115 protein-coding genes and 5 tRNA genes (1 of these 120 cut by a window edge) are annotated in these 110,650 nt (G+C 59.6%); 89 read left to right on the top strand and 31 right to left on the bottom strand.

The window, feature by feature from the left end; translation table 11 throughout:
- Positions 1-421, bottom strand: a 421-nt coding sequence (locus tag DDE77_RS15910) for a LysR family transcriptional regulator (RefSeq protein WP_157959886.1), incomplete at its 3' end; no start/stop codon positions are given.
- 160 nt (positions 422-581) lie between these two features.
- On the opposite strand from DDE77_RS15910, the gene DDE77_RS15915 reads away from it, so the two are divergent.
- A complete protein-coding gene (locus tag DDE77_RS15915) occupies positions 582-1,301 on the top strand; it encodes a hypothetical protein (protein ID WP_108398478.1) in 720 nt (239 codons plus the stop codon).
- 479 nt (positions 1,302-1,780) lie between these two features.
- Here DDE77_RS15915 and DDE77_RS15925 read toward each other — a convergent pair whose 3' ends face one another.
- Together DDE77_RS15925 and DDE77_RS15930 are read right to left on the bottom strand one after the other, a co-directional pair.
- Positions 1,781-2,413, bottom strand: a complete 633-nt coding sequence (locus DDE77_RS15925) for a tyrosine-type recombinase/integrase (RefSeq protein WP_108398480.1) — start codon at positions 2,411-2,413, stop codon at positions 1,781-1,783.
- Between the two features lie 344 nt (positions 2,414-2,757).
- Positions 2,758-3,423, bottom strand: coding sequence for a GntR family transcriptional regulator (locus tag DDE77_RS15930; RefSeq protein ID WP_108398481.1), 666 nt, complete (start codon positions 3,421-3,423; stop codon positions 2,758-2,760).
- Between the two features lie 201 nt (positions 3,424-3,624).
- On the opposite strand from DDE77_RS15930, the gene DDE77_RS15935 reads away from it, so the two are divergent.
- The 3 genes from DDE77_RS15935 to DDE77_RS15945 all read left to right on the top strand — a co-directional run bounded on the left by DDE77_RS15935 (position 3,625) and on the right by DDE77_RS15945 (position 8,341).
- Positions 3,625-5,733, top strand: coding sequence for an alpha/beta hydrolase domain-containing protein (locus tag DDE77_RS15935; protein ID WP_157959887.1), 2,109 nt, complete (start codon positions 3,625-3,627; stop codon positions 5,731-5,733).
- Positions 5,734-5,793: 60 nt separating this feature from the next.
- Positions 5,794-7,383 carry an alpha/beta fold hydrolase gene (locus DDE77_RS15940; RefSeq protein WP_108398483.1) on the top strand — a complete coding sequence of 530 codons (1,590 nt, stop codon included), beginning with the start codon at positions 5,794-5,796 and terminating at the stop codon, positions 7,381-7,383.
- Between the two features lie 151 nt (positions 7,384-7,534).
- On the top strand, positions 7,535-8,341 hold the full coding sequence (locus DDE77_RS15945) for a carboxylesterase family protein (RefSeq protein ID WP_108398484.1): 807 nt from the start codon (positions 7,535-7,537) through the stop codon (positions 8,339-8,341).
- 505 nt (positions 8,342-8,846) lie between these two features.
- Here DDE77_RS15945 and gcvA read toward each other — a convergent pair.
- Positions 8,847-9,737 (bottom strand): transcriptional regulator GcvA, encoded by an 891-nt coding sequence (gene gcvA / locus DDE77_RS15950; RefSeq protein ID WP_108398485.1) that lies wholly within the window; start codon positions 9,735-9,737, stop codon positions 8,847-8,849.
- A gap of 128 nt (positions 9,738-9,865) precedes the next feature.
- Here gcvA and DDE77_RS15955 point away from each other — a divergent pair, with 128 nt between their 5' ends.
- From DDE77_RS15955 to DDE77_RS16010, 12 genes are all read left to right on the top strand, one after another.
- A complete protein-coding gene (locus DDE77_RS15955; RefSeq protein ID WP_108398486.1) occupies positions 9,866-10,276 on the top strand; it encodes a VOC family protein in 411 nt (136 codons plus the stop codon).
- An 11-nt stretch (positions 10,277-10,287) separates the two neighbouring features.
- Positions 10,288-11,472, top strand: a complete 1,185-nt coding sequence (locus DDE77_RS15960) for a hypothetical protein (RefSeq protein WP_108398487.1) — start codon at positions 10,288-10,290, stop codon at positions 11,470-11,472.
- A gap of 12 nt (positions 11,473-11,484) precedes the next feature.
- Positions 11,485-12,567 carry a ketopantoate reductase family protein gene (locus tag DDE77_RS15965; protein ID WP_108398488.1) on the top strand — a complete coding sequence of 361 codons (1,083 nt, stop codon included), beginning with the start codon at positions 11,485-11,487 and terminating at the stop codon, positions 12,565-12,567.
- Positions 12,564-13,679 carry a Gfo/Idh/MocA family protein gene (locus DDE77_RS15970; protein WP_108398489.1) on the top strand — a complete coding sequence of 372 codons (1,116 nt, stop codon included), beginning with the start codon at positions 12,564-12,566 and terminating at the stop codon, positions 13,677-13,679. The genes DDE77_RS15965 and DDE77_RS15970 overlap by 4 nt, the downstream gene beginning before the upstream one ends.
- Positions 13,676-15,295 (top strand): DUF885 family protein, encoded by a 1,620-nt coding sequence (locus tag DDE77_RS15975; RefSeq protein WP_108398490.1) that lies wholly within the window; start codon positions 13,676-13,678, stop codon positions 15,293-15,295. Before DDE77_RS15970 ends, DDE77_RS15975 begins: the two co-directional genes overlap by 4 nt.
- Positions 15,292-16,317, top strand: a complete 1,026-nt coding sequence (locus DDE77_RS15980; RefSeq protein ID WP_108398491.1) for an ABC transporter ATP-binding protein — start codon at positions 15,292-15,294, stop codon at positions 16,315-16,317. The genes DDE77_RS15975 and DDE77_RS15980 overlap by 4 nt, the downstream gene beginning before the upstream one ends.
- Positions 16,310-17,302, top strand: coding sequence for an ABC transporter ATP-binding protein (locus DDE77_RS15985; protein ID WP_108398492.1), 993 nt, complete (start codon positions 16,310-16,312; stop codon positions 17,300-17,302). Before DDE77_RS15980 ends, DDE77_RS15985 begins: the two co-directional genes overlap by 8 nt.
- Before the next feature lie 165 nt (positions 17,303-17,467).
- The gene (locus DDE77_RS15990; protein ID WP_157959888.1) at positions 17,468-18,397 is read left to right on the top strand and encodes a 2-hydroxyacid dehydrogenase; all 930 of its coding nucleotides are present in this window, start codon (positions 17,468-17,470) and stop codon (positions 18,395-18,397) included.
- A 51-nt stretch (positions 18,398-18,448) separates the two neighbouring features.
- Complete coding sequence (locus tag DDE77_RS15995; protein WP_108398494.1) at positions 18,449-20,062, top strand: ABC transporter substrate-binding protein; 1,614 nt, start codon at positions 18,449-18,451, stop codon at positions 20,060-20,062.
- Positions 20,063-20,142: 80 nt separating this feature from the next.
- Positions 20,143-21,096, top strand: a complete 954-nt coding sequence (locus tag DDE77_RS16000) for an ABC transporter permease (protein WP_108398495.1) — start codon at positions 20,143-20,145, stop codon at positions 21,094-21,096.
- A complete protein-coding gene (locus tag DDE77_RS16005; protein ID WP_108398496.1) occupies positions 21,089-21,976 on the top strand; it encodes an ABC transporter permease in 888 nt (295 codons plus the stop codon). Before DDE77_RS16000 ends, DDE77_RS16005 begins: the two co-directional genes overlap by 8 nt.
- Positions 21,977-21,978: 2 nt before the next feature.
- Positions 21,979-23,634: a gamma-glutamyltransferase gene (locus tag DDE77_RS16010; protein ID WP_108398497.1), complete on the top strand. Its 1,656-nt coding sequence runs from the start codon at positions 21,979-21,981 to the stop codon at positions 23,632-23,634.
- A gap of 221 nt (positions 23,635-23,855) precedes the next feature.
- Here DDE77_RS16010 and DDE77_RS16015 read toward each other — a convergent pair whose 3' ends face one another.
- Positions 23,856-24,674: a hypothetical protein gene (locus DDE77_RS16015; protein WP_157959889.1), complete on the bottom strand. Its 819-nt coding sequence runs from the start codon at positions 24,672-24,674 to the stop codon at positions 23,856-23,858.
- 1,075 nt (positions 24,675-25,749) lie between these two features.
- Here DDE77_RS16015 and DDE77_RS16020 point away from each other — a divergent pair.
- The gene (locus DDE77_RS16020) at positions 25,750-25,956 is read left to right on the top strand and encodes a YMGG-like glycine zipper-containing protein (RefSeq protein ID WP_108398585.1); all 207 of its coding nucleotides are present in this window, start codon (positions 25,750-25,752) and stop codon (positions 25,954-25,956) included.
- A 162-nt stretch (positions 25,957-26,118) separates the two neighbouring features.
- Here the strand turns inward: DDE77_RS16020 and treY are convergent, their stop codons facing one another.
- Positions 26,119-28,551 carry a malto-oligosyltrehalose synthase gene (treY, locus tag DDE77_RS16025; RefSeq protein ID WP_157959890.1) on the bottom strand — a complete coding sequence of 811 codons (2,433 nt, stop codon included), beginning with the start codon at positions 28,549-28,551 and terminating at the stop codon, positions 26,119-26,121.
- Positions 28,552-28,697: 146 nt separating this feature from the next.
- Here treY and DDE77_RS16030 point away from each other — a divergent pair, with 146 nt between their 5' ends.
- From DDE77_RS16030 to DDE77_RS16050, 5 genes are all read left to right on the top strand, one after another.
- Positions 28,698-29,090: an MAPEG family protein gene (locus tag DDE77_RS16030; protein ID WP_108398500.1), complete on the top strand. Its 393-nt coding sequence runs from the start codon at positions 28,698-28,700 to the stop codon at positions 29,088-29,090.
- Positions 29,091-29,147: 57 nt separating this feature from the next.
- Positions 29,148-29,223 (top strand) — tRNA-Trp (locus DDE77_RS16035).
- Positions 29,224-29,407: 184 nt separating this feature from the next.
- Positions 29,408-29,632 (top strand): hypothetical protein, encoded by a 225-nt coding sequence (locus tag DDE77_RS16040; RefSeq protein ID WP_108398501.1) that lies wholly within the window; start codon positions 29,408-29,410, stop codon positions 29,630-29,632.
- 108 nt (positions 29,633-29,740) lie between these two features.
- Positions 29,741-30,001 carry a hypothetical protein gene (locus DDE77_RS16045; RefSeq protein WP_157959891.1) on the top strand — a complete coding sequence of 87 codons (261 nt, stop codon included), beginning with the start codon at positions 29,741-29,743 and terminating at the stop codon, positions 29,999-30,001.
- Positions 30,002-30,028: 27 nt separating this feature from the next.
- Entirely contained in the window at positions 30,029-30,259 is a 231-nt protein-coding gene (locus DDE77_RS16050; protein ID WP_108398503.1) for a hypothetical protein, read from the top strand.
- A 12-nt stretch (positions 30,260-30,271) separates the two neighbouring features.
- Here the strand turns inward: DDE77_RS16050 and DDE77_RS16055 are convergent, their stop codons facing one another.
- The 5 genes from DDE77_RS16055 to DDE77_RS16080 all read right to left on the bottom strand — a co-directional run bounded on the left by DDE77_RS16055 (position 30,272) and on the right by DDE77_RS16080 (position 32,982).
- Positions 30,272-30,511, bottom strand: coding sequence for a hypothetical protein (locus tag DDE77_RS16055; protein ID WP_108398504.1), 240 nt, complete (start codon positions 30,509-30,511; stop codon positions 30,272-30,274).
- 15 nt (positions 30,512-30,526) lie between these two features.
- Positions 30,527-30,727 carry a hypothetical protein gene (locus DDE77_RS16060; protein ID WP_108398505.1) on the bottom strand — a complete coding sequence of 67 codons (201 nt, stop codon included), beginning with the start codon at positions 30,725-30,727 and terminating at the stop codon, positions 30,527-30,529.
- Positions 30,728-30,928: 201 nt separating this feature from the next.
- Positions 30,929-31,096, bottom strand: a complete 168-nt coding sequence (locus DDE77_RS19580; RefSeq protein ID WP_157959892.1) for a hypothetical protein — start codon at positions 31,094-31,096, stop codon at positions 30,929-30,931.
- 1,244 nt (positions 31,097-32,340) lie between these two features.
- Positions 32,341-32,637, bottom strand: coding sequence for a hypothetical protein (locus DDE77_RS16075; RefSeq protein ID WP_108398508.1), 297 nt, complete (start codon positions 32,635-32,637; stop codon positions 32,341-32,343).
- A 63-nt stretch (positions 32,638-32,700) separates the two neighbouring features.
- Positions 32,701-32,982 (bottom strand): hypothetical protein, encoded by a 282-nt coding sequence (locus DDE77_RS16080; RefSeq protein WP_108398509.1) that lies wholly within the window; start codon positions 32,980-32,982, stop codon positions 32,701-32,703.
- Positions 32,983-33,236: 254 nt separating this feature from the next.
- Between DDE77_RS16080 and secE the strand changes: the two genes are divergently transcribed.
- The 8 genes from secE to rpoC all read left to right on the top strand — a co-directional run bounded on the left by secE (position 33,237) and on the right by rpoC (position 45,427).
- Positions 33,237-33,434, top strand: a complete 198-nt coding sequence (gene secE / locus DDE77_RS16085; RefSeq protein WP_108398510.1) for a preprotein translocase subunit SecE — start codon at positions 33,237-33,239, stop codon at positions 33,432-33,434.
- Positions 33,435-33,468: 34 nt separating this feature from the next.
- Positions 33,469-33,999, top strand: a complete 531-nt coding sequence (gene nusG, locus DDE77_RS16090; RefSeq protein ID WP_046138360.1) for a transcription termination/antitermination protein NusG — start codon at positions 33,469-33,471, stop codon at positions 33,997-33,999.
- Between the two features lie 167 nt (positions 34,000-34,166).
- Positions 34,167-34,595 carry a 50S ribosomal protein L11 gene (gene rplK / locus DDE77_RS16095; RefSeq protein ID WP_108398511.1) on the top strand — a complete coding sequence of 143 codons (429 nt, stop codon included), beginning with the start codon at positions 34,167-34,169 and terminating at the stop codon, positions 34,593-34,595.
- Between the two features lie 4 nt (positions 34,596-34,599).
- Positions 34,600-35,292: a 50S ribosomal protein L1 gene (rplA, locus tag DDE77_RS16100; RefSeq protein ID WP_108398512.1), complete on the top strand. Its 693-nt coding sequence runs from the start codon at positions 34,600-34,602 to the stop codon at positions 35,290-35,292.
- Positions 35,293-35,707: 415 nt separating this feature from the next.
- Positions 35,708-36,229, top strand: a complete 522-nt coding sequence (rplJ, locus tag DDE77_RS16105) for a 50S ribosomal protein L10 (RefSeq protein WP_108398513.1) — start codon at positions 35,708-35,710, stop codon at positions 36,227-36,229.
- A 59-nt stretch (positions 36,230-36,288) separates the two neighbouring features.
- Entirely contained in the window at positions 36,289-36,666 is a 378-nt protein-coding gene (gene rplL / locus DDE77_RS16110) for a 50S ribosomal protein L7/L12 (RefSeq protein ID WP_108398514.1), read from the top strand.
- A 353-nt stretch (positions 36,667-37,019) separates the two neighbouring features.
- Positions 37,020-41,162: a DNA-directed RNA polymerase subunit beta gene (rpoB, locus tag DDE77_RS16115; protein ID WP_108398515.1), complete on the top strand. Its 4,143-nt coding sequence runs from the start codon at positions 37,020-37,022 to the stop codon at positions 41,160-41,162.
- 80 nt (positions 41,163-41,242) lie between these two features.
- Positions 41,243-45,427 carry a DNA-directed RNA polymerase subunit beta' gene (gene rpoC, locus DDE77_RS16120; protein ID WP_108398516.1) on the top strand — a complete coding sequence of 1,395 codons (4,185 nt, stop codon included), beginning with the start codon at positions 41,243-41,245 and terminating at the stop codon, positions 45,425-45,427.
- A gap of 791 nt (positions 45,428-46,218) precedes the next feature.
- On the opposite strand, the gene DDE77_RS16125 is transcribed toward rpoC, so the two are convergent.
- Positions 46,219-46,695: a YbjN domain-containing protein gene (locus DDE77_RS16125; RefSeq protein ID WP_157959893.1), complete on the bottom strand. Its 477-nt coding sequence runs from the start codon at positions 46,693-46,695 to the stop codon at positions 46,219-46,221.
- Between the two features lie 461 nt (positions 46,696-47,156).
- Here DDE77_RS16125 and rpsL point away from each other — a divergent pair, with 461 nt between their 5' ends.
- The 32 genes from rpsL (at position 47,157) to DDE77_RS16285 (ending at position 66,630) form a co-directional block, all read left to right on the top strand.
- A complete protein-coding gene (gene rpsL / locus DDE77_RS16130; RefSeq protein WP_108398518.1) occupies positions 47,157-47,528 on the top strand; it encodes a 30S ribosomal protein S12 in 372 nt (123 codons plus the stop codon).
- A gap of 12 nt (positions 47,529-47,540) precedes the next feature.
- Positions 47,541-48,011, top strand: coding sequence for a 30S ribosomal protein S7 (gene rpsG, locus DDE77_RS16135; RefSeq protein ID WP_108398519.1), 471 nt, complete (start codon positions 47,541-47,543; stop codon positions 48,009-48,011).
- A 12-nt stretch (positions 48,012-48,023) separates the two neighbouring features.
- Positions 48,024-50,114 carry an elongation factor G gene (gene fusA, locus DDE77_RS16140; protein ID WP_108398520.1) on the top strand — a complete coding sequence of 697 codons (2,091 nt, stop codon included), beginning with the start codon at positions 48,024-48,026 and terminating at the stop codon, positions 50,112-50,114.
- A gap of 54 nt (positions 50,115-50,168) precedes the next feature.
- A complete protein-coding gene (tuf, locus tag DDE77_RS16145; RefSeq protein ID WP_108398521.1) occupies positions 50,169-51,359 on the top strand; it encodes an elongation factor Tu in 1,191 nt (396 codons plus the stop codon).
- A 70-nt stretch (positions 51,360-51,429) separates the two neighbouring features.
- Positions 51,430-51,738, top strand: coding sequence for a 30S ribosomal protein S10 (rpsJ, locus tag DDE77_RS16150; RefSeq protein ID WP_056232628.1), 309 nt, complete (start codon positions 51,430-51,432; stop codon positions 51,736-51,738).
- Positions 51,739-51,824: 86 nt separating this feature from the next.
- Positions 51,825-52,526 carry a 50S ribosomal protein L3 gene (gene rplC / locus DDE77_RS16155; RefSeq protein ID WP_108398522.1) on the top strand — a complete coding sequence of 234 codons (702 nt, stop codon included), beginning with the start codon at positions 51,825-51,827 and terminating at the stop codon, positions 52,524-52,526.
- Positions 52,527-53,147, top strand: coding sequence for a 50S ribosomal protein L4 (gene rplD, locus DDE77_RS16160; RefSeq protein WP_108398523.1), 621 nt, complete (start codon positions 52,527-52,529; stop codon positions 53,145-53,147).
- Complete coding sequence (locus tag DDE77_RS16165) at positions 53,144-53,437, top strand: 50S ribosomal protein L23 (RefSeq protein WP_108398524.1); 294 nt, start codon at positions 53,144-53,146, stop codon at positions 53,435-53,437. Before rplD ends, DDE77_RS16165 begins: the two co-directional genes overlap by 4 nt.
- Positions 53,438-53,455: 18 nt before the next feature.
- Complete coding sequence (rplB, locus tag DDE77_RS16170) at positions 53,456-54,295, top strand: 50S ribosomal protein L2 (protein ID WP_108398525.1); 840 nt, start codon at positions 53,456-53,458, stop codon at positions 54,293-54,295.
- Positions 54,296-54,298: 3 nt separating this feature from the next.
- Entirely contained in the window at positions 54,299-54,577 is a 279-nt protein-coding gene (gene rpsS / locus DDE77_RS16175) for a 30S ribosomal protein S19 (protein ID WP_108398526.1), read from the top strand.
- A gap of 1 nt (position 54,578) precedes the next feature.
- On the top strand, positions 54,579-54,959 hold the full coding sequence (gene rplV / locus DDE77_RS16180) for a 50S ribosomal protein L22 (RefSeq protein ID WP_108398527.1): 381 nt from the start codon (positions 54,579-54,581) through the stop codon (positions 54,957-54,959).
- On the top strand, positions 54,959-55,696 hold the full coding sequence (rpsC, locus tag DDE77_RS16185; protein WP_108398528.1) for a 30S ribosomal protein S3: 738 nt from the start codon (positions 54,959-54,961) through the stop codon (positions 55,694-55,696). Before rplV ends, rpsC begins: the two co-directional genes overlap by 1 nt.
- 15 nt (positions 55,697-55,711) lie before the next feature.
- Positions 55,712-56,125, top strand: coding sequence for a 50S ribosomal protein L16 (gene rplP, locus DDE77_RS16190; RefSeq protein ID WP_108398529.1), 414 nt, complete (start codon positions 55,712-55,714; stop codon positions 56,123-56,125).
- An 11-nt stretch (positions 56,126-56,136) separates the two neighbouring features.
- Positions 56,137-56,331: a 50S ribosomal protein L29 gene (gene rpmC / locus DDE77_RS16195; protein ID WP_108398530.1), complete on the top strand. Its 195-nt coding sequence runs from the start codon at positions 56,137-56,139 to the stop codon at positions 56,329-56,331.
- A gap of 12 nt (positions 56,332-56,343) precedes the next feature.
- Positions 56,344-56,598 carry a 30S ribosomal protein S17 gene (rpsQ, locus tag DDE77_RS16200; protein WP_108398531.1) on the top strand — a complete coding sequence of 85 codons (255 nt, stop codon included), beginning with the start codon at positions 56,344-56,346 and terminating at the stop codon, positions 56,596-56,598.
- Between the two features lie 61 nt (positions 56,599-56,659).
- Positions 56,660-57,028: a 50S ribosomal protein L14 gene (rplN, locus tag DDE77_RS16205; RefSeq protein WP_035102635.1), complete on the top strand. Its 369-nt coding sequence runs from the start codon at positions 56,660-56,662 to the stop codon at positions 57,026-57,028.
- Positions 57,028-57,339 carry a 50S ribosomal protein L24 gene (rplX, locus tag DDE77_RS16210; RefSeq protein WP_108398532.1) on the top strand — a complete coding sequence of 104 codons (312 nt, stop codon included), beginning with the start codon at positions 57,028-57,030 and terminating at the stop codon, positions 57,337-57,339. The genes rplN and rplX overlap by 1 nt, the downstream gene beginning before the upstream one ends.
- The gene (gene rplE, locus DDE77_RS16215; RefSeq protein ID WP_108398533.1) at positions 57,332-57,889 is read left to right on the top strand and encodes a 50S ribosomal protein L5; all 558 of its coding nucleotides are present in this window, start codon (positions 57,332-57,334) and stop codon (positions 57,887-57,889) included. The genes rplX and rplE overlap by 8 nt, the downstream gene beginning before the upstream one ends.
- A gap of 31 nt (positions 57,890-57,920) precedes the next feature.
- A complete protein-coding gene (gene rpsN / locus DDE77_RS16220; RefSeq protein ID WP_108398534.1) occupies positions 57,921-58,226 on the top strand; it encodes a 30S ribosomal protein S14 in 306 nt (101 codons plus the stop codon).
- Positions 58,227-58,238: 12 nt separating this feature from the next.
- Positions 58,239-58,637: a 30S ribosomal protein S8 gene (rpsH, locus tag DDE77_RS16225; RefSeq protein WP_108398535.1), complete on the top strand. Its 399-nt coding sequence runs from the start codon at positions 58,239-58,241 to the stop codon at positions 58,635-58,637.
- 53 nt (positions 58,638-58,690) lie between these two features.
- Positions 58,691-59,224, top strand: a complete 534-nt coding sequence (gene rplF, locus DDE77_RS16230) for a 50S ribosomal protein L6 (protein WP_108398536.1) — start codon at positions 58,691-58,693, stop codon at positions 59,222-59,224.
- 12 nt (positions 59,225-59,236) lie between these two features.
- Positions 59,237-59,599, top strand: a complete 363-nt coding sequence (gene rplR, locus DDE77_RS16235; RefSeq protein WP_108398537.1) for a 50S ribosomal protein L18 — start codon at positions 59,237-59,239, stop codon at positions 59,597-59,599.
- Positions 59,600-59,621: 22 nt separating this feature from the next.
- Entirely contained in the window at positions 59,622-60,155 is a 534-nt protein-coding gene (gene rpsE, locus DDE77_RS16240; RefSeq protein WP_056232660.1) for a 30S ribosomal protein S5, read from the top strand.
- A 24-nt stretch (positions 60,156-60,179) separates the two neighbouring features.
- Positions 60,180-60,368 carry a 50S ribosomal protein L30 gene (gene rpmD / locus DDE77_RS16245; protein ID WP_108398538.1) on the top strand — a complete coding sequence of 63 codons (189 nt, stop codon included), beginning with the start codon at positions 60,180-60,182 and terminating at the stop codon, positions 60,366-60,368.
- Between the two features lie 17 nt (positions 60,369-60,385).
- Entirely contained in the window at positions 60,386-60,886 is a 501-nt protein-coding gene (rplO, locus tag DDE77_RS16250; RefSeq protein ID WP_108398539.1) for a 50S ribosomal protein L15, read from the top strand.
- 127 nt (positions 60,887-61,013) lie between these two features.
- Positions 61,014-62,351: a preprotein translocase subunit SecY gene (gene secY, locus DDE77_RS16255; protein WP_108398540.1), complete on the top strand. Its 1,338-nt coding sequence runs from the start codon at positions 61,014-61,016 to the stop codon at positions 62,349-62,351.
- A complete protein-coding gene (locus tag DDE77_RS16260) occupies positions 62,348-62,911 on the top strand; it encodes an adenylate kinase (protein WP_108398541.1) in 564 nt (187 codons plus the stop codon). Before secY ends, DDE77_RS16260 begins: the two co-directional genes overlap by 4 nt.
- Before the next feature lie 178 nt (positions 62,912-63,089).
- Positions 63,090-63,458: a 30S ribosomal protein S13 gene (gene rpsM, locus DDE77_RS16265; RefSeq protein ID WP_108398542.1), complete on the top strand. Its 369-nt coding sequence runs from the start codon at positions 63,090-63,092 to the stop codon at positions 63,456-63,458.
- Between the two features lie 82 nt (positions 63,459-63,540).
- The gene (rpsK, locus tag DDE77_RS16270; RefSeq protein ID WP_046138391.1) at positions 63,541-63,933 is read left to right on the top strand and encodes a 30S ribosomal protein S11; all 393 of its coding nucleotides are present in this window, start codon (positions 63,541-63,543) and stop codon (positions 63,931-63,933) included.
- Between the two features lie 96 nt (positions 63,934-64,029).
- Positions 64,030-65,055, top strand: a complete 1,026-nt coding sequence (locus DDE77_RS16275; protein ID WP_245895338.1) for a DNA-directed RNA polymerase subunit alpha — start codon at positions 64,030-64,032, stop codon at positions 65,053-65,055.
- Positions 65,056-65,087: 32 nt separating this feature from the next.
- Positions 65,088-65,513, top strand: a complete 426-nt coding sequence (gene rplQ, locus DDE77_RS16280) for a 50S ribosomal protein L17 (protein WP_108398544.1) — start codon at positions 65,088-65,090, stop codon at positions 65,511-65,513.
- A 73-nt stretch (positions 65,514-65,586) separates the two neighbouring features.
- Positions 65,587-66,630, top strand: a complete 1,044-nt coding sequence (locus tag DDE77_RS16285; protein ID WP_108398545.1) for an NAD-dependent epimerase/dehydratase family protein — start codon at positions 65,587-65,589, stop codon at positions 66,628-66,630.
- Here DDE77_RS16285 and DDE77_RS16290 read toward each other — a convergent pair.
- Together DDE77_RS16290 and DDE77_RS16295 are read right to left on the bottom strand one after the other, a co-directional pair.
- Positions 66,627-67,166: a P-loop NTPase family protein gene (locus tag DDE77_RS16290; RefSeq protein WP_108398546.1), complete on the bottom strand. Its 540-nt coding sequence runs from the start codon at positions 67,164-67,166 to the stop codon at positions 66,627-66,629. The two genes, DDE77_RS16285 and DDE77_RS16290, sit on opposite strands and share 4 nt — an antisense overlap.
- A gap of 86 nt (positions 67,167-67,252) precedes the next feature.
- Complete coding sequence (locus DDE77_RS16295) at positions 67,253-68,434, bottom strand: type III PLP-dependent enzyme domain-containing protein (RefSeq protein ID WP_108398547.1); 1,182 nt, start codon at positions 68,432-68,434, stop codon at positions 67,253-67,255.
- Positions 68,435-68,612: 178 nt separating this feature from the next.
- Here DDE77_RS16295 and DDE77_RS16300 point away from each other — a divergent pair, with 178 nt between their 5' ends.
- Positions 68,613-70,064: a Do family serine endopeptidase gene (locus DDE77_RS16300; protein WP_108398548.1), complete on the top strand. Its 1,452-nt coding sequence runs from the start codon at positions 68,613-68,615 to the stop codon at positions 70,062-70,064.
- 74 nt (positions 70,065-70,138) lie between these two features.
- Positions 70,139-71,455 (top strand): replication-associated recombination protein A, encoded by a 1,317-nt coding sequence (locus tag DDE77_RS16305; RefSeq protein WP_108398549.1) that lies wholly within the window; start codon positions 70,139-70,141, stop codon positions 71,453-71,455.
- A gap of 2 nt (positions 71,456-71,457) precedes the next feature.
- Here the strand turns inward: DDE77_RS16305 and DDE77_RS16310 are convergent, their stop codons facing one another.
- On the bottom strand, positions 71,458-72,612 hold the full coding sequence (locus DDE77_RS16310; RefSeq protein ID WP_108398550.1) for a patatin-like phospholipase family protein: 1,155 nt from the start codon (positions 72,610-72,612) through the stop codon (positions 71,458-71,460).
- 125 nt (positions 72,613-72,737) lie between these two features.
- Between DDE77_RS16310 and crcB the strand changes: the two genes are divergently transcribed.
- The 4 genes from crcB to DDE77_RS16330 all read left to right on the top strand — a co-directional run bounded on the left by crcB (position 72,738) and on the right by DDE77_RS16330 (position 75,911).
- Positions 72,738-73,118 carry a fluoride efflux transporter CrcB gene (crcB, locus tag DDE77_RS16315; RefSeq protein ID WP_108398551.1) on the top strand — a complete coding sequence of 127 codons (381 nt, stop codon included), beginning with the start codon at positions 72,738-72,740 and terminating at the stop codon, positions 73,116-73,118.
- A complete protein-coding gene (locus DDE77_RS16320) occupies positions 73,115-74,101 on the top strand; it encodes an RluA family pseudouridine synthase (protein WP_108398552.1) in 987 nt (328 codons plus the stop codon). Before crcB ends, DDE77_RS16320 begins: the two co-directional genes overlap by 4 nt.
- Positions 74,102-74,198: 97 nt before the next feature.
- Positions 74,199-74,978 (top strand): ATP12 family chaperone protein, encoded by a 780-nt coding sequence (locus DDE77_RS16325; RefSeq protein ID WP_108398553.1) that lies wholly within the window; start codon positions 74,199-74,201, stop codon positions 74,976-74,978.
- Positions 74,979-74,996: 18 nt separating this feature from the next.
- On the top strand, positions 74,997-75,911 hold the full coding sequence (locus tag DDE77_RS16330) for a phosphotriesterase family protein (protein ID WP_108398554.1): 915 nt from the start codon (positions 74,997-74,999) through the stop codon (positions 75,909-75,911).
- Between the two features lie 13 nt (positions 75,912-75,924).
- Here DDE77_RS16330 and cysW read toward each other — a convergent pair whose 3' ends face one another.
- From cysW to rimO, 4 genes are all read right to left on the bottom strand, one after another.
- Complete coding sequence (gene cysW, locus DDE77_RS16335) at positions 75,925-76,737, bottom strand: sulfate ABC transporter permease subunit CysW (protein WP_108398555.1); 813 nt, start codon at positions 76,735-76,737, stop codon at positions 75,925-75,927.
- A complete protein-coding gene (gene cysT, locus DDE77_RS16340; RefSeq protein ID WP_108398556.1) occupies positions 76,737-77,573 on the bottom strand; it encodes a sulfate ABC transporter permease subunit CysT in 837 nt (278 codons plus the stop codon). Before cysT ends, cysW begins: the two co-directional genes overlap by 1 nt.
- Positions 77,574-77,672: 99 nt before the next feature.
- Positions 77,673-78,656, bottom strand: a complete 984-nt coding sequence (gene cysP, locus DDE77_RS16345; protein WP_108398557.1) for a thiosulfate ABC transporter substrate-binding protein CysP — start codon at positions 78,654-78,656, stop codon at positions 77,673-77,675.
- Positions 78,657-78,952: 296 nt separating this feature from the next.
- Positions 78,953-80,284 carry a 30S ribosomal protein S12 methylthiotransferase RimO gene (rimO, locus tag DDE77_RS16350; protein ID WP_108398558.1) on the bottom strand — a complete coding sequence of 444 codons (1,332 nt, stop codon included), beginning with the start codon at positions 80,282-80,284 and terminating at the stop codon, positions 78,953-78,955.
- A 256-nt stretch (positions 80,285-80,540) separates the two neighbouring features.
- Between rimO and DDE77_RS16355 the strand changes: the two genes are divergently transcribed.
- A complete protein-coding gene (locus DDE77_RS16355; RefSeq protein ID WP_108398559.1) occupies positions 80,541-80,918 on the top strand; it encodes a DoxX family protein in 378 nt (125 codons plus the stop codon).
- A gap of 59 nt (positions 80,919-80,977) precedes the next feature.
- Here the strand turns inward: DDE77_RS16355 and DDE77_RS16360 are convergent, their stop codons facing one another.
- Positions 80,978-81,487: a DUF4282 domain-containing protein gene (locus DDE77_RS16360; RefSeq protein WP_157959894.1), complete on the bottom strand. Its 510-nt coding sequence runs from the start codon at positions 81,485-81,487 to the stop codon at positions 80,978-80,980.
- A gap of 21 nt (positions 81,488-81,508) precedes the next feature.
- Positions 81,509-82,279, bottom strand: coding sequence for a lipoyl(octanoyl) transferase LipB (lipB, locus tag DDE77_RS16365; RefSeq protein ID WP_108398561.1), 771 nt, complete (start codon positions 82,277-82,279; stop codon positions 81,509-81,511).
- A 70-nt stretch (positions 82,280-82,349) separates the two neighbouring features.
- On the opposite strand from lipB, the gene DDE77_RS16370 reads away from it, so the two are divergent.
- Both DDE77_RS16370 and DDE77_RS16375 read left to right on the top strand, forming a co-directional pair.
- Positions 82,350-82,583: a FliM/FliN family flagellar motor switch protein gene (locus tag DDE77_RS16370; RefSeq protein ID WP_108398586.1), complete on the top strand. Its 234-nt coding sequence runs from the start codon at positions 82,350-82,352 to the stop codon at positions 82,581-82,583.
- A 145-nt stretch (positions 82,584-82,728) separates the two neighbouring features.
- A tRNA-Leu gene (locus DDE77_RS16375) sits at positions 82,729-82,813 on the top strand.
- A gap of 55 nt (positions 82,814-82,868) precedes the next feature.
- Here the strand turns inward: DDE77_RS16375 and DDE77_RS19755 are convergent.
- Positions 82,869-83,036 carry a hypothetical protein gene (locus tag DDE77_RS19755; RefSeq protein ID WP_210204415.1) on the bottom strand — a complete coding sequence of 56 codons (168 nt, stop codon included), beginning with the start codon at positions 83,034-83,036 and terminating at the stop codon, positions 82,869-82,871.
- Positions 83,037-83,396: 360 nt separating this feature from the next.
- Between DDE77_RS19755 and mgtE the strand changes: the two genes are divergently transcribed.
- The 5 genes from mgtE to DDE77_RS16405 all read left to right on the top strand — a co-directional run bounded on the left by mgtE (position 83,397) and on the right by DDE77_RS16405 (position 88,146).
- Complete coding sequence (mgtE, locus tag DDE77_RS16385) at positions 83,397-84,812, top strand: magnesium transporter (protein ID WP_108398562.1); 1,416 nt, start codon at positions 83,397-83,399, stop codon at positions 84,810-84,812.
- 338 nt (positions 84,813-85,150) lie between these two features.
- Complete coding sequence (locus DDE77_RS16390) at positions 85,151-85,828, top strand: glutathione S-transferase family protein (protein WP_108398587.1); 678 nt, start codon at positions 85,151-85,153, stop codon at positions 85,826-85,828.
- Positions 85,825-86,250, top strand: coding sequence for a DUF1489 family protein (locus tag DDE77_RS16395; protein ID WP_245895334.1), 426 nt, complete (start codon positions 85,825-85,827; stop codon positions 86,248-86,250). Before DDE77_RS16390 ends, DDE77_RS16395 begins: the two co-directional genes overlap by 4 nt.
- A gap of 127 nt (positions 86,251-86,377) precedes the next feature.
- Entirely contained in the window at positions 86,378-87,217 is an 840-nt protein-coding gene (locus DDE77_RS16400; protein ID WP_108398563.1) for a division plane positioning ATPase MipZ, read from the top strand.
- A gap of 29 nt (positions 87,218-87,246) precedes the next feature.
- On the top strand, positions 87,247-88,146 hold the full coding sequence (locus DDE77_RS16405; protein ID WP_245895336.1) for a division plane positioning ATPase MipZ: 900 nt from the start codon (positions 87,247-87,249) through the stop codon (positions 88,144-88,146).
- Here the strand turns inward: DDE77_RS16405 and DDE77_RS16410 are convergent.
- The 4 genes from DDE77_RS16410 to DDE77_RS16425 form a co-directional block, all read right to left on the bottom strand.
- Complete coding sequence (locus DDE77_RS16410; RefSeq protein WP_108398565.1) at positions 88,143-88,412, bottom strand: hypothetical protein; 270 nt, start codon at positions 88,410-88,412, stop codon at positions 88,143-88,145. The two genes, DDE77_RS16405 and DDE77_RS16410, sit on opposite strands and share 4 nt — an antisense overlap.
- Positions 88,413-88,528: 116 nt before the next feature.
- Positions 88,529-90,121: an SPOR domain-containing protein gene (locus DDE77_RS16415; protein WP_108398566.1), complete on the bottom strand. Its 1,593-nt coding sequence runs from the start codon at positions 90,119-90,121 to the stop codon at positions 88,529-88,531.
- A 403-nt stretch (positions 90,122-90,524) separates the two neighbouring features.
- Positions 90,525-91,934 carry a type I glutamate--ammonia ligase gene (gene glnA / locus DDE77_RS16420; RefSeq protein ID WP_108398567.1) on the bottom strand — a complete coding sequence of 470 codons (1,410 nt, stop codon included), beginning with the start codon at positions 91,932-91,934 and terminating at the stop codon, positions 90,525-90,527.
- Positions 91,935-92,000: 66 nt separating this feature from the next.
- On the bottom strand, positions 92,001-92,339 hold the full coding sequence (locus DDE77_RS16425; RefSeq protein ID WP_108398568.1) for a P-II family nitrogen regulator: 339 nt from the start codon (positions 92,337-92,339) through the stop codon (positions 92,001-92,003).
- A 314-nt stretch (positions 92,340-92,653) separates the two neighbouring features.
- On the opposite strand from DDE77_RS16425, the gene DDE77_RS16430 reads away from it, so the two are divergent.
- From DDE77_RS16430 to clpX, 6 genes are all read left to right on the top strand, one after another.
- Positions 92,654-92,738: transfer RNA gene (locus DDE77_RS16430), tRNA-Leu, on the top strand.
- Positions 92,739-92,783: 45 nt separating this feature from the next.
- Positions 92,784-94,163 (top strand): trigger factor, encoded by a 1,380-nt coding sequence (gene tig / locus DDE77_RS16435; protein ID WP_108398569.1) that lies wholly within the window; start codon positions 92,784-92,786, stop codon positions 94,161-94,163.
- A gap of 166 nt (positions 94,164-94,329) precedes the next feature.
- A complete protein-coding gene (locus tag DDE77_RS16440) occupies positions 94,330-95,805 on the top strand; it encodes an NAD(P)H-hydrate dehydratase (protein WP_108398570.1) in 1,476 nt (491 codons plus the stop codon).
- 190 nt (positions 95,806-95,995) lie between these two features.
- Positions 95,996-96,226 carry a hypothetical protein gene (locus DDE77_RS16445; RefSeq protein WP_108398571.1) on the top strand — a complete coding sequence of 77 codons (231 nt, stop codon included), beginning with the start codon at positions 95,996-95,998 and terminating at the stop codon, positions 96,224-96,226.
- 371 nt (positions 96,227-96,597) lie between these two features.
- A complete protein-coding gene (locus DDE77_RS16450) occupies positions 96,598-97,227 on the top strand; it encodes an ATP-dependent Clp protease proteolytic subunit (protein ID WP_108398572.1) in 630 nt (209 codons plus the stop codon).
- 173 nt (positions 97,228-97,400) lie between these two features.
- Positions 97,401-98,678 carry an ATP-dependent Clp protease ATP-binding subunit ClpX gene (gene clpX, locus DDE77_RS16455; RefSeq protein WP_108398573.1) on the top strand — a complete coding sequence of 426 codons (1,278 nt, stop codon included), beginning with the start codon at positions 97,401-97,403 and terminating at the stop codon, positions 98,676-98,678.
- 86 nt (positions 98,679-98,764) lie between these two features.
- On the opposite strand, the gene DDE77_RS16460 is transcribed toward clpX, so the two are convergent.
- Positions 98,765-99,838: a citrate synthase/methylcitrate synthase gene (locus tag DDE77_RS16460; protein ID WP_108398589.1), complete on the bottom strand. Its 1,074-nt coding sequence runs from the start codon at positions 99,836-99,838 to the stop codon at positions 98,765-98,767.
- Positions 99,839-99,921: 83 nt separating this feature from the next.
- Here DDE77_RS16460 and DDE77_RS16465 point away from each other — a divergent pair, with 83 nt between their 5' ends.
- From DDE77_RS16465 to DDE77_RS16495, 7 genes are all read left to right on the top strand, one after another.
- Positions 99,922-101,043, top strand: a complete 1,122-nt coding sequence (locus DDE77_RS16465; RefSeq protein WP_108398574.1) for a citrate synthase — start codon at positions 99,922-99,924, stop codon at positions 101,041-101,043.
- Positions 101,044-101,348: 305 nt separating this feature from the next.
- Entirely contained in the window at positions 101,349-103,781 is a 2,433-nt protein-coding gene (gene lon / locus DDE77_RS16470; RefSeq protein WP_108398575.1) for an endopeptidase La, read from the top strand.
- 778 nt (positions 103,782-104,559) lie between these two features.
- Entirely contained in the window at positions 104,560-105,753 is a 1,194-nt protein-coding gene (gene tet / locus DDE77_RS16475; protein ID WP_108398576.1) for a Tet(A)/Tet(B)/Tet(C) family tetracycline efflux MFS transporter, read from the top strand.
- Between the two features lie 210 nt (positions 105,754-105,963).
- On the top strand, positions 105,964-106,245 hold the full coding sequence (locus DDE77_RS16480) for an HU family DNA-binding protein (protein ID WP_108398577.1): 282 nt from the start codon (positions 105,964-105,966) through the stop codon (positions 106,243-106,245).
- Between the two features lie 120 nt (positions 106,246-106,365).
- Positions 106,366-106,441: transfer RNA gene (locus DDE77_RS16485), tRNA-Val, on the top strand.
- Positions 106,442-106,695: 254 nt separating this feature from the next.
- Positions 106,696-106,772 (top strand) — tRNA-Asp (locus tag DDE77_RS16490).
- A gap of 488 nt (positions 106,773-107,260) precedes the next feature.
- Positions 107,261-108,496, top strand: coding sequence for an NnrS family protein (locus DDE77_RS16495; RefSeq protein ID WP_108398578.1), 1,236 nt, complete (start codon positions 107,261-107,263; stop codon positions 108,494-108,496).
- A 526-nt stretch (positions 108,497-109,022) separates the two neighbouring features.
- Here DDE77_RS16495 and DDE77_RS16500 read toward each other — a convergent pair.
- From DDE77_RS16500 to DDE77_RS16515, 4 genes are all read right to left on the bottom strand, one after another.
- Complete coding sequence (locus DDE77_RS16500; protein WP_281261309.1) at positions 109,023-109,406, bottom strand: YbaN family protein; 384 nt, start codon at positions 109,404-109,406, stop codon at positions 109,023-109,025.
- Entirely contained in the window at positions 109,403-109,789 is a 387-nt protein-coding gene (locus tag DDE77_RS16505) for a hypothetical protein (protein ID WP_108398579.1), read from the bottom strand. Before DDE77_RS16505 ends, DDE77_RS16500 begins: the two co-directional genes overlap by 4 nt.
- 102 nt (positions 109,790-109,891) lie before the next feature.
- Positions 109,892-110,575 (bottom strand): NnrU family protein, encoded by a 684-nt coding sequence (locus DDE77_RS16510; RefSeq protein WP_108398580.1) that lies wholly within the window; start codon positions 110,573-110,575, stop codon positions 109,892-109,894.
- A protein-coding gene (locus DDE77_RS16515) for a hemerythrin domain-containing protein (protein ID WP_108398581.1) crosses the window boundary here: on the bottom strand, positions 110,572-110,650 show its 3' end. The gene runs 374 nt beyond the window's last position; only the last 79 of its 453 coding nucleotides appear in the window; the start codon falls outside the window, past its right edge — the gene reads right to left on this strand; the stop codon is at positions 110,572-110,574. Before DDE77_RS16515 ends, DDE77_RS16510 begins: the two co-directional genes overlap by 4 nt.

The following is a 110,650-nucleotide window of genomic DNA, read 5'->3' on the forward strand; positions in this document are numbered from 1 at the left end:
ATTCACCATCTCGTAACCCGGCAAGAAGCTCGGAGGTTGACGCAACGATCAATTCGATTTCGGCTTGCGGCAATCGCGTACGAGTACGCTCCATAGCTGCCGAAATCCTGTTGTGGCCAATCGTTTCGCCGACACCAACAGAGATTGGAACCCGCTCCAAGCGCATATGACGGACCGCCTCCGCCTTCGCCTGTCTCGTCTCATCATGAGCCTTCTGCAATCTTGGCTGCATGAGTCTTCCCAGCGGCGTCAGCCTGCATCCCGCTCGGTCCCTGACAAACAGGTCACCTCCAAGCTCGTCTTCAAGTTTCTTGATCGCAGTCGTCAAGGAAGGCTGGGAGACATTGGAGGCGCTGGCTGCGTGGGTGAAGTTTCGGTGCTCGCAGACAGCGAGAAAATACCTGATCTGGTTCATTTCCATCGCCGCATTCTCCGTTACATCTCCAGCCACGCCATCAAACCAACTTCAATAGTCCATGTCTATCAAAGAATAGAATTTCTGAATTGGGTTCGGGCGCATTCGGCATGGGACAAGAGTGCATCGAAACCAAACCTGAAGCACTTCAAATCAGGAGACGACCATGAAAACGCAAATCCTTCAGACAGTCGCCGCACTGGCGCTGGTCACAACTTCTGCAATTGCACAGGACAACCCAATGGTAAATCATACAGCTAGCTACATCGCCATGCCGGCCGCCGAAGGCCAGACCGGAGCTTTCGCGGAGTTTCTGGCAGGTGCCGCACCTATCGTGCGGGAAACAGAGCCGGGAACTGTACTTTGGTTTGCTCTGCAAGCTGACGATATGCTCGCAATCTTTGACATCTTCGCAGATGAAGAAGCACGCGACGCTCACTTCTCAGGAGCGGTTGCTGCGGCTTTGAAGCAAAACGCCGACGCGCTGGTCGACGGCGGATGGGACGACGGTGTTGTCGCGAATATCAACAACTCCGATGTCCTGTCGGTCAAGGCGCCGGTTGATCTCTCCACGGCAACGACCGCAACTTACATCAAGCTCGAAGCTGCTCCAGGGAAAGGCCCCGAATTGGCAGCCTTGCTGACCGCCGCCGGCCCCATCGTCGCAGAAACTGAACCCAAGACATTGTTTTGGGCGGCGCTGCAGATTGACGAGACTAACTTCGCCATCTTCGACATCTTTGCCGACAACTCTGGCCGCGAAGCGCACTTTGCCGGACAAGTCGCCGGACTCCTGAATGAAAAGGCTTCAGAAATGATCTCAGGTGGATGGGACGACGGTGTGGTGGCAAACGTCCATAATTTCGAAATCCTCGCTACCAAGTAATCTCGAGGCGACTTGAGAAAGAAGTGCCCGGTGCAACCCATCGGGCGCTTTGCTGTTTGAATTTAGATTGACGCCAAAGCGGCCGTGCCGGAACTGGCAAGCGAAGCTCGCACTCGCCTCCGGCTTGGAAAGGGCGGCTATCGGCGGGAACATGTCCGCGCCTTCGCCCAACACGCCGAGATCGCGGACGACGCGATCTACATCAAAGGCAGCAAAAAACACCCTATTGAGGACGCCGGTAGCCACCAAAGGAGGGACGTCGGCGGGATCGGCGTTCCCGGTTTTTACCAAAGTGGCAGACCGGGTGGGATTCGAACATATACGCCGAAGTAATCGGCTTGCGCTTGGCTACGCCGTGAGCGATGTCGGCTTTCGGGACGCCGCAAGCGGCAGTCGAACGGCCGGAAAGGGGGCGCAGTGAAGACGGGCAGGGCAGGGGCATGTAGCGGCTCTGCCCAGAATGGGCAAAGCCGCAGGGCTTAAATCTCCGTTGCCTCAGACAGCGAGAGTGCATCGTCTACGTCGACACCCAGGTACCGCACGGTGTTCTCTATCTTGCTATGCCCGAGCAATATCTGAATGGCTCTCAAATTGCCTGTGGCCTTGTAGATGATCGACGCCTTGGTTCGGCGCAGCGAATGGGTGCCATATTCCTGCGGTGTCAGACCGATGGCGGTGACCCATTCGTCTACCAGGCGCGCGTACTGACGCGTGCTCAGGTGGCGATCAGCATCGACGCGGCTCGGGAACGCAAAGTCATCGACCGTGCCGCCTCGTCGCTCCAACCAAGCCAGCAGGCTGGTTCTTGTGTCTGAGGTGATCTCAAACTGAACAGGTCTGCCCGTCTTCTGCTGGATGACCATCGATCTAGAACGGATTGTCGGGCCAGCCACGAGTGTGCCGATCTTGATCTTCACCAGATCGCATCCCCGTAGTTTGCTGTCGATCGCCAGATCAAAGAGCGCTCGATCTCGCATTCGACCTTCGCGGTCGAGGAAGAAGCGGATCGACCATACCTGTTTGATCTTTAGAGCGCGTTTTGCGCCGACCTGTTTGCCGGCGTTCCAAGCTGGCCTCCCTGCCGCAGCAGGATCATACTGTGAGATACCCATTACGTTTCTCCTATGGCCAAAGTGGCCGGCAGAGGAACGGTTGAGCAACGGGCCCTACGGCCGTGGACATCAAAGATCGCCAAAGGGGCAGTGGGCTACCGACCCCCCTTTCGCCATTCGACGTCGAGCCGGGCCTTCCTAAGACCTGCCATCAGGCTTGCTCGTCATTCTCGATCCAGGTGTTGAGTGTTGCCCGATCTCTAAACGCAATCGTAAGCAAGTGATCAGCTTCTATTGCGGCCACAAAATCGAACATGCGCCAAATTTTTAGGGTCAATTCAACCGGGATGCGCAATGTGACGAGATCTGTCTCGATCGGCTTAAATTGCCAAACAGTTGCTAAACTATCCTCTAGCTAGGCGATCGTCGTCCGCATCGTTCCACCGTCGAATATGCGCAGTGGTGACGCTCAGAAAGCCTTCAAGATCACGCCGTTCCAGCGCGTCAATCATAGCGAAGTGCTGTTCAGCCGATCGCCGCATACCGCTGACGGTCGTCCAAGGTCGGTATTGTGATGGCAGCGCCAGTTCCCGAAGTTCATTGACCATGTGTGCCATGGTGGCATTGCCGCACAGGGCGATCAGAGCACGGTGGAAATCGTGGTTGGATAGGTCAATCTCGCCCAGATCGGCATGTTCGATACTCCACGCGAACTTCTCCGCCTTTTCTCGCAGCGTGACGATGTCCTCGCCCCTCATCCGCTCGATGATCCACGCCGCAGCTGCCGTCTCCAGCACAAGGCGCACCTCAGCGTTCTGCCGGGCTTGATCGGCGTCATAGGTCGCTAGGCGATAGCCATAGTTTTCGACATGTTCGAGCGCACGGAGGGTGGCCAGCGCCGCGAGCGCTTTACGCACCTCGTTGCGACTGGCCGCGTAGCGCTGTTCCAAGTCTGCGAGACGGAGCCATTCGCCGGCACGATACCGGTTGGCAATGATATCCTGCTTGATCCGGAATACCAACCGCCGGTTGCTCTCGCTCGTCTGATCGTCCACCTCTTTTGCCGTCACGACCGCTTCGTCCTCTTGGGTTTTTGGCCGTTCTAGCAGCCAAGATGCGCAGTTACATCACGGTCAATGTGAAATTTTTTGCGCACATATTGGCGCAAATTATTGTCACGACAGGACTGCGACAGGTTTAGTTCCCTACATTGCGGATGTATTGCCGCCCCGAATGCGGTGCAGGGCCAAATGGCCCGGGAGGACATTGCAATGAAACTCAGCCGATCCGGCGGCATCGTATCTATTGCCGCCTCGCTGCGAGCCTTAACGCTTGCTGGCGTCAGTCTCACCACCATGGTCGCAGGAACCAGCCTCGCTCGGGCCGAGATAACCCGGATTGAAATCACTGGAACTACTATAGTCAGCAACGGCGCCGATCGCGGGAATGCAGTTGGCGACTACGAACTGATCACCGGGCGCGCCTATGGCGCTGTCGATCCCACTGACCCGCTCAATGCCATTATCACCGACATTGCGCTTGCCCCGCGCAATGCCCAAGGCCTCGTTGAGTATGACACCAAGTTCACCCTGGCCAAGCCTGTCGACATGGACAATGCCAGCGGACTGCTCTGGTACGACATCGTCAATCGTAGCACAGGCAGCGTGGGCGCCAACGCCTACGGTCATGTGCAATTGCTAAGCGGCTGGCAGGGCGACATCGCCCCCACTGCCACGAATTACACAGCCAATGTGCCCGTTGCGACAAACCCGGATGGCAGCTCGATCACCGGCAAGGTTCTTGCCCGTATCGTTGATCCGAAACCCGACACCAATACTGCGCCGCTCGCAATTCTGGGCCGTGCCATTCCCTATGACGCCGCTTCGCTTGATACCAGCAAAGCCAGCCTCATCATGAAATCCTCTGAAAAGCGCACCGGCGAACTCGGTCCCATTACCGAAGTTGCCGCCGAGGATTGGGCCTTTGCCGATTGCAGCACCACGCCCTTCCCTGGCACACCAGACCCGCGCAAGCTCTGCGTGAAGGATGGTTTTGATCCAGCCTATCTCTATGAAGTGGTCTACGAGGCCAAGGACCCGCTGGTGCTCGGTCTGGGCCTTGCGGGCATGCGGGACTTGGCATCCTTCTTCCGCTATTCGGAAGACAAGACCAATCCGGTGGCTGGTGCGATCAACCACGCGGTTATCAAGGGCGTGTCCCAGTCGGGCAACACCCTTAAGACCTTCCTGCTGCTTGGCTTCAACCAAGACGAAGAAAACCGCATAGTTTTCGATGGTGCCAATCCGCATATAGCCGGTCGTCTGACCACCATCAATGTGCGCTTTGGCGTGCCCAGCGGCTCGGGCACGCTCTATGAGCCAGGTGGCGAGGGCGTGCTCTGGTGGAATGATTATGAGGATACCGTGCGCGGCCGCAAGGCCGGTGGCCTTCTCACCCGATGCACAGAAAGCAATACCTGCCCGAAGATTTTCGAAACCTTCGGTGCCGCCGAATTCAACGCCCGCCTTTTCACCGTAGCCTTAACCGGTACTGACAAGAAGGCTGACCTTCCGCTGCCCGACAATGTCCGTCGATACTATTTTCCAGGCAACACACATGGTGGCGCGTCGGTTAGTACTTTCGCGCTGGCTGGCGAACCCAGCAATGCATGCCTTCTGTTCAACAATCCTAATTTCCAGACAGAACAGATGAATGCTCTAGGGCTTGCCCTGATCGATTGGGTCGTGGACGGCATTGAGCCGCCGCCCAGCGCCTATCCGACGCTGGCCAATGGCGACCTTGCTGAAAACACCGCCAGCGCCATGGGCTTTCCTGCAATTCCAGGCACGATCGGCCCCGATGGCTTGGCCATCGGTTTGATGGATTACGATTTCGGTCCAGATCTCAACTACAACGACTTTTCGGGCGTGTTGAGCAACCAGCCACCGTCCATTAAGCAAACGATTCCTCCGCTGATGCCCAAGGTAGATGCAGATGGCAACGAGACGAGTGGGTATCCATCCTTGCTGCACCAGGCGCCATTGGGCACCTACACGGGATGGAATGCGACAAAGGCCGGGTTCTTTGCCGGTCAACCTTGCGGAGGCGGCCTGACCGGTGGCTACATCCCATTTGCGGAGACCATCGCCGAACAAGAAGCTGCCGGTGATCCGCGGCCTTCGCTTGAAGAGCGCTATGGCACCGCAGAAGGCTATGCCTGCGTCGTGCGAGACAAGGCGCAAATCCAAGTATCACAGCGACTGCTGCTCCACGAGGACGCCGACCGCCTTATCGCTCTGGCGCAGAACGTAACTTTCCTGCCGGTCAGCGAAGCTTCCGACCAGGCACGGCAGACAGCGGATAGGCTCTGTCACCGATAGGACAACTTGGCTCCGGACCAGCGGCGGCCCGGAGCCACCGCAACTGTGAAAGAGGATCAAATGCATCAAACACTCCTGTCCGCCACTGCGCTTGCCGTAGTCCTAGCAACTGGCCCGTCATTTGCACAAAGCGTCGTCAATCCCGGGACACCTACACCCGAGTGCACCATTCGGGTCAACGTGGACCGAAACTCTGAACTTCCAGGCTACCTGGCCGATTGGGACGGAACGGATGTCTGTTTACCGTTCATGCCGACCAATCAACTCATCCCCGCAGACTATAAAGGCGACTTCTACGTGGAGGAGTTCACCGATGCCCGGGCTAGGCAGAAATGGGAAGCCTGCAAAGCTGATCCAGCATGCGCAGAGAAAACGCTGACCAGTGCCCGTGGCTTTGCCAAGTTTGAGCCGCGGGACACCGGTACTGTTGTTCCAGAGGGCGGCATTGAGTTTGAGGGCGATGTGGACCTTGCCGACATTCGGCGCCCTGCGTTTTTTGGCGACGCACCCTACAATGAGCCGATCGCCGAGGTTGATGCAAAGACCTACATCGTCGAATTTACTGTTCCGCGCGATAGCTACGAGCGGAATCACCTTGATCTTTCCGGCGACATCAAATTGCGCGGCTGGTTCATCAAGGGAACCGGTGTCGACGACGGCAGCGGCAAGAAAGTTCGGGCGCTGGTTATCCTCAATAATGGCGGCGGTGGGGAGATCACTTCGATCGACAATCCCGCGAGTGAGGCCTATGTCCTTGAGGCGGCGACCGGCAACTATGTGTCCAATGCTGACGAGGCCCTGTCGGAGGAAACCGGCATGCGCTACTGGCGCGGCTTTCTCCATGATTTTAGCAAGGCAGGCTTTGACGTCCTGATTACCGATCGTCGCGGTAATGGCATTTCTGGTGGGCAGAACGGCTACAACACAGCCGAACAAGCCAACGACATTTTCCGCGAACTCACGCAGCTCGATAGCGGCGACGGTCTGCGCCTGCTTACGCCGGAAGGCGCTGTCCACGAAGGCGCCGACGCGGCGAGGTTCCTTCTCGATGGAGCTTCCGCTCACCAAGTGCCGGTTGTGATTGGAGGCTACTCCCGAGGCTCCTATGCGACGCAGTGGTTCATGCAAAAGAACTTCGTCGAAAACTGCAACTTCGATGTGCCGGATGCGGGTTGCGAGGAGCCGGTTGGACTCGATAACATCAAGGGCGCCATTCTCTACGGACCAAACTCAGCAGGTCTCGGCTACCGCGTGGCCGGGCATGATGCAATTGAGGGCGCCCTACGCGAAGATTTCAGCACAACCTACTATGTTGATAGCAGCGCTCTGGCGGGCGTAGACAAGTGGCCGGCGCTACAGATTGTCAAAGGCACTTGGGATTATGTCGAGGGCCTTGAAGGCTCGCTTGACACCTACAAACGCGCGACCGGGCTCAAAGACATCTCTGTTTTCCTTGGTCCCCATGGCCTTGCCACCCAGCATCCGGAAAACATGAAGTTCGCAGGTGAACGCATGGTGGCCTTTGCTACGGCCGCCGTTCTGGGTCGAGACAGCGTCCAGGACAGCGTCGCTCCAGCCGACCTCAAGGAGCTTGTTCTTTCCGTGCCGCACCACTGGGAACTGACAACGGATCCCGCGCGTAAGAACTAAGTTACGGACGTGGTCCGTAGAGAGCGTCTTCAGGGCACCAATGCTTTCGTGCCTTGAATTCCACGGATGCAGCTGAGCGTCGTCTGGTCCATGGTTGGCTAGGGGAAGGAGTCTCAGATACGAGCATGAGATTCAATATGGGAGGTACCAAATGATCTCGAAAAAAAGCCTAGTTTCCATTGGTCTGGGGTCAGTGATGGCGGCAGCCTCAGCCTTGGCGATGTCGCCTTCTGCATACGCCGAGCAGACCCAGCATACGATGAGTAAGCCAGTCCAGGTCGAAATGGACTATCTCCTTGACCTGCCGGCCAACTACGACGAGACGGCTGCGGAGGCCTATCCGCTCATTGTTTATCTGCACGGTGGTGGTGCCGCCGATCTCGAGCAGGTGGCGGAAAATTCTCTCCCGGCGCTGGTAGCTGCTGGCGACTATCCGTTCATTATGGTGTCTCCACGCAATCCCCGCGAAGAGGAGTTCTTTCCACAGGAGTCGGTTGCTGCGGTGGTGGAGGAAATTGCATCCACCTATCACGTTGATCGCGATCGGATCTACCTCGTTGGCAACAGTCGTGGCGCGTTTTCGGCCTTCCAGATCATCCAGAACTATCCGGACGTTTATGCGGCCGTGGTAGCCGTGTCAGGGGGAGGTATCCCGCATTATCTCGATCGCGTAAGGGCTTGGACGCCGTTCTGGATTTTCCACGGCACCAACGACGACACTGTCCGGTTCATCGAGTCAGCTCAGATGGTTCAGAAGCTGAAGGAGCTTGGGGGCGACCGCGAGCTTCGCTTTTCAGCGTATGAAGGTGCCACTCATGAAGAAACAGACGACCTTGCTTGGGCAGAGCCGGACTTTTTTGAGTGGCTACTGAAGCAGACTCGTGTGGCGCCTGAGAACTACACACCGACCGCAAAGTCCACCGACTTCGTCGGCGAGCCGGTTCCCGTTCTGAAATAGGCATTTCGCCTTGCTTAAGCGAAGGGGCATCAGTGTCCCTTCCCACAAATTGTGAAGTGTGCTCCTCTCGGTGGGATGCTGGACTTTTTTCGTTCGCCTTGAGCCCTCAGCACTCAGCCAGTGCCCACGAGGCCGTGCAGGGACGTCGTTGCCCTTGCAGTAGGCGCAGATCGTGGCGGTTGACATACACCGATGTCGTCTGCGACGTCGCGGGTAGGCTTGCTCCAGATAATGTCGAGAAGCTCTTGGCGAGCGGTTACCGCAATACGTGACGCCGAAACGTTGTTCTAATCAGCATGTGCGATTGCATCCCTATGCGATCCTTCGGGATGAACGGCGGCAAACGAATGACTGCTTCATGAACCGCGCAGTCGAAAGCGGACTGGCGGGATTCCATCCCCAAGATGCCGGTCGGCAGATGACCTGATGTCGAGCAAGACAAACTCGACTGGCCGCAATGGAGTGGATGCCGGTCGGTCTCATTCTTGCCGGGACAACTCAATGTTTAATTTAACTGGTCTAGTACCCACTTTCGAAACGCCATGACGCGGGGCAGGCCGGCCTTGGTTTCCGGCGTGATAAGGTAGTAGGCTCCGGGACCTGCTACCCGTTCGGGAAATGGGGAAATTAACTGGCCGTTCTGCAATTCCTGCTCGATCAGGAATGTTGGCAGCAGCGCCATGCCGAGCCCAGCCTTGGCCGCTTCGATGATCATGAAGAAGTGCTCCAGCCGCGGACCCCAGCTGATTTCAGGAAGGTCCGCACCGATCGAGCGAAACCAATATTCCCAGCTATCGGGGCGCGTAGAGTGATCGATCAGGCGATATTGCTTGAGCTGAGTTGGTGAGGTGAGGGGAGGGCGGTTTTCCAGCAGCACCGGCGAGCAGACGACCTGGACCTCTTCGCTCATCAGCGGGTCGATCAGGGCATCTGTCCATTGGCCATGGCCGAACCGGATGGCAATGTCGATGCGTTCATGCGTGAAATCAAGTTCCCCGTCGCTGGAAACGACATTCACCGAAACGTCCGGATAAAGCTTCTGAAACGAGGGCAGGCGCGGCAGGAGCCAGCGCGTGCCGAACGTGGGTAACATCCCCACCGACAATGTTCCCTTGCCCGCTTTTGAGGACATCAGCTCCACCGTACCGGCCTCCAGCAGATCGAGTGAACGGCTCACAAGGCGGCTGTAATAGAGCCCCTGGTCGGTAAGCTGGATACGCCGGCTTCGACGCGTGAACAGCGGCACCTCCAGATAGTCCTCGAGGCTGTGCACGAGCCGGCTAGCGGCACTTTGGGTGACGTTCAACTCCTCTGCCGCCCGGGTAAAGGAATTGTGTCGCGCTACTGCTTCGAAAGTTCGTAATGCGTTGAGGGAAGGAAGAACGCGTCGTTTCAAAGATTACCATTCCATAGACTCATGCAAGCGCAATCTTTATGCGCCTTGCGGCAGGACGCCAAGCGGTTAGCTTTTTCGCAGGCCGGCAGAGACGCCGCCAACCTCGTTGACCCTTTTGGACCGACCAAATGATCCCATTTCACATGGCCTTTGCCGTGAAGGACAAAGAAACCACACGACATTTCTACGGCGAGATCATCGGCTGCAAGGTTGGACGAGAAGCTGAAAACTGGATCGACTTTGATTTTTTTGGTCACCAGCTGTCCGCCCACATCAACAACGATCCCAAGCCCCAGGCTAAGTCCAAGGTGGGCAATGACATGGTGCCGTTGCACCATTTCGGCGCCGTGCTGCCTTGGGACGTTTGGAACGGGCTGATCGAGCGCCTGCGCAACGCCTCCTACGCATTTGTCATGGAGCCCAAGATCCGCTTCGAAAACGAGCCGGGCGAGCAGGGCACGTTCTTCCTCCTGGACCCTTCCGGCAACGCGCTGGAGTTCAAGTCCTTCCGCAATCCCGACGCCATCTTCGAACACTGAGCCAGATCACCATGAACTCCTTCGAGATCGGTCGCGACCTCACATCCATCACCATGGGCATTGATGCCTTCGAGCGTCGCCAGCCTGCTGATCGCAGCCTGCTAGGCGGCGAAGGCCTTGTGCCGATCTATCTTGGCAAGGACAGCATCGCGCCGCGCGAATACAGCGATGTCGAGACCATGAAGGCCGATCTCGACAAGCTCGCATCGGCAGCCAGTGCGCTGCCAGCCGGGCCGCGCAAGGTGTTCCTTGAAGGCATGATCCGCTCCGTGCGCACCGCCACCAAGATGCTGGCCGGCGCAAGCCCGAGCTTTGAGGAAAAGGTCACCCAACTGGTGGGCGCTCCCGCCGGCCGCGAGGATGAAGCCGTGATCGAGGACGCCCGGTCCAAGCTCGACGCGGTGCTCAAGCGCTCCGGTTTCGTGAATGGCTCCTTGGGCGAGCGCGTTGCTGCCTGGGAAGAAGCCCGCGCCGTTCCCGCCGAACAGGTCGAGACAGTGTTTCGCGAGCTGATGGCGCAAGCCAAGGCCAAGACCGATGCCATGATCTTCGACACCGGCGACTATGACATGGTCCTCAACCCGGTGCGTGGCATGTTCTACACCGCTCGTTGCTCCTTCAACGAAGGCAAGATGGACCTCAACTTCGACTTGAGCTTCACGCGCGCCGCGCTCAAGCATCTGGTCTGCCACGAAGTCTATCCCGGCCATTCGACCCAGCTGCTGTCGACCAAGGCGGCCGTTGATGCAGGCGAAGCTCCAGCCGATGCGCTCCTCATCACGACCGACGCGATCACTGGCTGCGTGCAGGAAGGCATCGGAGATCAGGGCGTTCATCTCATCGACTTCGTTGAGGATGATGACGACGCAATCCATATCGAGCTGCGCCGCGTGCGCAGTGCCGCTCAGACCAGCGCCGCCTGGATGCTGATGGTGGAAGGCGTGCCGCGCGAGGACGTCGCCAATTACCTTCGCACCACCGCCATGGGCCAGGAAGCCTGGGTGCAGGGCCGCCTGCGCATGGCCGCCCACCCCTTCCGCGGTCCGTTCATCTCGTCCTATTGGGCCGGCAACGAAGTGGTGCGCAAGGTGCGCGAACGCGTGACCGATGCCGAACGGCCGGCTTTCATCAAGGCGCTCTATTCCTACGCCAATTCGCCGGAAAGCCTCGCCATGTTCCCCCAGATTGCCAACTAAGAGGCAGAACCCATGAAATTTACGATCATCGGTGCCGGCGCCATTGGCGGGCTGGCCGGAGCCTACATGACCAAGGCCGGGCACGATGTGCTGCTGGTCGACCGCTGGAAGGAGCACGTGGACGCGCTCAACCAGGGCGGCATGCGCATCGACGGCGTGCGCGGCGACATGACCATCCCGGTCAGGGCCGCGACGCCCGACCAGCTTTCCGGCGATCTGGGTGTGGTTTTGATTGCTACCAAGTCCCAGCACACGCTGGAGGCTCTCCAGCAGATCGTGCCGCTTTTGACGCCGCAGAGCGCTGTGGTGTCCTACCAGAACGGCTTCAACGAGCCCGACATGGTGGCGCTGCTCGACCAGGCGGGCCTGCCCGGCAAGGACATCATCATCGGCTCCATACCCAATTACGGTGGCGCGCTGGTCGACCCGGGCTATGTCGAGTTCGTACATGAGGGGCCGATCCAGTTGGGCGAGATGAACGGTGAAATGACGCCGCGCCTCAAGGAGATCGGCGACGCGCTCTCGGCGCTGACCGAGGTGCAGTATTCCGACCATATCTGGGGCCAGATCTGGGCCAAGGAAGTTTATTCCGCCCAGGTGGTGTTTTCTGCCCTGGCCGACGCCAAGATCCGCGATACGCTGGGCGTGGAACGCTATGCGCGCCTTGCCGGTGCAGTGGTCAAGGAAGCGCTCGAAATTGCCGACGCAAATGGCATCGAAGTTCAGGCCTTCGACTTCTTTGATCCCGCCAATTACCGGGTCAAGACAGCCGAGGACACCAAGAAGCTGATCGACAACGTCAACCACGCCATCTGGCTCCTTAAGAAGGACCAGGACAACAAGCCCACCCACAACTTCAAGAAAAAGGGATCGGGCATCTGGTGGGACATTGTTTATCGCAAGCGGCCCTCCGAAACCCGCGCTTTTGCTGGCAAGCTCATTGAGTTCGGCAAAAAGGCCGGTGCCGATACCCGCCTCAACGAGAAGATGGTGGGCATGATCTACGAGATCGAGGACGGCCAGCGCGAACTCGGCTTCCACAATTATGATGAGCTCGAGGCCTATGCCGCCGAGATCGGAAAGACCCTTCCATGACTTCTAAGCTCGGCGTCGGCCTGATCGGCGCACATACTTGGGCCGACAAGGCGCACCTTCCCGGATACAAGGCGCATGAACGCGTCGACCTCATTGCCGTCTGCGATATCGATCCTGATCGCGCCAAGGCGATGGGCGAAAAATATGGGGCCAGGAAAGTCTATTCCGACCCCGAAAAGCTGATTGCCGATCCGGACGTGCAGATGGTGGACGTGTGCACGCCCACCCATACCCATCTGCCGCTGAGCCTGCTCGCGATCGAAGGCGGAAAGCACGTGCTTTCGGAAAAGCCGCTGCACACTGAAGCCGCCCCCGCCTTTGACGCTGCCGCCAAGGCCGATGCCAAGGGCGTGCGCACCAAGCTCGGTTTCACCTTCCGCTATTCGCCTGCCATTCGGCAGATCAAGAAGTGGATCGATGACGGCACCCTTGGCGAAGTGTTCCATATCCATGGCTTTGAGCAGAACTCCCAATGGCTCGACCCGCAGGAACCGCTGCGCCAGATCACGCCGGGCGTTGACCGCAATTCGCTGATCCCCGCCTCGATCGTCGGCTATGGTTCGCACCTGATCGACCTCATGCGCTGGCTGGGTGGCGAGTTCGGCTCGGTCGCCTCGACCATGAAGAACTTCATTCCCGAGCGCATCGTGCGCGGGGAAGTGGGCTTGCAAAAGATCAAGGTTGAAGACGGCGCTGTCGCGCTTGTCGAGTACGCCAATGGCGCACAGGGGCTGCTGCAGACGTCTTATGTGGCGGTTGGCAATTACCCGGGCGTTGAGATCCGCGTCTATGGCTCTAAGGGTGCAGCCGTTGCGCGGCTGATTTCAGAGTTCGGCACGGCCGAGACGCTCAAGATCGCCAAGGCCGAGGCCGTCGAATTCATCCCCTACGATGTGGGTGCCGACGCGCTGCCGCCTGGAACCACGCTCAACACCCCGTGGCCCGAACTTTACTACCGTAACCTCGTGCGCCATTTCGTGGATGAAATCCTCGAAGACCGGCCGCAGGAATGCACGTTCTTTGATGGCGCCAAGAGCCAGGAGATTGTCGATGCCGTGATCCAGGCGCATTTCGAGCGCCGCTGGGTCGATCTGCCGGGCAAACTGGTATGACGCTGGCCTTTGATCCATCGCTGGTTGATGCGTTTCTGGCGCATCACTGGCGGTTCCGTCCGGTCGATGCGACCTTCATGGGCGACAAGAACCACGATAGCCTGCTTCCGCCAGCCGGTCCCGAGACCCTGGCAGAAGAACTCCAGGGCATTGATGCGCTCCTTATGCAGCTCGAAAACAGCGCTGAGCCAGACAATTTGGGCGATCGCCTGGACCGGCGAATGATGCTGGCCGAGTTGCGCATGCAACGCCTTGCCGCGCAAACGCGGCCGCGCCTCCATAATCCTGCCTGGTATTCGGGCGAGGCGGCCTTCGCGATCATTTCGCTGCTCCTGCCGCAATCCATGCCGATCCGCCATGAGGCGCTGATTGCCCGGCTGGGCGGCATGTCGGCTTTCCTTGAAAATGCCATCGAACGCCTTCAGGGCGTTCCTGCGCCAGAAGGTTGGGTCAAGCGCGCCCAAAAGGAAGCCACGGCCATGGTCGGGTTCCTGCGCACCGACATAAAGCTGCACGAAGAATTCGCTGACGACTGGGCCGAGCCGGCACGCCGTGCGGCCAATGCCTTTGAGGTTTTTGCCTCGGCACTCGATGGCCAACCCGATGCTGATCCCGCCTGTGGCGAAGCCTATCTCACCGAGCTGATGGGCGAATTGCATGGCTTGCCCATGTCGCCACGCGAAGCGGTGGACATGGCAGAGACTGCTTATCGGCGCATGGGCGACGAGATGGTCGAAATGGCTAGAGCGATCGATCCCTATCGGTCATGGCAGGACATCATCGCCGAGCTGTCCGACATCCATCCCGCCGATGCGGAAGCCGTGTTCGACAGCTACATGGACCTGGACGTGCAGGCGGTTGCGCAGGGCTCGAGCCTTGTGACGCCGGCCCAGGAATATGACCTCGACTATCGCTGGATGGCGCCTTGCTTCCGCAAGATCAGCCAGCCGCTTTATTTCCTGTTCTACCGTTCGCCTCCTGCGCTCAATCCAGGCGCTGGCAGCGTCTACTGGATCACTCCACCCGGTGACGACGAAGCGGCATTTCTGCGCGCCAACAACACGGCCATGGTCAAAACCATTCATGCCGTGCACCATGGCAGCGTTGGGCACCACACCCAGAATACCCGCGCCCGCGCCGCCGCCTCCCGCATCGCGCGTCTAGCCGGCACCGATTGTGCGCTGGGCCTGGCATTTTTGGGCTCTGGCACGTTGATCGAAGGCTGGGCCTGCTACGTGGAAGACCTCCTCATGGAAGCGCCCGGCTTTTATTCGCCGGCCGAGATGCTGCTGCTCAAGCAGTTCGAGCGCCGCAACGCGGCGAGCGTGCTGGTCGACATCAAGCCCCACCTGGGCGACTGGAGCCTTGAGCAGGCAATGGACTTCTATCGCGAAGCCGGGTTTGCTCCGGCCCGCGTCGAAGGCGAAGTGGTGCGCAATTCCATGCTGCCAGGTTCGCGTCTCATGTACTGGATCGGCGTTGAAGGCATCAAGGCGCTGCGCCAGCGCTGGAAGGGTGACACGCTCAGCTTCCACGACAGTCTCCTGAGCTATGGCCATGTGCCATTGGCCTGGATCGCCGAAGAAATGGAAAGGGCAGGGCAACTCAACCCATGACGGCTGAAACCACAACGCCGCTGCTCGACATCAAAGGCCTCGTCACCGAGTTCCGGACAGAATCCGGTGTGGTCCAGGCCGTCAAGGGCGTGGACCTGACCATTGGCCAGGGCGAGACTGTTGCGCTGGTTGGCGAAAGCGGATCGGGCAAGTCGGTCACCAGCCTTTCGGTCATGCGTTTGATCGCCAAGGGCGTCGGTTCGATCACTGCAGGCGAAATGCTGTTCCGCACACGCGCCGGGCAGGTGATCGACCTCGTCAAGCAGCCCGAAGGCGCGATGCGTGCCATCCGCGGGAACGAGATCTCGATGATCTTCCAGGAGCCGATGACCTCGCTCAATCCCACCCAGAAAGTGGGGGCACAGATTGCCGAGGCTGCGCGCCTTCATCAGGGCCTCACCCGCAAGCAGGCCTGGGCGCGCGCAGTGGAGATGCTGGCGCTGGTGGAAATTCCCGATCCTGCCCGCCGTGCCGAGGTTTTCCCCCACCAGATGTCAGGCGGCATGCGCCAGCGCGTCATGATCGCCATGGCCCTGGCCTGCAATCCCGCCCTGTTGATTGCCGACGAGCCGACGACGGCTCTGGATGTTACCGTGCAGTTGCAGATTCTGGAGTTGATGCGACGCCTGCAGCGCGAGATCGGCATGGGCATCTTGTTCATCACCCATAATCTGGGTGTTGTTGCCGAAGTCGCCGACCGTGTCGCCGTGATGTATGGCGGCCGCATTGTCGAGACGGCGCCCGTTCGGGAGTTGTTTGCCCGCCCGAGCCATCCCTACACCAAAGGTTTGCTGGGCAGCCTGCCGGTCGTGGATCACGCTGCGCGCGCACGCGGCGAGCAATTGCGGCTGCGTGCCATCCCGGGCAGCGTTGTTGATCCACGTAATCCGCCCCGCGGTTGTGATTTCAACCCGCGCTGTGCCTGGGTTATTCCCCAATGCCGCGAAGCGGTGCCCCCTCTCTTGCCAGTTGTTCCCGAGCACCGGGCCCGCTGCATCCGTTGGAACGAAGTGAATGGCTGAGCCACTCCTGGTCGTTGATGACCTCAAGGTCCACTATCCCTTGGGCAAGACGCTGTTCAAGCCAGGCGTGACGCTCAAGGCGCTTGATGGCGTGTCGTTTACCGTCGGCCGCGGCGAAGTGGTCGGCTTGGTCGGGGAGTCCGGCTCGGGCAAAACCACCTTGGGCCGCGCCGTGCTGCGCCTTGTGGAGCCAACCGCAGGCAAGGTTCATCTTGACGGCAAGGACGTTACGGCGCTCCCGCCCGCCGAGCTCAAGAGCCTGCGCTCGCGCATGCAGATCATCTTCCAGGATCCCTATGCCAGCCTCAACCCCCGCATGAGCGTGGGCCAGACACTGGGCGAGGCGCTGATGCTCCACCGCATCGGCACCCGCAAGGATCGGGACCAGCGCATTGGCGACCTGCTGGAGAAGGTTGGTCTGCCACGCACTGCCGCTGCCCGCTTCCCGCATGAGTTTTCCGGCGGACAACGCCAGCGCATCGGTATCGCACGAGCCTTGGCCGTCAATCCCGAGTTCATCGTCGCAGATGAGCCCGTCTCGGCACTGGATGTATCCATTCAGGCGCAGATCATCAATCTCCTGCAGGATCTGCGCAAGGACCTGGGCTTGTCACTGCTCTTTATCGGGCATGACCTGTCAGTTATCGAGTTCCTGTGCGACCGTGTGATCGTCCTTTATCTCGGCCGCGTCATGGAAATGGGTACGGCGGCCGGTCTCTACGCCAAGCCGCGCCATCCCTATACGCGCGCGCTGCTTGACGCCGCTCCGGTCCCCGATCCAACTATCCGCCGGGAACGCATCACCCTCAAGGGGGACCTGCCAAGCCCGGTCAGCCCACCGTCGGGTTGTGTTTTCCGCACCCGCTGCCCCTATGCCATCGAGCGCTGCGCCCAAGTCGTGCCGCCCTTGGAAGAGGCAGCCAATGGCCATCGCGTCGCCTGTATCCAAAGCCACGAGCTTGACCTGTCCAACCCTCTGGCCTGAGCGGCGCTGCCCAAATCGCAAGCACCCTGTTCAAGAGCGCGCCAACCCCGGCGCGCTGAACCACCATTTCTGTGCATCAGATCCGTTTGCATGAGCTGAAGTGCGGGGAATTTGAATTTTTTCGGCCGTTGCATGATCCAAGCTGGACACATCATGCTCGCCGTCATGAAACGGTTATTTATTGCCTCTCGCGGGAACCCCGAACACCTGGCCCAACTCTTCCGTGCAGAATTGCCGGATTACGAGGTGCTGACCGAGCAGCCCAAGGCGGGTGACCCGAAGGTCCCCTTCATTGTGGTCGGCCGTCCCTTGCCGGGCGTTATCCGCGCCGTCCCGGGAATCAAGCTGGTCCTCTCGCTTAATGCCGGCATCGAGCATTTGCTGGCCAGCGGCGAAGTGCCCGAGGAACTTCCCATTGTGCGCCTGGTGGACGAGGGTCTCGCGATTGGCATGGCCGAATGGGTTCTGGCCCAGGCTCTGTCCTGGCACCGCAACCTTTTCCTTTACGCCGAGCAGCAACAACGCGGCGAGTGGACGCCGCAAGTGGAAAAGCTCGCCAACAAACGACGAGTCACTGTCTTGGGCGCGGGCGCGCTCGGTCGTCCCGTGGCCGAACACTTCGTACGCTTTGGCTTCGATACGCGGGTCTGGGCACGCTCCAGGCATGACATTCCTGGCGCCACCACCTTCGCTGGGATGGACCAATTGCTTGAGGCTGCCCGCGGCGCCGATATCCTTGTCAATCTATTGCCGCTAACGGCCGAAACGCGGGACATTGTGAACGCAAACGTTATCAGTGTGCTAGCCGATGGTGCCTTTTTCATCAATGGCGCACGCGGCGGGCACGTGGTCGATGCCGATCTGATCGCTGCCCTCGATAGCGGCAAGCTCAGCGGTGCAGCCCTCGATGTTTTCCGCATCGAGCCCCTACCGGCAGACGATCCGCTCTGGAAACACCCCAAGATCCGGCTCTCTCCGCACGTTGCGGCACCCACTCACCAACACATGGCGGTCAAGGAAATGGCAGCAAACATCCGCCGCTTCGAAAGCGGCGAACCTGTGCTGCACATCGTCGATCGCCACAAAGGCTACTAAAAAGCCGGACCAACCGGCAGTTATATCCAAGCGTTAGCAAAGGACGGGAACATGAAAACGAAACTAACACGCCGCGTTGTGCTCCAGGGCATCCTCGCCGGCTCGACAGCTTTTGCCACCATGCGCGTGCTGCCCACCATGGCTCAGCAGGCCGGGGGCACCCTAAATGTCGGCCTCACCTATGAGCTCGACACCATGAATACCTATTCCACGGGCTTTCTTGCCGACGCCCAGCACACTGTCATCGAGGGCCTCATCGCCCCCGATAAGGACGCGCGCTACGTCCCGGTTCTCGCCAAGGAAGTGCCGACGCTGGAGAATGGCGGCATCGTCCTCTCCGAGGACGGCTCCAAGATGACCATCACCTATCATCTCAATGAAAACGTTAAGTGGCACGACGGCGCACCTTTCACCTCGGCCGACGTCAAGTTCACCTGGGAAGCTGTTAAGAACCCAGATTTCATTGCGGAATCCAAAGACGGCACGCAGGACATCGACAGCATCGATACGCCGGACGACTACACCGTGATCTGTAACTACAACACGGTGAAGCCGAACTTCGCCTCGACCCTTTTCACCTTCGGCATTATGCCCAAGCACCTGCTGGAAGGCGAAGACCTAAACACCTCCTGGTACAACGAGAAGCCGATCGGAACCGGTCCGTTCATGGTCAGCGAATTTGTGCGCGGGCAGTATGTTGTTTGCGACAAGTTCCCCGAGTACTGGCGCAAGTCGGCTGATGGTGATCAGCTGCCTTACCTCGATCGCCTCGTGTTCCGCATCGTTACCGACAGCAACACTCTGGTCACGCAGCTCCAGAGCGGCGAACTCGACATGGCTGTCTCGGTCCCTTATGGCCGCGCGTCGCAGCTTGAAGGTGCTCAGGGCGTCGAAATCATCGTCGGCCCGCAGCTGAGCTGGGGTCACCTCGACTTCAACTTCCGCAACGAACTGCTGGCCGACATCGCTGTTCGCAAGGCCGTAGCTCATGCCATTAATCGCGAGACGCTGATCCGTGTGCAGGGTGGCTTCCCAATCCCGATCAAGTCGTTGGTTCTGCCTCTTTTCGACCTCTACGATGATACGACGCCCGAATATGCCTATGATCCGGCAGCCGCGAACGCGATGCTTGATGAGGCCGGTTTTGCCCGTGGCGGCGACGGCATTCGTGAAAAGGACGGCAAGCGCTTGAGCTTTGCCTTCGTGGTGCAGTCCGGCCGCGCCGACGACGAGAACGTGCAGCAGGTGATCATCGCCCAGCTCAAGGAAATCGGCATCGAAGCCACAGCAGACAACAAGACCGGTGTTGCCTATCGCGAAGCCCGCTACTCCGGCGGTTACGACCTGATCTATGGTCGCTGGATCACTTCGGCTGACCCGGTCTACTCCACCTTCTACGGTTCGGAAGGCGAGAACAACGGCCAGGGCTATTCCAATCCCGAACTCGACGCCGTGTTCGAGCGCCTCGAGAACACGTTGGACGCCGATGAACGTAAGGCGGCTGCTTCCGAAATGCAGCACATCATCGCAGAAGACCTGCCCGCTATTGCGCTCTTCCAGGGTGTCTCGGTCATCGCCAAGCCGGTGGAACTCAAGAACTTCGTTCCCAATCCCACCAACATGACCAATTTCGTCGACACCAAAGAATGGTATCTTGAGGGCTAGGCCCGCAAGAGCGACACTTTGATCGGCGCACCGGTCCTGCTCTTTGCAGGGCCGGTAGCTCCGCGACCCCAGGGAGCGAGATGAGCCTAGCCTATATAGTTCGACGCCTTTTGGGCGCCATCCCGCTCTTGTTGGGCATTTCCGTTATACTGTTTGCCATCATTCAGCTTGCCCCAGGCGGGCCGCTGGACATCTATGCGGAGAACCCGTCTGTCAGCAAGGAAGCTCTTGCCCAGATTGCAGCCCGCTATGGGCTCGATCAGCCCGTGCCGGTTCAGTATTTCCTGTGGCTCAAGGCTGTCCTAGTCGGCGATTGGGGTTATTCCATCCGCACTGGCCGTCCGGTTCTAGACGAAATCGTCTACCGGCTTGGTCCCACCCTGCAATTGGGTGGGCTCGCCATGATCATCTCGCTCCTGATTGCCGTTCCCGTCGGCATGATCAGCGCGGCGCGCCGGGGCTCAAAACTGGACGGTACAGTGACTGTCTTGAGCTTTGCCGGTATTTCCACGCCTGTTTTCTGGCTAGCACTGCTGCTGCAATTGCTGTTCAGCGTGCAACTGGGCTGGCTGCCCTCTGCGGGCTATCAGTCCATCGGTGATGGATCCTTCATTGACCGGCTGCGCCACATCATCATGCCCGCCTCCGTTCTGTCATTGGCAACGGTCGCCAGCTGGAGCCGGTTCATTCGCTCTGGCATGATCGACGTACTCAACCAGGATTATATCCGTACCGCTTATGCCAAAGGCCGTGGCGAAAAGGCCGTGCTCTTCTTTCACGCCCTGCGCAACGCCATGATCCCTGCGGTCACAGTTATTGCAGTCGACTTTGTGACGATTATTTCGGGCGCCGTGATCACCGAAACGGTGTTCGCTTGGCCTGGCATTGGCCGGCTCTTCATGGAAAGCATGGATGGACGCGACTATCCCATGTTGATGGGCCTCATGATGATGGGCTCGCTCGCCATCGTCGTTGCTAACATCGTGGCCGACATCTGCTACGCCGCGCTTGACCCAAGGATCCGCTATGACTGACGCAACGGTTCCCGGCGCCATCAACCCGGCTGCGCCGCCGCAAACCTACTGGCGCCGTGTCCTGAAGCGTTTTCTTAAGCGTCGCCTCGCGGTGATCGGGGCTGCCTTCCTCGTTCTGTTGGGCATAGCTGTTACAATCGGCCCCATGCTGTCGCCATATAGCTATGACTATCAGGATTTCGACCTGCTCGGCATGCCTGGACCCATGTCTGCTGAACATTGGCTTGGCACGGACGAATTGGGGCGAGATGCACTGACTCGTCTCTTGCATGGTGGTCGCGTGTCGCTCGCCGTTGGTCTGGCTGGCGCTATGATCGCTGGCATTGTCGGCACGCTGGTGGGAGCCGTGTCTGGCTTTTATCGCGGCATACCCGACGTCATCCTTATGCGGTTTACGGATGTGATGATGTCCATCCCGACCCTGCCGCTTGTTCTTCTGCTCTCCGGCCTCTTCCGACCCAGCCCGCCGCTTCTTGTCGCCATTGTTGGTATCTTGATCTGGATGGGTACGGCACGCCTTGTGCGCAGCCAATTCCTTGCCTTGCGCGAGCGCGAGTTTGTTGAAGCTGCCCGCGCCCTCGGCGCCAGCGGTCCGCGCCTGATGTTCCGCCACATCCTCCCCAACGCCATCGGCCCCATCACAGTCGCCTCGACCTTGGCCGTGGGCAGCGCGATCATGCTGGAATCTGCGCTGTCCTTCCTCGGCTTTGGCATCCAGCCACCTGTACCGACCTGGGGGAACCTCCTCAACAGTGCATCGTCCTGGCTGTCGCAGGCACCCTGGCTCGCCATACCGCCCGGCCTGCTCATTCTTTTTACCGTTCTAGCGGTGAACTTCCTGGGCGATGGTCTGCGCGACGCCATGGAGCCACGGGAGTAAACATGCGCCCTCTAGAGAGCTACATTGCCGACCAGGGTCCCAAACCCCTGGCCGAAGGTCAAGCCGTGGCCAGCACGGGCAATCCCATCGTCACCGAGACGGCCGTCGGCATCCTCTCGGCCGGTGGCAATGCTGCGGACGCTGCCATTGCCGCGGCGCTCGTGCAGGCAGTCGTTGAACCACATCTCACCAGCCACGCCGGAATGGTTTCCTGCTTGTATTGGGACGGCGCCGAAAACCAGGCGCATCAGCTCAATGCATTGGGTACGCTCGCACCCGATCTTTCGCCTTTCCGTCCCATCAATGGGGTTGGGGGCTGGGCCCGCGAGGGCGCACCTGGGCCGCAAGCGGCCATTCCGGGCTTCATGCCGGGCCTCGCAGCCCTTCACCAACGCTTCGGCAGCAAAAGCTGGGCCGATCTCTGCGCGCCAGCCGTCGAATGGGCCGAGCGTGGCCACGCCGTTTCGTCTTTTGAATACGGCGTCAACGTCTTTGCTGCGCCCTTCTGCACTTATTTTAAATCTGGCCGCGCCGTTTTCATGCCGCAAGGCTATTTGACGCCGGTAGGCCAAGTCGTCCGCAATCCGGCCATGGCTCAGACCATGAAGGCCCTGGCGGAAGAAGGCCCAGACTTTTTCACCACCGGTGGCTGGGCAAAGGCCTTTGTTGCCGCTGGCAATGATCTGGGCTGGCCCGTTCGGCTCGATCACCTCACCAGCAATCCGCCACGCTGGCAGGTTCCGCTGCGCTTTGCCCATCGGGGTCATGAAATCATCGGCCTCGCGCCACCCGAACGACAGGGCGCCTTCTGCGCCATGGTCCTGGGTATCCTGGATCATGCCGGCATCACCGCGATGGAGCCCTTCGGCGCCGACTACGTCTTCACCATGGCTCATGCCCTGCGGCTTGCCGAGCAGGCCTGTGGCTTCATGCACGATCCCGTCGTTGCTGGCGATGCGAGCGCTGTGCTGATGGATCCAGCGTACCACGCCCAGCAGGCGAAACTCATTGCAGCCAGCCGCCCGCATGTCGACCTCACCGAGCATGTGCGCCTCACGCGTGGTAGCGCGGCCCTGGCCGCCAGCGGCTGGAATAGCGCCAGCCGCAAGCCGCCCGTTGGTTCTTGCGAGATCTCCATCGTCGATGCCAATGGCAATTGGATTCAGATGATGAACACCATCCAGTCCGGTGGTATTCCGGGCATGGCCGTAGACGGCGTTTTCATGATGGGCTCGCATGAGCAAACCGCGATGAACGCGCACTTCTCCAATTTCCGAATACCCGGCGCACGCATGCGCAACATTTTGGGCAACACCTTAGTGCTCAAGGATGGAGCGCCCTGGCTCGCTCTTGGCACACCGGGCAATGTCTATGCCACCGTCGCCCAGATGCTGGTGCATGTACTCGATTTCGGCATGGACCCGCAGTCTGCTTCCAATGCTCCCCGCATGCTGCCGCTCGAAGACGATTACACGCTCTACGTCGAGTCACGCCTCGCGCCTGAAACCGTAACCGATCTGACCGCCATGGGGCTTCTGCTTGGCCCCATGCCGCAATGGGACTGGAACCAGGGCTCGTTCCAAATGTGCTGGCGCCATAACGACCACCTCCGGGCCGGGGCGGACTTCCGGCGGACAGGCAGCGCGGAGGCGATTTGATCACGCGTAGATCATAGAAGTGACATGCCAAGCCTAGTCAAACGGGAGGCACGTAGAGGTTCTCACTTTCACTCACAAATTTGCCAAACAAGGGCTCTCGGTTCGCCGCCCAGAGCGTTTTGTAGGCCAGATGAGGAGCCTCCTTTCCAACACCCGAGACGGTCGACCTATTTCCGCCGTTCGATCCACTCCATCGTCTGCCCGAAAGCAGAATCAGCGGATCATGGATCCTGCTGAGGGCCCAGTTGCAGCCGCTCAATGGCGCCATTGTAAGTGGTCTTCATCGCCAGAGCAGCCGCTTGTTCGTAGGCGATGTACTCGGGTGTGGAGATCGCCGCCATATACGCATCGCGGGAGTGCGAGGGGAGCCGACCAAGGATCGCTGCAAAGATCAGGAACGTATTTTCCGCATAGGTTTCAGAAAGGCCGATCTGCCTATGCTCTTCCATCCACGCAGTGGCGTTATCAGGACCGACATAGGGTTCGGCAGCCAAATACATGGCCTGCAGGTAACCCTCCACTAGCGTTTCGGCGACATCCGACGTGCCGTATTGTTCAAACAGGCCCATGGCGGTGTCGACAAGCTCTGCTGGCAGGCTTGCTACCTCTGCTTGTAGCGCCGCCCGCTGTTCAGGATCATCCAATTGCATGGCTAATAGCTGATCGCTGATACGGTCGCGGTGCTGACGCAGGTCAGAGTCGTTGAAATCCAGGATCGTATCAATAGCTTCAGGAGGAAGGTTCTTTGTGAGCAGCTCTGTGTACTCCTGTTGCAGGATATCCGCATGGAAGGCGTGGTTCACCGCGCTCCGCCACACTTCGACCGCCTCGGGCGTAAAGCCGAACTCCGTGGTGGTAATGGGCAAGAAGTCTTCGCGCAGGCGATCAATAGCAGCAACGTTGCCATCATGCTCAAGGATGCGCGCGACGCGTTCGTCGGCGGCGGAAGCAAGGCCCGGATCCAGCAGCATTGCCGCAAGAATAAGCTGTACTATAAGCCGTGCGATCCTGTTCGCCGATCCAGTCACGATATCCCCCATAGAATTGTTTCAACAGGCCGTGCTCGTGCAGCCTCACCAGCTGTGGGACTTTTATCGCGCGGCAACTCTTGGTGAAAGTTCTCCGACCAGGATTGCGCAGAGTCGCTGCCTACTGGCTTAGCCAACCCCGACGCCGTTTTGCGCCTGCGAGCATCGCATCAACTGGATGATCGTCAGCTGGTACCTGCCAGTTCGCTCCCCAGGCCACATACGCCGGCACCGCTGCTTGAAAGCGCAGACATCGCGCATAGTATCTGCCTTATATCTAGGAGGATGATCATGTCGGATGGGATTGCTTTCGGCGACGGTCCGGCACGATTCCGAGGGTCGATCGTCGACGGGCTGTAATGGTGGGAGTCAGCCGGGAGCGATCCGATAGATCATTCCGCTTCCAGTTGTCGGCTGACCGGCGATCCGCCTCGCAAAGGACTTCAAGCACAGTAAAATGGAGTTACTGGCGGCGCCGCTTGAAGCGCCTACTGAACGAGCGTAATCCGTTGTTGGCCGCCTCCTGGTAAGCGAGTTTTCATCCATCAAGCAGAATCATACTCAATATGCAGAAGCGCTCCTTACTGCGGGATGGCACGCGGACTGCTCTGAGGATGAAAATGGGCATCACTCAGGACTTTTCCTGACCACTTAAGCCGCACTCAGCGCCAGCACCCGAAAGTACAACTGTCATTTGACCACACCCGTTTCGAGCTTGGGAGCGCCCGCTCAACCGCCCCGAAGAAGTATGGGTGCTGCATTCATCGCAGCGCCTGGCGAGCCCCAAGGCTGCAAGCTTTGTTCGGTTCCTGGCCGATCGGTTTTCCAACGGATCGCTTGAGGTTTGACGGTCGCCAGCCGTCCTGCTGCGGAAAGCTCACCCATCATCTGACCGATAGGTCACGATTCCGGATGTGGAGCGACAAGTAAAAACCCCGGCTTCTGGTGGAAACCGGGGTTACTGTCTGGAGGGTACAGGCAGGTAATCCTGCGTCGAGCAAACGAGCCTTGTGCCAATACGGTTCCTTAGGGAACTCGGCGGCTTTTCGATTGTTCTCCCATGCATCTTACCTCGGAGGATAAACAGATGAAGAAGTTTGCACCAATCGCGCTGGTCCTTGTCAGTGCCATGTCGCTTACGGCCTGCACGACCACGGAGAAAACCGTCACAGGCGCTGCCGTTGGTGGCGTTGCCGGCGCGGCTGTTGGTGGTGCTGTGGGTGGCTATGGTGGCGCAGTTGTGGGCGGCGGCGTGGGCGCAGCCACGGGCGCCGTGATCGGTAGCCGCAGCTGATCTCACCGAAGTTTCGGTTATTTGTCAAAGGGCCCGGCACACGCCGGGCTCTTCCTTTTTGCAGGGACTGATCGGTCAATATTTATCATGCGCTAAGAAAACTATTGCCAAGCCCGCACCGTCCAGGGTCCTGCCGCGCCGGCAGAACCCCGGTCAGCAATATCATGCACCTTGGGCCGAAACCCGCAGGTAGTCGCCGGCACTGCCTTGCGTCACATCGCGCCAGTCCGCGCCAGCGAACTCGGCCGGAAGCTGGATGCCCGCGCCATGGCCAGGAGACAAATCGGCCGCAACGAGGAGGCGCACGCCTTTGTGCTCGCGCAGGAACGCAATGGTTCGCTCGCCTAGATTGAGCTTGCGATAGCTTCCTTGCGTGAATAGCGCCGCATGCTCCTGCCGGAAGCGGAGTAGATTGCGCGTAAGCACGAGTTTTTCGTCGCCCTGATCTGGCGCGCCGAGGCGCTGCTGCAACTCGTCGAAATGGACGGGCCGGCGATTGTCGGGATCGACAAAGCTTTGCTCCCAATCCTCGGCGCCGCGATAGATATCCGGTACACCCGGGCTCGTCAGCTTGAGCGCAACCTGGATCAGCGCCTTGCGAATGCCGATCTTGGCTAGCTCCTGCCGATCCTCTTCGAACCGTTTCATAAAGGCCCCATCGGCTAGCGCTCGGTCGATCAGCGCAAAGACCGCGTTCTCATATTGACTGTTGTTGACGCCCCAGTCGCTGCGCTCGCGCGCCTCGCGCAGTGATTTCTCCATAGCCGCCTTGAGGCGATCAGCCAGGTCGCTGCTGTCGCCCTTGATCGGCCAGCCGCCATGCAGCAGCTGGAAAAACAGATAAAGGTCATTGGGGTGAATGCCCTCGGGCCTGAGCATGTCGCGCCACTGCCGCACGGCCTTGTCCCAAAGCTCGGGGCAATCGGCGATGGCGCTGATCATGGCGCGGGTGTCCTCGCCGCGCTTGGTGTCGTGCGTGGAAGTCCCCAAAAGGCAGAGCGGATGGGTGGCGAGACGGCGTTGGTTGGCGTCGTGGAAGGCGTCGATGTCGAGCCAGAAGCGGTCGGGATGCGCGCCCACTTCGTTGAGCGACACAAGCCGATTGAAGCGATAAAGCGCCGTGTCTTCGAGCCCCTTGGCCATCACCGGCCCGGTATATTGCTGGAAACGCCCCAATGCCTTGGCGATGAGCTTGGGGTCATATTCCGGCCCCAGCGTGCCCAAGAGAAGGTTCTCGAGGAAGTCGAATTGCGCCGTCGGATAATGGCCCCGGTATTGCCGCGCGCGTCCGATCGCCAGCTTGAGTTCGCGCGCGTCGCGTTCAGTCACGCCAGTGTTGTCGATATAGGTGCGATAGACCTCCAGATGCGCGATGATCTCCCGCGCTGCCTTGCGGAGGCCGTTGCGGCTGATGTCGCGCGTAGCGGGCACGGACCAGGCCAGTTCCGCCAGATGCTCGGAGAGCCCAGTCAGTTCCGCCGCAAGCTCATGCTCCATCACGCGCAGCTTGCACTGGTAGGCTTCCTCATGCGGCTCGCGCATGGGGCCGACGAAATCCCGATACGTTCTGGTTACCTGTTCTTCGCCCGCCGGATTGGTCAGCAGCCGCGTCAGCTGCGCGCCGAATTCATATCCGGTCGTGCCATCGACCGGCCAATCCGCACGCAGTGGCTCATGCGGCGCCAGGATTTTTTCGATCGCCAGATAGATCGGGCGCGGCGACTTGGCCTTGAGCTGCTTGAGATATTCGGTTGGATCGAGCAGGCCATCCACATGGTCGATGCGCAAGCCATCAACCAGGCCTTCCTTGATCAGCGCGAAAATCACCTGGTGCGCATGGTCGAACACTTCGGGCCGATCAATCGTGATGCCGCCCAGCTCGCTGTTTATGAAGAAGCGGCGATAATTGATCTCGTCATGCGCTGTGGGGAAGTGGAACAGCCGCCAATGCTGGTTTTCGATCACCGAATCCAGCGCTGCCCAGCTGGTCGGCTCGCCCTTGTTGCCATTGAGCGCCGCCACCGCTGCTTCGGGCGATCCGTAACGATCCAGTATCTCGTTTTCGTCCTCTGGCCGGATGGGCAGCTTCTCCTTACCATAGGCCCAGATCGCTATCCCATCCTTGTCGGCACGCAGCTCAAGCTGGCCATCATGGAGCGCCTCGGCATAGCTCGAGCCTAAGAACGGCACCATGAGCTTGCCATGCAGATCAGGCCGGGCAGGGGTCCAGTTGATGTCGAACCAGTCGGCATATTGGCTCCCCGCCCCATGCTTGAGCACGTCGAGCCACAGCCAGTTCTCCGATCCGCCCACGCCCATATGATTGGGCACAAAATCGAGGATCACCCCCAGCCCCGCCTCGCGCAGCGCACCCACCAGCGCCCGAAAAGCCTCGATCGTGCCGAGCTCGGGATTGATCAGCGTGTGGTCCACCGTGTCATAGCCATGGGTGCTGCCCGGCTGCGCCTTGAGGATGGGGGACAGATAGGCGTGGCTGATTCCCAGATCGGCGATATAGGGCACCAGGGCCCGCGCATGCTCGAAGGTGAAATCCTTGTTCAGTTGAAAGCGGTAGGTGGCGCGCAGATCGGTCATGTCAGCAAGGGTCTCCAAGCGGTGTGATCTAACGAAAGGCACCGCTTTGGGTTGCGCATGCCACCCGTACGATAATCATCGCCACCATTGCGCTGCGCCCCAATCTGTTCCAGCCTGAGCCCGTCCGGAATCATCAAGGCTTCCCCATGCTCCTTCTTATCTTGCTGGTGCTCGTGCTTTTGATGGTCCAGGCGTTTTTGCCCGGCAAGTTCCTGGCCGACCAGATCGGCTCCAAGGGGCAGATGGGCCCGCGCGACAATCTGCCCGAACCCTCGATCGAGCTATCCCGCGCCCGCCGCGCCTTGGCGAATCTGCAGGAAACCCTGCCGATCTTTCTCACCCTCGCCATCCTCAGCATTGTTTACGACGCGCAGAGCTGGCTCTCGCTGGCCGGCGCGACACTTTATTTCCTTGCCCGCATTGCCCATCTCATCTGCTATCTGCGCGCACTTTCCCCCTGGCGCTCCTATAGCTTTGGCGTGAGCCTGATCGGGCTCATCCTCATGGCGATCCCGCTTCTTGCTCACATCTGGGCGTAAGGCGCGTGAAGGCTCTTGCGAAATCGTCGCGCAGCCTTTAGACAAGCCCTCGCCTGAAGGGGTTTAGCTCAGTTGGTAGAGCATCGGTCTCCAAAACCGAGGGTCGTGGGTTCGAGTCCCCCAGCCCCTGCCAGGCACAATCACCGATATCGCTGATCTGCCCGGGTCATGGCCGCTCTGCCTGGCCCTGTTTCCGCTCGCCCGATCACGAAAATATTGTTGCATTCTCGTGCGTTAAGCCGGGATCAAAGTTCCTCGTTCGTGCGTTGTTCCGCCATCAAAAACAACAGCAGCGTTCCCGTGGGTCCGCAACGATAATGACACTTTCCGAAGCCGAAAGGCACCTCACCAATTCCCGAAACAAGCTGGCCTCCTATGGCGAACTTGCGGCCAGCACCAAGCGCGAGAAGACCCTCGAAGCCATTCGGGAGGAAATCGTGCGCCTTGAAATCATCGCGCAAAACCTGCCCAGCCGCGCCACCAAGATTCACCGCCTGATCCAGGCCTGGCGGCGCTGCCATGCCGCGCTTTGGCTGTCCTGATCGTGCGGGCGGCTTCTTCGAAATTGCTAGCTCATAATGGCAACTGAATCGCCCTTGGGCTGTTGATACGAGTTGGAGTGTCTTTCGGCGTGTATCAGGGGCCTAGCCGTGAATTTCATGGACAGCAGCGATCAGCGACACACAGCGCCGACCTGTTGCTACATTGTCGTAGAAATCACCGGCACGTGGTGGATCGACATAGAAGGCAAGCCTTTCGGTCCCTGCGAGGATCGGGAGGATGCCATCACCTGCGCCTTCAAGCTGATCGAAATGTTCGGCGACCGCACCCGGCCGGCGGCTGTTTATGCACCCGATGAGAATGGCCGAACGCGGCTGATCTGGAAGGGGCAGCTCGAGGAAGACGCCTGACCCCTTAGGCAATCAAGCGAGATTAACATGAGCAGTGCTGAAAACGAATTCACTGGCCTTTGGCTGCACGATGGCGACCAGCGCGGCAAGGACTTCACCCATTCGGCGGCGCATTACGACCATCCGGAAAGCGAAGGCAATCCATCAACAAAATTGCGGCACGCCTATGTGGAGCAGGCGGGCCGCAAGGTGGGCGTCTGGGTGCCCGCTCATTGGGACGAGCAGCAGGTCACCGAGGCGCTGGAAACCAATTGGTAGCAAGCCCTCCTTTCAGGCGGACCCTTTGAGCGGCAAGTCAATATCCTTTTGCACTTCGGCCTCGAGCTCGTCATGCGCCTGGCTGCCGTTCTTGGTGCCCATGGAGCGGATTTTCTGCTCGATCTTGGCGGCTTCTTCCTCGTCCAGTTCAGGTGCACGACCGGTGTCGTCGGGAATGCCGGCGCCCGTCTGCGCAATGGTTTCGCCCTTGGGGCGGTCATTCAGTCCGGTGGTCAGCTTGCTTGTGGTCATGTCACGATCTCGCTCTCAGGTTGAGATACTCAGGATGTGGCTTTCAAAAGCCACATAGTCGCCCTCGATCTGCGTTGCGTCATCAACAATGGTTCGCTCGCCACTGATGCGCAGATAGCCTTCCTCGATCACCTGCTCAATGATCTGGTCGAGCTCCCGCTCGTCGGAAAAGCCGATCCGCGTGCCGTCGCTGGTCGTGAGTTGATAATCTGGCATGTTCTAAACCTTGCGCTATTTGGATCCGGCATTGTCGCCGGCTTGTTGGCTGCTGGCTTGCCCGTCCGCCGCGGGATCATTCCCTGGCGGCCTCTTTCGTAGCTTAACCGGCCTTTGTGCGCCGAAATCAGCAACAGGGCTCTTGTCCGGATCCTCGTCGTCAACGGCCGGGTCTGCGGATCTGGGTGCCATAGCGGGCTTCTAGTCGTAGGTGTCTTCGTTTGCTCCGGCCGAATTGGGGCCATCAGCGCCGGGCAGATCCTCACTCTGCTGTTGGTCATTGCGCCCCTGATCCTTGGAGCGGGCAGGGCTGCGATCCTGTTCCTTGCTTGGCTCTGGCTTGGCGCTCTTTTGTTGTTGCTGGTTCATAAGCTCTCTCCATGCTTTGCCGGGGTGAACGCCCCGCGCGCCGCAGAGGTCCATCACAAAACGCGAATTCCAGTCTGTGGGAGCGCTAAGCGGCGCAATCTGGCACACAGTGCCAGACACCCGCGACCGACAAGACCGGGTGAAATATTGGCACCTTGTTTGAAAACGAAAATCAGCTCGTGGAATCGTACAGCAACTCGGTGCCGTTTTGCGGCTCGTCGAGTGAGACACGGGCGTGCCGCCCAGCCTTGAAATCCAGCTTGGCTGATCGGATCGCTGCCTCTGTAGCAACCTGCCTCGAGACGAACGGTCCCAATCTGTCCGCCGCCTCCCTGATCCACCAGCGGCCGGAACTTGTTGTCACAACATAATCCTTACACTGCATCAGACCGCTCCTATTGCCAACTGGCCGCGCAAACGAGGAGAACTGAAAGCAGTTGCGGCGGTAACCTGAGTTATCTGGGGCTGTGTCGCTCCTGTCCCATCCCAAACTCGCTCGCCACCCACACTCCTCCCGCGTCCCGGCGCCTTCTCACCCCGCCGCGCACAACAGGAGGGTATTGGATCAAATCGCAAGACAGCCCTGGTGAGCGATGTGGCGGATGCCCGATGAAGCTTGGGCAGCATGGTCCCCCACCCCAATCGTCATCCTCGGGCCTGACCCGAGGACACTACACTTACAGAGTACGGGTCAAGCGCAGAGCCCTCGGCTCAAGGCCGAGGGTGACGAGCGGTGGATGAGCTGCATTGTGTCTATGGCTCGAGACAAGGAATCAACGTCCCAGCCCCACTACCCCTTCGGGCTTGAAACGACGGGCACTCTCCACCCGTCACGCGTAACCATAGGCTTACAGATCAAGTTCGAAACCAGCGCTGGTGAGCGATGTAACTGACGTCCGATGAAGCCCCTCGGGCAAGATGGTCCCACACCCCCAATCGTCATCCTCGGGCCTGACCCGAGACACTGCACCTACAGAGCACGGGTCAAGCGCAGAGCCCTGGCTCAAGGCCGAGGGGTAACGAGCGCCAAGCGGGCAGCATGGTGCCTACGGATCAAGCCAAGCAACCATCGGCTCAATCCCCAGCCCCTCCCTCCCACCGGCGCCTCCCTCGGACTTGATCCGAGGGTCACTAGCAACACGGCACAAGGCACGAGCGATCAAGTCCAAGAATGACCCTCTAGAAGGTCAGGCACCCTCCCGACCGACTCCCGAAAGCGTCACCAGTCTCCAGAAGCCGCCCGATCACCGGAACACGAAATGTTGCTGTCCAAACACCTGCGGCGGCTCATAGCGCGGCAGATTATCAAACCGCCGCTGCAGCTGGAGATTGTTTATTGCGTCGCGATTGGCGCGAAGCTCCAGCTCATACTGACGGCGGCGGGAATCCTGCTCCACTTCCTGCTGCAGGCACTGAACGCGTTCGGCGTTGGCCCGGATCGCTTCGGCGGTGTCTCCCGGCACTGATGTGGGGCAGGCCGCACTGGCCACAGTGGACAAGCCTGCAAGGGACACAAGAACGAGAAAGGGGAGCTTGAACATGGGCGGTTCTCCGGGCAGCCAAGAGATGCTCCCCGGACCCGGCATATTCAAGGCGTTCACACCTTATTCAGCAGCAATGGGTGTGCGATGGGTGTGGCGCGACTTGAGGCGGTTGAGCTGGTGGGCAGCATGCGCCAACAACGCGGTGCGCACCTGATTGGATGCAACATGGCCGCAATCGGCCTTGACCTTGAGATCAAGGTTGTAGCGGCTCAGATTGCCCATGAAACGCTCTTCGATGCCCACGCGCACCACGCCGGTGATCCGCCCGGCAATCTCCTTGTGCGGCCCATAATAGCGGACCTCACAGGCTTTGACCTCGAATGATCGATCTTCGAAACTCATGGCCACCCCTCCGCGCCACTTTTTCGTCTCATTTGGATCAGACGGCAAAGCGGGATTCGAATCAAGCCAGAATCTTCGGCCTGTGCACCAATCGTTAAGAATTTGATTCGCCGCACAAGCGATGTGTTGCAAAGTCGGGGGAGCAAGCCTGTTGCAATTGGCGCGGAGTTTCTCTAGATACGCAGTCTCCAGCCGTGCGGGATTCCTGCGCGGCCTTTGGTTTTGCACCAAATCGACCAAGAGTAGAACAGCTTATGGCCCGTACGAACCCGATTCAGTTCCTGCAGCAGGTTCGGCAGGAAACATCCAAGGTCACCTGGCCGAACCGCAATGAAGTGCTGATCTCCACGATCATGGTGCTTGTGCTGGTTGCCTTTGCGAGCGTGTTCTTCCTTTTGGCAGACCAGCTGATTTCGTTTCTGGTCGGTTTGATGCTGTCGATCCGCGCTTAGGATCAAACAAAAAGAGTGGGAGCGGCGACGCGGCATGGCCAAACGCTGGTATATTGTTCAGGCTTATTCGAACTTCGAGCGCAAGGTGGCGGAAGATATTCGCCAGAAGGTTGCTCAGAAGAAGCTTGAGCATCTGTTCGAAGACGTGATCGTGCCGACTGAAAAGGTCGTCGAGATCCGCCGCGGCCGCAAGGTCGATGCCGAACGCAAATTTTTTCCGGGCTATGTCCTGGTCAAGATGGACATGACCGACGAGGCGTTCCACCTGATCAAGAATACGCCCAAGGTCACTGGTTTCCTGGGTTCGGACAACAAGCCGATGCCGATCTCGGAAAAGGAAGCCATGGGCATCCTGCAGCAGGTGCAGGAAGGTGTGGAGCATCCCAAGCCTTCCGTCTCGTTCGAAGTGGGCGAGAACGTGCGCGTGTCCGACGGTCCCTTCGCCAGCTTCAATGGCGTGGTGGAAGAAGTCGACGAAGAACGCGCCCGCCTCAAGGTGGAAGTGTCGATTTTCGGGCGTCCCACTCCGGTGGAGCTCGAATACGGTCAGGTCGAAAAGGTCTGATCCCAGCGCTCGGCGTCAGCCGAGTCGCACTAGCCTTTTGGCGTAAGCCAAAAGCGCACCAGCCTTCGGGCTGAAACCGTGGGAGAGCAGGGCGCATGCCAATGCCCATCAGCCTCGCACCACGGCGTCAAACGCCTGCCCCTGGCAGGCACTAGAAAGGACGAAAAATGGCAAAGAAAATCGTTGGCTACGTAAAGCTGCAGGTGCCCGCGGGCTCCGCAACGCCTTCCCCGCCAATCGGCCCGGCTCTGGGTCAGCGCGGCCTGAACATCATGGAATTCTGCAAGGCGTTCAACGCTGCCACGCAGGAAATGGAAAAGGGTTCGCCCATTCCAGTCGTGATTACCGCTTATGCCGACAAGAGCTTCACCTTCGAGATGAAGCAGCCGCCGGTGACCTACTTCATCAAGAAGGCCGTGAACCTGAAGTCCGGCTCCAAGCTTCCGGGCAAGGAATCGGCTGGCACGATCACCGTGGCGCAGCTGCGTGAAATCGCCGAAAAGAAGATGAAGGATCTCAACGCTGACAATGTCGACGCTGCTGTGTCGATGATTGCCGGTTCTGCCCGTTCCATGGGCATTCAGGTCGAGGGCTAAAAGAATGGCAAAAGTCGGTAAGAAGATCGCCAAGGCCCGCGAAGGCATCGATCGCAACAAGCTCTACAAGCTTGATGAAGCCCTCAAGATGGTTCGTGAACGCGCCTCGGCCAAGTTCGACGAAACCATCGAGATCGCCATCAATCTCGGCGTTGACCCCCGCCACGCCGACCAGATGGTCCGCGGCGTCGTGAACCTGCCCAACGGCACCGGCAAGACCGTGCGCGTTGCCGTGTTCGCCCGTGGCGACAAGGCCGAGGAAGCCCGCAAGGCTGGTGCCGATGTTGTTGGCGCCGAAGACCTGATGGAGCAGATCCAGGGCGGCAAGATCGATTTCGATCGCTGCATTGCCACTCCGGACATGATGCCGATCGTTGGTCGCCTCGGTAAGATCCTGGGCCCACGTAACCTGATGCCAAACCCCAAGGTTGGTACGGTTACCCCTGACGTTGCCGGTGCCGTTAAGTCGGCCAAGGGCGGCGCCGTTGAATACCGCGTCGAAAAGGCCGGTATCCTCCATGCTGGTGTAGGCAAGGTTTCCTTCTCCGAAGAAGCCCTGCTGCAGAACATCAAGGCATTCACCGAGGCCGTGGTTCGCTCCAAGCCAGCCGGCGCCAAGGGCACCTATGTCAAGCGCGTCGCTGTGTCCTCCACCATGGGCCCGGGCGTGCACGTCGAGCCAGCTTCGGCTCTCTAGGCTGAGCTGAGCCTGTCGCCCACCGTCCTTGCCCGGCTTGTCCGGGCAAGCGAGCGGGGGGAGATTGGGGATTGGTTTTGACTGATACCCCGGCTAAACACCCAGTTTCGGGGGATACGTCCCTCGAAATGCTAACAGTCTGTTAGCATTAAGTCCTGTCCGAGACTGCCGGTGCCAACCGATTTGGGTTGGCTTAATGCCTTTGCGGCGCCTGCATAGATGGGGTGAAGACCGCGATTTTTCCGCCCGAAAGGGCAGGGTGCTCACGGTTCGAACCAGGCCAGTTGCCCTTCTTGGGCAGCACGGTTGACAGGCATGTAACCGTTGCTCCTCCTTCCTTCCCGAAGGATCAGGAGGGCAGCAATTGGCAATGGCACGGCACTTTAACTTGTCGTGCTAAATGTGGAGACTAGCAGTGGAAAGAGCGGAAAAGCGTGAGCTTGTCGCATCGCTTCAGTCAGCCCTCGGGGCCGCTGGATCGATCGTCCTTGCGCAGAATAGCGGTCTGACCGTGGCCAATCTGGAGTCGCTTCGCCGTGAGGTGAAGAGCGCCGGTGGTCACGTCAAGATCGCTAAAAACCGTCTTGCCAAGCTTGCTCTGAAAGACACCAACCACGCCGACATCTCGGACCTGTTCACAGGCCCGATCGTCATCGCCTACGCGGAAGACCCCATGACTGCGCCGAAGATCGCGCAGAAGTTCGCTGACAGGAACGCCAAGTATGTCGTTCTTGGTGGCGTCATGGGCAAGACCGCTCTGGACGCGAACAGCGTCAAGGCCTTGTCGACCATGCCGTCGCTCGATGAACTGCGCGCAACGCTCGCCGGGATGCTCAAGCAGCCCGCAACGCGTATCGCGTCGGTCGTCGTCGCGCCTGCTGGTGGTATCGCGCGCGTGTTGGCCGCACATGCGGAAAAGAGCAACGAAGCAGCGTAACCCCTTGGTTCCCCATGGAACCGGTTTGAACCAAACACCATACAAGAGAGATTTATCAAATGGCTGATCTCGCCAAGATCGTAGACGACCTGTCTGCCCTGACCGTTCTGGAAGCTTCCGAACTGTCCAAGATGCTGGAAGAAAAGTGGGGCGTTTCCGCCGCTGCTCCAGTTGCTGTTGCTGCCGCTGCTGGCGGTGGCGCTGCTGCTCCTGCTGCTGAAGAAAAGACCGAATTTGACGTGGTTCTCGCCTCCTTCGGCGACAACAAGATCAACGTCATCAAGGAAGTCCGTGCCATCACCGGCCTGGGCCTCGGCGAAGCCAAGGCTCTGGTTGAGGCTGCACCAAAGGCCCTCAAGGAAGGCGTGTCCAAGGCTGAGGCCGAAGACATCCAGAAGAAGCTGGAAGCTGCCGGCGCAAAGGTCGAACTCAAGTAATCTCATTTACTTGACTTGAAATGTGCGAGGTGGCGCGCTATGTGCCATCTCGCATTCTCGTTTACACGAGAAGATTCGCCGGGCCGATTGGATGGGTCGCAGGCACCAATTTGCGGAACATATGACGATTTCGATGTCTAAGGCACGCTGACGTCCATTGGACCTCATGGTTTTTCGACCATGGGGTGTTTGACGTTTCTGAGCCGACGCTGCCCTTGGCTGGGGTGGTGCCAGAGATATCGCTAGCCTCACTAACGAGACCAAGAAAGGCAAATATCCCGAGACCCGACGGCTGATAGTCGGATTTTTGGATATCTGCCTCCGAGACAAATCGCAAAGAAACAGGAGCTTTCATGGCTACCACGTTCAACGGCCGCCGCAAGGTACGCAAGTCCTTCGGTTCCATTCGCGAAGTCACGGAGATGCCCAACCTGATCGAGGTCCAGAAGGCCTCCTATGATCAGTTCCTCATGGTGGACGAGCCCAAAGGTGGCCGTCCCGATGAAGGGCTTCAATCCGTCTTCCGTTCGGTTTTCCCGATCACCGACTTTTCGAACACGGCATCTCTTGAATTCGTGAAGTACGAGTTCGAGCAGCCCAAGTACGACATCGACGAGTGCCGTGCGCGCGACATCACGTTCGCTGCCCCGCTTAAGGTGACGCTGCGGCTGATCGTGTTTGAAGTGGACGAGGAAACCGGCGCCCGCTCTGTCAAGGACATCAAGGAGCAGGACGTATACATGGGCGACATGCCCTTCATGACGTCGAACGGCACCTTCATCGTCAACGGCACCGAGCGCGTCATCGTCTCGCAGATGCACCGCTCGCCTGGCGTGTTCTTTGACCACGACAAGGGCAAGACCCACTCGTCTGGCAAGCTGTTGTTTGCCGGCCGTATTATTCCGTACCGCGGTTCCTGGCTGGACATCGAGTTTGACGCCAAGGACATCGTCTATGCGCGTATCGATCGTCGCCGCAAAATCCCGGTTACCTCGCTGCTCAAGGCGCTTGGAATGGATGCCGAAGAGATCCTTCGCACCTACTACAACACGTTGCAGTACGAGAAGACCGAGAAGGGCTGGCGCGTCCCCTACGATGCAGAGAAGTGGAAGGGCGCGAAGCCATCCTACGACCTGATCGATGCCAAGACCGGCGACGTGATTCACGAAGCTGGCAAGAAGCTCTCCGCTCGCCAGGCCAAGAAGCTTGCCGAGAACGGCTTGACGCACCTGCTTGCGGTCGATGAAGACCTATATGGCATGTACGTGGCCGAAGACCTGATCAACATGAAGACCGGTGAGGTCTACATGGAGGCAGGTGACGAGCTTGACGAGAAGTCGCTCGCTCGCATGCTCGAGTTGGGCTTTGACGAGCTGCCGATCCTCGACATCGACCACATCACTATTGGCGCCTATATCCGCAACACGCTGGCCGTGGACAAGAACGAGACGCGTGAAGACGCCTTGTTTGACATCTATCGCGTGATGCGTCCGGGCGAGCCGCCAACCGTCGACACTGCCGAAGCCATGTTCCAGTCGCTGTTCTTTGACAGCGAACGCTATGACCTTTCCGCCGTCGGTCGCGTCAAGATGAACATGCGCCTTGAGCTCGATGCGCCTGACACCATGCGCACCCTGCGCAAGGAAGACATTGTTGAAGTCGTCCGCACGCTGGTCGATCTTCGCGATGGCCGCGGCGAAATCGACGACATCGACAACCTCGGCAACCGTCGCGTTCGCTCCGTGGGCGAACTCATGGAGAACTCCTATCGCCTTGGCCTGCTCCGCATGGAACGCGCCATTAAGGAGCGCATGAGCTCGGTCGAGATCGACACCGTGATGCCGCAGGACCTGATCAACGCCAAGCCGGCTGCTGCCGCGGTGCGTGAGTTCTTTGGTTCTTCGCAGCTGTCGCAGTTCATGGACCAGACCAACCCGCTTTCGGAAATCACCCACAAGCGTCGTTTGTCAGCGCTTGGACCTGGTGGTCTTACCCGTGAGCGTGCAGGCTTTGAAGTCCGTGACGTGCATCCGACGCACTACGGTCGTATCTGCCCGATCGAGACACCGGAAGGCCCGAACATCGGCCTTATCAACTCGCTCTCGACTTTCGCCCGCGTCAACAAGTACGGCTTCATCGAGACGCCATATCGCAAGATCGTCGATGGCAAGCTGACCGACGAAGTGGTTTACCTCTCCGCCATGGAAGAGGCCAAGCACTACGTCGCCCAGGCGAACGTTCAGTTCACCGAAACTGGTGAGCTGGCCGATGATCTGGTGGTTGCTCGCCACGCTGGCGACAACGGCCTGACGCCCAAGGAAAACGTCGACCTTATGGACGTTTCCCCCAAGCAGATGGTGTCGGTTGCCGCCTCGCTGATCCCGTTCCTTGAGAACGACGACGCTAACCGCGCTCTGATGGGCTCCAACATGCAGCGTCAGGCTGTGCCACTGCTGCGCGCCCATGCACCCTATGTCGGTACCGGCATGGAAGCTGTTGTGGCTCGTGACTCGGGCGCCGCTATCGTTGCAAAGCGCAAGGGTATCGTCGATCAGGTGGACGCAACGCGTATCGTTATTCGGGCCACCGAAGAAACCGATGCGTCCAAGTCCGGCGTGGACATCTACAATCTGATGAAGTTCCAGCGGTCGAACCAGTCGACCTGCATCAACCAGCGTCCGCTGGTTGTGGTTGGCGACCATGTCAACCAGGGCGACATCATTGCCGATGGTCCCTCGACCGAACTGGGCGATCTCGCTCTTGGCCGCAACGTGCTCGTCGCGTTCATGCCTTGGAACGGCTACAACTTCGAAGACTCCATCCTTCTGAGCGAGAAGATCGCAATGCAGGACGTCTTCACCTCGATCCATATCGAGGAATATGAAGTGATGGCTCGCGACACCAAGCTTGGGCCCGAGGAAATCACGCGCGACATTCCAAACGTTTCGGAAGAAGCGCTCAAGAACCTCGACGAAGCTGGCATCGTTCATATCGGCGCCGAAGTGATGCCGGGCGATATCCTGGTCGGCAAGATCACCCCCAAGGGTGAATCGCCGATGACGCCGGAAGAAAAGCTCCTCCGCGCCATCTTCGGCGAAAAGGCATCCGACGTTCGTGACACCTCCCTGCGCGTGCCGCCGGGCGATGCTGGTACTGTTGTTGAAGTGCGCGTGTTCAACCGCCACGGCATCGACAAGGACGAGCGTGCCATGGCTATCGAACGCGAGGAAATCGAGCGCCTTGCCAAGGACCGTGACGACGAGCAGTCAATCCTGGACCGCAACGTTTATGCGCGTCTCAAGGAAATGCTGTTCGGCAAGGCGGCTACGGCGGGCCCGAAGGGCTATGTCGTGGGCACCAAGCTCAACGACCAGATGTTCGAGGCTCAGCCTCGTTCGAAGTGGTGGCAGTTCGCGGTTGATGACGACAAGGTCATGACCGAGATGGAAGCGCTTCATGCTCAGTATGAAGAAAGCCGCCGCCTGCTTGAGCAGCGGTTCATCGACAAGGTCGACAAGCTGCAGCGCGGTGACGAACTTCCGCCGGGCGTAATGAAGATGGTTAAGGTCTTCATTGCAACCAAGCGCAAGATCCAGCCGGGCGACAAGATGGCCGGTCGCCATGGTAACAAGGGTGTGGTTTCCCGCATCGTTCCCGTGGAAGACATGCCGTATCTTGAAGATGGTACGCCAGTCGACATCGTGCTGAACCCCCTGGGCGTGCCATCGCGCATGAACGTGGGCCAGATCCTCGAGACGCACCTGGGCTGGGCTTGCGCCGGCATGGGCAAGAAGATCGACGAGATGGTTCGGGCCTATCAGCGTAATGGCGATCTGACGCCTCTGCGGACCGAAGTGCAGGAGCTGTTTGCCGGTGATGAATCCATCACTGACCTTGATGACGACGGCCTTGTGCGTCTGGGCGAACACCTTTCCAAGGGTGTTTCGATCGCGACGCCCGTGTTCGACGGCGCCAAGGAAGCAGATATCGTCGAGATGCTGGAAAAGGCAGGGCTCAAGGCTTCTGGCCAGTCCACCGTCTATGATGGCCGCTCTGGCGAGCAGTTCGATCGGCAGGTGACTGTTGGGTATATTTATATGCTCAAGCTGGATCACCTGGTGGACAACAAGATCCACGCCCGTTCGATCGGTCCTTACTCTCTGGTTACCCAGCAGCCGCTGGGCGGCAAGGCGCAGTTCGGCGGTCAACGCTTCGGCGAGATGGAAGTGTGGGCTCTGGAAGCCTATGGCGCGGCTTATACGCTCCAGGAAATGCTCACCATCAAGTCGGACGACGTGGCTGGTCGTACAAAGGTCTACGAGTCCATCGTGCGCGGCGACGATACGTTCGAGCCGGGCATCCCCGAGAGCTTCAACGTTCTGGTCAAGGAAATCCGCTCGCTCGGTCTCAATGTCGAACTCGACATGCGTGACCTGGGCGACGATCCGAGCCAGGCCGAAGCGGAGCTCGCACCTCCTCAGGAAGCGGCGGAATAATCCGGCACTTCCAAACCCATTCAACTTCCTTGCCGACCGACAGTTTTGCTGCGGTCTGGCAGGGATAGAGGAGAGAATTGATGAATCATCATTCCCACGTCATGGACCCGTTCAACCCGGCCGTCCCGGTGCAGACTTTCGATCAGATGAAGATCTCGATCGCGAGCCCCGAGAAGATCCTCAGCTGGTCCTATGGCGAGATCAAGAAGCCAGAAACCATCAACTACCGTACGTTCAAGCCTGAACGCGATGGTCTGTTCTGCGCGCGTATCTTTGGACCTGTGAAGGACTATGAGTGCCTGTGCGGCAAGTACAAGCGCATGAAGTTCAAGGGCGTCATCTGCGAAAAGTGCGGTGTGGAAGTCACCCTGTCTCGCGTCCGCCGCGAGCGCATGGGCCACATTGAACTGGCCGCTCCTGTCGCCCACATCTGGTTCCTGAAGTCCCTGCCGAGCCGCATTGCCTTGCTGCTCGACATGACCCTGAAGGACATCGAGCGCATTCTTTATTTTGAGAACTATGTTGTTCTCGATGCTGGCCTCACGCCCTTCACCACCCATGAACTGCTCACCGAAGAGCAGTATTTGGATGCGCAGGACGAGTACGGTGCTGACAGCTTCACCGCCAAGATCGGCGCCGAAGCCATCCGCGACATCTTGCTCGCCCTTGATCTCGAAAAAATCGCGGCCGATCTGCGCGTCGAGATCGCCGAGTCGACCACCGAGCTGAAGCCAAAGAAGCTGGCCAAGCGCCTCAAGATCGTCGAGCAGTTCATTGTTTCGGGCAACAAGCCCGAATGGATGATCATGACCGTTATTCCGGTGATCCCACCGGAACTGCGTCCGCTCGTCCCGCTGGATGGCGGCCGCTTCGCGACCTCTGATCTCAACGACCTTTATCGTCGCGTGATCAACCGCAACAACCGCCTGAAGCGCCTGATCGAGCTGCGCGCTCCGGACATCATCATCCGCAACGAAAAGCGTATGCTGCAGGAAGCTGTGGACGCGCTGTTCGACAACGGCCGGCGTGGCCGCACCATCACCGGTGCCAACAAGCGTCCGCTGAAGTCCTTGTCCGACATGCTCAAGGGCAAGCAAGGCCGGTTCCGCCAGAACCTGCTCGGCAAGCGCGTGGACTATTCGGGCCGCTCGGTTATTACCGTTGGTCCGAACCTCAAGCTGCACCAGTGCGGTCTTCCCAAGAAGATGGCTCTCGAGCTCTTCAAGCCCTTCATCTACTCGCGCCTTGAAGCCAAGGGCTTCAGCTCGACGGTGAAGCAGGCCAAGAAGCTGGTTGAAAAGGAAAAGCCCGAAGTCTGGGATATCCTTGACGAAGTGATCCGTGAGCACCCGGTCCTGCTGAACCGCGCTCCGACGCTGCACCGTCTTGGCATCCAGGCATTCGAGCCCATCCTGATCGAAGGCAAGGCCATCCGTCTCCATCCGCTCGTCTGCTCGGCCTTCAACGCCGACTTCGACGGTGACCAGATGGCCGTGCATGTTCCGCTGTCGCTAGAAGCGCAGTTGGAAGCGCGCGTCCTGATGATGTCGACCAACAACATCCTCCATCCTGCAAACGGCCAGCCGATCATCGTGCCGTCTCAGGACATCGTGCTGGGTCTTTATTACCTGTCGCTGATGAACGAGGGTGAGCCTGGTGAAGGCATGGCGTTCAGCTCCTATGCTGAGCTCGAGCATGCGCTCGACAACAAGATCGTCACGCTGCACACCAAGATCAAAGGTCGTGTGCCTGCCTGGGACGAGAACGGCAATGAAACGACCGAGATCGTGGAAACCACGCCTGGCCGTATGCTGATCGGGCAGATTCTGCCTCGTAATCCGGCCGTGCCGTTCTCGACAGCCAACCAGCTGATGACCAAGAAGATGATCTCCAAGATGATCGACACGGTTTACCGTGGCTGTGGTCAGAAAGAGACCGTGATCTTCTGCGACCGCGTCATGCAGCTTGGTTTCAAGAACGCGTGTGACGCCGGTATTTCGTTCGGCAAGGATGACATGGTCATCCCGCAGTCGAAGTACGACATCGTCGAGGCGACCCGTAAGCAGGTCGAAGAGTTCGAGCAGCAGTACAATGACGGTCTGATCACCCAGGGCGAAAAGTACAACAAGGTTGTCGACGCCTGGGCCAAGTGCGGTGACAAGGTTGCCGAAGAGATGATGGACGCGATCCGCACCGTGCAGATCGACGAGGAGACCGGTCGTCAGAAGCCGATCAACTCGGTTTACATGATGTCTCACTCGGGTGCCCGTGGTTCGCCGGCTCAGATGAAGCAGCTTGCCGGTATGCGCGGCCTGATGGCACGTCCGGACGGCTCGATCATCGAGACTCCGATCACGGCTAACTTCAAGGAAGGCCTCAACGTTCTCGAATACTTCAACTCCACGCACGGTGCTCGTAAGGGTCTCGCGGATACGGCGTTGAAGACCGCGAACTCGGGTTACCTGACCCGCCGTCTCGTGGACGTGGCGCAGGACGCGATCATCGTGTCCGAAGACTGCGGCACCGAACGTGGCCTCACCATGGAGCCAATCGTTGATGCCGGCCAGATCGTTGCTTCGATCGGCCAGCGCGTTCTGGGACGTACGGCTGCGGATGATATCTTCCATCCGCTGACGGGCGATCTGATCGCAGCCAAGGGCACCATGCTTGAAGAAAAGCATGTCGACATCATCGAGGAAGCCCGGATCCAGTCGGTCCGCATCCGCTCGCCGCTGGTTTGCGACATGCGCCAGGGTACCTGCGCGGCCTGCTATGGTCGTGACCTTGCTCGCGGTACGCCCGTGAACATGGGTGAAGCTGTCGGCGTTATTGCCGCGCAGTCGATCGGTGAACCCGGCACGCAGCTCACCATGCGCACGTTCCACATCGGTGGTACAGCTCAGGTGGTCGACAGCTCGTTCCTTGAATCGGGTGCAGAGGGCAAGATTGCCATCCGCAACCCGAACGTGGTTCCGGTTGAAGACGGCAAGCTGGTCGTTATGGCCCGTAATGTTTCGCTTGCCATCCTTGATGCCGAGGGCAAGGAACGCGCCACCCACAAGGTAACGTATGGCTCCAAGCTCTTGGTCAAAGAAGGCGACAGCGTCCGCCGTGGCCAGCGCCTTGCCGAATGGGACCCCTATACCCGTCCGGTTCTGGCCGAGGTCGAGGGCGAGGTCGTGTTCGAGGACCTGGTCGATGGTGCTTCGGTTGCGGAAAACACCGACGAGGCGACTGGCTTCACCAAGCGCGTTGTTATCGACTGGCGCACCAACCAGCGTGGCGAGGGCCTCAAGCCTGCAATCGCCATTGCCCGTGGCGGTGCCGTGCAGAAGGTGGAACGTGGCGGCGACGCCCGTTACCTCCTGTCCGTGGATGCCGTTATTGCAGTCGAGCCAGGCGAGAGGGTCTCGCCCGGTGACGTGCTGGCCCGTATCCCGCTGGAATCGGCCAAGACCAAGGACATCACGGGCGGTCTGCCGCGCGTGGCGGAACTGTTCGAAGCACGTCGTCCCAAGGATCACGCCATCATCGCCGAGATCGATGGTACAATCCGATTCGGTCGCGACTACAAGAACAAGCGCCGCGTGATCATCGAGCCGCATGAGGATGGGGCCGAGCCCGTCGAGTATTTGATCCCCAAGGGCAAGCCGTTCCACCTCCAGGAAGGCGACGCTATCGAAAAGGGCGAATACATCCTCGACGGCAATCCGGCGCCGCATGACATCCTGGCCATCAAGGGCGTGGAAGAGCTTGCTCGTTACCTCGTCAATGAAATCCAGGAGGTCTACCGTCTGCAGGGCGTGTTGATCAACGACAAGCACATCGAGGTGATCGTTCGTCAAATGCTGCAGAAGGTTGAGATCGTGGATCCAGGTGAGTCTGGCCTGCTCAAGGACGAGCAGCTCGACAAGTTGGACTTCGACGAGCTTAACGACGCTCTGGTTGCAGAAGGCAAGAAGCCTGCAACAGCCAACCCGGTGCTGCTGGGCATCACCAAGGCGTCGCTGCAGACCCGCTCGTTCATCTCGGCCGCCTCGTTCCAGGAAACCACGCGCGTCCTTACGGAAGCCGCGGTGTCCGGCAAGGCCGACTTGCTCGAAGGTCTCAAGGAGAACGTCATCGTGGGCCGCCTGATCCCGGCTGGTACCGGCGCTGGCATTTCCTCCGCCAAGATGATCGCTGCCAAGCGCGACGACCTCATCCTGGAAGAGCGTCGCCGCCAGGCCAACACGGTCCAAATTCCGGCGCCTGCTGCGGAATAAGGCTGTTCAATATCAAGACGAGGGGAGGGGGCCGAAAGGCTCCCTTTCTTTTTGTCCAGCCGTCTGGGTTGGAGCCGTTTGTGCAGCGGGCATCCTCCTGGTGTTGCGTGGACGTGCCAAAGCGCCGCCCCGGATGCGGTGATAAGCAGCGTTGATGTGGCGAGGCCCTGCCTCGGAGTAGTTTAGTGTGTGTGAGACAGAGCTTCGCCACATCAGATGGGATTTTAGGCTGATCCCGGCGAGACTCTGGACGAGAGGCGTCAATAGCCCCCACAATCACTTCCGCCGTCCTACGGGGATCGCGACATCCCCGCCCCATCTGCCCCTTCACAAGCCGGTTCGCGCGACCCGCTGGTTAGTGAAGGCAGTGACGGGAGATTAGCGCGAGATGATGGTGGGGGGAGAAGCGGAACATCTATGGTGTGAGTGCCTGAGCGCCAGACCTGCCAAACACGCGATGTCATCCTGGACTTGATCCGGGATCCATCCCGAGATGATGCGGTTGGTCTGGACGGCTCGTTAGGACCGGCTTGCGGCTGGGGTGGGATCTTGAGATGGGCCCCGGTCGCGCTCGGGGGTGACATCGGGGGGATGGTGAGTAACGAGCGGGTGGGTGAGGGGCAAATTGATAGGCTCACCATAAGGCCATTGAAAACTCTGTGCAGGGACGAAGTTTTGGTCTGCGGATCGAGTGAGAATAACGCACGGGGGCACCGAAGTAGCGGCTGGGGGCGCATGCTTATACCAGTATCGTGCCTCACACCTGATCCAGGGAGAGCAGAACGGGCCCGCTATTGGCTCTGCCTGTATCCAACATGCTCGGCAAACTGGGTGACGACCATTTCCCACACGGCGAATTGAGAGTTCAAATATTCCGCGGACACGCCCTCTACCACATCGATATCCATCTCGACACAGGCGTCCTGTTCTGGGTCGAGGTAGGCGCGGCTGAAGCGTCTGGTGTAGTTCCAGGTGTTGATCACTTCGAGGCTGGGCTTGAGGTCAAGGAAACCCAGGTAGAAGTTGAGGTCTTCGCAGTTGCGGCGGTCGGTGCAGTTACGGAAATAGATCTGATAGCGGAGGCCGTCGATGGTGCCGTTGATCTGCGGGTCGCCATTGTCCTGCGTGGTAAGCGTTGCCGATCCATGGTTCTGCGCGATGTCCAAGATTTCGGCAGTGTCAGCGCCAGTGAGGGGGTTTTGCCCATGGGCGGAGACAGTGAAGGTGAGGGCCAAAGTGCCAGTTGTGAGAAACGATCTCCAATTCATCTCTTGTTTCCTCCAAGCAGAGCAATAAACCTGTGGTGTGGCCGGTGATGGTCTATTCTGCCCTTTTCTGGGACCACCATCTTGAAAGCTCGACATTGCTAACCATGTGTTAGCACCAGGGCGCCATAAAAGACGTCGATGCACCTCCAGCATAGTAGCTGCGTGGATTTTTCGCGAAAGAATCCTTGACGCGCGGGAGAGTCGGCTCTAAACAGCGCCTACCTAAGCGGTCGGTCGTGAATGTCACACCGGGTACCTGCCATCTGGTGCGGGCATCCAGGACACTCAAACACACTGTCAGGTAACTAGACGAAGCAAATCCTTGTGCGCATGACTGCTGCTGAAAGGCGGGTGGTCCGCTGCAATTAAGGCGCCGCCGTTCCTCTATCGGGGTCGGGCGAGCGCCGTTTTGGTTTGGTTTTGCTAGACCGCAATGAATTTTGGACGATGGAAAGAGCGCAATGCCCACCATTAATCAGCTGATCCGCAAACCACGCGCCAGCAAGCCAAAGCGGAACAAGGTTCCGGCCATGGAAGCAAATCCGCAAAAGCGCGGCGTTTGCTCTCGCGTTTATACGACCACTCCAAAGAAGCCGAACTCGGCTCTGCGCAAGGTTGCCAAGGTTCGCCTGACCAACTCGCGTGAAGTGATCTCGTATATCCCGGGCGAAGGTCACAACCTGCAGGAGCACTCCGTGGTCCTGATCCGTGGCGGCCGCGTTCGCGACCTTCCCGGCGTTCGCTATCACGTGCTCCGCGGCGTTCTCGACACGCAGAGCGTCAAGGACCGCAAGCAGCGCCGTTCGCTGTATGGCGCGAAGCGTCCTAAGTAAGGAGATCGAGATATGTCCCGTCGTCACCGCGCAGAAAAACGCGACGTTATCCCTGACGCCAAGTATGGCGATCTGGTCCTTACCAAGTTCATGAACTCGCTCATGAAGGACGGCAAGAAGTCGGCAGCCGAGAGCATCGTTTACGGCGCTTTCGACATCGTCGAAGCCAAGGTCAAGCAGAACCCGGTGGAAGTGTTCCACACCGCGCTCGACAACATCCGTCCGGCTGTTGAAGTGCGTTCGCGCCGCGTTGGTGGTGCGACCTACCAGGTACCGGTTGAAGTCCGTGCCGATCGCCAGCAGGCCCTGGCCATTCGCTGGCTCATTGAATCCGCTCGCAAGCGTGGTGAGAACACCATGCGCGAACGTCTTTCCGGTGAGCTGATGGATGCTCTCAATGGCCGTGGTCAGGCCGTCAAAAAACGCGAAGATACGCACCGTATGGCTGACGCCAACCGTGCCTTCTCGCACTACCGCTGGTAGTAGGAGCGCCATATGGCACGCGAATATCCCATCCCGCTATATCGTAACTTCGGCATCATGGCTCACATCGATGCTGGCAAGACGACCACGACCGAACGCATTCTGTTCTACACCGGCAAGTCCCACAAGATCGGCGAAGTCCACGACGGCGCTGCTACCATGGACTGGATGGAGCAGGAGCAGGAGCGAGGCATCACGATCACCTCGGCTGCCACGACCACGTTCTGGAAGGACCGTAAGGGCGTACAGCATCGTTTCAACATCATCGACACGCCCGGACACGTGGACTTCACCATCGAAGTCGAGCGTTCGCTGCGCGTGCTTGACGGTGCCGTAACCCTGCTTGATGCCAATGCTGGTGTTGAGCCGCAGACGGAAACCGTCTGGCGCCAGGCCGACAAGTATCATGTTCCGCGTCTGATCTTCGTCAATAAGATGGATAAGATCGGTGCCGACTTCTATCGCTGCGTGGAAATGATCGGTTCGCGCCTCGGCGCCAAGGCTGTCCCCGTGCAGCTGCCGATTGGTTCGGAGAGCGAGTTCAAGGGCGTTGTCGACCTGATCGAGATGAACGCCTTGGTCTGGCGCAACGAAGAACTCGGTGCCCAGTGGGACATTGTCGAGATCCCGGCAGACCTCAAGGACAAGGCCGAGAAGTATCGCGAAGCCATGGTCGAAGCCGCTGTCGAACTCGACGACGACGCCATGGAAGCGTACCTGAACGGCGAAGTTCCGAACAACGACACGATCCGTCGCTTGCTGCGTCGCGGCACGATCGATGCGAAGTTCTTCCCGGTGTTTGCTGGCTCCTCGTTCAAGAACAAGGGTGTGCAGCCGCTGTTGGACGGCGTTATCGATTTCCTGCCGGCTCCAAACGACGTTCCGGCTATTCAGGGCATCGATGCGAAGTCGGAAGAGCCGATCGAGCGTCATGCTGATGATAATGAACCGCTCTCGATGCTGGCATTCAAGATCGCCAACGACCCGCACATGGGATCGCTGACGTTCTGCCGCATCTATTCGGGTCACGTCGAGCAGGGCGCGATGCTCGAGAACACGGTCAAGGAAAAGCGCGAGCGCGTTGGCCGCATGTTCCAGATGCATGCCAACAGCCGTGAGCAGATCACTGAAGCGTATGCTGGCGACATTGTCGCTATCGTGGGCCTGAAGGACACAACCACGGGTGACACGCTCTGTGCGCAGAATGCCCAGGTGATCCTCGAGCGGATGATCTTCCCTGAGCCGGTGATCGACATCTCGGTAGAACCCAAGTCCAAGGCCGACCAGGAAAAGATGGGCCTCGCGCTCAACCGCCTGGCTGCCGAAGATCCGTCATTCCGCGTCAAGACCGATGAAGAATCGGGCCAGACGATCATCTCGGGCATGGGCGAGCTTCACCTCGACATCCTGGTTGACCGTATGCGTCGCGAATTCAAGGTCGAGGCCAATATCGGCCAGCCGCAGGTTGCGTATCGCGAAACCATCACCCGCAAGGCCGATGTGGACTATACCCACAAGAAGCAGTCGGGTGGTTCGGGCCAGTTTGCTCGCGTCAAGCTCACCGTTGAGCCAGGCGAAGTTGGCAAGGGTCTGGAGTTCGTGAACGCGGTTGTTGGTGGTTCTGTGCCCAAGGAATACATCCCGGGCGTTGAAAAGGGCATCAAGTCCGTCATGTCTGCAGGTCCGCTGATCGGCTTCCCGATCGTGGACGTGAAGGTGACGCTGACCGAAGGCGCGTACCACGACGTCGACTCTTCCGTGCTGGCGTTCGAAATCGCCGGTCGCGCTGGTTTCAACGAAGCGCTTCGCAAGGCGGCTCCGAAGATCCTCGAGCCGATCATGAAGGTTGAAGTTGTCACGCCGGAAGATTACATGGGCGATGTCATCGGTGACCTCAACTCGCGTCGTGGCCAGATCCACGGTACGGAAAGTCGCGGTGTCCTCCAGGTCGTGAACGCCTACGTTCCGCTCGCGAACATGTTCGGCTACGTGAACTCTCTGCGCTCCATGAGCCAGGGTCGTGCACAGTACTCGATGGTGTTCGATCACTACGAGCAGGTTCCGCAGGCTGTCGCGGACGAAGTCCAGGCCAAGTACGCCTAAACAAGAAACTGAAACTCAAGGTTGGCCGCAGGGCTAACGAATACGGAGAGAAGCATGGGCAAGGAAAAGTTTTCCCGCAACAAGCCTCACTGCAACATCGGCACCATCGGTCACGTTGACCATGGCAAGACCTCGTTGACCGCAGCGATCACCAAGATCCTGGCTGAAACTGGCGGCGCAACCTTCAAGGACTACGCGTCGATCGACAGCGCGCCCGAAGAGAAGGCACGCGGCATCACCATCAACACCTCGCACGTCGAGTATGAGACGCAGAACCGTCACTACGCTCACGTCGACTGCCCAGGCCACGCCGACTATGTGAAGAACATGATCACCGGCGCTGCCCAGATGGACGGCGCGATCCTGGTCGTGTCGGCTGCCGACGGCCCGATGCCCCAGACCCGTGAGCACATCCTGCTCGCCCGTCAGGTTGGCGTTCCTGCGCTGGTCGTGTTCCTGAACAAGTGCGACATGGTCGACGATCCGGAACTGCTCGAGCTCGTTGAGCTGGAAGTTCGCGAACTGCTGTCGTCCTATGAATTCCCAGGCGACGACATTCCGATCATCAAGGGTTCGGCTCTCGCCGCCCTTGAAGACAGCGACAAAAAGCTCGGCCACGACGCCGTTCTCGAACTGATGCGCAATGTTGACGAATACATTCCGCAGCCAGAGCGTCCGGTTGACCAGCCCTTCCTGCTCCCGATCGAAGACGTGTTCTCGATCTCGGGTCGTGGTACGGTTGTGACCGGTCGTGTTGAACGCGGCATCGTCAAGGTTGGTGAAGAAGTCGAGATCGTCGGCATCAAGGCAACCCAGAAGACCACCGTTACCGGCGTTGAAATGTTCCGCAAGCTGCTCGACTCGGGCCAGGCTGGCGACAACATCGGCGCGCTGATCCGCGGTATCGATCGCACTCAGGTTGAGCGCGGCCAGGTTCTCTGCAAGCCAGGTTCCGTGACCCCGCACACCGACTTCGTTGCTGAGGCCTATATCCTCACCAAGGAAGAAGGCGGCCGTCATACGCCATTCTTCGGCAACTACCGTCCGCAGTTCTACTTCCGTACCACGGACGTGACGGGCATCGTGACCCTGCCGGAAGGCACGGAAATGGTTATGCCTGGCGACAACATCAACATGAACGTTCAGCTCATCGTTCCGATCGCCATGGAAGAGAAGCTCCGCTTCGCTATCCGTGAAGGTGGCCGCACTGTCGGCGCCGGCGTCGTCGCGAAGATCCTGAAGTAAGCCCTTTTAAGATATTCGCGGCGCGCGGATAAACGTGCGCCGCGATCCATTTTCGTCAGGATTACACAAGATGAACGGTCAGAATATTCGCATCCGCCTCAAGGCGTTTGACCACCGCGTTCTCGACGCTTCGACGCGCGAGATTGTGTCGACGGCCAAGCGTACGGGCGCGCAGGTTCGCGGGCCGATCCCGCTGCCGACGCGAATCGACAAATTTACCGTCAACCGCTCTCCGCACATCGACAAGAAGTCGCGCGAGCAGTTCGAGATCCGGACCCACAAGCGTCTCCTTGACATCGTGGACCCGACCCCTCAGACGGTTGATGCACTCATGAAGCTCGATCTCGCCGCCGGCGTCGACGTCGAAATCAAGCTCTAAGACTACGACAAGTTTCCGCGCCTACCGCAAAAAGGGTCCTCTGAAACCATGACCCGGTATGGCGCCAAAAGAGAAGGTAACAACCGATGCGTTCTGGATTGATCGCACAGAAGCTGGGCATGACCCGCATCTTCGCCGAGGACGGCTCGCACGTCCCCGTGACGGTGCTGGAACTGCAGAACTGCCAGGTGGTAGGCCAGCGGACCGCAGACAAGGACGGCTATGTCGCCCTGCAGCTTGGCGCAGGCCAGGCCAAGGTCAAGAACACGACCAAGGCAGAACGCGGCCAGTTCGCCGTTGCCAAGGTGGAGCCCAAGCGCCACGTCGCGGAATTCCGCGTCGATGAAGCCAACCTCATCGAGGTCGGTGCCACGCTGCAGGCTGACCATTTCGTCGAAGGCCAGCTGGTGGACGTCACCGGTACTTCGATCGGCAAGGGCTTTGCCGGCGGCATGAAGCGCTGGAACTTCGGCGGCCTGCGTGCTTCGCACGGCGTGTCGGTTTCGCACCGCTCGATCGGTTCTACCGGTGGTCGTCAGGACCCGGGTAAGACCTTCAAGAACAAGAAGATGCCGGGCCACATGGGCGATCGTCGCATCACCACGCAGAACCTCAAGGTCGTTAAGACCGACGTCGAGCGCGGTTTGATCATGATCCAGGGTTCGGTTCCCGGCGCCAAGGGCGCTTGGATCATGATCAAGGACGCGGTGAAGAAGCCAGCTCCTCAGGGCGCTGCTTTCCCGGGCTCGTTCAAGGCCGCCGCTGAAGTCGCGGGGGAAGGTAAGTAAATGGAACTCAACGTAACAACCCTCGACGGTAAGGCCGCTGGTTCCATCCAGCTCGCCGACGACGTCTTTGGTCTGGAGGTCCGTCAGGACATCCTGCACCGCATGGTTCGCTACCAGCAGCTCAAGGCAATGGCCGGCACGCACGATGTGAAGCATCGTTCGGAAGGCGCGCGCACGGGCAAGAAGTTCGTGAAGCAGAAGGGCTCGGGCGGCGCTCGTCATGGCGATCGCAAGGCTCCCCAGTTCCGTGGTGGTGGCCGTGCATTCGGTCCGACGCCGCGTAGCCATGCGATCGATCTTCCCAAGAAGGTCCGCGCCCTGGCGCTCAAGCATGCGCTGTCGTCCAAGGCTCGCTCCGGCTCGCTCGTCGTTGTTGACAGCATCGCCCAGCAGGAAGCCAAGACGGCAAGCCTTCTGGCGACCTTCGGCAAGCTCGAGTGGACCAATGCTCTGATCATCGACGGTGCAGCGGTTGACCAGAACTTTGCCCTGTCGGCTCGCAACATTCCGCATATCGACGTCTTGCCGGTGCAGGGGATCAACGTTGTGTCGATCCTCAAGCGCGACAAGCTCGTCCTGACCAAGGCAGCGCTTGAAGCGCTGGAAGCGAGGTTCGCATGAACAGGCTCAGCGCTTACGACATCGTCCGCAATCCGGTCGTGACTGAGAAGTCGACGCTGGCTTCGGAAAACAACCAGATCGTTTTCGACGTTGCGATCGATGCCAACAAGACCGACATCAAGGCTGCCGTCGAGCAGCTCTTCTCGGTCAAGGTCAAGGCAGTGAACACCCTGGTCCGCAAGGGCAAGGTGAAGCGCTTCCGCGGCCGCATCGGTACGCGCAACGACGTCAAGAAGGCGATCGTGACCCTCGTCGACGGCCAGTCGATCGACATCTCGACCGGCCTCTAAGGGACAAGAGACAGACAAATGGCTCTAAAAACTTACAATCCGACCTCCGAAGGCCGTCGTCAGCTGATCACGACCGATCGTTCGGAACTCTGGAAGGGCGCTCCGGTCAAGACCTTGACCGAAGGCCTGTCCAAGTCCGGTGGCCGCAACAATCGCGGCCGGATCACCACGTTCCACCGTGGTGGCGGGCACAAGCGCACCTATCGCATGATCGACTTCAAGCGCGTCAAGTTCGATGCGGTTGGAACGGTTGAGCGTCTGGAATATGATCCGAACCGCACGGCTTGGATCGCGCTGATCAAGTACGAAGACGGCGAACTCGCGTATATCGTGGCTCCGCAGCGTTTGTCGGCTGGCGACAAGGTCATCTCGTCGATGAACACTGTCGACGTGAAGCCAGGCAATGCCATGCCGCTCGAGCGTATGCCGGTCGGGACGATCGTGCACAACATCGAGCTCAAGCCCCGCAAGGGTGGCCAGGTTGCCCGTTCGGCTGGTGCTTATGCCCAGTATGTCGGTCGTGACCAGGGTTGGGCGATCCTTCGCCTCAACTCGGGCGAACAGCGTCGCGTGCATGGCACTTGCCTTGCAACGGTTGGCGCCGTATCGAACCAGGATCACTCCAACACCTCGCTCGGCAAGGCTGGTCGTGCTCGTTGGCTGGGCCGCAAGCCCGTTAACCGCGGCGTGACCATGAACCCGATCGATCACCCACATGGTGGTGGTGAAGGCCGTACGTCTGGTGGCCGTCATCCGGTTACGCCCTGGGGCAAGCCGACCAAGGGCAAGAAGACACGCAGCAACAAGGCGACGGACCAGTTTATCGTTCGCAGCCGTCACGTGAAGAAGGGCAGGTAAGCCATGACCCGTTCAATCTGGAAGGGGCCGTTTGTCGACGGCTACATGCTCAAGAAGGCGGAAAAGGCCCTCTCATCTGGCCGCAACGATGTGGTCAAGATCTGGAGCCGCCGCTCGACCATCCTGCCGCAGTTCGTGGGTATCACGTTCGGCGTGCACAATGGCCACAAGCACATCCCGGTCAGCGTCACCGAAGACATGATCGGTCACAAGTTCGGCGAGTTCGCACCGACCCGTACCTATTACGGTCATGCGGCCGACAAGAAGGCCAAGAGGAAGTAAGATGGGCAAGCCAAAAACTGAGCGCGCTCTCAAGGACAACGAGGCTAAGGCTGTTTTGCGCATGCTGCGCATCAGCCCTCAGAAGCTGAACCTCGTCGCGCAGTTGATCCGTGGCAAGAAGGTTGAGAAGGCTCTGGCCGATCTCGAATTCAGCCACAAGCGCATCTCTGGCCAGGTCAAGAAGGTGCTGGAAAGCGCCATCGCGAACGCCGAGAACAACCATGGTCTCGATACCGACGCTCTCGTCGTTGCCGAAGCCTTTGTGGGTAATTCGCTGGTGATGAAGCGTTTCATGGCTCGTGGCCGTGGTCGCTCCTCGCGCATCGAGAAGCCATTCTCGCATCTGACGATCGTCGTCCGGCAAGTTGAGGAGGCCGCATAATGGGCCAGAAGATCAATCCAATCGGCTTCCGCCTCGGCATCAACCGTACGTGGGACAGCCGCTGGTTCGCCAATCGTGGTGAGTACGGCTCCCTCTTGCAGGAAGACCTCAAGATCCGCACGATGCTGCTGGACGACCTTAAGGCCGCCGCAGTTTCCAAGATCGTCATCGAGCGTCCGCACCGCAAGTGCCGCGTGTCGATCCACACTGCCCGTCCGGGCATCGTGATCGGCAAGAAGGGCGCTGACATCGACAAGATCCGCGCCAAGGTGAAGAAGTTCACCGACTCGGAAGTGCACATCAACATCGTTGAAGTGCGCAAGCCTGAAACCGACGCGACGCTGGTTGCCCAGGGCATTGCCCAGCAGCTGGAACGCCGTGTGGCATTCCGCCGCGCCATGAAGCGCGCTGTACAAACCGCGATCCGCATGGGTGCCGGTGGTATCCGCGTGAACGTTGGTGGCCGTCTTGGCGGTGCCGACATCGCGCGTACCGAATGGTACCGCGAGGGCCGCGTTCCGCTGCATACCCTGCGTGCAGATATCGACTATGGTACGGCTGAAGCCGAGACCACATATGGCATCATCGGGATCAAGGTTTGGATCTTCAAGGGCGAAGTCCTCGAGCATGATCCCACCGCCCATGAGCGCCGCGCTACCGAAGGTAGTGAAGGTGGTCAGCGTAGTGAACGTGAACCGCGCCGCGAGCGTGGCGATCGTGACCGCGAACGCGCATAAGAAGGTTAGTTCATTATGCTGCAACCAAAAAAGACCAAGTTCCGCAAGGCTCACAAGGGCCGCATCCACGGCGTTGCCAAGGGTGGCACCGAGCTGGCTTTCGGCCAGTATGCCTTGAAGGCGACTGAACCCGAGCGCGTCACTGCTCGCCAGATCGAAGCGGCTCGCCGCGCGATCACTCGCGAAATGAAGCGTCAGGGTCGTGTATGGATCCGGATTTTCCCGGACCTGCCAGTCTCCAAGAAGCCGACCGAAGTTCGTATGGGTAAGGGCAAGGGTTCTGTTGAATTCTGGGCCGCCCGTGTGAAGCCAGGCCGTATCGTATTCGAGATCGACGGCGTCCCAGAGGACGTTGCCAAGGAAGCTCTGCGCCTCGGCGCCATGAAGCTCCCGATCATGACGCGGGTTGTTACCCGCATTGCCGACTAAGGACAGCGAGCATGAAAGCCAGTGATGTGCGGAGCAAGACCGCAGACGAACTGAAGGATCAGCTCGTCGCCTTGAAGAAAGAACAGTTCAATCTGCGTTTCCAGCGTGCTACCCAGCAGCTCGAAAAGCCGACCGAGGTCAAGAAGGTTCGCCGCGATATCGCGCGGATCAAGACGATCCTCGCCGAAAAGAACGCAGCGAAGTAAGGAGCCGCGACCATGCCAAAGCGCGTTTTGCAGGGGACTGTGGTCTCCGACGCCAATGAGAAGACGGTCGTGGTGCGCGTCGAGCGCCGGTTCACGCATCCCGTGATGAAGAAGACCGTGCGCCGTTCGAAGAAGTACCATGCCCATGATGAGGCCAATGTGGCCAAGGTCGGGGACATCGTGTGGATCGAAGAGACTGCACCGATTTCCAAGAACAAGCGCTGGACGCTTGTGACGGAAGCGCCAGCAGCGGCTCCCTCCGCGTAAGTTTAGATTCAAGGTCGGCGAGCCGGGGACGGCGGCCGATTCAACAAGAAGGCATCCAGTCATGATTCAGATGCAATCAAATCTCGACGTCGCGGATAATTCCGGCGCGCGTCGCGTCATGTGCATCAAGGTGCTGGGCGGCTCGCATCGCAAATACGCCTCGGTCGGCGACATCATCGTCGTTTCGGTCAAGGACGCTATCCCGCGTGGCCGCGTTAAGAAGGGTCAGGTCATGAAGGCCGTGGTGGTCCGCACCGCGTTCGACATCCGCCGCCCCGATGGCACGGTGATCCGTTTCGACAAGAACGCCGCGGTTCTGATCAACAATCAGAAAGAGCCGATCGGCACCCGTATCTTCGGACCAGTTCCGCGCGAACTCCGCGCCAAGAACCACATGAAGATCATCTCGCTCGCACCAGAGGTGCTGTAATGGCCGCCAAGATCAAGAAGGGCGATAAGGTCGTCGTCCTGGCAGGCAAGGACAAAGGCAAAACCGGCCAGGTCCTGTCCGTCATCCCGACCGAAACCAAGGCTGTTGTCCAGGGCATCAACCTGGTCAAACGCCACACCAAGCAGACCGCGTCGACCGATGCCGGCATCTTCACCAAGGAAGCGCCGATCCACCTGTCGAACCTCGCGATCGCCGATGCCAATGGCAAGCCCACGCGCGTCGGTTTCCAGATCAAGGACGGCGTGAAGACCCGCGTCGCAAAATCGACCGGAGATTCGATCGATGGCTGAGACCGCTTACATTCCGCGTCTCCGGACCGAGTATGACCAGAACATCCGCAAGGCTTTGTCCGAGCAGTTCGGCTACAAGAACGTCATGGAGCTCCCGCGCCTTGACAAGATCGTGCTGAACATGGGCGTTGGCGAAGCCGTCAACGATACCAAGAAGGTCAAGTCGGCTGCTGCCGAGATGGAAAAGATCGCTGGCCAGAAGCCCGTGATCACCTATGCTCGCAAGTCGATCGCCGGCTTCAAGGTCCGTGAGGACATGCCGCTGGGCGTGAAGGTTACCCTGCGCAAGACTCGTATGTACGAGTTTCTTGACCGTCTGGTGAACATCGCGCTGCCGCGCGTTCGTGACTTCCGTGGGTTGAACCCCAACTCCTTTGATGGCCGTGGCAATTATGCTATGGGCATCAAGGAACACATCATCTTCCCCGAAATCAACTATGATCAGATTGATCAGGTCTGGGGCATGGACATCGTGATCGCCACGACGGCCAGGACGGATGATGAAGCACGCGCGCTGCTCAAGGCATTCAACTTCCCCTTCCGCACGTAAGCGGTAAAGGGAAGGGATAAAGGATCAGGACATGGCAAAGACCAGCTCCATCGAAAAGAACAACAAGCGCGCAGCGCTGGCCAAGCAGTATGCTGGCAAGCGCGCCGCTCTCAAGGCACAGACCAAGGATCAGTCGATCCCCATGGATCAGCGCTTCGCCGCCCAGCTCAAGCTGGCCGAGCTGCCGCGCAATTCCGCCAAGGTGCGTGTGCGCAACCGCTGCGAAGTTTCGGGTCGTCCGCGTGGCTATTACCGCAAGCTGAAGATGAGCCGTATCGCTCTGCGTCAGCTGGGCAATATGGGTCAGATTCCTGGCCTGGTTAAGTCGAGCTGGTAAGGAGAAACGACCATGAGCTTTTCCGATCCAATCGGCGATATGCTGACCCGCATCCGCAATGCGCAGATGCGTCGCAAGGATTCCGTTTCGACACCAGCCTCGACCCTGCGGGGTCGGGTGCTGGACGTTCTCCAGTCCGAGGGTTTCATCCGCGGCTATTCGGAGACCAAGTTTGAGAACGGTGCTTCCGAGTACGAAATTGAACTGAAGTACTCGGACAACGAGGCTGTTATCCGCACGATCGAGCGCGTTTCGCGTCCTGGCCGTCGCGTTTACGCTTCCGTCAAGAACATTCCTCAGGTGGCAAATGGCTTGGGTGTCTCGATCCTGTCCACCCCCAAGGGTGTGATGGCCGATCACGAAGCCAAGGCTGCCAATGTTGGTGGCGAGGTACTCTGCCGCGTATTCTAAGGCTTACGGCCTTGGGATCCGGGGTAAGACGATTACTCAGGGATTGAAATAGAATGTCACGTACTGGCAAGAAACCGGTTGCACCGGTGAGCGGCGTGACGGTTACGATCAATGGTCGTACCGTTTCCGCGAAGGGCCCTAAGGGCGAATTGAGCCTCGAGCTCATGGATGTGGTCTCCGCAGAGAACGGCGCCGATGGCGTTGTTGTCTCGCCGGCCAATGACACCCGTGAGGCTCGAGCAGCCTGGGGTACCACCCGTGCACTGATCCAGAACATGGTCACCGGTGTTTCGGCTGGCTTCGAAAAGAGGCTCGCCATCCAGGGCGTTGGCTATCGTGCAGCGATGCAGGGCAAGGATGTCAAGCTGTCGCTTGGGTTCAGCCACGAAGTCGTCTACCAAGCCCCCCAGGGCATCACGCTGGCCGTTCCGGCCCCGACGGAAATCGTCGTCTCCGGTATCGACAAGCAGCAGGTAGGCCAGGTTGCGGCCGACATTCGCGCGTGGCGCAAGCCGGAGCCCTACAAGGGCAAGGGCGTCCGCTATGCCGGCGAGTTCGTCTTCCGCAAAGAAGGCAAGAAGAAGTAAGGAGCGCCACCTATGGCTATCAGTGCAAAAGGTGCGGAACGCCGCAAGGCTCGTGTCCGCAAGGCGCTCAAGGCTCGTGCCTTCGGTCGTCCTCGTTTGTCCGTGTTCCGTTCGGACAAGAATATCTACGCCCAAATCATCGACGATGCGAACGGCCGTACGCTGGCCGCTGCGTCCACCCTCGACAAGGACGTCAAGGCTACCGTCAAGAACGGTGGTTCGGCTGAAGCAGCTGCCGTTATCGGCAAGCTGATCGCCGAACGTGGCACCAAGGCCGGTGTGGCCGAAGTCGTGTTCGACCGTGGGTCGTATATCTATCACGGCCGTGTGAAGGCCCTTGCAGAAGCTGCCCGCGAGGGCGGTCTGCAGTTCTAGAACACGGCGAGGAAAGAAAATTATGAGCAGAGACGTTCAAGAGCGCGAAAGCGAATTCGTCGATCGCCTGGTCCACATCAACCGCGTGGCGAAGGTGGTCAAGGGTGGTCGTCGCTTCGGCTTCGCAGCACTCGTCGTTGTGGGTGACCAGAAGGGTCGCGTTGGGTTTGGTCACGGCAAGGCCCGTGAAGTTCCAGAAGCGATCCGCAAGGCCACCGAGCAGGCCAAGCGCCAGATGATCCGTGTTCCGTTGCGCGATGCGCGCACGCTGCACCACGATGTCCAGGGCCGTCACGGCGCTGGCAAGGTGATCCTGCGTGCAGCCGTTCCCGGTACCGGTATCATTGCCGGTGGTCCGATGCGCGCCGTGTTCGAAACGCTTGGCATCAACGATATCGTCGCCAAGTCGCAGGGCACTGCCAACCCATACAACATGGTGCGGGCAACTTTTGATGCGCTCAAGCGCGTCGACAGCCCACGCTCGGTTGCTTCCCGCCGCGGCCTCAAGGTTTCGGAACTCCAGGCTCGCCGCGGCGAGACTGCAGTCGAAGCTTGATTGCCCGAGGTCAGGAGATAAATCATGGCTGAGAAGAAAATGATCACCGTGCAGCAAATCGGTTCGCCGATCCGCCGCGACAAGGTGCAGCGCGCGACCCTTATCGGTCTCGGGCTGAACAAGATGAACAAGCAGCGCGAGCTGATCGATACGCCCGAAGTTCGCGGCATGATCAACAAGCTCCCGCACCTCGTCCGTGTTATCGGCGAGTAAGAGGGAAGGTCGATCAAATGACCCGTTTGAATGAACTTCGCGACAACCCTGGTTCCTCCAAGACCCGCATCCGTATCGGTCGCGGTATTGGTTCGGGCAAGGGCAAGACCGGTGGTCGCGGCGGCAAGGGCCAGACTGCGCGCTCGGGCGTTGCGATCAATGGTTTTGAAGGCGGCCAGATGCCCCTTCACATGCGTATGCCTAAGCGCGGCTTCAACGCGCTGAACCCAGGCAACTGGAATGAGGTCCGTATTGACCGCATCCAGAACTACATCGACAACGGCAAGCTGGACGCCAAGGCTGTGATCGACGCGCAGGCGCTGATCGCTGCCCGCGTAATCCGTCGTCCCAAGGACGGCGTGCGCCTGATCGGTTCGGAAGGTTTTACCGCCTCGAACGTCACGTTCAATGTCGACTACGCAACCAAGGGTGCGCTTGCAGCTATCGAAGCTGCTGGTGGCAAGGTTGACCTGATCCCGGCCAAGCAGCCGTGGAAGAAGACCCCATACGCCGGTTAATTATCGGCTTGGCGCATCCGACCGCGTGGTCGGGTGCGCTTTTGGTTTGTTGCGTTAGTGAGGCAGATGCATCTGCGTCCCAAAGCGCTCCGAGCGCACCAGGCCCAAAAGCCACAGGGAGCGAATAATGGCGTCCGCAGCCGAACAGCTGGCACGTAATCTCAATTTCTCGACATTCTCCAAGGCGAAAGCCCTACAGCAGCGCATCTGGTTCACACTGGGCGCGCTGCTTGTTTATCGTCTGGGGACTTTCATTCCGGTTCCAGGTATTGACCCCGACGCGTTCCGTGCGACGTTCGAACAGTCGCAGCAGGGCATCATCGGCATGTTCAACATGTTCGCTGGTGGCGCCGTGGAGCGCATGGCGATCTTCGCCCTGAACCTTATTCCGTACATCACCGCGTCCATCGTGGTGCAGGTGGTCGCGACGGCATCGCCGCGCCTTGAAGCCCTCAAGAAAGAGGGCGAGGCTGGCCGCCGGAAGATGAACCAGTATACTCGTTATCTGGCGGTGGTGTTCTGTGCCGTGCAGGCCTATGGCATTGCCGTGGGCCTCGAAGGCAGCCAGGGCGTGGTGCTTAATCCGGGTTGGTTCTTCCGCATCTCCACCGTGATCACGCTGGTTGGCGGTACCATGTTCCTGATGTGGCTGGGTGAACAAATCACCTCGCGCGGGGTGGGCAATGGTATTTCGCTGATCATCTTCGCTGGTATCGTGGCAAACCTGCCCACGACTATCGTGCAGACGCTTGAGCTCAGCCGTACCGGCGCATTGCCGGCCTTTGCGGGCTTTGGGATGATCATCATCGCCTTGGTGGTGATTGCGGCCATCGTGTTCTTTGAACGCGCCCAGCGCCGGTTGCTGATCCAGTACCCAAAGCGCCAGGTGGGCAACAAGATGTTCCAGGGGGACACGTCCCACCTGCCACTCAAGCTCAACACTTCGGGCGTTATCCCGGTGATCTTTGGTTCGTCCCTGCTGCTGCTGCCAGCGACCATTGCGTCGTTTGCCGCACAGGGGAATGCTCCGGAATGGCTGCAGGTCGTTACAGCCTTGCTGGGTCGGGGCCAGCCGCTTTATCTTGCACTGTTCGCCTTCTTCATCATCTTCTTTGCGTTCTTCTACACGGCGATCGTGTTCAATCCGCAGGAGACGGCAGACAACCTGAAGCGTTCGGGTGGGTTCATTCCGGGTATTCGTCCGGGCGAGCGTACGGCACAGCACATCGATTATGTGTTGACGCGCATCACTGTGATCGGTGCTTTGTATCTCACCGTCGTGGCGCTGATTCCTGAAGTGATGTTCAGCCAACTGGCAGTGAGCCAGTTTATCGGCGGCACCTCGCTGCTGATCATGGTGACAGTGACGCTGGATACGGTTAGCCAGATCCAGAGCCATTTGATCGCACAGCAATATGAGGGACTGGTCAAGAAGTCCCGCCTTGGGGGAGGCCGGCGCCGATGAGACTTATTTTGCTCGGACCACCGGGGGCAGGGAAGGGGACACAGGCCAAGATCCTGGTCGAGGCCTATGGCATCCCTCAGCTCTCAACCGGCGACATCCTACGCTCTGCTATCCAGGACCGTACACCCCTTGGCCTTGCAGCCAAGGAGATCATGGATCGCGGCGATCTGGTGTCCAATGACATTGTCAACGGTATCGTGTCGGATCGATTGGATGCCGCTGATTGCAAGAATGGTTTCATTCTTGATGGGTTCCCGCGCACAATCGGGCAAGCTGAAGCGCTTGACGGCATGCTCGCCGACAAGGGCATGAGCCTCGATGCCGTGATTGAAATGACGGCCGAAGCCGACGTGCTGGTGTCTCGCGTGGTCAACCGCGCCAAGGAAAGCAATCGGCCCGACGACAATCCCGAGGTTATCCGCAAGCGGCTCGAGGTCTACAAGAACGACACGGCGCCGCTGGTGGACTACTACCGCCAGCGTGGCCTGGTGAAGACTGTGGACGGCATGGCGCCGGTTGAGCAAGTCACAGCCGCGATCAAAGCTGCGATCGCGCAATAGAATAGTGCTTGACTTCGCGGTTGACTCTGCGGAATCGAGCCCTTAAAGAACCGCATCAGTTCCAAAGATTATTGGACTGGATTCGGTTCCTCGAAAAAGTTGGGGGTCGAAGTCCGGTCCCTTGTTGTTTAACGGCACGGGCCGTGATGGTTGCCGTGTTGAATGAAGGAGAGCAGACGTGGCTCGTATTGCTGGCGTCAATATCCCGACGAACAAGCGTGTGATCATCGCGCTGCAGTATATCCACGGGATCGGCGACAAGTTCGCTGAGGATATCTGCACCAAGGTTGGTATTCCAGCCGAACGTCGCGTCAATGAACTGACCGACGCCGAAGTGATCCAGATCCGTGAAACCATCGACCGCGACTATGTCGTGGAGGGTGATCTTCGCCGCAACGTGGCGATGAACATCAAGCGCTTGATGGATTTGGGCAATTATCGTGGCCTGCGCCACCGTCGTGGCCTGCCGGTCCGTGGTCAGCGCACCCATACCAATGCTCGTACCCGCAAGGGTCCGGCCAAGCCGATCGCCGGCAAGAAGAAGTAAGAACCCGCTTTTACGGGTTCTTCGATGTAGCTGCCGGGGCTGGATGGCTAACGGCTGCGCTGATATCGAATTGAGGAAATAGATGGCTAAGACTGAAACTACGCGCGTCAAGCGCAAGGAACGCAAGAACATTACCTCGGGTGTTGCCCACGTGAATGCTTCGTTCAACAACACCATGGTCACCATTGCCGACATGCAGGGTAACACGATTTCGTGGTCCTCCTCGGGTGTGATGGGCTTCAAGGGTTCGCGCAAGTCGACCCCGTACGCTGCCCAGGTGGCTGCTGAAGATGCTGCCAAGAAGGCGCAGGAACATGGCATGAAGACCCTTGAGGTCGAAGTGCGCGGCCCTGGTTCGGGTCGTGAGTCGGCGCTGCGCGCCCTGCAGGCTGCTGGCTTCAACGTCACCTCGATCCGTGACGTCACGTCCATTCCGCACAATGGCTGCCGCCCACGCAAGCGGCGCCGCGTCTAACCACGACGGTATGAAGAGCTCCCGGCTGCGCAGGCCGGGAGTCTTGTTGCGTTTGCGGCGGAGCGGCTCGGGCTGGGGCCGCGATTTTGAAAGGACATAACCGTGACGATCCAGAGGAACTGGCAAGAACTGATCAAGCCGACCAAGCTGGAGATTGTTTCGGGCAGCGACAACGCGCGCGTGGCCTCGGTGGTTGCCGAGCCGCTTGAGCGCGGTTACGGGCTTACCCTGGGTAATGCTCTTCGTCGCGTGCTGCTGTCGTCGCTCCAGGGCGCGGCAGTGACCGCAATCCAGATTGACGGCATCCTGCATGAATTCTCCTCGCTTCCGGGCGTGCGGGAAGACATCACCGACCTGGTTCTCAACGTGAAGGAAATCGCGTTGAAGATGGGCGGCGAGGGTCCGAAGCGTCTGGCACTCTCCAAGCAGGGTCCGGGCTCGGTGACCGCTGGCGACATCAAGGTCACCGGCGACATCGAAGTGCTGAACCCTGAACTCGTGATCTGCCATCTCGATGATGGCGCTGAGATCAACATTGAATTCACCGTTGATACCGGCAAGGGCTATGTCGCTGCCGAGAAGAACCGTCCCGAAGACGCACCTATCGGCTATATCCCGGTCGATTCGCTGTTTTCCCCGGTTCGCCGCGTGAGCTACAAGGTTGATGCTACTCGTGCGGGTGAAAGCCTGGACAAGGACAAGCTGACCTTGCAGGTGGAAACCAATGGCGCCGTGTCGCCTGAAGATGCCGTGGCCTATGCTGCGCGTATCCTGCAGGACCAGCTTTCGGTGTTCGTGAACTTCGAAGAGCCCAGCAAGGAAAAGGCCCAGGATTCCGTTCCTGAACTCGCCTTCAATCCGGCGCTGCTCAAGAAGGTCGACGAGCTCGAGCTTTCGGTGCGTTCGGCAAACTGCCTCAAGAACGACAACATCGTTTATATCGGCGACCTCATCCAGAAGACGGAAGCCGAGATGCTGCGGACACCGAATTTCGGCCGCAAGTCGCTCAATGAAATCAAGGAAGTCCTGGCACAAATGGGGCTTCATCTCGGAATGGACGTCAACAACTGGCCACCCGAGAATATCGATGACCTCGCCAAGCGCTACGAAGATCATTATTGATCCCGCGCTGCCAAGCCCTTTAGGAGACAACCATGCGCCACGGTAATTCAGGCCGCAAACTCAACCGGACTGCCAGCCACCGCAAGGCAATGTTCGCCAATATGTCCGCCGCGCTGATCAAGCACGAGCAGATCGTTACCACTTTGCCCAAGGCAAAGGACCTCCGTCCGATCGTTGAAAAGCTGATTACGCTTGGCAAGCGTGGTGACCTGCATGCTCGTCGCCAGGCAATTGCGCAGATCCGCGACGAAGGTCAGGTGGCAAAGCTGTTTGCCGTGCTCGGCCCGCGCTACAAGGAACGCCAGGGCGGCTATATCCGCATCATGAAGGCTGGCTTCCGCTATGGCGACAATGCCCCGATGGCCGTGATCGAGTTCGTTGATCGCGACGTTGATGCCAAGGGCCAGGATAGCGGTCCAGTCCAGTATCGTGATGAAGACGAGTCCGAGGCAGCGTAAGCGCCAAGACCCATAGACATTTTCAGGCGGCTGCGGTTCATTCCGTGGCCGCTTTTGTTTTGGGATGTAGTGGATGCGATCTGGTCGGGTTTTGGTGACAGGTGCAGGTGGGTTCGTCGGCAAGTGGACGGTGATCGAGCTGCTGCGGGCCGGGTTCCATGTACGCGGCACAATTCGTTCGGAAAGCCGAGCCGAAAAGGTACGCCAGGCTGTCACACGGGAGGTAGGCGGAGACGCCTTGCGGCGGCTCGATTTCGTGAAACTCGATCTGATGAGCGATCATGGTTGGCGAGAGGCCATGATCGGAGTGGACGCGATTGTTCATGTGGCGTCCCAGATTTTGGGCATTGAGCCCAAAGATCCACAGGTGGTGATCGGGCCCGCTGTCGAAGGGACGGAGCGGGTGCTGCGCTTTGCTGTGGTCACTGGCATAAAGCGCATTGTCATGACTTCGTCTATCGCCACGGTGGGTTATGGCCATGGGCACAGCACGGGTAAGCGGGTTTATACAGAGGGCGACTACACGCAACTCGAATCCATGAAGTTCACCTGGGCCTATTGCGTGGGCAAGACCAAGGCCGAACGCGCTGCATGGGCATATGCGCGTTCTGAAAAGCTGGAGTTGACCACGATCCACCCGGGCGCCATTCTTGGCCCGGCGCTGGACGAGGATGCGAGTGTGTCGTTGCGCATGGTGTCTGGCCTGCTTGAGGGCACGACGCCGGCCATGCCGAGTAATGGGTTCTCGGTAATCGATGTGCGCGATGTCGCCGCCATGCATGTCGCCGCGCTGCAGCAGCCATCGTCCATCGGAGAGCGCTATCTCGCAACGTCGGACTATGTGCCCTTCGCTCAGGTGGCCGAGGTCCTGCGCGAAGCCTATCCAGATCGCGAGATCACTCGCAAGCAGGTTCCGGATTGGCTCATCAAGCTGTTGGCGCGGTTTGGTGGGCCAGCGCGGCAGATCATCAACGATATCGGCAACGAGAAGCACTACGACCGTACCAAGGGCGAGGGCCTGCTGGGGCGTTCGTTCATCAGCGGCAAGGATGCGATCCTTGCAACAGCCGAGAGCGTGATCAGGCTGGGACTAGTGAAGGAGAAAACGACGGTTTAGGTCACTTCCCCGAGATTCCAAGCGGTGTAAAGCCGATGCAGATCTGCGAACGAGTTCGTGGCCACCAGCAAGCCCCGGGCCTTGCTTAAGGTTTCCCGCTTCAGTGTCCGCCGTTTGGGTTCGTCCCACAGGATCCACCGGATCATGGTCCAGTTGGGCGTTTCACCAGCGCCTTGCATGGTTCCCATACGATGGGCGGGGCGCATGCAGCGCCAGAGATAGCGGCGAAAATTGCCAAGGCGCGGGGAGGAAAGGCTGATGACCCCCGTCGCGCGCTCCAGCCTGCCGCCGAGGAATGAAAAGTAGTTGCCTTCGATGATCCAGGCATCTTGGCTTACCAAGGCTTCTACGTCGGCCAGAAAGGCGTCTGCAGCGCGCTCGGCCCAGGTGCCTGGCTCGAACCGTATCTGGTCCAGGTGAATGGTGGGCAGCTCAAGCTTTTGCCCAAGTGCGCAGGCCAGTGTCGATTTCCCACCCGCCGCCGGCCCGGTGATCCAGATGCGTGGTCCAAGATTTTCTAGAGCCGGTATTTGCATAACCACAATCCTGATTGTGGGTACTCATGAAACACAAACCCCCGGGCAGTGCCCAGGGGTCAAATGCGAAGCAATCGTGTTGTCGTTTATTCCGGCTGCTGGTCCTTGCCGGTGTAGATTTCTTCCACCCAGTACTGATCGCGACGGTCAAAGCCGTTGAAGGGTGTGAGGGAGGCCTGGGTATAGGCGCCCATCAGGCCGAACTCGATCCAGTCGTCTTCGTCGATATCGGCTGGAAGGGTGAAGACTTGCGGCAGGACGTCGTAGCTATCGCAGGTTGGGCCCCAGATGGTGAATTCGGAGAACTCCTGGGCGTTGTCATGCACGCGCGGGCCGCGCCAGACGCGTACCGGTGGGGTGAAGTGCATGAACTTGACTTCCATCAGCGAGCCATAAGCGCCGTCGTTCACATAGACCGACTGGCCGCCGCGCTGGTGCTTGACGCGCAGCAGCAGCGAGGTGGACGAGGTGACCAGTGCGCGGCCGGGCTCGATGATGAGTTCTGGTCGGCGCTTTTCGCCGAAATGATCGTGGACCGCGGTTGCGATGGTTTCGAAGTAATAGTCCATCGGCGGCGCTTCGCTGGTGGGGTAGGGCGCGGGATAGCCGCCACCAATGTTGAGGCGCTTGAGCTCGATGCCGGATTCCTCGACAATGCGGGCAGCGGCCGCGATGTGCCGTTCATAGGCATAGGCGTCTTCGCACTGGGAGCCGACGTGGAAGCAGAGGCTGGGCGTATAGCCCATCTTCTCGACAGCCGTGACGATCTCGGCTGCACCCTGTTCCATGACGCCGAACTTGATGCCAAAATCATAGGACTTGAGCGCCTTGCCCGCCTTGAAGCGGGTGGTGACTTCCACGTCACGGCTGGGCGACACCACGGCGGCGAGCTGGTCGAGCTGCTGCGGATGGTCGATCGTGAAGGAGCGGATGCCGAACTCTTCATAGGCGCGTTCGATTTCACGCTTGTTCTTGATTGGGTTGTTGTAGTGCATGGCCGCGCCGGGGGCGTAGTCGCGCACCAATTCCATCTCGCGATTGGAAGCAACGTCGAATGCCTTGAGGCCTTCGCGATGCAGTTGAGCAATGATGTGGGGCGAGGGGTTGCACTTGACTGCATAGGTCAGCAGCCCATCGAAACCCTTCCGGAAGACCTTCACGGCCTTGTGGAACTCACGTTCGGAGAACAGAAAAGCCGGAAAGTCGGGGGCTTCCGCGGCGATGAGCGCAGATGTGTTCGGGTAAACGTGGGTCGGCTCGGTGGTCATGGACGACTGGCCTTTCGGGGCTAGGGCATGCGGGGGAATGAGCGCTGCATATAGGGATGCTATCCCCCCTGTGCAAACATTTATTTGGCCTTGGGAGCCATCATGCGCATGATGCCATTTTCGTGACAGAATAGGGGCGTTTGGCTGCGTTCCCTTGACGGCTTTTGAGGGTGATCGGATGAGTGTGCGTGCGCTGTTGCTGGCTGGTGTTACCCTGCTTGGGTTGGCAATCGGCGGCACCGTGGCCTTTTCGCCGCTCAATGGGCCCAGTCTTGCGCAAGTCACGGCGCCGGCAACGGCCACCGTGCCGCAAAGCAACGAGCAGATCCGGCTTAGCTTCGCCCCTGTCGTGAAGGCGGCCTCGCCGGCGGTGGTCAATGTTTATGCTACGCGCATCGAGCTGCAGGCCGCCTCTCCCTTTGCGAACGATCCGTTTTTTTCCCGCTTTTTCGGCGACGGCCGTTTCCAGCGTCGTCCGCGCGAGTCCCGATCCCTAGGGTCGGGCGTTATCGTTGATGCTGGCGGCGTTATCCTGACCAACCGGCATGTGATCGAGGGGGCGACCGATGTACGCATTGCCCTATCGGACGGACGCGAATTTGCGGTCGATATCGTAATTGAAGATGCGCAGACCGATCTGGCGGTCCTGCGGGTGCGCGAACCTGGCGGCGCGCAGTTCCCCGCAATGCAGTTCGCCGACTCGGACGCTCTAGAGGTGGGTGATCTTGTGCTTGCCATTGGCAATCCGTTTGGCGTTGGCCAAACTGTCACCAGCGGGATTGTATCGGCACTCGCCCGCACCGGGGTCGAGAGTTCGGACTATGAATTCTTTATTCAAACCGACGCGGCCATCAACCCGGGCAATTCCGGAGGTGCGCTAGTGGATCTTGACGGCAATTTGGTGGGCATCAACACGGCCATCTATTCGCAAACTGGTGGTTCGGTGGGGATCGGCTTTGCCATTCCTGCCAACATGGCGCGGTTGGTGGCAGAAGCGGGTATCAGCGGTGGCGAGATCGTGCGGCCGTGGTTCGGCGCAAAGATGCAGGCGGTCAATTCTGATATCGCCGCAAGTCTGGGTATGACGGCGCCCCATGGTGCTTTGATCACGGAAGTGGCGCCTGGTGGACCCGCAGCGCGCGCGGGATTCCAATCTGGCGATGTGGTGCTTTCCGTAGACGGGGTGCAAGTGGATGATCCCAGCGCCTTCAACTTCCGCCTCGCAACCAAGCCGATTGGACAGACAACGCAGCTCGAGCGCTGGCGCGGCGGAACGCGGGAGACTGTGGGCTTCACAGTGGAGGCAGCGCCTATTCCCGGCGAGGACATGATGGCGGTGATCACGGGCAATTCCCGCTTTGCCGGCACCAGCGTTCGCCAGATCGATGCTGCTCTGGCCGAAAGCAAGGGCCTGCCTTATGACGCGCGCGGGGTGATCGTGACGGCGGTGGAGCCAGGCTCGCCGGCCGCGGAGATGGGCTTGCAGGTCGACGACATTATCCTCTCGCTCAACGATATCGCCATGGACAGCGCCCAGACCTTCTCCCAGACGGCGTCGCGGCGAGTGCGCACGTGGCAGATCATTCTGCAACGAGACGGGCAGGTGACGCGGAGCATTGTGAGTGGCTAGTCCAACGCAACATAGCGGTGACTAGAGCAGCGCCTGGACTGTTTCACATCAGCGCCTTGCGCTAGAACGCTGATATGTCCGACCTGTTTGCTGCCAGCCCCGAAGAAAATGACCGCGCGCGCCCGCTGGCCGATCAATTGCGGCCGCGCTCGCTCGATGAAGTGATCGGGCAAACGCACCTGCTGGGGCCGGACGGTACGCTGCGCCGGATGATGGCCAGCGGCCGGCTGGGCTCGCTGATCCTTTGGGGGCCGCCAGGAACCGGCAAGACCACAGTGGCAAGGCTCCTCGCCGACCAGATCGGCTATCGCTTCGAACAGATCTCGGCCGTGTTTTCCGGTGTCGCCGATCTCAAGAAGGTGTTCGAGAAGGCCCGCTTTGAGCGACTGAGCGGGCACAAGACGCTTTTGTTTGTGGACGAAATTCACCGTTTCAACCGGGCGCAGCAGGACGGTTTTCTCCCTGTTATGGAAGACGGCACGGTAGTGCTGGTGGGTGCGACCACGGAGAACCCCTCGTTCGAGCTCAACGCCGCCTTGCTGTCGCGCAGCCAGGTGCTGCGCTTCGAGTCGCTCGGCTTGCCCGATCTGGAAAAATTGGTGCAACGGGCCGAGCAGTTGACCGGCGCCAGCCTGCCGCTCGATAGCGAAGCGCGGCACACTTTGCTCACCCTGGCAGATGGAGATGGGCGGGCTCTGCTCGGGCTGGTGGAAGAGGTGCTAGCCTCGGCCAAGCCTGGCGAAACGCTGGATGCGGCGGGGCTGCTCACAGTCGTCCAGCGCCGAGCGCCCATCTATGACAAGGCGCAGGACGGGCACTACAATCTGATTTCAGCGTTGCACAAGACCATCCGGGGCTCCGACCCGGACGCGGCGCTTTATTATTTCGCCCGTATGCTCGACGCTGGCGAAGATCCGCTGTTTCTCGCGCGCCGGCTGATCCGCATGGCGGTGGAGGATATTGGCCTGGCTGATCCCGCAGCTCTGCCGCAGGCCGTGGCGGGCCGGGACGCTTTCCAGATGTTGGGTTCGCCCGAAGGTGAACTGGCGCTGGCGCAAGTGGTTGTTTATCTGGCGCTCGCGCCCAAATCCAATGCCGTCTACACGGCTTACAAAGGCGCGGTCAGCGTTGCGAAAACAACAGGATCGCCCATGCCGCCCATGGTCATCCTCAATGCACCGACCAAGCTGATGAAGGGTTCGGGATATGGCGAGGGCTATATCTACGACCACGACACGCCCGAGGCCTTTTCGGGGCAGGAATATTTCCCCGAAAAGATCGGCCGTCAGAGCTTTTACCATCCTGTAGAGCGCGGGTTTGAACGCGATCTGCGCAAGCGCATGGACTATTTCGAGCGGCTTAGAGCGGCCAAGGGGGAGAGTGGCGAGTAGGTCTAGTTACTCCGGTGCCACGCGCCCATGCTTCCGGATTCAACGCCATATTGATACAGGGCCGCCAGCCACTCCGGCCCACCGAACAGCGCATTTTGTGGCTGAGGGAAGTTGGGTGGTATCGCGGTCAGGCGATAATTGATGCCGCTGCGCTCAACCATGTTGGTGAGGATCGCGATGTCGCCACGGCCGCGATATTTGAGCAGAGTGGGAATGGAGCGCTCCAGCACGGATAGAGAGGTCACGTTCACCGGCTCGCTCGAGGGCTCGATGGCGCCATTATAGACGACGTAGAGGTTCGCCCGCCCAGGCAAGGAATCGAGACCATCGGGCAGAAGGACGATCTGCTGGGTCACGCCCCCATCAACGTGAAGCTCGTCGAACTTGCCGCCAGCGGCGCGGACGTCGATCAGCACGGGAGGATAAACACCAGGCACTGCCGCAGAGGCGAGGAGGATCTGCTGGATCAGATCAAGCCTATCGGGAATGTTGCTGGCCGCGATGGCCCCAATGTCCCAGATCACGGGACGCTCGGCATCAAGATTGGTGGTGCCCACCAGCAAGCGGCGGCCCTTGAGGTGTTCAACGGCGATGGCGGTCACCGTGCCAGGGTCAATCAGCCGGCGGATAGCCTTGAGCACAGGCGTATTGCTGGCAATGGATGGGGCGCCCAGGGCGGCCGAAATGAAATTGAGATTGGGCGATTTCTGGCTGGCAAGGCTGCTGAAGACTTCGGTTAGCCTGCCATCATAGCTGGGCCCAAGGAATGCCATAGGCGCGATCAGGGCACCAACACTGATGCCGGTCACGACCTCGAACTCCGGCCGCTCACCGCTTTGCGTCCAGCCAACGAGAAAGCCCGCGCCATAAGCGCCATTGATGCCGCCACCGGAGAGGCTCAGGAAATCCACGGCGCCGTCAGGACCAGGGGTAAACTTAAAACTCTTGCCCTCTTCAAGCTGCGCGTCGCCCCAATAGCGGATCGGCTCCGCATCCGTCGCAGGCACCGTGGTGGCCAGGGCTCCGGGCACGGCCGCCATGTCGGCGATGGCTTCAGGCACAGCGCTGTCGCGAACGCCCGCGGTGGTGACGCAGCCGGCAAGCGCGAGGGTAGACAAAATAACAAGGGCAGCGCGGGCCGCCGAGAAAGGGAGCATGGGCAATCTCAATCGGTATCTGCTGGCTTAAGTGGCGCTGGCTAGCTTGGTTCCCTGTTGCAGGACAAAGCGATACGATAAAGAGCTGATGTGGTGAACGGGCCACTGTTGAGGGCTTACGACTTATGCAAGCGTTCCTGTTGGTCGGTTTAGGCGGTGCCATCGGGGCCATGGCTCGCTTTGGAGCGGGCAAGTTGATTGGCCAGGTTTGGCCCACGAATTTTCCCCTTGCGACCCTTCTGATCAACATAGCTGGGTCGACGCTGATGGGCCTATTAATGGGCCTCCTTGCAAGGTTCACGCCGGCATGGAGCGAGACAGCGCGCTTGTTTGCCGCCGTGGGTGTTCTGGGCGGCTTCACCACCTTTTCTTCGTTTTCGCTCGAAACAGTGCAGTTGATCGAGCGCGGCGAAATATTTTGGGCGGGCGGCTATGTGCTGTTGTCGGTTGTGGTTTGCCTCGCGGGGCTTTATCTCGGACTTTTGGTGACCAGAGGCTTTTCATGAGTGGCGTTCAACAGCGGCAGGTGAGTGCGGATGAAGACGGAATGCGTCTTGATCGCTGGTTCGCGACACATTTCCCCCAGCTCGGTTTTGGCCGCCTGCAGAAGCTCATCCGCAATGGCGAGATCAAGGTCGACCGCGCGAAGGTGACGACGAGCACCCGGCTGTCGCCGGGGCAGACGGTACGAATCCCGCCGATCGATGATCCGGGAACGCCCAAGCCCGTTCGGATCAACGAGGACGAAGCGCGCTTCCTGCGCAGCCTGATCCTTTATGAGGACGAAGACATCTATGTCTTCAACAAGCCGCATGGGCTCGCGGTCCAGGGTGGCAGCGGCACGACGCGTCACCTCGATGGCATGCTCAAGAGCCTGCCCAACAACAAGGGCGAGGCACCGCGGCTCGTTCACCGGTTGGACCGGGATACGTCCGGGTGTCTGGTGGTTGCCAAGACCAAGGCCGCTGCCAGCCATTTTGGAACCGTGTTCCGGTCGCGCTCCGCCCGCAAGATTTATTGGGCGGTGGTCGCCGGCAATCCTCATCCGCAGCAGGGCGAGATTTCCTGTTTCCTCGCGCGCCAGAGCACGGCTGATGGCGAGCAGATGGTGGTCGTCAAGAATGGCACGCCCGGCGCACAGCACTCGACCAGCTATTATTCCACCACGGATACGGCAAGCCGGCGCTTTGCTTGGGTAACGCTGAAGCCGGTGACCGGAAGGACGCACCAATTGCGCGTCCATATGGCGAAGTTGGGAACGCCTATTATTGGCGATCCGCGCTATTTCAACATCGAAAACTGGCAGGGTGCCGAGGGGTTGAGCGAAGGGCTGCATTTGCATGCAAGGCGCCTGGCCATTCCCTTGCGCGGTGGCAAGCGCATCGACATTTCGGCGCCGTTGCCGCCCCACATGCGGGGAAGCTTTGAAACCCTTGGCTTCGATCCTGACCGCTATGATGTGGGCACGGATCCCGAAGATGGGGCATAGCGTTCCGAATTAATGGGCGATGCGTCGTTAAGCGTGTCGCCAATGTTGGCCCCTCCTGTCGTTCTTGCCGGACGATGCAGTGGCCGGAGAGAATGAAATGCGCGATCAGCTTACAGACATTCACAAGCATATCGATGACGGCTATGGCCGGGCTCAGCACCTCAACAAGGTTGAGCTGCCCAAGCGCTTCTACAAATCGGTTGCGGCGGGGCCATACGAAGCTGGCTTTGTGGTGACGCTGGATGGCCGGCCGGTTCGCACACCGGGCAAGAAGCTGCCTGTGGTGGTGCCCGCGGCACCGATCGCCACGGCCATGGCAGAGGAATGGGCGGCACAGGGCGAGTTCATCGATCCGGCCACCATGCCCATGGTGCGGCTGATCAATTCAGCCGTTGAAAGCGGCGAAGAGATGATCCCGGCCTTCCGCGACGAGGTGATCAAGTTCGTGGGTGGGGATTTGCTGCTTTATCGCGCGGAGGGGCCACAGGAGCTCGTGTCCGAGCAGGAATTGCAGTGGGACAAGGCGCTGGTGGCGATTGCGCGGCATTTTGGCGTGAGCTTCATGCCGACCATGGGCATTATCCACCAGCAACAGCCGCAACAAACGCTGGAGCGGCTGGCCGAGGCGCTTCAAGGGGAGAACCTCTTTGTTCTGACGGCCCTGGTCTCGATCACGGGGCTAACCGGCTCGGGCATTCTGGCTGTCGGTCTTTGGCACAAGCTCTTTACGGCAGACCAGGTATGGTCGGCTGCCCATGTTGATGAGGATTACCAGATCAGCCAATGGGGCGAGGACGAGGAGGCCGCCGAGCGGCGCCAAAAGCGTCGGGTGGAGTTCGATACCGCGGTTGCCGCGCTGGAGGCGCTGCGCAGCTAAACAAGGGGGAAGAGGAAAATGAAGCAGCTTTATACGACCCTTGGGCCTTTGCCCAAGGAGCGACTCGGCATGATCCTGCCGCACGAGCATGTGTTCGTAGATTTGCGCACGCCGGACCAGCCCGGCTATGGGCAAGCCTCGCCGGAGGATGTGGTGGCGCTGATGGCGCCTCAGATCGAAACCATCAAGGCGCAGGGCATTACGGCGCTGGTGGAATGTTCGACGGGCGGCGTGGGGCGGCGCGCTGATATCGACCTTGCGGTTTCCCGCGCAACGGATTTCCCCATCGTCGTTCCTACTGGCAATTACCGGGAGCCGTGGATTCCTGATTGGGTTCGCGACGCCAGCTTGGATGAGCTGGAACGCTGGATGGTCCGCGAGCTCGAAGAGGGCATGGAAGACACCGGTGTGCGTGCTGCCTGGATCAAGATCAGCGCTGGAGACGACGGCATCACACCCCTCGAGGAGCGCATCCTGAGGGCCGCGGCGCGTGCTGGCAGGGCCACGAACGCAGTGATCGGCTCGCATACCATCAAGTCGCGCGTGGTTATGGACCAGCTCGACATCATCGAGGCGGAAGGCTATCGCGCCGAGCGCTTCATTTCGATCCACACCCAGGCGGAACCGGATTTCGAGATGCATCGAGCCGTGGCGGCACGGGGCGCCTGGATCGAGTATGACCATCTTGGGCGGGAGCCCGACGATGAGGTCGTCGCGCTGATCCTGCGGGCGCTGGAGGCCGGGATAGGCAAGCAATTGCTGCTCAGTCATGACCTGGGTTGGTATGATCCGGCGCAGCTAGGTGGCGGCGTGCCACGGCCCTATACAGCAATGGTTGAACGGATCTTGCCCATGCTGCGATCAGCAGGGGTGGATGAGGCAACGATCACGCTTCTGACCGAGACCAATCCTTTTGAGGCCTTTGCCCGCTAGCCATGAGCGGCAGCTATTGCCGCCCGTGCCGCTCAAGTGCTGCTTTCAGCACAATCGTCAGGACGGCGATAAAGGCCAGCGTGGATGATGCTGCAAAGGCGCCGGTGACGTTGAAGTCGTTGAACAGCTGGGTGATCTGGAGGGGCAGGGTGTTGGTCTGCCCCCGGATGGAGCCGGACACCACGGATACTGCGCCAAATTCACCCATGACGCGCGCATTGGTCAGCACCGCGCCGTAAAGAATCGCCCAGCGGATATTGGGCAGGGTGACGAACCAGAACATCTGCCAGCCATTTGCACCGAGCGAGAGGGCGGCTTCCTCGTCCTCGGTGCCCTGCTGCTGCATGAGCGGGATGAGCTCGCGCGCCACAAATGGAGCCGTGACGAACAGGCTCACGAGTATGATGGCTGTCACCGTGAACATGAGCTGGATGTTCATGGCCTGCAGCGCTGGGCCGAGCAGGCCCTGACCGCCATAAAGAAACAGGTAGACGACACCCGCCACGATCGGGCTTACCGCTGCCGGGATTTCGATCATGGTGATCAACAGCTCGCGGCCGCGGAATTGGAAGCGTGTCACCAGCCAGGCGAGACAAACGCCCACCACAATGTTGATTGGAACGACGATGATCGCCGTCAACACCGTCAGACCAATCGCGTGGAGCGTTGCTGGCTCCAAGATATTGGCGATGTATTGGCCCACGCCCTCGCGCAGGGCAAAGGCAAAGATCACCGCCAGCGGCACGAGCAGGAACAGGGCGGACAGGATAAAGGCGAGGCTGATCAGCGCATATTCAGCCGGAGAACGCGCGGGATTGGACTGCATCAGCGGCTCCGAAGGACATAGCGATTCTGCCAGGCCTGGAGGGCGTTTGTCAGCATCAGGGTCGCAAAGGCGGCAAGCAGAAGCACAAAGGCCAGGGCCGCGGCGCCTTCGTAATTGTATTCCTCGAGGCGGATGAAGATCAGCAGGGAAACAATCTCTGTCAGCCCCGGTAGATTGCCGGCGATGAACACCACGGCGCCGAACTCACCGAGCGAGCGGGCAAAGGACAGCACGCACCCGGCCATGAAGGCGGGCAGGATGGTGGGAAAGATAACGCGGGCAAAGGTCTGCCAGTCGGTAGCGCCCAAAGTTTTGGCCGCTTCTTCAAGTTCCACCTGAACTTCCTCCAGCACTGGCTGCACAGCCCGCACGACAAAGGGGATGGAGGTGAAGGTCATGGCGATGATAATGCCGGCTTGTGTGTAGTTGACCTTGATGCCGTTGCCCTCAAGGAACTGCCCATACCAGCCTGTGTTGCTGAAGAGGGTCACGAGGATGAGCCCCGCGACGGCGGTGGGCAGGGCAAAGGGAAGGTCGACAAGGGCATCCAGAAACCGCCTGCCGGGAAAGCTGTAACGCGTCAGCACCCAGGCGAGCAGCAGGCCGAAGAGGCCATTGAGGACGGAAGCAACCAGGGCTGAGCCAAAGGTGATTCGGTAGGCAGCAAGGGAGCGGTTGGAGCTGACAATGCGCCAGAACTCTTCCCAACCCATGCCGCCGACCTTGAGCAGCATGGCAGCGAGGGGCAGGGCGATGATGATAGTGAGATAGAGCATGGAGACGCCAAGCGTCAGCCCAAAACCGGGCAGCAAATGCTTGGAGCGTTTCCGTGCCATGTCTTCTCCCTGTGCCTCTCAAGCTTCATTGCCCGGCGGGCCGGGCAATCCAGTGGGTCACCGGGCAAAGGCGGTGATGACGATCGTCGATGATTGCCGCTATTGGTTGAGGAAGACCTTGTCGAGCAGGCCACCGTCGGCGAAGTGCTCTTCGGAGATCTTGTCCCAGCCACCAAAGGCGTCTTCCGCCGTAACGAGGCGCACTTCGGGGAATTCGGCGGCATGGGCAGCAGCGACGGCCTCGTCGTTCACGCGGTGGAAATTGGCGGCAGCCACTTCCTGGCCTTCCGGCGTATAGAGGAAATCGAGATAAGCCTTGGCGATCTCGCGGGTGCCGCGATTGTCCACGACCTTGTCCACGATGGCCACCGGGAATTCGCTGAGCAGGCTCACCGATGGGATCACGGCCTCGTACTGGTCGGCGCCAAACTGCTCGCGCACCGCCAGCACCTCGGCTTCAAACGTTACCAGCACATCGCCCAGCTGGCGTTCGGTGAAGGCGGTGGTAGCGGCGCGGCCGCCGGTCTCAAAAACGGGCACGTTGTTGAAGAGCTTGGTGAGAAATTCCTCAACCTTGGCTTCGTCGTTGGCATACTCCTCATTGGCCCAGGCGCGGGCTGCGAGATAGGTGTAGCGCCCATTGCCGGAGGTCTTTGGATTGGGGAAGATCACCTGCACGCCTTCGGCGGCTAGATCGCCCCAGTCGCTGATCCCCTTGGGATTGCCGGCGCGGACCAGGAATGCGGGCAGGGAGTAGAATGGCGAGGCGTTGTTGGGAAACTCGCTGGCCCAATCTTCGCTCACGAAGCCGCCGTCGACCAGCCGCTCGATGTCAACGACCTGGTTAAAGGTGACGACGTCAGCCGCAAGGCCTTCCAGGATAGCGCGCGCCTGGGCGGACGATCCGGCGTGGGATTGATTGACGGTAATGCTAGCCCCACTTGCCGCGTAGGCAGCGTTCTCGGCCGCGAACAGCTCGCGCGCTATGTCGTAGGACGCATTGAGGATGTCGGTAGGTTGGGCGAGGGCAGGCGTTGCCGTAAGCACAATGGCAGCTGCAGCGGCGGCAAAAAGCTTGTTCATCTGACGCGATTTTCCAACAAAGGGATGATGTTGGAGCGGTGATGCTATGGCGCAGGTGTCGGGTCCAGAGCTAATGCGCTGCGCTGGATGAGTAATTTAGGGGCGCAATTCTTGGAGGAATGCCGTTGCGCCAGAAGGAGGCGAGCAAGTTTTTTGTTTCACCGCTACTGCAGCATTCCAGATCGTCAGCCTGGGGCGAAGACCCGAGGGCACTGCACTTGCTGCGCGCGAGAGAAGCGAAGAGCCCTCGGGTCTGGCCCGAGGGTGAGGATTGAAGGGTTTAACAGTCTAGCGCCCTAGTTCAGCGCGCTCACTGGCTCAGCAAACAGATCGTACTCATCGCTGTCAGTCACCCGGACGTCGATCATATCGCCGACTTTGATGCCGTCAGCCTTGCTGATGACCACCTGACCGTCAATCTCGGGTGCGTCCCACTTAGAGCGGGCCACGGCCTTGTTGGTCTCGGGCAGCACATCGTCCACCAGCACCTGAATGGTGCGGCCGACCTTCTTTGCAAGCTGGCCGGCAGAAACGTTCTGCGCGACTTCCATCAGCCGCTCCCAGCGATCCTGCGCCACGTCATCGGGCACGATGCCTTCGAGTTCGTTGGCCGGCGCGCCGGTCACGGGCTCGTACTTGAAGCAGCCTGCGCGGTCGATCTCGGCTTCCTCGATGAAGTCGAGCATCATGTCGAAATCTTCCTCCGTTTCGCCGGGGAAGCCAACGATGAAGTTGGATCGCACAGTCAAATCAGGAACTTGGCGCTTCCAGTCAAGAATCCGATTCAAGGTCTTGTCCTGGTGCGCAGGACGACGCATCGCCTTGAGAACCTTGGGCGAAGCATGCTGGAACGGAATGTCGAGATAGGGCAGCACAAGACCTTCGGCCATTAGCTCCATCACCTGATCCACATGCGGATAGGGATAAACATAGTGCAAGCGCACCCAGGCGCCGAGCTGCCCCAGTTCCTTGGCCAGGTCATAGAACTTGGCTTTGACCGGGCGGCCCCGGTACATGGACTCTGCATATTTGACATCGACACCATAGGCGCTGGTATCCTGCGAGATCACCAGCAATTCCTTGACGCCCGAGCGGATCAGCCCCTCGGCTTCGCCCAGAATGCCGGCAGCGGGGCGCGACGCCAGATCGCCACGGATCTGGGGAATGATGCAGAAGGAGCACCGATTATTGCAGCCCTCGGAAATCTTGAGATAGGCATAGTGGCGCGGCGTCAACTTGAGGCCGGTCTCGGGCACCAGGTCCACGAAGCGGTTCGGCACGGGCGGCAAATGCTCGTGCACGGCCGAGACCACGCTTTCGTATTGATGCGGGCCAGAGATGGCGAGCACGGAAGGATGCGTCTGGCGGATGAGGTCTTCCTCGACGCCCAGGCACCCTGTGACGATGACGCGGCCGTTTTCGTTCAGTGCTTCGCCAATAGCTTCGAGAGATTCCTGCTTGGCGGAATCAAGGAAGCCGCAGGTGTTGACCAGGACGATATCGGCACCCTGGTAGTCGCGGCTGAACGAATAGCCTTGCGAGCGCAGCGTGGACATGATCCGCTCGCTATCGACAAGGGCTTTGGGGCAGCCGAGGCTGACGAGGCCAATTTTTGGCGCTTGGCTCATGAGAGCGTTGGTTCCGATGTGGGAATGGTTGCGCGCGTCATACAGAGTATCTGACGGTTACGCAATGTGACTGCCTCCCGCAGGGCGCGGGGCTGCGTTGTCCCATTTGCCTGAGGTGCAGTCTTGAAAGTCGGTTCCAACGAACAGTGCGTCCGCACAATTGCCCATTCCAAGATAAATCGAGCTGCTCTAGCAATGCTGGCATAAGCGTCAGTTGAGGTTGCTGACCCTGCCTCAACATCCTGAAGGAGCACTCATGTTCGATCGTCTCTCCGCCTACACGCCGCAGGCCCTTGCCGCCCTACGCATCATTGCTGCGCTTTTGTTTATGGCGCATGGCACGCAGAAATTGCTGGGCTTTCCTGCTGCAGAGTTCAGCCCACCGATGTTCTCGATCTTCTGGTTCGCAGGCGTGATTGAGATCGTAGCCGGTGTCATGATCCTGCTTGGCTTTTTTACTCGCCCCGCAGCCTTCATCGCCTCGGGCACCATGGCCGTTGCATATTGGATGGCGCATGCGCCGAGCAATTTCTTCCCCGTCAACAATGGCGGCGACGCGGCAATCCTGTTCTGCTTTGTGTTCCTGTTCCTGGTTTTTGCCGGTCCCGGCGCCTGGAGCGTCAACAAGCAGTAAGCTCAACTTCTGAATCAAAATGGCCGCCGAGACATCTGTCTTGGCGGCCTTTTTGTTGGTCAGAAGCCCTTGGGCTGTGGGCTGCGCTTGGCAGTGCGGCGCGGCTTGAAGAGTTCGCCAGGCTCGGTGGCGGGCTCGCGGCGGGTGGTTTCATGGGAATCGCTTGCCGCTGCTGCGTATCCGTCGGCTTCGGCATAGTCATCCGCTTCATCAGCTTGCGCGAGGTCGCGAATGGCGTCCCGCACCTCATCAAGCAGGGAAGCCGAATAGCGGGAGCGGTTCACGTGCTCACCGCTTTGCTCATGGGTTTTGAACCAGACGAGGAGCGCCTCGCAGGCGATCCGCAGCACGACGATATAAAGCAGACCAAAAACGGCAAGCTCGAGCAAGCCCCAAAGGCCATTGCCGAAGCCGAGGCTGAACCGCCAGAACATATGGCTTACAGCCCATAGGAGAATAGCGGCGAGTCCCAGCGCGTAAAGGATGGGAACAAGCTTGGGCGAAAGAATCGCGTCGAGCCGGAACAGGGTCTGGCGGGTAAACAAGCGTTTCAGATCGTCGAGGGTCATCCTCATCTCCGCAATGCGATTCTATGCGATAGCAACTTGGCCACCAGTGCCGATGCTGACAAGGCTTTCATCACCAGCGCTTCGCGTCGGTCCAAAGCGCTTTTCAAACGCGGCACGGAGCGACGAATCGATCTCGGGCAGCGAGACGAGGTGGCCTAGATCCTCAAAGCTCGTGACGCCTTGGTCGGATATGCCGCAGGGCACGATGCCATTGTAGTGGCTGAGATCCGGGCTGACATTGAGCGAGATGCCGTGAAAGGTTACCCATTTGGAGACCCGGACACCGATAGCGGCGATCTTGTCTTCGGTGGCGGGTCCCTTTTCCGGTCGGCGTACCCAGACGCCGATCCGCCCGTCCCGTCGTTCGCCGGCTATATTGTGCAGGGCTAGCGTGTCGATCACCCAGTCCTCAAGCCCTTTGACCAGGCAACGGATATCACGACCGCGCTGGGTCAGGTCCAGCATCACATAGGCCACACGCTGGCCAGGGCCGTGATAGGTGTATTGCCCGCCTCGTCCCGCATCAAAGACGGGGAATCGATCCGAAAGCAGGTCCTGGGGCAGGGCGGATGTGCCGGCGGTGTAGAGCGGTGGGTGCTCCAGGAGCCAGATTGCCTCTTCATCGGTACCGGCGGCAATGCCCGCAGCACGCGCCCGCATGGCCTCAAGTGCATCGGGATATGGCACCAAATCCTTGGAGATGATCCATTGCACCGGCTGGCCGTCGGCCCGCGCCAGTTTGTTGACGGTTTCGCAGCCAATGTTGTGGGGAGTTAACACTTCCATAACCATGCTTGCCAGAGAGTTACCAAACAATGAACCGCGGCGTCAGCTGCGCGACGAAAAGGCTCCAGACTTACTTATGCGCACATTGGACAATATTGAAGTGGACATCACCGTTGAGCTTGGCGCGACGACGATGCCGATTCACCATTTACTGCGCATGGGCCGCGGTGCGGTGATCGAGCTCGATGCCACTGAGCATGATCCCCTCAACATCTACGCCAACAATGTGCTGATCGCCCACGGTGAGGTCAGCGTCGATGAGGGATATCTTCGGGTCCAGGTCACGCAAAAGGCGCAGCGCCGGCTTTAGGGCAGGGCGCGGACCTGTGGAAAAGCTCCGGCATGAAGATCATTTCACCGGCTTCAACGAAATTACGATTTAAGCGCTTGAGGTTGGCCACGAGCTTTGCTACATCCCCGCTCGCTTCGCCGAACGGAGAAGCTCTACCAAGCGTGCGGTCGTGGCGGAATTGGTAGACGCGCAGCGTTGAGGTCGCTGTGTCGCAAGACGTGGAAGTTCGAGTCTTCTCGACCGCACCAATCATCCCTTGCGGATGACCAGAAAAAAGGCCGCCCCTTGGGGCGGCCTTTTCGTTTATGGAGTGGCGGGAGCCGGGGTTGCTGGAGCTGCGCCGTCAGCTGGCGGCGTGGTAGCCGGTGCTGGCGTTTCGGCTGGAGCGTTCGTTGCTGGTGCATCGCCACCGCAAGCAGCAAGGGACAGGGCTGCAACGACGGCGAGCGGGGCGAATAGCTTCCGTGACATGGGATCTCCTACGATTCTGTTTCTCGTTATGAGCGGGTATTCACGCAGACGTGAGCTAACCGACGCATTTAGGCAAAGATGGGGCCAGAGGCCTCTCTGCTCCAGACAAGCTCTTGTTTGGGCAGCGTGCAACAAACGCAGGCCCTCTCAGCCGAGTTCCAGAGCGACAGCTAGGCAGGGTAGCCTGTTGCCCGAAAGTGACACGGCGGTGCTGCGTGCCCGAAGGGCAGCTTGGGCGGCACGCCTAACCTTCGTGCCTACGCACAAAGTGATGCATATCTTGCGCGTTAGTCTGGCGCATCGCTGCATGAGTAGCTACAGCTTGGCCGCCCCTGAAACCCGCGACGCAAAGGGCTCCCAATGAGCACAGACTTCGACACAGCGCCTGGCAATGACGCGGGCATTGATCCCAATGCACTGCGCGATCGCGAAGACCGAATCTCTCCGCTATGGATCGAGCGACTGCGCGCCTTTCTGCTCGCCGGCCGGAGCGAAGATGTTGCAACCGTTATCGGCCCCCTTCATACGGCTGATCTAGGCGACGTGCTGGAAACGCTGGAGCCCGAGGAGCGTATCCACCTGGTACGCACGCTGGGGGATCTGTTCGATTACTCGGCGCTGACGGAAGTGGACGAGAGCGTCCGCATCGAGCTGATGGACGCGCTGCCCAATGCCGCCATTGCGCGCGGTGTGGCGGGCTTGGACAATGACGACGCGGTCGCGATCCTGGAAGATTTGCAAGAGGAAGACCGTGACGAGGTCCTTGCCAAGCTGCCAACCTTTGAGCGGCTGAACCTCAAGCGCAGCCTCGATTTTCCCGAAGATTCCGCCGGAAGGCGGATGCAGACCGACTTTATCGCTATTCCCCCCTTCTGGACGGTTGGGCAGACGATCGACTATCTGCGTCGTGAAAAGGATTTGCCGGACGAATTCTACCAAATCTATGTGGTGGACGCGTCGTACCAGGTGCTTGGCACCATTCCGCTCGACAAATTCCTGCGGGCGCAGCGCGCCACCTCGATCCAAGCCTTGATGAACACCAATCTGGTGCTGGTCGACGCCAATGAAGACCAGGAAGAAGCCGCGCGCGATTTCGAGCGCTATGATCTGGTTGAAGTTGGCGTGGTGGATGAAAGCCGCCGGCTCGTGGGTGTCCTCACCATCGACGACATGGTGGACGTGATCCACGAGGAAGCCGATGAAGACATCAAGCTGCTGGCGGGCGTTGGCGACGAGGATATCTCCGGGTCAACCATCGACACGGTGCGCAGCCGTGTGCCGTGGCTGGTGGTGAACCTTGTGACCGCGCTGGCCGTGAGTTTCGTTATCGGCCTTTTCGACGCCACTATCGAGCAAATGGTGTCTCTTGCCGTGCTGATGCCCATTGTTGCCTCCATGGGCGGCAATGCGGGCACGCAGACCATGACCGTTACCGTGCGCGCCCTTGCCATGCGCGAGCTCGACGGCCGCCGACTGCGAAGGCTCGTCACGCGCGAAATGATCGTGGGCTTTGCCAATGGCGTCATTTTTGCCGTCCTGATCGGAATCGTGACCTGGCTGCGATTCAGCGATGTGGAGCTTGGCGGGGTAATTGCGGCGGCGATGATCATCAATCTGATCGTTGCTGGTACGGCCGGAATTTTGATCCCGATTACGCTGGAAAAATTCAAGGCCGATCCGGCGATTGCCTCGGCTGTGTTTGTGACCACAATCACCGACACTGTTGGTTTCTTTGCCTTTTTGGGCATTGCCGGCTTGTGGTTCGGGCTGTTTTGACCGCTGCGAAAATCCTGTGGCCAGCAGAGGAGTGTGGCAAGACTGCAGCTTGCCATGGTTTTCTCGCACAGTTAATCTTGTGTTGCTGGGGCGCGGCAGAGGGTTTTATCCCGAAGGGCTCCGGCGTTCGCGGCTGACAGGGAGCAACAATGCGTAGTCAACCGAAGGCCACAGCGATGTGGCGAGCAGCAAGCTGGACCTTGGTTTGCCTGCTCTCTATGGGATTGGTCTTTTCCGTAATTGCTGGTGTGTAAGGAACGCCAGGATTAACATTAGACAGTGATTTGTTGGAGGGCGCCCGGGGTTTCGGGGCGCCCTTCTTGCTGAATGGAGCTGCCATGAAACTGCTAATCGGGAATCGTAATTATTCGAGCTGGTCCTTGCGGCCCTGGCTGGTGCTCCAGCATTTCGAGATCCCGTTCGAGGACGAAGTGCTCCAGCTCGCGGGCGAAGGGTTCCGAGACGTGCTCGCCCAGCGATCGCCTACCGGCCGGGTGCCGGTGCTGATCGATGGTGATTTGGTCGTGCCAGAAACCCTGGCCATCATTGAATATCTCGCCGATAAATTCCCCGACAAGGCCATTTGGCCAGACGATATTCGCGATCGTGCGCTGGCGCGTGCGGCGGCAACGGAAATGCACGCTGGCTTTTCTGGGCTGCGCAGCCATGCCCCCATGAATCTGCGCTCCTCGCATCCGGGCAAGGTCGCGCTTGATACAGTCGCCAGGGATCTCCAGCGCCTTGAAGCGCTCTGGGGTGGGCTGCTGCAAAAGTCGGGGGGACCGTTTTTGTTCGGGGCATTGACAGCTGCCGACGCCATGTTTGCGCCTGTTGCCACTCGTATCAGGACCTATGCGCTCCCCGTATCGGACACAGCCGCCGCCTATGTGGAAGCCATCTATGCCGTTCCGGCCTTCCAGAGCTGGCTTGCCATGGCGCTTAAGGAGCCATGGGTTGTGGATGAGGACGAAATTGACGTGATTCAGGGACGGGCCAAGCCCGGCACAATTGTATGATCCACATGATCAAGCTCTGCGTGGGCGTCCAAACGCTTGAAGAGCTCGAAAGCTACCGCGATGAGCGCGCCCATTGGTGGGACGCGGACTATGGCGAAGATGTCCATGTGCACCGCACGCGCATGATGCCCAAGCAGGCAAAGGAAATGGAGGGCAAGTCCTCGCTTTATTGGGTCATTGCGGGGCAGGTCGTCGCGCGCCAGCCGATCCTGCGGCTGGCCAAGTTCACCAATGCGGAGGGCAAGGATTATTGCGACATCATCATGGCGCGCGACATGATCCGAACGGTGCCTTACCCCAAGCGACCCTTCCAGGGTTGGCGCTATCTGCGGCCCGAAGATGCGCCGCCTGACATCGGCGCAAATGAGAATGCCGAATCGTTGGCACTGGCAGCCGACCTGGCCCGGTTGGGGCTGATCTAAACGCCGTCGGAATGCTAGCGAAAAGTTAATCTCACATCGCGGTTAGCGGCCCGTGATCTTAACGTGCCGTTAACCGCTGCGGCCCTTTTTAGTGGATGTATTAACAAACACTGATTTGGAGACAGCGATGGCGCGTCATGGTGCGCATGTCATTGTGGTGGGAAATGAGAAAGGCGGGTCGGGCAAGTCCACGACAGCCTTCCACCTGGCCGTTTATCTGCTGCATTCGGGCTATCGTGTCGCCACCATCGATGTCGATAGCCGCCAGCAAACCTTTACCCATTATGTCCGCAACCGCCGCATCCATATCCAGGAGCGCGGGCTGAGCCTGCCAAACCTCAAGCACTACCATCTGCCAACGGCTTGGGGCGATTCGGTGAAGGACAACAACAAGGCCGAATTCGACATGTTCCGCCGCGCCGTTGGCGAGGTGGAAGATCGCGTCGATTTCCTCGTGATCGACACGCCCGGCTTTGACACCAATTTGACCCGCCTTGCCCATTCATTGGCCGACACTTTGGTGACGCCAGTCAATGACAGCCTGATCGACCTCAACGTCCTCGCCCGGATCGACCCTCAGACCGGCGCGCCGCTTGAAACCAGCCATTATGCGCGCCTCGTGCAGCGGGCCCGATCCGAACGGCTCGCCGTAGATGGACACAGCGTTGACTGGGTGCTGGTGCGTAATCGCATCTCGATGCTCGGCTCGCGCAATTCGCGCCATGTGCATGCGACCCTTGATTCCATCGCTACGCGCTTTGGCTGCCGTGTCGCCGATGGGATTGCCGAGCGCGTGATCTTCCGCTCGCTCTTTCCAACCGGGATGACAGTGTTTGATCCCATCGATGAGGATGGCTCGGAAAGCACGACCATGTCGCACATCAGCGCGCGGCAGGAATATCGCAATCTGGTGGCTGCGCTGAACCTGCCGGTCGATGAAGTGGAGCCGATGCGCCTGTCCGCCTAGGGCAGGGTGCAGGGTTTGGGAGTATGCTGGTGGCCGGGAAGGGCGTTCACGTCATCGTCGTAGGCAATGAGAAGGGCGGTTCGGGCAAGTCGACCACGGCCTTTCACCTGGCCATCTATCTGCTGCACCAGGGCTTCCGCGTCGCCAGCATCGACGTGGATAGCCGTCAGCAGACGCTTACCCATTATGTCCAGAACCGCTTGGAGTGCCAGCGGCGGCGCGGCATCGAAATCCTGCAGCCGGTTCATTACCACCTGCCGCTTACGCGCGGCGACTCGCGCAAGGAAAACGACCGCATCGAGTTCAATCTGTTCCGTCGCGCCATTGGCGAGGTCGAACAACATGCCGATTACGTCGTGATCGACACGCCCGGCTTTGACACCAATCTGACGCGCCTCGCCCATTCCATGGCCGATACGCTGATCACACCCGTCAATGATAGCCTCATCGACCTCAACGTCATGGCGCAGTTCGACAGTGTCACCGGCGAACCGCGCGAGATGAGCCATTATGCCCGCCTGGTGCAGCGCGCGCGTGCCGAGCGGCAATCCATTGATGGCAAGGCAATCGATTGGGTGCTGGTGCGCAATCGCATTTCCATGCTGTCTTCGCGCAATATGCGCCAGGTTCAGATCATGCTGCAGCGGATCGCCGACCGGTTAGGCTGCCGTGTGGCCGACGGCATCGCGGAGCGCGTCATCTTCCGCTCGTTGTTTCCGAGCGGTCTAACCGTTTTTGATTCCCTCACGGACGAACTGATGGGCGGTGTTCCGTCCATGTCGCACATGAGCGCTCGCCAGGAATATCGCAATCTGATGGCGGCATTGCACTTGCCGGTGAATGGCCGGGCAGAATTGCCTCCGGCTCAACCAAGCAGTCGTTCAGCCCACCAATTCGTCCACATGATGCAGGCGGAGCCTGCGCTCTAGCGCGAGCCCAGGGTGAGCCGCAGGGCGCGTTTGCCCCCAGGGGCAAACACATCGATATCGATGTTGGCTTGGGGCTGGGCCATGCGGCGCGCGCGGGCTGATAGAACCAGCACGACACCGAGCAGATCGCCCACCGAACGCTTCTTGCCCAGAAGCCGGCCGGTCATCCCGGCGAGCACGCGATTGCGTGCGCTCAGGTCGGCCGTTGCTAGCGGTGAGCGGCCAACAAAATTGGCCAGCTCGGACAGAGCCGTATTCTCGCTCATTGGGCTACTCCAAACACAGGCGCCAATTTGCTTCATATACTCGCCAGTGGCATACGGCCCTGGCGTGTCACACATCTGTTGGGCGGCGCCGGATAGTCCCGGCGCTGCCCGTTGTTTTAGCCCTGCATGGCCAGGCAGCTCATGTCCTGCTGCTTGAGCTGGTTGCACATGGCAGCAGCGTCGTCGCGGTTGCCGAAGCCTACAAAGCGGGCGCGGTAGAAAACCTGGCCGTTCTTTTCGAAGCGTTCCACATAGGAGCGGAAGTCGCCAAGTGCGCCAGCCTTGCCTGCGGCATCGGAGAGCAGCGCGCGGGCGCTTTCCTCGGATGGGCCGGCGCCGATCTGCACGACCCAGCCACCTGGCGGCAGGGCGGCGTCAGCCGCCTGCACCGAATTGGAGATGGACGGATCGATGGGCTGGCCAAGGGTCGGATCGATAGCGGCGGATGGTGCATAGCCGAGCGGCGCGGATGGCGCCGTCTGGCCGAGGGCTGCCGGCGGTGCGCCGAGCTTATAGCCATCGCTCAGCCAGGCGCCGATCACGTCCTGATTGGGCGGCACATAGGCCGGCGCGGCAAGTGTGTTTGCAGCCTGCATGGCCTGCTGGCCGAGGTTGAGTGCAGGTGGGGCCGGAACGGGGGCCGGGGGTGGAGTTGGGGCGCTGGCGAGCACGGCCTCTGGCATGGGCTGGAGGGCCGGGGCCTGTGGCTGGGCACCATTAGCGGCGACCAGTTGGGCCAGGCGGAAGCCGGGCAGGGGCTTGGGCATCACGAAGACCGGTGCGGACGATGGCGACTGGGCCACGGCCACCTGCATATTGCCCTGACGGCCGGGAACCGGCACTTGCGCGATGTAATTGCCGCGGCGTGCCTTCGGCAGATAGGTAGCCACCAGCTTGCGCACTTTTTCATCGCGTGCGGCGGCGGAGTTGAAGCCGAAGGCAACAACGATGATGTGGCGGTTGTCCTTGCGCGCGGCGGTCAGGAGGTTGGAGCCGGCAGCATTGATGTAGCCGGTCTTGATCCCGTCCACGGCGCCCATATAGCCCAGGACGCGGTTGTGGTTGCCATAGGTCTTCTTGCCGTAGCTGAAGCTCTTGGTCTGGAAGAATTCATAATAGTTGGAAAAGTGCTGGTAGACGGCAATGCCAAGGATCGCCTGGTCCCGCACAGTGGTCACCTGCCCACCATCGGGCAGGCCCGAGGCGTTGCGATAAGTGGTGCTGCGCATGCCCAGCGCCCGGGCGGTGGCCGTCATACGCTGGGCGAATTTTTCTTCCGAACCTGAAATGTGTTCGGCGATAACGCGGGCCATGTCGTTGGCCGACAGCGTCACGAGCGACTTGATCGCATCTTCCACCGTGATGGTGGAACCTGCGCGCAGGCCCAGCTTGGTGGGCACGGCAGCGGCGGCGTGCTTGGACACCGTCATCTTGGTCGAGAGCTTGATATTGCCCGCACTCAACTCCTGAAACAGGACGTAGAGCGTCATCACCTTGGTGACCGATGCAGGGTAGCGGCGGCTGTCCGCAGCTTCTTCATACATGACTTTGCCGGACTTCGCGTCGACCACGATACCGGCATATTTGCGTAGGTTTTCAATGGCTTGAGCCGGCGCAGCGGCGTGAGCGCTGATCGCAAGGGCTACAAGAACTGCGGCAAAAGCGCGGGTAAATACGACGCGCCATGGGGTTTTCGCCTGAGAAGCCACCCGGTACTCCAACTCTGATTTCGGGCACTTCCGCGCCCGTACGCAACACCATCGTCGGATGATTCCGAGGGAGCCCCACGCGCCCCGGTCAATCCGGCAATGGGGAGAGAATAGGTGAGCGCCGTTACCATTCCGTAAAATGCCGAGGATTTTGGCGAGGATGTGGAGAGTAAGTCACGTATGGGTGATGCTGGTCACCGCCAGAGCGCAACCTACGCTCCAACATAGATCTTTAAGTAGACCTCATGGTGAGCTTGTCGAACGACGAGGTCGTGGCGCAACGCCGCCGCTCCTCCCACCACCATGGTTCGACAAGCTCACCATGAGGTCTCAGAAACCTTAATGACCCAAAGGAAAGGGCTCCCTTCCAGGAGCCCTTCCTTAGTCCTTGCTCGCTCGACCCTTAGGCCGAGTAGTACATCTCGTACTCAACCGGATGCGGGGTCTGCTCGAACTTGATGACTTCGCTCATCTTGAGTTCAATGTAGCTGTCGATCTGGTCGTTGTCGAACACGCCGCCGGCGAGGAGGAACTCACGGTCCTTGTCCAGCGATTCCAGCGCTTCGCGCAGCGAGCCGCAGACGGTCGGGATTTCCTTGAGTTCTTCCTTGGGTAGCTCGTACAGATCCTTGTCCATCGGGTCGCCGGGGTGGATCTTGTTCTTGATGCCATCCAGGCCAGCCATCAGCATGGCGGCAAAGCCCAGATATGGGTTCGCCAGCGGATCGGGGAAGCGCACTTCCACGCGCTTGGCCTTGGGCGACTGACCAAACGGAATACGGCAGGAAGCCGAACGGTTGCGGGCCGAGTAGGCCAACAGCACCGGAGCTTCAAAGCCTGGAACCAGGCGCTTGTAGCTGTTGGTGGTTGGGTTGGTGAAGGCGTTGATGGCCTTGGCGTGCTTGATGATGCCGCCGATGTAATAAAGAGCTTCCATCGACAGGCCAGCATACTGGTCACCAGCGAACAGCGGCTTGCCGTCCTTCCAGATCGACTGGTGGCAGTGCATGCCCGAGCCATTGTCGCCATAGACGGGCTTGGGCATGAAGGTTGCCGTCTTGCCATAGGCGTTGGCGACCTGCTGGATCACGTACTTGTAGATCTGGACCGAGTCGGCAGCCTTGATGATCGGGCAGAACTTGATGCCGAGTTCGTGCTGGGCCGAGGCCACTTCATGGTGGTGCTTTTCGATCGGCACGCCCATTTCGCCCATGGCTGCGAGCATTTCGCCGCGCATATCCTGTGCGGTGTCGAGCGGGGGAACGGGGAAATAGCCCTTCTTGAGCGCAATGTGGTGGCCGTTATTGCCGGCTTCGTACTCGGTGTCGTTGTTGGTCGGCAGTTCCGAAGAATCGACCGAGAAGCCAACCTTGTAGGTGGTGTTGGAATAGCGGACGTCGTCGAACAGGAAGAATTCAGGCTCGGGTCCAAAATAGACGCTGTCGCCGATACCGAGTTCCTTGACGTAGGCCTCGGCCTTCTTGGCCGTGGTGCGCGGATCGCGCGAATAGGGCTGGTAGGTCAGCGGCTCAAGGATGTCGCAGTTGATGGCGAGCGTCGAAGCGCCAAAGAACGGGTCCATATAAGCGGAATCCGGATCGGGCATCAGCACCATGTCGGACTCGTTGATGGCCTTCCAACCAGCGATCGAGGAACCATCGAACATGGTGCCTTCTTCGAACAGGTCTTCATCGACCATGGTCTGGTCGAACGTTACGTGCTGCAGCTTGCCGCGCATGTCGGTGAAACGGAGGTCGACATACTTGATGCCTTCGTCCTTGATGCGCTTGAGAATGTCGGCTGCTGTCGTCATTGATGTCTTCCCCTGAAAAATAGGAATGCTTGTTTTGTATGCGGCGAAACGCGAGGGCCTTGGGGCCTAGAGGGCGTCGTCGCCGAATTCTCCGGTGCGGATTCGAATGGCCTGTTCGACCGTATAGACAAAGATCTTGCCGTCGCCGATGCGCCCAGTCTGGGCGGCCGTGCGAATGGCTTCGATTGCCTTTTCCGCCAGATCGTCGGGGCATACGACTTCCACCTTCACCTTGGGCAGGAAGTCCACGACGTATTCAGCGCCGCGATAGAGCTCGGTATGACCCTTCTGGCGTCCAAAGCCCTTGGCTTCAGTTACCGTGATCCCCTGCAGGCCAACTTCCTGAAGCGCCTCTTTGACTTCGTCGAGCTTGAAAGGCTTTACGATAGCCTCGATCTTTTTCATGTGAGCCTCCACGTGCCACTTCCGGCGTATACCGCCAAGTGTATGCACAGGCTGTGCCAGCCGTGCCAGATTGAAATTGTTTATATTTTTGAGGGTCTTAACAAAGGTGCTGTCCAAACAGCCCGCCACAGCAGCGCTGCGGATGCCTAGATTATAGGCAATATGGCGTGCTTTTAAGCGTCCGTCAGGTGTGCTGAAGCCGCATCTGCACGATTTGCCGGCACCCACCGCCAGCGAAAGAGGCAGAAATCAAGCTTTGACTGGCCCGGACACTTCATATAGATGCAACCGCAACCCGGCCAACGGGTCCTTTTGCGGGTGTGGCGGAACTGGTAGACGCACTGGATTTAGGTTCCAGCGCCGCAAGGCGTGGAGGTTCGAGTCCTCTCACCCGCACCAATCAAGGAGTTGGCCCCAAGATCAATGAATACGGGACAAGACCGAATGCAGGTTACCGAAACCCTCAATGAAGGCCTCAAGCGCAAGCTGAGCGTCACCATTCCGGCTGCCGACCTCAATACGCGCCTCAGCGCCAAGCTCGAAGAGCTCAAGGGTCAGGCCAACATCAAGGGCTTCCGTCCCGGCAAGGTGCCACTGTCGCACATCAAGAAGATGTTCGGCCGCTCCGCCATGAGCGAAGTGATGACCGATGCGATCAACACCACTGTTTCCGAAACGCTGGAAAAGCGCGACGAGCGCGCTGCTGCCCAGCCCAAGGTTGATCTTCCCGACGATCAGGCCGTGATCAACGAAGTGCTGGACGGCAAGGCCGATCTGGCGTTCGACGTTGAATATGAAGTTCTGCCCCCCGTCTCCCTGATGGAGCTCAAGGGCATTCCGCTGGTCAAGCCAGTGGTTGAAATCACCGACGAAGAACTGGATGCCGAGGTCAACCGCGTGTTCGCACAGAACCGTGGCTACACCGACAAGGGCGACGAGGGCGTCGTCGAAATGGGCGACCGTCTCGGTCTCTCGTTTGTTGGTAAGATCAACGGCGAAGCTTTTGATGGCGGCTCGTCCGATCATGCGCACCTCACCGTCGGCTCGGGCGAGTTCATCCCCGGCTTTGAAGAGCAGCTGATCGGCGTCAAGAAGGGCGGCAGCAAGGAAGTCACCGTGACTTTCCCGGCCGACTACCAGAGCGAAGAGCTGGCCGGCAAGGAAGCCGTGTTCGACGTGACGGTTCTGCATGTCGATGGCCCCAATACGGGCGAGCTCGATGACGAATTCGCTAAGCGCCTCGGCCTTGAAAACGTTCAGGCGCTCCGTGATGCCGTCAAGACGCAGATGGAAGCAGCGCTCAGCTCGATGAGCCGCCAGCACCTGAAGCGCCAGATTCTCGATGCGCTTGATGAAGGCCACAAGTTCGACGTTCCGGCCCAGCTGGTCGACGCCGAGTTCGAAACCATCTGGCAGCGCGTGCAGCACGAAGTGGAATCGCATGGCCGTTCGTTTGAAGACGAAGGCACGACCGAGGAAGCCGCGCGCGAGCAGTACCGCAAGATTGCCGAGCGCCGTGTGCGCCTGGGCCTGGTTGTCGCCGAGATCGGCAACAGGAACGACGTGAACGTCACTGAGGAAGAGCACCAGCAGGCGCTGATCGCCGAAGTGCGTCGCTTCCCCGGCCAGGAACAGCAGGTTTACGACTACTACCGCAAGAACCCGCAGGCTCTTGCCGGTCTTCGTGCCCCTGTGTTTGAGAACAAGGTCGTCGATTTCATCGCCGATCAGGGCCAGATCGAAGAAAAGACCATGACCCGCGCCGACCTCGCCAAGCTGATCCAGGCTGATGAGGACGACGTCCCGGAAGAACACCACCACTAAGGTGCGCTAGCCGATGAAAAAGGCCGCTCAGCAATGGGCGGCCTTTTGTTTGCCGAAGTGTTTTCACCGCATCATCACCAGTCTCTTCCCGGTTAGTTGACACCATCTACCGCACATAGCCCGGCGGTTCCGGGCAAGTACGATCAACCCAGAACAGGGTGCTCCAATGGCCACTCCCCAAGCCGATGTCCTGCTGACCCCCAGCCAGATGAACGAGGCCGATCGCCTTGCTGTTCTTGGCGGAACCAAGTCGCTCAAGCTGATGGAAGGCGCCGGGCAGGCGGTGGTCGACGCCATCGTGGAGCATTACTATCAGCGCTCTGTCCTGGTGCTGTGCGGCCTTGGAAATAATGGCGGGGACGGCTTTGTGGTCGCGCGCATCCTCAAGCAACGCGGCTGGCCGGTGCAATTGCGGCTGATCGGGGATCGTGCAGCCCTCCGCGGCGATGCTCTGGCCATGGCCGAGCAATGGACCGGGCGTGTCGCCCCACCCACGCTGGCCGACATTGAGGACGCTGACCTTGTTATCGACGCACTACTGGGGGCGGGGCTCGACCGTGATGTGGAAGGCGAATTCGCCGAGATCATCGCCGCGGTGAATGACAGCACCCGACCCGTTGTCAGCATCGATGTGCCCAGCGGCATCGATGGCGCAACTGGTGAAGTGCGCGGCATAGCCATGATCGCCGAAATGACGGTGACGTTCTTCCGCCTCAAGCCCGGCCATCTCCTGCTACCCGGCCGCGACCTCTGCGGCGATGTGGTGCTGGCCGATATCGGCATTCCCGACACTGTGCTGGACAGCATCCGCCCGCAAGCCTGGCAGAACACGCCCAATCTCTGGTCGGTACCCGTGGCCACTAACGACGCCAACAAGTTCGACCGCGGTCATGTGGTGGTTGTCTCCGGTGGCCCCCTCCAGACTGGCGCGGCACGCCTTGCCGCCATGGCGGCGTTCCGCGTTGGGTCGGGGCTTGTGTCCCTCGCAGGCCCCGAAGCGGCTTTGCTGGTGCATGCCGCCCATGTCACCGCCGTCATGCTCAAGCCGGCCGAGAACACGGCCGCGCTTGCAGAGCTTTTGCGCGACAAGCGTATGAATTCCGTGGTGATCGGCCCAGCTGTCGGCGTGAGCGAAGAAACTCGCAACAGCGTTCTGGCGGTTCTTGGGTCTGGCGCCGCGACGGTGCTCGATGCCGATGCCCTCACCAGCTTTGCCGATCAGAAAGAAACTCTGGTTGGCGCCATCAAGGCTCAGCCGGAACGTCCTGTCGTTCTTACACCGCACGAAGGCGAATATCTCAAGCTGTTCGGGGAAATGGGCGGCGGCAAAGTCGATCGCGCCCTTTCTGCCGCAAATGCCTCGGGCGCCATCATCATCCTCAAAGGCAGCGACACGGCGATCGCGAGCCCCGACGGACGGGTTGCCATCAACAGCAATGCGCCGGCCTGGCTGGGCACAGCCGGATCGGGCGACGTGCTCGCTGGTATGGCTGCGGGCTTGATGGGGCAGGGCATGGAAGGCTGGGAAGCTGCCTGTGCTGCTGTCTGGCTGCACGCCGAAGCCGCCAATCGCTTCGGCGGGCCGGGGCTCATCAGTGAAGATATTCCGCTCCTCGTCCCCGGCGTCCTCTCGAGCTTCTAGCGCCGGCTGCCGCCTGCAAGCGGCGCACTGATGCGCCAAACCTGACGTTGGGCGGCTTCGTTGCGAAGAACGCGTCATATTGCGGTTTTTAATGTCCAGACCGAGCAATGGGTCAGATTGCGGTGAAGCGCAGCCTTGCCCTTGCCGAAAAAATCGCTAGTTCAGGGGCAGTGAAGTTAAGGAGACCGCGATGAGCGATCTGACGATGAGCGAGGCGATCGACAATATCTACGCCTCGATCAAGAACAATAATGAAGAGCTCGATACCCACATCGCCGCGCTCAAGGCCGCGATGGCGCGCGAGGGTGCCAAGGAAGCCGTGTTCGAGCCCAGCAAGCTGGCGCAGAGCAATCGCCAGGGCCGCAAGATCATGCAGTCCTATTTCAAGAAGAAGGGCGTGGCCGTCAGCTTCACCTCCTGAGGCCCATTCATCCTTCCACAAGCTCAGGATGAGACGTCTGTGGCTTGGGCTGATTCCTAGGCTTCACTCCAAGCCTAGTGGCCCTCATAGTGGGCGTGTCGAACCACGAGGGCGTGCCCCAGATCTGATCCGGGCTGCAACTGAAGAACTCGCCCCATTAGCCTTAGCGCCATGCCGCTATTGAAGCCTGCCGCAATGCCGCCTATCTCTCCCTTTACCGCCCATTAAGGCGGCATCGTCTGCAATCAGCCAGTCGCGCTGATTCGAATTTCGGCATGATCACGCACCATGGATGTCCGGGTGGGTGAATCGTGTTCCAACCGTTTAACGCTTCGCCCGGTCCGCGACCCGGCACAGCAAAGGGGCATCACATGCGGGATCCGCACGATATCTACATGAACACGCTCGTTCCCATGGTGGTCGAGCAGTCCAATCGGGGCGAACGCGCCTTCGACATCTACTCGCGCCTCCTGCGCGAGCGCATCATTTTCGTGACCGGCGTGGTCGAGGACAACATGGCCTCGCTGATCGTGGCGCAGCTGCTGTTTCTCGAATCAGAGAACCCGAAAAAAGAAATCGCGCTCTACATCAACTCGCCTGGCGGCGTCGTGACGGCCGGCCTGTCGATCTACGACACCATGCAGTTCATTCGTCCCGCCGTTGCCACCATGGTGATGGGGCAGGCGGCGTCCATGGGGTCCCTCCTGCTCGCAGCGGGTGAAGCTGGCATGCGCACCTCGCTGCCGAACTCGCGCGTCATGGTGCACCAGCCTTCCGGCGGCTTCCAGGGCCAAGTCACCGATATTCTGATCCATGCCAAGGAAGTTGAGGGTTTGAAGCGCCGGCTTAATCAAATCTATGAGAAGCACACCGGCCGCACTTACGAGGAAATCGAGAACGCGCTAGAGCGTGACCGCTTCCTTTCGCCCGAAGAGGCCAAGACTTTCGGGCTGATCGATACCGTGCTTGAAAAGCGCGCAGTGCCGGAAACCCAGGCCTGATTGCGCTGCGTTAAGCACATTGCGGATGCGCCGTGTACTGTGATCCGCGTGCAATTGCACAGAGCCGGATCGGTCTTTAGGATCGATCCGGCTTAGACTTTGTTTATGCCTTCGGCGTTACCGTTTTTTGTAGCGCGGAAATTAGGGGGCGCTCTGCCCCCGGGAGTGACAGGATGTCCAAAGAGACAAACAACGGCGAAACCTCCAAGAACACGCTTTATTGCTCGTTCTGCGGGAAATCCCAGCACGAGGTTCGCAAGCTGATCGCTGGCCCGACCGTGTTCATCTGCGATGAATGTGTCGAGCTGTGCATGGACATCATCCGCGAAGAGAACAAGACCTCCATGGTCAAGTCTTCCGATGGCGTGCCGACTCCTGCAGAAATCTGCAAGGTGCTCGACGACTACGTCATTGGTCAGTTCCGCGCCAAGCGCGTGCTGTCCGTGGCCGTCCACAACCACTACAAGCGCCTGCACCACTCGACCAAGAACCAGGATATCGAACTTTCCAAGTCGAACATCCTGCTGATCGGGCCGACCGGTTCGGGCAAGACGCTGCTGGCCCAGACACTGGCTCGTATTCTCGACGTGCCCTTCACCATGGCCGATGCCACCACGCTTACCGAAGCCGGTTATGTCGGCGAGGATGTGGAAAACATCATCCTTAAGCTGCTTCAGGCAGCCGACTACAACGTGGAAAAGGCACAGCGCGGCATCGTCTATATCGACGAAGTCGACAAGATCTCCCGCAAGTCGGACAATCCTTCGATAACCCGCGATGTGTCGGGCGAAGGCGTGCAGCAGGCCCTGCTCAAGATCATGGAAGGCACCGTGGCTTCCGTTCCGCCCCAGGGCGGTCGCAAGCATCCGCAGCAGGAATTCCTGCAGGTGGACACGACCAATATCCTGTTTATCTGCGGCGGCGCCTTTGCGGGCTTGGAAAAGATCATCTCGGCACGTGGCGAAGGCTCGGGCATCGGCTTCTCGGCTACGGTCAAGGATCCCAATGATCGTCGCGTCGGTCAGATCCTGGCCGATGTTGCGCCCGAAGATTTGGTCCGTTTTGGCCTGATCCCCGAGTTCATCGGCCGTCTGCCGGTTTTGGCGACGCTGGAAGACCTCGACATCGCGGCCCTGATCGAAATCCTGACCGCTCCAAAGAACGCCCTGGTGCGCCAGTACCAGCGCCTGTTCCAGATGGAAGAAGTCGAGCTCACCTTCCACGAAGATGCCCTCAAGGCCATCGCCGAGAAAGCGATCGAGCGCAAGACCGGCGCCCGCGGCCTCCGGTCGATCATGGAAGCCATCCTGCTCGACACCATGTACGACCTGCCTTCCCTCGAAGGCGTCGAGGAAGTGGTGATCTCGGAAGAAGTGGTGAAGGGCAAGGACGTGCGTCCGCTCTACATCTACTCCGACCGCAAAAAGGAAGACATGCCCGCCGGGGCATAAGACTTCCGCTAAAAATTGAAAAACGCCGGGTCCTGAGCCCGGCGTTTTTGTTTGTTGCACCCCGATCTAGAACCCCATCGCGAGGGCTAGGCCACCATCTTCGGCACCGGCCCGACATAAACCGATTTCGGCCGGATCAATCGCCCCGTCAGCACCTGTTCCCGGGCATGCGCCATCCATCCACCCATGCGTCCCATGGCGAAAACACAGGTGAACGCCATTCGCGGAAAGCCCAGCGCCTCCAACAGCAGGGCGGTATAGAACTCCACATTGGTGTCCAGCGGCCGGTCAGGCTTCTTGCGTCTCAGGGCCTCCAGCGCCGCCGCCTCTGTGGCCTCGGCCACAGCCAGTCGCACCGGATTGATTGCCCGCGCGGCGCCCAGCATCCGCACCGCACCTTTGAGCGCATCCGCCCGCGGGTCACGAACCCGATAGATCCGATGCCCGAAACCCATCAGCCGTTCCCCACGCGCCAGTGCCTCCTCGACCCACACCCCGGCATTGGTCGGTGTCCCCACCGCATCCAGCATGTCAAGGACTGGTCCAGGCGCCCCGCCATGCAGCGGACCCTTGAGCGCACTCAGCGCTGCCAGAGCCGACGAGGTAAGTCCCGCGCCTGTGGACGCCACAACCCGCGCCGCAAAGGTTGATGCATTAAGCCCATGATCAGCCACCGTCACAAGATAGCGGTCCAAAGCTGCCGCTTGGACTTGGCTATGCACCTTGCCCGTGCACATGCGCAGGATATCGGTGGCATGCGGTAGCGCTGCGTCAGGGGCGAGCGGCTGGTGTCCTGCCTTGAGGCGGAGCAGGGCAGGGGTGAACACGGCTGGCCCCGCAACCAGCGCCAGCGCTGTCTCGGCACTATCCCCATCAGGCAGGCGCGCCAGCATAAGGCGCATGGCCTCCGTTGGTGAAAGCTCAAGCAGGGCAGGGTCGCTCCGGATCTGCTCGAATACGCGTATCCGCGCCGCGCCCAGAGATGCCGCCAAGTTCTCCACCGGCAAGAAGCCTTCCCAAAGCAGTTCCAGCACATCCTCGAAGCGTCTTGCCAGCAGATCGTCAAGCGATACGCCGCGCACGATCAACGTGCCACGCGCACCATCCACATCCGACAGCACGGTTTGCGCCGCGATGACGTCTTCCAGTCCATTGCTCATGTTGATCTCCTCAAAGCCACATTGCACCAAGCATTGCGCCGGCATACATTGACGTCAATCTTGACCAAATGGATCAATGTCTGATGGCTGATTGGCTCTCCGCTGCCGATGCGCTGGCCCTGCTCGGCACGCGGCCGCAGACGCTTTATGCCAATGTGAGCCGCGGGCGGATCAAGGCGAAGCCCGATCCCAAGGACCCGCGCCGGAGCCTCTACCGCGGCGATGATGTGCGCCGGCTTGCCCAGCGCGCGCCTGGCAGGCGCAAGCAGGAAACCGTCGCAGCCGAGACGATCCGGTGGGGCGAACCGGTGATGCAGACCGCGATCTCCACCATTGCCGATGGCACGCTGCTCTACCGCGGTGAGAATGCTGCGGGTCTGGCTGTGTGGGCCGCGCTCGAAGACGTCGCCGGGCTCTTGTGGGAGACCGACCCGATCAAGCTGCCCAGGAGCAAGGCGGGCGGCAACGATATTGCAGACGCTCTCAGCCTCCTTGCGGGCAGGGCAGCCAGCGACGCGCCTAGCATCGGGCGCTCGGCTCAGGTGCTCAAACGCGAGGCCGCCGCCGTGCTCGCCGACATTGCCGCCGCCCTTGCCGGTACCTCAATGGTAGCCGATCCGTTACACGTCCGGCTTGCCGCGACCTGGCGACGGCGTCAAGCGGCCGACCTCATCAGGCGCGCGCTGGTGCTCCTGGCCGATCACGAACTTAATGCCTCCACCTTTGCCGCGCGGGTCACTGCCTCCACTGGCGCATCGCTTGCCGCATCATGCTTGTCCGGGCTCGCCACGCTCACTGGACCGCTGCATGGCAGTGCCGCCGGCGCCGTGCTTATTTTGGCCGATGATGCAAAACGCAACGGCGCCGAGGCGGCGATCAACGCACGGCTCGCGCAAGGGCTCACTGTCCCGTCCTTCGGCCATCCGCTTTATCCCAGTGGCGATATGCGCGCGCAGCATTTGATCAGCCACATGGTTCTCCCGCCACTCTTGCGTGATCTGGCCGCAATCGGCGAAGACATCACCGGCGAGCGCCCCAATGTGGACTTTGCCTTGGCCGCCCTGACATTCGCCCACGATCTTCCTCGCGAGGCGCCCCTGATCATCTTTGCCCTGGCGCGTAGCGTTGGCTGGCTCGCCCATGCGCTGGAACAGGTCAGTGGCGGCGAACTGATCCGCCCGCGCGCCCGCTATGTCGGCGCCTAGAGCTGTGCGGCAATAGGGGATGTGTCCATCACCCATCACTCTATTATGCGTCCGGCCATTCACCGAAAGGCGATATGCCCTGGCTCGGCCGCAACTCATGTTCGCAAGGCACAGAGATGTTTCCGGCCCCTTCGCATATCTCCTGTGCGATCCGGCAAGAAGTGTCACATTTCCGCAAGGTCCGACTTGCGGGACGGGCGTGGAACCCTATTTATTAACCGGAATCAGCACAGCCTCGATGCTGGAGCTGTCTACTACGGGCGCGCACCGGTCCTTCCTCCCGCGCGCCTTGGAAAGGATACGAGATGACGGACGTAAATCCCACGGGCGGTGAAGCAAGCCGGGATCGCGTTTACCCGGTTCTCCCCCTGCGCGACATCGTTGTTTTCCCCGGCATGATTGTGCCGCTGTTTGTCGGCCGTGAGAAATCGGTCAAGGCGCTTGAAGAGGTCATGCGCGACGACAAGCACATCCTGGTGGTGACCCAGAAGAATGCCCAGGACGATGATCCAGCTCCCGATCAGATTTATGACACGGGCACGATCGCGACTGTCCTGCAGCTGCTCAAGCTGCCCGACGGCACCGTAAAGGTGCTGGTCGAGGGGCTGAGCCGCGCTACGATCGATCGCTATCTGCAGACCGTGGATTATTTCGAGGCGGAAGCCTCAGTCCTGCCTGAGCCGCAGGAAGACGCGACCGAAATCGAGGCGCTGGCCCGTTCGGCCACGACCGAGTTCGAGAGCTATGTGAAGCTCAACAAGAAAATTTCGGCCGAAGTTGTCGCTGCCGTTGGGCAGATCGAGAACCATTCCAAGCTCGCCGACACCATTGCCAGCCATCTGGTTATCAAGATCAACGAAAAGGAAGATCTGCTGTCGACCCTCTCGGTCGCCGAGCGCTTCCAGAAGATCCTGGGGCTGATGGAAGGCGAGATTGGCGTTCTGCAGGTGGAAAAGCGCATCCGTTCCCGCGTCAAGCGGCAGATGGAGAAGACGCAGCGCGAATACTACCTCAACGAGCAGATGAAGGCGATCCAGAAGGAGCTGGGCGACGGCGAAGAAGGCACCAACGAGATCGCAGAACTCGAGGAGCGCATCGCCAAGACCAAGCTCTCCAAGGAAGCCCGCGCCAAGGCCGAGGCGGAGCTCAAGAAGCTCAAGACCATGAGCCCAATGTCGGCCGAAGCAACTGTCGTGCGCAACTATCTCGACACGCTCCTTGGCCTGCCGTGGGGCAAGAAGAGCAAGGTCAAGCGCGACCTCGTTCTGGCCGAGAAGGTGCTGGACGAAGACCATTACGGTCTCGAAAAGGTCAAGGAGCGCATCCTTGAGTACCTGGCCGTGCAGGGCCGCACCGGCACCCTCAAGGGACCGATCCTGTGCCTTGTTGGTCCTCCGGGCGTGGGCAAGACCTCGCTAGGCCGGTCCATTGCCAAGGCGACGGGCCGTGAGTTCGTGCGCATGGCGCTGGGCGGCGTTCGGGACGAGGCCGAAATCCGTGGCCACCGCCGCACCTATATCGGCTCCATGCCCGGCAAGGTGATCCAGTCGCTCAAGAAGGTCGGCAAGTCCAACCCGCTCTTCCTGCTCGACGAGATCGACAAGATGGGTCAGGACTTCCGTGGCGATCCGTCTTCGGCGCTGCTGGAAGTGCTCGATCCGGAACAGAACCACACCTTTGCCGATCACTACCTTGAGGTCGACTACGACCTTTCGGACGTGATGTTCGTGACGACGTCGAACACGCTCAACATCCCGGGCCCGCTGATGGACCGCATGGAGATCATTCGCCTCTCGGGCTACACCGAGCAGGAGAAGCATGCGATCGCCAAGCAGCACCTGATCCCCGAATCCCTCAAGGAGAACGGGCTAGCCCATGGCGAGTTCGAACTATCGGACGAGATGCTGACCGCCTTGATCCAGCGCTACACCCGTGAAGCGGGCGTGCGTAACCTCAAGCGCGAAATCAGCAAGCTGATGCGCAAGGCCGTGGCCGAGATCGTCAAGACCAAGGTCAAGAAGATCGTCATCGACGAGGAAAAGCTCACGCAATATCTCGGCGCGGACATCTACAAGCATGGCGAGATCGAAGCCGAGTCCCAGGTGGGCCTCGTTACAGGTCTGGCCTGGACCTCGGTAGGCGGCGAGCTGTTGACCATTGAAGGTGTGATGACACCGGGCAAGGGTCGCATGACCGTTACCGGCAACATCAAGGAAGTGATGAAAGAATCGCTGACGGCTGCTGCGGCCTATGTCCGCTCCCGCTCGATCGATTTCGGCATCAAGCCGCCCATGTTCGACACGCGCGACATCCACGTCCACCTGCCTGAAGGGGCAACCCCCAAGGACGGTCCGTCGGCTGGCATTGGCCTGGCGACTGCCATCGTCTCGGTGATGACCGGCATCGCTGTCCGCAACGATGTCGCCATGACCGGCGAGATCACGCTGCGGGGCAGGGTGCTGCCCATCGGCGGCCTCAAGGAGAAGCTCCTTGCGGCACTGCGCGGCGGCATCAAGACCGTGCTGATCCCTGAAGAGAATGTGCGCGATCTTGCCGAGATCCCGGACATCGTCAAGGAAGGCATGGAAATCGTTCCCGTGTCCCGCATGGACCAGGTCATCGAGCGCGCCCTTGTAAGCCGCCCCGAGCCCATCGAGTGGAACTTCGACGAAACCACCCCTGCGGTTTCGACCACGGTGGAAACCTCCGACGAAGCCACCACCGGCTTGCCGCACTAGGCGGTTGTTTATTGAACTGAAAACGGCGGCCCTAGGGCCGCCGTTTTTGTTTGTCGACGGCACTCACGGGCTGCATCACTCCGTGCCGCTGCGGCACAGAACTCCCAGTCGACACCCTCCCCCTCGCGGGGAGGGATCAAGGGTGGGGGGCGACTAGCCCCGACATTATGGCTTGGGCACCCCACTCAATCTTCCCTCCAACGAGGAGCGGAAAACTGCACCACCGAAATAGAGCCCAATAACAAAGCAGACCTCATGGTGAGCCTGTCGAACCACGTGGTCGTGGCAGAATGAAGGATTGATGTCCCGTCGAGCGACATGGCTCCACACCCCAGATCGTCATCCTCGGGCTTGACCCGAGGAACCTGCACTTCCACTGCGCTGGGAAAGTATAGAGCCTTCGGGTCAGACCCGAGGGTGACGCCGGTGCATGAGTAGACCTCATGGTGAGCTTGTCGACCCACAGAACCCTCGGTCGACACCTCCCCCTTCCGAGGGGAGGATCAAGGTGGCGGTACTTCCCTCAAGCACCAGCCACGGCACCCCCACCCAACCTCCCCCTCAAGGGGGAGCAACTCGGTTCTCACACAAGGAAGCGCCCTAAACCAATCCCCTAGTAGACCTCATGGTGAGCTTGTCGAAACACGAGGTCGTGGCACAACGCTCTCTCCGCCCCTGTCTGCTGCCAAGACTTGTCAGCGTCCTTGACTAGTGTTCACCAACACCTAGCTCAATCATCCATGCCCACACGGCCGCTGCGCCTGCAGGAAGCTCCATCATGAACAAGCCGCTCGTTGTGATACTCGCCGCCGTCATGCTCGATGCGGTCGGCATAGGCCTTATCTTCCCCATTCTGCCCGCCCTGCTGCGAGACGTCGGGCACATCAGCGAGGTTGCAACCCTCTTAGGGCTCATGCTGGCGCTATATTCCGCCTGCCAGTTCCTGTTTTCGCCCATTCTCGGCGTCCTTAGCGACCGCTTCGGTCGCCGCCCGATCCTCTTGATCTCCCTGGCGGGCGCCGCGATTGACTACCTCATCATGGCCTTTGCGCCCTATCTTTGGATGCTGGTGCTCGGCCGGGCGATATCGGGCATCACCAGCGCCAACATGGCCGTGGCCACTGCCTACATCACCGACATCTCCAGCGAAGAAGAACGCGCCAAGCGCTTCGGCATGTTCCACGCCATGTTCGGCATAGGCTTCATCATCGGGCCGGTTCTGGGTGGCTTGCTGGGCGATATTTGGGTGAGGGCGCCTTTCATCGCGGCAGCCTTGTTGAACGCGATCAACTTTGCCCTGGCCTTATTTGTGCTGCCCGAATCGCGGCCGGGCCAACGCGGCGCCAAGTTCGACCGGGACACCCTCAACCCGTTCAAGCCCCTGGGGTGGGCGCTGACCTTTTCAGCGCTGATTCCCATGATGGCCATCTTCGTGATCATGAACTTCGTCGGCACCATGTACGGCACGATCTGGGCCTTGTTCAGCGAAGACAGCTTTGGCTGGAGTGGAACCATGATCGGTCTTTCCTTGGGCGCCTTTGGTGTCTTCCACGCCGGCGCACAGGCGTTCTTGACCGGGCCTGCTGTGGAGCGGCTGGGCGAGCGCTGGGCGCTGGTCGTCGGCATGGCCTGCGAGCTCACCGCCCTGCTGATCTTGGGCATGGCAACGCAGGGTTGGATCCTTTTCGCCCTTGCGCCGCTGTTTGCCTTGGGTGGTATAGGTATGCCGGCGCTTCAGTCGCTCATGACGGCGCAGGTGGGGGCGGACAAGCAGGGGCAGCTGCAGGGTGTGCTTGCAAGCCTTGTCAGTCTTGCCGCTGTTTTTGGTCCGGTGTTCTTCAGCTTCAGTTATTTTGCCGTGCAAGGCACCTGGCCGGGTCTGATCTGGATCATTGGAGCCGCCATCTATCTCTTGGCGCTACCGCTCATACTGGGCATCAAGCGGCGTCCGGCGGCTGTTCCGGCGGGCTGAAAAGGGTCCTTGCATGTGCAGAAGCCCGGAAAACGGGCAAAAATGCGCTTTGCGGTCTTGCCGGGGGCCAGTTTCCGGTCCATTAACGGTTTTGCACCGCTCGGCCTCGTGAGAAGCCCGGAATTCCTTGCGTTTGGGCTAGAATCGACCAAGGGTTGCCGAGTTTTTTGGTTCGCCAGCGAGGGCGAGCAATCATTCTGAGGAAAAGCTATGAACAAGAACGATCTGGTTGGCCTCGTCGCCGACAAAGCAACGATCACCAAGGCACAGGCCGCTGAAGCCGTCGATGCAGTGTTCGAGGCCATCACGGACGCGATGAAGGCTGGCGAAGAGGTTCGTCTGGTTGGCTTCGGCACGTTCGCCGTGTCCCAGCGCAAGGCATCCACCGGCCGCAATCCAGCGACCGGCGCCGAGATCCAGATCCCGGCTTCCAACCAGGCCAAGTTCAAGCCAGGCAAGGGCCTGAAGGACGCGATCAACCCCGCTTCCTGATTCATGCTTCCAAGCTGACAAAGGTCCCGTGCGCTTTGCGCCGGGACCTTTTCATTTGGTGGTTGACGTGAGGGCAGGGTAGCCCTAATCAGGCACCATTCGCAGGACCAAGTGTCCGGCGGGCGATTAGCTCAGTTGGTAGAGCGCCTCGTTTACACCGAGGATGTCGGCGGTTCGAGTCCGTCATCGCCCACCAATTTCTCCTTTTCCATTCTCAAGGGTAGCAGTCTGCTAACCCAATCGCCTTCGTGCTACTCGGGCAGCGCGCACGTGCGAATTTAAGCTTGTGCATTAGCATTCGCCGCTAATGGCAACTCCCGACATAGTTTTCCACAGCCGCGACGCGAAAAATCAAAAATCTCATCAAAGGGCCCTCAAGCTCGCTTGACTTGCACCCGGGTGGTCGGTAAACGGACACCACGTTGCGCGAACGACTTGTTCGCAAGCGCTGCGGGAGTAGCTCAGTTGGTTAGAGCGCCGGCCTGTCACGCCGGAGGTCGCGGGTTCGAGCCCCGTCTCTCGCGCCACCCTTTCTCAGGGTTTGCGCATTTCTCTCCGTCAGAGCTTCAGCTTGTTGGTCCGACCGAGTTTAACCTCTTGAACTCGTTGTGTTCTTCGCTCAAAAGCTTCCTTGCCGACTGCTCGAACTGCTGCCGCGTTAACCGGCATGTAGATGTTTCGCAGCTTACGCTCGCGGGGGTAGCTGGGCAGCTTAGGTGTGATCGGCACGCCCGGTGCGTACCGCATGCTTGACTGCTGTCAGGCCCCTTCGGCATAGGCGATGAAAGAGGTCAGGCCTAAAGGCGGGCATTCAGGAAACGTCTGATATGCTTGCAACAGGCCCCATGTTTGATGCTGCGCAAGGAAGCGGCGTTCGCAAAGACCTAAAGCACTGAAACTTTTTCGAAGCCGGTTGGATACATGGCTGGGGGCTATGGCGCGGAGCACTTCCTTGTTGTTCCGGTGCACAAATGTGCGTGGGATTCGAGTTCGGATCAAGCTCGGGAGTGCATAGATGACGAACGCCGTCGGCCGCTCGCGAACACCAGTTCCACGGGGCCTTACCCGAACCGGGCCGGTGATCCTGTCTTATGGGTTCCGCCCGTTTTTCCTTGCCGCAGCCATCTGGGGCTTTGGTGCTATGGGACTTTGGGTGCTAGCCCTGTCGGGGAGCTTTACGCTGTCAGTAGCGTATGGGCCTACCTCATGGCATGCCCATGAGATGCTGTTCGGCTACTCAAGCGCTGCCCTGGCGGGATTCGTGCTCACTACCATTCCCAACTGGACGGGCCGCCTGCCTGTTTCAGGCTTACCGCTGCTGGGCCTTTTCCTGCTGTGGTGCGCCGGAAGGGTGGCGCTCCTTTGTGCTGACATAGTGGGTTCCGTGCCTGCTGCAGCGGTGGATTCAATCTTTCTGCCAGTGCTTTTCGCTGTTTGCGCCCGAGAGATCGTCGGTGGAAAGAAATGGAAGGATATCAAGATTGTCAGCGGCATACTTGCCTTGTCAATTGCCAATATTCTCTTCCATTATTCTGTTATTGGGGGCTACTGGACCGCTACATCTTCGCGTTTGGCAATATCGGCTTATGTGATGTTGATCATGATCATCGGAGGCCGCATCCTGCCCAGCTTCACACGCAACTGGCTAAGCAAGCGGGGTGAGATCAGGTTTCCCGTGCCATATAATACATTTGATACGTTATCCTTGGTTATTGCTCTCGCCGCCCTTTTCGCGTGGGTCATCAAGCCTGAAGGACCTGTGACGGGCGTATTGTGCTTAGCCGCCTCAGCTGTACAGGCTTTCAGGCTTTCGCGGTGGCGCGGTTGGACCACCGGCGCTGAAGGCCTGGTTGTGATCCTGCACGCCGCCTATGGTTTTGTGGTCTTAGGCTTCGCCGCAGTAGCTGCGTCAGCAGTTGGCGTCTTTGATCCGCTGTCAGCGCTTCACGTCATGACCGTAGGCTGTATCGGGACGATGACACTAGCCGTTATGACCCGCGCCACTCGCGGTCACACAGGCTTGGAACTACATGCGTCACCAATAACTGTCGCGAGCTATGGGGCGATGGTTTTCGCGGCATTGCTTCGGCCGATCGCCGGAGTTTTGCCTGATGCGTACATGGCACTAGTTTCTCTTTCAGGGGCGGCTTGGATCGCAGCGTTCCTACTTTACCTCATCGAGTATGCGCGGCCACTGGCAAGCAAACGCAAGTATGCAGATGTCAGACAACGCGGCAAAGACAGCGCTTAAGACCCTTGTTCGTCCCCGGTACTGGGATTCAATGGGGTTCGCCTCAAGTAGCCATGCCTGCATGCATCGAAAGCTCCTTGCCGCTTCCTGCAATCAAGCAGGAGCAATGAGGGCGATGACCTAGAAGATGGGCTGAAAGGCGCCGCCTTCGGCCGAGAGGTGTTGATGGAGCTTGATTGTTCAACGGACACAACTAGCAGGCCGTGACGGCAATCCTGAGGAAGAGGAGAGTCTGTAGCGGTGCCAGCTCTTCCTGTCACGCTGCTCGGGTACGACTACAGCCGCCCGGACCAGGATTCAGATCGGAACCGGTCAACGTAATAACCGCATCGCAAACCCTGATGTGCATCCCGTACCCGTCGACAAAGGGGTACAGCCTGAGTGCACCCATTGTCAGTTTGCTGATGGTCTCACCGTTCAGAGCTCAGAGACATACTGCCTAGTCACGACGAACTCCGTAAAAGAGATGTGAGAGGCGGAAATGCTCCGTTCGGTCTGCTCGGCGCTGTGGTTCTTGTGGTGCATGCTACCGAGTGGGAAGTTCGATAATTGCCGGGGAAGGGCGTGTGGCGACGTAGCCACCCGCAGCAAACAACATGATTGCAACTGTTGCGCTTACTTGCAGACTTGGTGCTGTGGTGATCAGCAGCACAGCATAGCTCAGAGCCATCGAGGCGAGGGCACCGCACTTCGTTTTCCGCGAGATCGCTCGTTCACGTCGCCATGCCCGCAGCGTTGGTCCAACTACATGATGGTTTAGCATCCAAGCCTCAGCCCGCTTTGACGACCGAGACAGCAGCCAAAGGGCAACCAGCACAAACGGAGTAGTGGGCAGAAGTGGCAGCACCGCTCCTAATGCGCCAAGGAGCAACATGAGCCCGCCGAGTGCGAGATAAAGAGCACGGATCATGTTGCTTGAGCGTCTTGTGAAACCAGGCGCAGAGCCAGCGAGCCCAGGGATGCCGATTGTGCAACATCTTCAAAGAGGTGTGCCAATTCACCAAAGACGGAGCGGTCGATCTCGGTCCAACTGACTTCTTCCAGTTCGCTGAGCATTTCTGTCAATGCAACGATGTTCTTAAGGTGCCTTTGTGCTTTCATAACCCGCCAGCGTGCCAGGCGGGAATGTTCAAATGAAATGAAACGCTGCACAGCTTCGTCCACCTGGGTCTTGCAGACATAGTCAGTGGCTGCTTGGCTGACTGCCAGGCGAATGCGCTGCATCAGTTCGCCGGCGTTTTCCTCTTCGGTTCTGCACCCGGCCGTCAGTGAGGGAGAAATCATCATGTTCATGGGCGCCGCCTTTAGCGTCGATGCTGATGACAATGCTCCAGAGCGCGTTGCGGCTTTTTGTTCCGGCGCAAGGTTCCGCACAAAAAGTCTTGCTAAGGGGACCTAAAGTCCAGCCAATGCCAGTGGATCTACTGCAAAAAGCGCTGCGTGGCCGCCATGTAAAATCCAGATTGTGACAATCACTGTGATAGCGCCGGCAACCAAAGAAGGCTTGTCCACCCGCGGTCTTGCACGTCCGGATGCAATAGCTGCGAACGGGAGAATGGATGTGTTTCCCTTGTAAACTGACCAGTCAGACCCGAGCCGCCGTTCCGCCTTTCTCTCGTTCAACGGAATGCCCGCCACGGCAAACAGGAAGAGTGTGCCGAATAGCAAAAGGCTTCTGAGGTCCCCGTTCGGGACAATATGGCTACCTGACCACAGAATGAAACCCCAGAGCTCAGGGTGACGGGTTATAGTCGTTATAGCTCCCGGCTGTCCTTCACGGATCATCGAAACGGACGCGGGATTAGGGCTCATCAGCCCTGCCAGCAGGAAAAAGAAGCCTAGAGGCGTAACGATAATCGTTGTCCAGGCCTGCCACGCCGCAGGATCCCACAAGGGTATGAATTCTGCTCCAAGAGCTGCATGAACAAGCCAGGCGAGTAGAATGAGCGAAACTATGGAATAGGCGCCTAAATAGGTACGCCGCCCCATAGCTGCGATCAGGTTCGCCCGTAGCTTGGGAATTGTAGGCACAACATGCATCGCCAGGAATGCCGTGATCGCCAGGAGAAGCTGAGTCAATGCAATGTCTCAGTTTCGTGGCAGCCCTGTAACAGCTGCAGCATCGCCCGTTCGGCGTGCACGTGTCGGCGCACG

Origin of the sequence: Devosia submarina, from assembly GCF_003056345.1 — a bacterium.
Taxonomy (GTDB): domain Bacteria; phylum Pseudomonadota; class Alphaproteobacteria; order Rhizobiales; family Devosiaceae; genus Devosia; species Devosia submarina.

What these genes read in the sequence shown, in the direction of transcription:
- DDE77_RS15915 (WP_108398478.1), top strand. Translation starts at nt 582, where the DNA reads ATGAAAACGCAAATCCTTCAGACAGTCGCCGCACTGGCGCTGGTCACA.
- DDE77_RS15925 (WP_108398480.1), bottom strand. Translation starts at nt 2,413, where the DNA reads ATGGGTATCTCACAGTATGATCCTGCTGCGGCAGGGAGGCCAGCTTGG.
- DDE77_RS15935 (WP_157959887.1), top strand. Translation starts at nt 3,625, where the DNA reads ATGAAACTCAGCCGATCCGGCGGCATCGTATCTATTGCCGCCTCGCTG.
- DDE77_RS15940 (WP_108398483.1), top strand. Translation starts at nt 5,794, where the DNA reads ATGCATCAAACACTCCTGTCCGCCACTGCGCTTGCCGTAGTCCTAGCA.
- DDE77_RS15945 (WP_108398484.1), top strand. Translation starts at nt 7,535, where the DNA reads ATGATCTCGAAAAAAAGCCTAGTTTCCATTGGTCTGGGGTCAGTGATG.
- DDE77_RS15955 (WP_108398486.1), top strand. Translation starts at nt 9,866, where the DNA reads ATGATCCCATTTCACATGGCCTTTGCCGTGAAGGACAAAGAAACCACA.
- DDE77_RS15960 (WP_108398487.1), top strand. Translation starts at nt 10,288, where the DNA reads ATGAACTCCTTCGAGATCGGTCGCGACCTCACATCCATCACCATGGGC.
- DDE77_RS15965 (WP_108398488.1), top strand. Translation starts at nt 11,485, where the DNA reads ATGAAATTTACGATCATCGGTGCCGGCGCCATTGGCGGGCTGGCCGGA.
- DDE77_RS15970 (WP_108398489.1), top strand. Translation starts at nt 12,564, where the DNA reads ATGACTTCTAAGCTCGGCGTCGGCCTGATCGGCGCACATACTTGGGCC.
- DDE77_RS15975 (WP_108398490.1), top strand. Translation starts at nt 13,676, where the DNA reads ATGACGCTGGCCTTTGATCCATCGCTGGTTGATGCGTTTCTGGCGCAT.
- DDE77_RS15980 (WP_108398491.1), top strand. Translation starts at nt 15,292, where the DNA reads ATGACGGCTGAAACCACAACGCCGCTGCTCGACATCAAAGGCCTCGTC.
- DDE77_RS15985 (WP_108398492.1), top strand. Translation starts at nt 16,310, where the DNA reads ATGGCTGAGCCACTCCTGGTCGTTGATGACCTCAAGGTCCACTATCCC.
- DDE77_RS15990 (WP_157959888.1), top strand. Translation starts at nt 17,468, where the DNA reads ATGAAACGGTTATTTATTGCCTCTCGCGGGAACCCCGAACACCTGGCC.
- DDE77_RS15995 (WP_108398494.1), top strand. Translation starts at nt 18,449, where the DNA reads ATGAAAACGAAACTAACACGCCGCGTTGTGCTCCAGGGCATCCTCGCC.
- DDE77_RS16000 (WP_108398495.1), top strand. Translation starts at nt 20,143, where the DNA reads ATGAGCCTAGCCTATATAGTTCGACGCCTTTTGGGCGCCATCCCGCTC.
- DDE77_RS16005 (WP_108398496.1), top strand. Translation starts at nt 21,089, where the DNA reads ATGACTGACGCAACGGTTCCCGGCGCCATCAACCCGGCTGCGCCGCCG.
- DDE77_RS16010 (WP_108398497.1), top strand. Translation starts at nt 21,979, where the DNA reads ATGCGCCCTCTAGAGAGCTACATTGCCGACCAGGGTCCCAAACCCCTG.
- DDE77_RS16015 (WP_157959889.1), bottom strand. Translation starts at nt 24,674, where the DNA reads ATGGGGGATATCGTGACTGGATCGGCGAACAGGATCGCACGGCTTATA.
- DDE77_RS16020 (WP_108398585.1), top strand. Translation starts at nt 25,750, where the DNA reads ATGAAGAAGTTTGCACCAATCGCGCTGGTCCTTGTCAGTGCCATGTCG.
- treY (WP_157959890.1), bottom strand. Translation starts at nt 28,551, where the DNA reads ATGACCGATCTGCGCGCCACCTACCGCTTTCAACTGAACAAGGATTTC.
- DDE77_RS16030 (WP_108398500.1), top strand. Translation starts at nt 28,698, where the DNA reads ATGCTCCTTCTTATCTTGCTGGTGCTCGTGCTTTTGATGGTCCAGGCG.
- DDE77_RS16040 (WP_108398501.1), top strand. Translation starts at nt 29,408, where the DNA reads ATGACACTTTCCGAAGCCGAAAGGCACCTCACCAATTCCCGAAACAAG.
- DDE77_RS16050 (WP_108398503.1), top strand. Translation starts at nt 30,029, where the DNA reads ATGAGCAGTGCTGAAAACGAATTCACTGGCCTTTGGCTGCACGATGGC.
- DDE77_RS16055 (WP_108398504.1), bottom strand. Translation starts at nt 30,511, where the DNA reads ATGACCACAAGCAAGCTGACCACCGGACTGAATGACCGCCCCAAGGGC.
- DDE77_RS16060 (WP_108398505.1), bottom strand. Translation starts at nt 30,727, where the DNA reads ATGCCAGATTATCAACTCACGACCAGCGACGGCACGCGGATCGGCTTT.
- DDE77_RS19580 (WP_157959892.1), bottom strand. Translation starts at nt 31,096, where the DNA reads ATGAACCAGCAACAACAAAAGAGCGCCAAGCCAGAGCCAAGCAAGGAA.
- DDE77_RS16075 (WP_108398508.1), bottom strand. Translation starts at nt 32,637, where the DNA reads ATGTTCAAGCTCCCCTTTCTCGTTCTTGTGTCCCTTGCAGGCTTGTCC.
- DDE77_RS16080 (WP_108398509.1), bottom strand. Translation starts at nt 32,982, where the DNA reads ATGAGTTTCGAAGATCGATCATTCGAGGTCAAAGCCTGTGAGGTCCGC.
- secE (WP_108398510.1), top strand. Translation starts at nt 33,237, where the DNA reads ATGGCCCGTACGAACCCGATTCAGTTCCTGCAGCAGGTTCGGCAGGAA.
- nusG (WP_046138360.1), top strand. Translation starts at nt 33,469, where the DNA reads ATGGCCAAACGCTGGTATATTGTTCAGGCTTATTCGAACTTCGAGCGC.
- rplK (WP_108398511.1), top strand. Translation starts at nt 34,167, where the DNA reads ATGGCAAAGAAAATCGTTGGCTACGTAAAGCTGCAGGTGCCCGCGGGC.
- rplA (WP_108398512.1), top strand. Translation starts at nt 34,600, where the DNA reads ATGGCAAAAGTCGGTAAGAAGATCGCCAAGGCCCGCGAAGGCATCGAT.
- rplL (WP_108398514.1), top strand. Translation starts at nt 36,289, where the DNA reads ATGGCTGATCTCGCCAAGATCGTAGACGACCTGTCTGCCCTGACCGTT.
- rpoB (WP_108398515.1), top strand. Translation starts at nt 37,020, where the DNA reads ATGGCTACCACGTTCAACGGCCGCCGCAAGGTACGCAAGTCCTTCGGT.
- rpoC (WP_108398516.1), top strand. Translation starts at nt 41,243, where the DNA reads ATGAATCATCATTCCCACGTCATGGACCCGTTCAACCCGGCCGTCCCG.
- DDE77_RS16125 (WP_157959893.1), bottom strand. Translation starts at nt 46,695, where the DNA reads ATGAATTGGAGATCGTTTCTCACAACTGGCACTTTGGCCCTCACCTTC.
- rpsL (WP_108398518.1), top strand. Translation starts at nt 47,157, where the DNA reads ATGCCCACCATTAATCAGCTGATCCGCAAACCACGCGCCAGCAAGCCA.
- rpsG (WP_108398519.1), top strand. Translation starts at nt 47,541, where the DNA reads ATGTCCCGTCGTCACCGCGCAGAAAAACGCGACGTTATCCCTGACGCC.
- fusA (WP_108398520.1), top strand. Translation starts at nt 48,024, where the DNA reads ATGGCACGCGAATATCCCATCCCGCTATATCGTAACTTCGGCATCATG.
- tuf (WP_108398521.1), top strand. Translation starts at nt 50,169, where the DNA reads ATGGGCAAGGAAAAGTTTTCCCGCAACAAGCCTCACTGCAACATCGGC.
- rpsJ (WP_056232628.1), top strand. Translation starts at nt 51,430, where the DNA reads ATGAACGGTCAGAATATTCGCATCCGCCTCAAGGCGTTTGACCACCGC.
- rplC (WP_108398522.1), top strand. Translation starts at nt 51,825, where the DNA reads ATGCGTTCTGGATTGATCGCACAGAAGCTGGGCATGACCCGCATCTTC.
- rplD (WP_108398523.1), top strand. Translation starts at nt 52,527, where the DNA reads ATGGAACTCAACGTAACAACCCTCGACGGTAAGGCCGCTGGTTCCATC.
- DDE77_RS16165 (WP_108398524.1), top strand. Translation starts at nt 53,144, where the DNA reads ATGAACAGGCTCAGCGCTTACGACATCGTCCGCAATCCGGTCGTGACT.
- rplB (WP_108398525.1), top strand. Translation starts at nt 53,456, where the DNA reads ATGGCTCTAAAAACTTACAATCCGACCTCCGAAGGCCGTCGTCAGCTG.
- rpsS (WP_108398526.1), top strand. Translation starts at nt 54,299, where the DNA reads ATGACCCGTTCAATCTGGAAGGGGCCGTTTGTCGACGGCTACATGCTC.
- rplV (WP_108398527.1), top strand. Translation starts at nt 54,579, where the DNA reads ATGGGCAAGCCAAAAACTGAGCGCGCTCTCAAGGACAACGAGGCTAAG.
- rpsC (WP_108398528.1), top strand. Translation starts at nt 54,959, where the DNA reads ATGGGCCAGAAGATCAATCCAATCGGCTTCCGCCTCGGCATCAACCGT.
- rplP (WP_108398529.1), top strand. Translation starts at nt 55,712, where the DNA reads ATGCTGCAACCAAAAAAGACCAAGTTCCGCAAGGCTCACAAGGGCCGC.
- rpmC (WP_108398530.1), top strand. Translation starts at nt 56,137, where the DNA reads ATGAAAGCCAGTGATGTGCGGAGCAAGACCGCAGACGAACTGAAGGAT.
- rpsQ (WP_108398531.1), top strand. Translation starts at nt 56,344, where the DNA reads ATGCCAAAGCGCGTTTTGCAGGGGACTGTGGTCTCCGACGCCAATGAG.
- rplN (WP_035102635.1), top strand. Translation starts at nt 56,660, where the DNA reads ATGATTCAGATGCAATCAAATCTCGACGTCGCGGATAATTCCGGCGCG.
- rplX (WP_108398532.1), top strand. Translation starts at nt 57,028, where the DNA reads ATGGCCGCCAAGATCAAGAAGGGCGATAAGGTCGTCGTCCTGGCAGGC.
- rplE (WP_108398533.1), top strand. Translation starts at nt 57,332, where the DNA reads ATGGCTGAGACCGCTTACATTCCGCGTCTCCGGACCGAGTATGACCAG.
- rpsN (WP_108398534.1), top strand. Translation starts at nt 57,921, where the DNA reads ATGGCAAAGACCAGCTCCATCGAAAAGAACAACAAGCGCGCAGCGCTG.
- rpsH (WP_108398535.1), top strand. Translation starts at nt 58,239, where the DNA reads ATGAGCTTTTCCGATCCAATCGGCGATATGCTGACCCGCATCCGCAAT.
- rplF (WP_108398536.1), top strand. Translation starts at nt 58,691, where the DNA reads ATGTCACGTACTGGCAAGAAACCGGTTGCACCGGTGAGCGGCGTGACG.
- rplR (WP_108398537.1), top strand. Translation starts at nt 59,237, where the DNA reads ATGGCTATCAGTGCAAAAGGTGCGGAACGCCGCAAGGCTCGTGTCCGC.
- rpsE (WP_056232660.1), top strand. Translation starts at nt 59,622, where the DNA reads ATGAGCAGAGACGTTCAAGAGCGCGAAAGCGAATTCGTCGATCGCCTG.
- rpmD (WP_108398538.1), top strand. Translation starts at nt 60,180, where the DNA reads ATGGCTGAGAAGAAAATGATCACCGTGCAGCAAATCGGTTCGCCGATC.
- rplO (WP_108398539.1), top strand. Translation starts at nt 60,386, where the DNA reads ATGACCCGTTTGAATGAACTTCGCGACAACCCTGGTTCCTCCAAGACC.
- secY (WP_108398540.1), top strand. Translation starts at nt 61,014, where the DNA reads ATGGCGTCCGCAGCCGAACAGCTGGCACGTAATCTCAATTTCTCGACA.
- DDE77_RS16260 (WP_108398541.1), top strand. Translation starts at nt 62,348, where the DNA reads ATGAGACTTATTTTGCTCGGACCACCGGGGGCAGGGAAGGGGACACAG.
- rpsK (WP_046138391.1), top strand. Translation starts at nt 63,541, where the DNA reads ATGGCTAAGACTGAAACTACGCGCGTCAAGCGCAAGGAACGCAAGAAC.
- rplQ (WP_108398544.1), top strand. Translation starts at nt 65,088, where the DNA reads ATGCGCCACGGTAATTCAGGCCGCAAACTCAACCGGACTGCCAGCCAC.
- DDE77_RS16285 (WP_108398545.1), top strand. Translation starts at nt 65,587, where the DNA reads ATGCGATCTGGTCGGGTTTTGGTGACAGGTGCAGGTGGGTTCGTCGGC.
- DDE77_RS16290 (WP_108398546.1), bottom strand. Translation starts at nt 67,166, where the DNA reads ATGCAAATACCGGCTCTAGAAAATCTTGGACCACGCATCTGGATCACC.
- DDE77_RS16295 (WP_108398547.1), bottom strand. Translation starts at nt 68,434, where the DNA reads ATGACCACCGAGCCGACCCACGTTTACCCGAACACATCTGCGCTCATC.
- DDE77_RS16300 (WP_108398548.1), top strand. Translation starts at nt 68,613, where the DNA reads ATGAGTGTGCGTGCGCTGTTGCTGGCTGGTGTTACCCTGCTTGGGTTG.
- DDE77_RS16305 (WP_108398549.1), top strand. Translation starts at nt 70,139, where the DNA reads ATGTCCGACCTGTTTGCTGCCAGCCCCGAAGAAAATGACCGCGCGCGC.
- DDE77_RS16310 (WP_108398550.1), bottom strand. Translation starts at nt 72,612, where the DNA reads ATGCTCCCTTTCTCGGCGGCCCGCGCTGCCCTTGTTATTTTGTCTACC.
- crcB (WP_108398551.1), top strand. Translation starts at nt 72,738, where the DNA reads ATGCAAGCGTTCCTGTTGGTCGGTTTAGGCGGTGCCATCGGGGCCATG.
- DDE77_RS16320 (WP_108398552.1), top strand. Translation starts at nt 73,115, where the DNA reads ATGAGTGGCGTTCAACAGCGGCAGGTGAGTGCGGATGAAGACGGAATG.
- DDE77_RS16325 (WP_108398553.1), top strand. Translation starts at nt 74,199, where the DNA reads ATGCGCGATCAGCTTACAGACATTCACAAGCATATCGATGACGGCTAT.
- DDE77_RS16330 (WP_108398554.1), top strand. Translation starts at nt 74,997, where the DNA reads ATGAAGCAGCTTTATACGACCCTTGGGCCTTTGCCCAAGGAGCGACTC.
- cysW (WP_108398555.1), bottom strand. Translation starts at nt 76,737, where the DNA reads ATGCAGTCCAATCCCGCGCGTTCTCCGGCTGAATATGCGCTGATCAGC.
- cysT (WP_108398556.1), bottom strand. Translation starts at nt 77,573, where the DNA reads ATGGCACGGAAACGCTCCAAGCATTTGCTGCCCGGTTTTGGGCTGACG.
- cysP (WP_108398557.1), bottom strand. Translation starts at nt 78,656, where the DNA reads ATGAACAAGCTTTTTGCCGCCGCTGCAGCTGCCATTGTGCTTACGGCA.
- rimO (WP_108398558.1), bottom strand. Translation starts at nt 80,284, where the DNA reads ATGAGCCAAGCGCCAAAAATTGGCCTCGTCAGCCTCGGCTGCCCCAAA.
- DDE77_RS16355 (WP_108398559.1), top strand. Translation starts at nt 80,541, where the DNA reads ATGTTCGATCGTCTCTCCGCCTACACGCCGCAGGCCCTTGCCGCCCTA.
- DDE77_RS16360 (WP_157959894.1), bottom strand. Translation starts at nt 81,487, where the DNA reads ATGACCCTCGACGATCTGAAACGCTTGTTTACCCGCCAGACCCTGTTC.
- lipB (WP_108398561.1), bottom strand. Translation starts at nt 82,279, where the DNA reads ATGGTTATGGAAGTGTTAACTCCCCACAACATTGGCTGCGAAACCGTC.
- DDE77_RS16370 (WP_108398586.1), top strand. Translation starts at nt 82,350, where the DNA reads ATGCGCACATTGGACAATATTGAAGTGGACATCACCGTTGAGCTTGGC.
- DDE77_RS19755 (WP_210204415.1), bottom strand. Translation starts at nt 83,036, where the DNA reads ATGTCACGGAAGCTATTCGCCCCGCTCGCCGTCGTTGCAGCCCTGTCC.
- mgtE (WP_108398562.1), top strand. Translation starts at nt 83,397, where the DNA reads ATGAGCACAGACTTCGACACAGCGCCTGGCAATGACGCGGGCATTGAT.
- DDE77_RS16390 (WP_108398587.1), top strand. Translation starts at nt 85,151, where the DNA reads ATGAAACTGCTAATCGGGAATCGTAATTATTCGAGCTGGTCCTTGCGG.
- DDE77_RS16395 (WP_245895334.1), top strand. Translation starts at nt 85,825, where the DNA reads ATGATCCACATGATCAAGCTCTGCGTGGGCGTCCAAACGCTTGAAGAG.
- DDE77_RS16400 (WP_108398563.1), top strand. Translation starts at nt 86,378, where the DNA reads ATGGCGCGTCATGGTGCGCATGTCATTGTGGTGGGAAATGAGAAAGGC.
- DDE77_RS16410 (WP_108398565.1), bottom strand. Translation starts at nt 88,412, where the DNA reads ATGAGCGAGAATACGGCTCTGTCCGAGCTGGCCAATTTTGTTGGCCGC.
- glnA (WP_108398567.1), bottom strand. Translation starts at nt 91,934, where the DNA reads ATGACGACAGCAGCCGACATTCTCAAGCGCATCAAGGACGAAGGCATC.
- DDE77_RS16425 (WP_108398568.1), bottom strand. Translation starts at nt 92,339, where the DNA reads ATGAAAAAGATCGAGGCTATCGTAAAGCCTTTCAAGCTCGACGAAGTC.
- tig (WP_108398569.1), top strand. Translation starts at nt 92,784, where the DNA reads ATGCAGGTTACCGAAACCCTCAATGAAGGCCTCAAGCGCAAGCTGAGC.
- DDE77_RS16440 (WP_108398570.1), top strand. Translation starts at nt 94,330, where the DNA reads ATGGCCACTCCCCAAGCCGATGTCCTGCTGACCCCCAGCCAGATGAAC.
- DDE77_RS16445 (WP_108398571.1), top strand. Translation starts at nt 95,996, where the DNA reads ATGAGCGATCTGACGATGAGCGAGGCGATCGACAATATCTACGCCTCG.
- DDE77_RS16450 (WP_108398572.1), top strand. Translation starts at nt 96,598, where the DNA reads ATGCGGGATCCGCACGATATCTACATGAACACGCTCGTTCCCATGGTG.
- clpX (WP_108398573.1), top strand. Translation starts at nt 97,401, where the DNA reads ATGTCCAAAGAGACAAACAACGGCGAAACCTCCAAGAACACGCTTTAT.
- DDE77_RS16460 (WP_108398589.1), bottom strand. Translation starts at nt 99,838, where the DNA reads ATGAGCAATGGACTGGAAGACGTCATCGCGGCGCAAACCGTGCTGTCG.
- DDE77_RS16465 (WP_108398574.1), top strand. Translation starts at nt 99,922, where the DNA reads ATGGCTGATTGGCTCTCCGCTGCCGATGCGCTGGCCCTGCTCGGCACG.
- lon (WP_108398575.1), top strand. Translation starts at nt 101,349, where the DNA reads ATGACGGACGTAAATCCCACGGGCGGTGAAGCAAGCCGGGATCGCGTT.
- tet (WP_108398576.1), top strand. Translation starts at nt 104,560, where the DNA reads ATGAACAAGCCGCTCGTTGTGATACTCGCCGCCGTCATGCTCGATGCG.
- DDE77_RS16480 (WP_108398577.1), top strand. Translation starts at nt 105,964, where the DNA reads ATGAACAAGAACGATCTGGTTGGCCTCGTCGCCGACAAAGCAACGATC.
- DDE77_RS16495 (WP_108398578.1), top strand. Translation starts at nt 107,261, where the DNA reads ATGACGAACGCCGTCGGCCGCTCGCGAACACCAGTTCCACGGGGCCTT.
- DDE77_RS16500 (WP_281261309.1), bottom strand. Translation starts at nt 109,406, where the DNA reads ATGATCCGTGCTCTTTATCTCGCACTCGGCGGGCTCATGTTGCTCCTT.
- DDE77_RS16505 (WP_108398579.1), bottom strand. Translation starts at nt 109,789, where the DNA reads ATGAACATGATGATTTCTCCCTCACTGACGGCCGGGTGCAGAACCGAA.